The sequence below is a fragment of the Herpetosiphon gulosus genome (genome assembly GCF_039545135.1).
Taxonomy (GTDB): domain Bacteria; phylum Chloroflexota; class Chloroflexia; order Chloroflexales; family Herpetosiphonaceae; genus Herpetosiphon; species Herpetosiphon gulosus.
The window spans coordinates 115343-230685 of record NZ_BAABRU010000002.1 but is presented as its reverse complement, the minus strand read 5'-3'; the positions used below and the strand labels follow the sequence as shown (position 1 = coordinate 230685).

Genomic DNA, 115343 nt, shown 5'->3' with positions numbered 1-115343 from the left:
AGTTGATGCCAGCTATCCAGCTGAAGCGATCAAACTCTACAGCCCAGGCACCGATAGTGGTACCTTCGATTACTTCGTCGAACACTTCTTCGATAGCGAAGAAAAATTCATCTTGGGAGCCAACCCCCAATTGAGCGAAGATGATAACGTGTTGGTAACCGGGATCGAAGGTGATGCCAATGCAATTGGCTACTTCGGTTATGCCTACTACAACGAAAACAAAACCAAGCTTACAGCCTTGACGATTGACGGTGTTGAACCAACCGAAGCCACCACTGAAGATGGTAGCTACTCATTGGCTCGTCCGTTGTACATCTACTCGGCCAAAAATATCTTGACTGAAAAGCCTCAAGTCGCGGCGTTTATCAACTACTACTTGACCAACGTCAACGATGTTATTCTTGAAGTTGGTTACTTCCCTGCCAGCGAAGAAGCCTTGAGCGGCGCAAAAGATGCTTTGATCAATGCCTTGACTGGTGGCAGCAGCAGCACTGGTGGCAACACTAGCGGCGCAGTTGCTCTCGAAGAAGTTGATCCATCAGCTGTTCAAGGCGATATCGTGAGCGCTGGTTCATCAACGGTCTATCCGTTGAGCGAAGCCGTAGCTGAAATCTTCGGCGAAGATGGCTACACTGGCAACATGACCATCGATAGCATCGGCACCGGTGCTGGTTTCGAACGCTTCTGTACCGCTGCCGAAACCGATATCGCCAACGCCAGCCGCGCGATCAAAGACGAAGAAGCCAAAGCCTGTGCTAATAAAGGCCGCGAAGTCGTTGAGTTCCGCGTCGGTACCGATGCCTTGGCCGTCGTGGTCAGCAGCAAAAATACCTTCGTCAGCAACTTGACCGAAGCCCAAGTCGCCGACATCTTCTCAGGTACCTACAAAACCTGGGACCAAGTTGATGCCAGCTATCCAGCTGAAGCGATCAAACTCTACAGCCCAGGCACCGATAGCGGTACTTTCGACTACTTCGTCGAACACTTCTTCGATAGCGAAGAAAAATTCATCTTGGGAGCCAACCCCCAATTGAGCGAAGACGATAACGTCTTGGTGACCGGGATCGAAGGTGATGCCAATGCCATCGGTTACTTTGGCTATGCCTACTACAACGAAAACAAAACCAAACTCAAAGCCTTGACGATTGACGGTGTTGAACCAACCGAAGCCACCACTGAAGATGGTAGCTACTCATTGGCTCGTCCGTTGTACATCTACTCGGCCAAAAATGTCTTGGCTGAAAAGCCTCAAGTCGCGGCGTTTATCAACTACTACTTGACCAACGTCAATGAAGTTATCCTCGAAGTGGGTTACTTCCCAGCGAGTGAAGCAGCATTGAACGAAGCCAAGCAAAGCCTACTCGACGCAACCAAGTAAGCACCAAGGGTTTATGGTACCATGGCACAGGCTGCGGAGTTTAGCTCCGCAGCCTGTTGACCTACACAAACCCCGATTCAAAACCGGGAGGTTTCAATGGACGATAAGGTGAGTATTGGTATGGATAGCCGTCGTATTACGACCTCGCAACGTGAGACAACTCGCCCGTTTAGCCTAAAAAAGCAGCCGCGCCTTGGTGAAAGCATTATCCAAGGATTTTTGCTCTTTTGCGGTGTGCTTTCGATGTTCACAACGATCGGGATCGTGGTTGTGCTTGGCTCAGAATCAATTGCATTCTTTCGCCAAGTTAGCATTGTCGAATTTGTGACCAACACGGTTTGGTCGCCCCAAATTGATGAGTTTGGGATTTTGCCTTTGCTGCTCTCAACGTTGCTCACTTCGACCATCGCAATGTTTATTGCATTGCCAACCGGCCTCGCAGCGGCGCTTTATCTGAGCGAATATGCCTCAAGCCGCGCCCGGAGCATTCTCAAGCCAATCTTGGAAGTTTTGGCGGGTGTGCCAACCGTGGTCTATGGCTACTTTGCGCTCAAATTTATGACACCAGTTCTCAAGGCAGTCTTTGGTGAGGCCAATGTCAATATCTACAACATGGCTTCGGCTGGCTTGGTGATGGGGATTATGATTATTCCCATGGTGTCGTCGATGAGTGAAGATGCGCTCAGTGCTGTGCCACGCGCCCTGCGTGAAGGGGCTTATGGCTTGGGTGCAACCCGCCTCGAAACTGCGATTAAAGTAGTTTTACCAGCGGGGATTTCGGGGATTATTGCGGCCTTTGTGGTAGCAATTTCGCGGGCAGTTGGCGAAACAATGATTGTGGCGGTGGCGGCTGGTGCTAAACCAACCTTTACCTTCAATCCATTTGAAGCTGCCGAAACCATGACTGGGCACATCGCACGGATCAGCGGTGGCGACCTTAGTTATGCCAGCATCGACTACAACAGTATCTTTGCCATTGGCTTGACCCTCTTCTTGATGACGCTTGGTCTCAATATGGTCAGCCGTCGCTTGGTACGCCGCTTCCGTGAGGTATACGAATAATGACAACACTGAATGATAAGATTAAATCAGGGTTGCCTCAAGGTGAAGCGGCTCGCCGCAATGTTGCTAGCCGCCGCCGCACTGGCGCAATCTGGCGCACAATTTTTCTTTCGGCCACGATTATTGGCTTAATTGCCCTGAGTTTGTTGATTTATAACGTGGTCAACGAAGTCTTTGGCTATGTGGCCACCGAATACGCAGTTGATCCGGCAACGCTCAGCGATAAACCGCTTGACGACTTGAGCAAAGATGAGTTAGTCGCGGTGTTGCAAGATAATATGCGGGCCAATGCCTTTCGTACCCTAGAGCGCGAAAAGCCCATGGCCGACCGCAGTGAGAGCGAAGTCTACGATTTGGTGATCGAGCGGGTGTTAAAGCCCCAAACCCTCGAAACCTGGACGTTGCGCGATTCGTGGTTCAACAAAGCGGCGATCGATGCCCAAGTTGCCAGCGAGTTTCCCGAAGCCAAACTTGAATTCCGTTCATGGCTTACCGCTGGTTTCTTGACCACGCCCATGTCGAGCGACCCGCTGCGTGCTGGCGTGCGCACGGCCTTGCTTGGCTCGTTGTGGATGATCGCAATCACGATTTTGTTTGCCTTCCCAATTGGGGTTGGCGCAGCAATTTACCTCGAAGAGTATGCCACCGACAATCGCTTTAACCGCATCATTCAAACCAATATCAATAATTTGGCTGGTGTGCCATCAATTATTTATGGGATGCTTGGTTTGGTGATTTTTGTGCGCACGCTTGAGCCAATCACCAGCGGGCGAATTTTCGGCGCTGATAGTGGCAATGGCCGTACAATCGTCGCTGCTTCGCTCACCATGATGTTGCTGATTTTGCCAATTATGATTATTAACGGCCAAGAAGCGATTCGCGCCGTGCCATTGTCGTTGCGTCAAGCCAGCTATGGGCTTGGGGCCACCAAATGGCAAACAATTTGGCATCATGTGTTGCCCAACGCCTTGCCTGGGATTTTCACTGGCACAATTTTGGCAGTTTCACGGGCAATCGGCGAAACCGCACCCTTGATTGTGGTTGGGGCTTCGACCTTTATCGTGACCGATCCTGATGGCCCATTTGCCAAATTTACCGTATTACCAATTCAAATCTACAACTGGACATCGCGACCACAACCAGAATTTGCCCATATTGCGGCCTCAGCAATTGTGGTGTTGTTGGTGATGTTGCTATCGCTCAATGCCATTGCCGTCTTGTTACGCAATCGCTTCAGCAAACGAGGTTAAGCCATGACCGAGAAACAAACTGACACTGCCAACTATACCTTGACGGTGCGCAATATGAATGTCTACTATGGGGCATTCCGCGCCATCAACAATGTTTCGCTGGATATCGAACGCAACAAAATTACCGCGCTGATTGGCCCTTCAGGCTGTGGTAAAAGCACGGTGCTGCGCTCGCTCAATCGCATGAACGATCTGGTCAATGGCGCTCGGGTCGAAGGCGAAGTGCTGTTCCACGAGCAAAATCTGTATGCCAGCGATGTTGATGCGGTTGAAGTTCGTCGCCGCATCGGTATGGTCTTCCAAAAGCCCAATCCCTTCCCAAAAAGCATTTACGATAACATTGCCTTTGGCCCACGGATCAACGGTTGGAAGGGCACTAAGAGCGAAATGGACGACTTGGTTGAGCGCTGTCTGCGTCAATCGGCCTTGTGGGATGATGTCAAAGATAAGTTGAAGGAAAGTGGTTTGGCGCTTTCTGGTGGTCAACAACAGCGCTTGTGTATTGCTCGCGCCTTGGCTGTCGAGCCAGAAGTGATTTTGATGGATGAGCCATGTTCGGCACTCGACCCTATCAGCACCTTGAAAATCGAGGAACTGATGATGGAGTTGCGCCAACGCTATACGATTGCGATTGTGACTCACAATATGCAACAAGCTGCTCGCGCCTCAGATTACACCGCCTTCTTCTTGATGAACGATCAACGGGCTGGCGAGTTGGTGGAATATGGCCCAACTGGCGATTTATTCACCAACCCCAAAGACAAACGAACCGAAGATTACATCACCGGACGCTTTGGTTAATTCGCCAATTAGCTGCAATATCGAGCAATGAGCAACGGACAATGTTCGTTGCTCTTGTATATCTGCCACCATGTGGCCACGAGGTATCGAATGCGCGAACATTTTCTGCATGCCTTAGCTGAGCTAGAAGGCCAGATTCGTGATATGGGCAATCGAGTTTCTTTGGCCGTTCGCGATGCTTTGTGGTCGCTTGAACGCAACGAGCCGATTTTTGCCCGCCAAATTATTGCCAACGATAATGTGATCGATGAGTTGCGCTACCAAATTGAAACCAACGCCCTGAGCGTCATCACCCGCCAACAGCCAATGGCCCGTGATCTGCGGGTGGTCAGTATGTTTTTGGAGCTAGCTTCGGAGCTTGAGCGGATTGGCGATTATGCTGAGGGCATTGCCGAGTTGGTGATTCGCTGTATCGAATTGCCAACGTTGGAGCAACCGCCCCAAATCAAAACCATGGCCTTGAAAGCTCAAGCCATGTTGCGCGATGCGCTTGATGCTTTGCACGAGCGTGATCCCCAAGCTGCCGAACGCCTAGAACACTCCGACGATGAGATTGATAGCCTCTATCGTGAAGTTTTGGCCTGGACATTCGCCACCATGCGCAGTCAGCCCGACCATGTTGAGCGAGCGATGTATTATTTGTGGATTGCCCACAACCTTGAACGGATCGCCGACCGCACGATCAATATTGGCGAACGCACCAGCTTTATTGCTACAGGCATCATCGATAAACATCGGTTGCGTAAAGATGAGGCCGATAAACCGCAGGCCTAAAATTGCTTAACCGCCAAGCGCCCAAAGCTTCTCTACCTGAGATCGTTGGGCGCTTGGCTATTTTAGGCAGCAGGCAAGGGGGATTTAGAAGGTTTCGCCGCTAGCTAAATCTTGATCAACAAAGCTCCGTGCTGTAACCACAACATTACGACCAATCGTATGGCCTGCGCTAATGCGGGCAGCTTTGCCGATGACGCTCAGACCAGTGTTGAGCAATTGGGGTTGGGCCGCATTGGGCGTGCCAATCGAGCCTTCGCCAATGCGGCAATCACGACCAATCACCACCTGTTTATCGACGACACAGTTATCGAGCACCACGCCTGGCTCAATCACGCTATCGGGCATAATTACCGAGTCGCGGATAATTGCGTCTGCGCCAACCACAACCCCCGTGCCAATCACCGAGCCAGAAACATGACCATCGACGCGACAGCCATCACAGAGCAAACTGCGTTCGATCCGCGCTTCGGCTCCAAGTTGGGCCGCAGGTCGTTCAAACGAACGCGTGCGCACCACCCACTCAGGATCATACAAATCCAGCGCGGGAGTTTCGGCCAGCAAAGCAATGTTGGCTTCGTAATAGGCTTGTACCGTACCAACATCGGCCCAATAGCCATTGAAGGTATAGGCACATACATTGGCTTCGTTGACGATTCGTGGCAACATTTCGCTGCCAAAATCGACCGCCTGATCTCGATACAGCAGATCGACCAGATAATCCTTGCGGAAGGCATACACGCCCATCGAGGCCAAGGCGCTGCTGGTGCGACGCGGTTTTTCCTCGAATTTGGTCACCCGACCTTCGCCATCGACCGAAACCATGCCATAACGATAAGCCTCATGCGGCGGCACGCTATGCACCGCCAAAGTAATATCCGCACCGCGTTGCATGTGCAAATCGAGCAAAGGCCGATAATCCATTTTATAAACGTGATCACCTGCCAAGACCATCACATAATCAACCGGACGTTCTTCGATTACATCGAGATGATAGCGGATTGCATCGGCAGTGCCACGCTGCCAACCGCCGCCATCGGGCGTTGGAAAGGGGTGTAACACCCGCACACCACCCTGCAAACGGTCGAGATCCCATGGCTTGCCTACGCCAATATGCTCGTGCAACGAACGTGGCTGGTGCTGCGAAAGCACCCCAACATCGTAAATGCCCGAATTAACACAATTCGAAAGCGTAAAATCGATAATTCGATATTTGCCAGCAAACGGTGTGGCGGCAGCGGCTCGTCCAGCGGTTAGGGCGCTTAACGAAAGGCTAGCACCACCAGCCATAATCAAAGCTAAAACACGCATATACTACACTCCCAGCACTAGATCGACTCGCCACTGGCCACATCGCCGTTGAATTGGTCCTCATCGCAATCGGAGGCAATCACAACATTGCGGCCAATGCTGATGCCGGCAGGAATATGCGCACCTTTGCCAACAATGCTAATGCCTGTGGTCAATTTATCTGGTTGCAAGCGATTGGGAACGTTTTCAGTGCCAACCCCAAGTTGCACATTGGCTCCAATCACCACATCTTTATCGACAATCACCCGATCAAGCACTGCGCCTGGGCCAATCCAGGTATCGGTCATCACGATCGAATCGCGCACAATTGCCCCAGGTGAAACATAGACCCCCGGCGAGAGCACCGAATGCTCGACCGTGCCGCGAACCACACAGCCATTGCAAATCATCGAGCCTTCGACTTTGCTTTGCGGGCCGAATTTGGCTGGTGGGCGTTCTTCTGAGCGGGTGTGAATGCGCCATTCAGCATCAAACAAATCGAGAGTACAAGCTGGATCGAGCAATTCCATGCTGGTTTCCCAGTACGATTGCACGGTGCCCACATCGACCCAATAGCCCGAGAAGGGGTGAGCATACACATTGTCATTGGCAATCATCGTGGGAATCACATGTTTGCCAAAATCAAGATTCGGATATTGGCTACTGGTTTCGCGAAGGCGTTCGACCAAACGTTTGGCATCAAAAACATAAATGCCCATCGAAGCCAACGTGCCTTTATCGCGGGCTTTGGGTTTTTCGGTAAATTCGACGACTTGATCATCATCATTGACCGTCATAATCCCAAAGCGATCAGTTTCTTCGAGCGAGACGTGCATGACCGCCACGGTCAGATCTGCATTTTTAGCGAGGTGGGTGGCGATCAACTCACGGTAATCCATCTTATAAATATGGTCGCCAGAGAGAATCAGCACCAGATCGGCGCGTTGTTCACGGATGTAATTGATATTTTGCAGAATGGCATCGGCAGTGCCGCTATACCAACTCTGATCATTGCGACCTTGATAGGGCTGAAGCAAGCGTACCCCGCCGCGATTGCGGTCGAGATCCCAGGGCTTGCCAATGCCGATATGGTCGTTGAGCGAATGAGGCCGATATTGAGTGAGCACCGCAACATCGAAAATATTGGAGTTAACACAGTTGGAAAGCGTAAAGTCGATAATGCGATACTTGCCAGCAAATGGAACCGAGGGCTTGGCGCGTTTTTCGGATAGCACGCTTAAACGTGTCCCCTCACCGCCAGCCATAATCATCGCGACTACGCGCATAGAACCTCCTTTGGTACCGGGGATTCACGCACCATTATAACCAATTTTGCTCATACTCAAGCCACAATGTAATGCTCTATCTCCATCAAATTGTCCATGCCCGAGGCTTGCCAGGTTTGCTATGCTTATAAGGTATTGGTGTCTTACGAGGAAATTCGCATGAGCAATCACGATCAATTAGCTTTAGTTCGCCAACGCCATATTAATTTGATGCAATTGACCCTTGATACGCTGGGTCATGTGTTGAGCGCTGTGACTCAAGCCCAAGCCACAACCTATCGCGATGGCCCTGACGGCTGGACGGTCGTCGAAGTTATGTGCCATTTACGCGATTATGACCAGATTTTCCTTGAGCGTGCAATTATGATGCGCGATGGCGATTTCCCGCTGTTGCCAATTTACGATCACGAGGCCATGGTGACCGAGCGCAACTACAATAGCAACGATCTGGGCACAGTCTATGCCGCCTTGCAGGAATCACGCCCACGGTTTATTGCATTTTTTCAAGCGCTCACCGCTGAGCAATGGGAAAAAGCTGGTACCCACCCCGAACGTGGCTATTTTTCGCTAACCGATGCAGCGATGCAGGTTGGCATTCACGATGTGATTCATCTTGAGCAAATTACCCGAATTTTATTACAAGCAAAGGGGCAATAAGCATGTCAGATCCAACTTTGATTGATTCGATGCTGCGTTGGCATCTGCCACTGATGAGCCGCACGCTCGAAACCTTGGGGCATATTTTAGCCCGCGTCAGCCAGCAACAAGCTACAACTCTGCGCGATGGCGCTGATGGTTGGACTGTTTTAGAAGTTGTCTGTCATTTGCGCGATTACGATCGGATTTTTCAGGAGCGAGCAAATAGCATTATCGCACAGGATAATCCACTGTTTCAAAGCTACAACCCCGATGAACTTGCCCATGAGCGCAACTACAACACCAGCGAATTGCACGCCGTTTATGCTGAATTATGTGTTTCGCGCACACGCTACGTGGAGTTTTTCCAAAGCCTCAATCCTGAGCAATGGCAACGCCATGGTACATATCCCAAATTAGGGGTATTCTCATTGGCCGATGGCTTGATGCAGGTAACTGGCCATGATCTGATTCATATGGAGCAAATTACCCGGATTTTGCTGCAAGCTGAATAGGGCTTGTTGCCTCAACTCTTAATCAAAAAGCCCCTCTCCCAGCTTATGGAAGAGGGGTTGAGGCGAAGGAATTTTAAACTTTAGCTCACAACTTGGCTGATCGCATCGCCTAAGCGGGTAATCAATTGCTCAACATCGTTATGGCCAATGATTAATGGTGGAATTACCCGCACCACATCGTTGCCAGAACCAACCAACAGCAAGCCCTGATCAAAGGCTGCTTCGGTAATTTGGGCCGCAGTTGGGCCTTTGAATTCTACGCCCCACATCAAGCCACGCCCACGGACATCACTAATCACATCAAAGCGTTCGCCTAAATCGCGCAGGCCAGCACCTAATTCTGCGCCAACCGAACGCACATGCTCCAACATCGTGGGACTGGTGACCTTTTGCAAAACGACGTTGGCCACTGCACAAATAAAGGGATTGCCACCAAACGTCGTGCCATGGTCGCCGTAATTCAAAGCTTTGGCAGCCCGTTCGTTGACCAAGACCGCGCCAATTGGCAACCCACCACCAAGCGGCTTGGCCAGCGCCATAATATCAGGATTGATTCCCAAGGCTTGGTGTGCCCAAACGTCACCAGTTCGCCCCATGCCACATTGAATTTCATCGAAAATCAACAAGGCATCGACTTGATCACAACGGCGGCGCAGCGCTTGCGCAAACTCAGGGCTGATTGGCCGAATTCCACCTTCGCCTTGAATTGGCTCGACAATCACGGCTGCCACGCTGGCATCGATCGTCGCTTCGAGTGTTGCTTGATCGCACTCAAGGTTGATAAAGCGCACGCCTGGGACTAATGGATTAAACGGTGTGCGATAGGCTTCGCGTGAGGTAACCGACAACGCGCCCATCGAACGGCCATGGAATGCATCGTTAAAGGCCACAAAGCCTGTTTGTTGCTCAGGGCGTTGGTTGTGGGTGTAGCGGCGAGCAAATTTGAGGCTGGCTTCGATCGCCTCAGTGCCCGAATTACAGAAAAAGACCTTGCTAGCCCACGGCGTTAAATCGATCAAACGTTGAGCCAATTCCGCTACTGAGGCGGTGTAATACAAATTTGAACTATGTAACAAGCCTGTCGCTGCCTGTTGAATTGCTGCTACAACTTCAGCATCGCCATAACCCAAGGCATTAACTGCAATCCCAGCGGTTGCATCCAACAAACGTCGTCCATCGGCAGCATGCAGCCATGCGCCTTCGCCACCAACTAACGCGAGTTTGGCTCGTTTGTAAAGCGGCAACAGAAATTTATCACTTTGCGCAATAATCGCTTGGTGTTCGCTTTGTGTCATGGCCTAGGTTCCATCCCGTACTAGCAACAATCAATTGGCGTGCATTGTAGCACTTTCTGGGCAAGGATGAATTATGAAGGATAAGGGATGAATGATCAAAAGTTATGGAACCACGAAGAACGCGAAGATGGCTAAGGTTGGGTTAATCCATTGTTTGAATTGCCAACAAATGGCCTCGTATGATAAACCTAAACGTAGTGCCCTTCGTGTCCTTCCTGGATCAAAAACAGGAACTTCTGGCTCATTACATTGGCTTCAAGCGTTGCCATAGATGAAACGTCGCCAAACTACGATAGGGGCTAAATGCTGCCATCAAGGCTAAAGTTGTCGAGCGATCAGGTCGTTGCTCAAGCTGAAAAAATGCCTGTAAACTGCTGGTCAGGCCACTATCGCCCACCGGCACACAATCGCTAAAGCCAAACGACCGCATCAGCACATATTGGGCTGTCCATGGCCCAATGCCACGCAGCGCCAACAGTTCGCGCTCGATCCGTGTGGCCGATTTGCGGTAATAGCTCGCTAAGGGCAAGGTTTCGGTGACAATCGCCTGAGCAGTATCAATTAAATAGCGTGCCTTGGAATTGGAAAAACCCAACGGCAGCAATTGCTCAACAGTTAATTGGGCAATCGCATTGGGGGTTGGCGCAAGATAAAAATCCTGCGTTAATCGCTGCCCAACTAGCTCGGTTAGGCGCTGGCGCAAGCGATAAGCCACCGCCAGCGAAATTTGCTGGCCCAAAATTGCCCATACTAAAGCATCAAATGGATTATGTACCAAGGGCATGCGCAAACCACGTTGTTGTTCAATTAATGGCAATAAAGCTGGTGATTTGGCAACATGCGCTTCGAAGCGACTGGGATCATTGGTTAAACCCAAACCTGCAATAACATGGCTGTGAAGCGTGGCAAAGTCGCTGGCGGTTAATGCTGGTTGCTCCACGATGCTGCATTCAGCTAGCGTTAGCGTGATAGTAACCTTGAGCAATACCCCAGTTTGCCCATTTAAGCGACAAGTGCTATGCCATGTTTGCTCAACCACCCGATCGGTCAGGCTGACCGGATCACGTCCGAGCTGGCCTAAAATTTGGCGGCTGGGATAATCGTTGGGCAAGGCAAGGCTAAATCGCCCAGTTTCGGGCATGCGTCGATATTCGCTAGGCGTGAGCATGGTCTGCTTGCGAAAATTTTCGTTGAAGCTCGATAAGCTATCGAAGCCCACTTCATTGGCAATTGCAATAATTGTTTGTTCAGTGTTGAGCAATAAACCACAGGCCGCCTCGATGCGTGCTCGTAGCAGCAAATCGGCGGGGGTCGTGTGGTAATAAATGCGCATCAATTCAAATAATTTAGTTTGGCCAACCCCCGCAGTTTGGGCCATGGCCTTGACATCAGCAAACGCCGCTGGTTGGGCCAAAACTGCTTCAATCAATTGCTCGGTTAAATGTTCTTCAGGGTCGAAACCACGATAAAAATCATCAGGGCGGCACAATTTACAAGCGCGATAGCCCGCCCCTTGGGCAGCATTGGGATTGGTAAAAAATTCAACATTCTCGGGCTTGGGCTTGCGTGCGCGGCAGCTTGGCAAACAATAGATGCCCGTGGTTTTGACTGCGGTGATAAATTTGCCGTTATAGCTAGCATCCGATTGCAGCATGTGGGCAACCATTTCGTTATGGCTTGGCAGGCTTGGCTCGATTTCAGTTAACATCAGCATGTCTTTCAAACTAATTCAAAACTCGCTTGGGCAGGCGTATCTTTAAATTGAGCACCTTCGTGGCGCAGCAACCAGCGTTTGCGTTCCAAACCACCAGCATAGCCAGTCAGGCTTTTGTTGGCTCCGATTACGCGATGGCAGGGCAGCACCAAGCTAATTGGATTTTGGCCATTAGTCATGCCAACTGCCCGCGCAGCTGTCGGTGTGCCAACTTTGGCCGCCAACTCGCCATAGCTCATGGTTTGACCAACCCCGATTTCGCGCAGTGTCAGCCAAACTTTGCGCTGAAACTCGCTGCCTGCCAGATCGACCACAATTGGATCGAGCGCCCACAAATTGCCGGCAAAATAGCTTGAAACTGCATCGGCCCACAGATTTTGGCTGGCTGGAATTAGCTCAAATTGACCATAGCGTTGGCTGAGCAAGCGTTGGCAGCGGGCTTGATTATCGCCAAAATCCAAATAGACTACGCCCTGAGGGCTGCTAATAATTACCACAGCACCAATCGGCGTTGCGATTTGTTCGATAGTTAATTGTTGCATGGGCAAACTCCTGTATGACCGATTGACTGAAAGCAGTATAGCGGGGGTTGTTGCCGAGGGCTACCGTTTTTCTTCGCACTAATTTTGGCTGATATGCCCTCCTCGCCATCCTCCGCACCCGCCTGTCCGCCTCCGCCTCATCGATGCCACTGTCATTACCCAACCCGCCAGTCGTCGCACCGATTGGCGCAACCATCTTGCCATCGATCTGGCCGCTCAATCCATCGTCGATGTCCAGGTCACCGATGCCACGGGAGCGGAAGGCTTCGCTCGACTCCCGACTCAGCCATGATCGGCGATAACGATCGTGGTTATGCCTACCTAGCGAGTCTGCGGACGGTGCTTGCGGCCAACCAGCCCTTTGTTGTCCGCGCCAATCTCCAGAATCTGGGCCTATTTACCGCGAACCCTAACTACTTCATCCTTTTATCAGATGGGCTTCAGTTGCGAGCCATGGCCTGAAATGTGATTAACCGCTAGAGTAGATGTGTATCTGAAGGAGGATTCAATGCGTTCTTTGAAATATATCAGTCTGGCTTTATTGTTGGTAGCTTGCGGTGGTCAAAGCCCTACAACCAGCACGCCAGCAGCAACCACCAATTTACCAGCCCAAGCCACTGCCACCATCCAAACTGGCTCGGCGGCAACCAGTATTCCAAAAACCGTGCCCCAAGCTACGGGTATGCCGCAAGCGACAGTTGCCACGGCTAACCAAATTAACTTGAGTGCGCCGCCCGCCGAGGCTGTGCTAACCGATTCGGTGCGCGTGGCAGGCACAATTGTATTCACACCATTCGAGAAAACCTTGCGCCTCGTGATTCAAACCAACGATGGCAACATTCTGTATCAGGGGCCAATTAATACCACTGGCGAATATGGCAGCAGCGCAACCTTCGATGTGACCGTGCCAATCGTCGCAGCAGCAAGCGGCCCAGGTGTGATCAAGGTGATCGAAGATGATATGAGTGGCGAATTGCCCTATCGTACAATTGCCGAACAACCAGTGCAATTTGCTTCAACTACTGCTGAGCCAAGCCCTGCCGAGCCAGCAATTTTGATCGAATTGATCGAGCCAGCGATGCACGCTGTCGTTGGTAATCCATTAAGTTTTAAAGGCACGCTCTCGGCTATGCCCTTTGAAAAAAACGTCGTGATCGAAATCTATGATAGTGAATTGCATTTGCTCGGCCAAACCAGCGTGATTGCTGATGGCGAATATGGCTCAGCCGGAACATTCAGTGGCAGCATCAATTTTCAAGCACCTTTGAGTAGCCGCATCGGTCGGATTGTAGCTTATACGACATCGCCCAAGGATGGCTCAGTCGTTGGGCGTGACGAAGCCACCTTGACCTTGCCTGCTTGGAATGGCACAGGCGCATATTTGGCCCAACCTGCTCCCGAAACCAGTGCCTTCTTGCCGTTGCATGTTGAAGCAGTCGGTTTGAGCAGCGATAATTACACTGTGCGTTTGCGCTACGCCGATGGCACACTGTTGGAAAACAAGACCCAAGCCTACAACGGTTATTTGGCCTTGAGTTTGATGTGGGACAAAGCTGCACTAGTCTTGCCAAATCAAGGCGCAATTTTGGAGTTGGTCAAGGCTGATGGCACAGTTGAATTAACCCAAAATCTGTATATGCAAGATCTGACCAGCCAACCGACCACGAGTGTCGAAGTCTCTTGGTTAGCAGGCGAAGGCTCAATCAACGGGATTCGAACCTTACCAAAAACCGCAAGCGTCGCCAGCGCTGCGTTACGCGAATTGGTATGGGGGCCAGTTGGTGAAGATTCAGCCTATAGCACAGCGATTCCTAGCCCCAAAATTATTGCCGATTACACTGGTGATAAAACTGGCTGGACAGGGCGGGTGCATCTGCGCTCAGTGCGAATCGAAGGCGATACCGCTTATGTTGATTGGAGTCGCGAGATGCGAGCATGGGGCGGCGGGTCAATGCAACTTGAATCACTGCAAGCTCAAGTTGACCTAACGCTCAAGCAATTTCCCCAAGTCAAGAATGTTGTTATGACGGTTGAAGGCAGTGAAGAAGTGCTACAACCTTAAATGCTCGCACCCCTCGTGAGGTTTAAGCGCGAACAGGTTGACGACTGGGTATCAATCCATACTCCCAGTCGTCAACCACGTATCACCATCACCCCTTAAGCTGCTATACTCAGGCGCTAGCCATTTGGCAAAATTCAGGCCTAAAAGCTTGTGGTGTTGGCATGCCATATCCGACTTTCCAGATTATGCTTTATTAATGTAGATCAACAAGCTGATCAAGCTCGGCTAGCATTGCCACCCGCGCGGTTGCAGGCAAACCTACAGCAATATGGCTTTGGGCAATCGCCGTTAATTCAGGCCCACATTCAGCCGCAGTTAATGCCCGAAACCCCAAACGCGCATAAAACAAGCCATTCCAAGCAATATCGTTGAAGGTCAATAAGCTCATGTGACGATAACCCTGCTGTTTGCCCCATATCGCAACTGCCTTAATCAACTCTCGTCCCACGCCACGTTGCCCATGATCAGGGTGGACATCCAGTTCGCTCAGATAAACTTCGCCATCGACGATTCTAGCTAAGGCAAAGCCTACAGGCATAGCGTCAGCATCAACGGCAACCCACACTCCATCCCAAGCAAAATAGGCTTGTAAATCGTCGAGGGTTGCTGGTGGCCAGGTGGCGATAAAGGCATGCTGGGTTGGCAAAAAAAGCTGGGCGGCGGCAACTTCAATCGCTGGCAACATGCTTAATTCGGCCTGAGTTGGCCGACGAATCGTATAATTGGGCTGCATTAACCTACCTCACAAACGCATACTAGAAATTGCCAAAGCTAAAAAAACTCCCTTGGCACAACAACCAAAGGAGTGGAAACTACACCAAGTTTAGGCTGTTGGCGGGCGCAGATAGGTGCGATCGGGCAGACTAGCGAGTTCGTTTTCTTCATTTTCAGCATCATCTTCCAAAACAGGCATCGGTGCTTGAAAGCGATGCAAGGCTTCGAGCACTTTGCTGACATTCTGCATCAAATCGCGAATTTCCTGGCGTAGCTCATGTTCTTCGTGCAAGGCTTCGCCAAAAGGCCATGATTGACGGCCAGTGACCGTGCCAACAAAGGCCATATATTCGCCAGTGAAATGCAATTGCACATCAATATCGAGCGGCTGAAAATCAAAGGTTTTTTCTTTGGTTGCGCTCTGAATCGCTTCGGTCAATTGGGGAATATTGACCACATTGAAGCGCTGTTCTTCAGTTAAGGGAATTGCATAGGTCAGATCAAAATCGAGATCAACGTTGTAGGCACAACCTTCAATCGCATGCAAACAAGGCTCATCACTATCATGATAGAGCGCACAAATTGCATCGCTGCCCATGACTGAAATCGCCGTGAGCGCAGCATCCCAAGTAAAACTAATCGTCGCGACCACATGTTCCATATGTTGATCGCGCTGCTTGGCAGGCTGGCAACTAATGCTCAACGTCCGCGCTAAAGAATGCGGATCTAGCTGTTCCTGCGAAAATTGAATCGCCAAACCTGCTCGCTCCGCCTCGCTAATTAATACCGTAACCACCGCTTCATACGTTAACATCTTCGCTCCTTTCAGCGAGGCTTGTTTCGTTCATGGTCATTATAGCACTCTCGACCATGAGCAAATGGGCTAGAGTTGCTCAATTAACGTCACATAGGGGCCATAACAGCCCCTAGCAGCAAAAGCTCCCGTCACTGAAAAACTCTAAATATCGCAACCTTGGGTTAATGTTTGAATCAGCACTGTCGCTGGGCTGCTTGCTTGCAAATAGCCACTATTCAAGCGCCAAGTGTCGGCTTGCTGACTTGCCCCATAACAGCCAACCCACATAGCCTTGGTATCAGCCAAGATAATTGTCTGCAAAAAGGCCGCCGCCTCGGTTTCAACTGGCGTTACATTGACATAGACACTCAGTTGGTTGCTTTGGCGCAAGTTGTCGGGTACAGTTGGCAAGGTTCCTTCAACCCACGTTTCAGCCGTTTTGGCCTGATCAGCTTGGGCTAAGCCAGCGTAATAGCCAAACAAGACCTCAGGAATCGTGGTTTGTTGGGTAAGGGCTAGTTGCTCAAGTGGCGTGCCACATTCCCGCGCCTGCTGATCAAGCACTCCTAAAACATCATTAGTGGTAGTTGGCATGGAGTTGCTTGAGCTTAATTGCCATGGGCTATTTACATCAGCCCGTGTTGCGAGATAGCAAGCAGTATCGGCCCGCGCACCACCATCGCTCATCCCCAACAACACAATCCCTGCCATGCGGGCTTCGGTTTGGCTTGTGTTGTAGGTTGGCGCAGTTACTAAGCCTACCACCAAATCGATACCAAAGAAACTCGCACTAAACCCACCTTGATCGATGCCGCCTGGTGGAGTCGCCCAATAGCTATAGGCCCGTTCATACTCGCCGCGATTGAGCGCATTGACCAGCGAACGAAATAGCTTAACTGGCGTTGTTTGATCATCAAAGGCATTTGGTTGCGGAAGCGTATCTGCCGGAGTGGACTCGCTAGCCGTTGGGCTGGCCGCCGCTGGAGTTGCCGCGCTCGTTGTTGGGCTGGCCGCCGCTAGCGCTTGGGTTGGGCTAGCCTCAGGTTGTAAGGTAACACCAACGGTTGGCGCTGGAACTTGATTAGCGCAAGCAGCCAAAACCAGCAGCGCCAGCAACCAACCGCGCCGTAAAAAGACCTTCATCGATCAAACTCCTTTATTCTTTCCAAGTCGTTTTGCTTTGCCAATCGCTACGAGCCAAAGGCTTGGGTGTAACCGCAGGTTTGCCAACATACAAAAAGCCCAACAATTTGGTTGGAGCTTCAAAACCCACAGTTTTGGCAACAATGTCGTGTGTACCAATCGGGCCACTCGACCATTTGGCGGCTAAACCAAGATGCGCCGCCATCAAGTGGGCATTTTGCACTGCCATGGCGACAGCGGCCAATTCTTCCCATTCGGGATTTTTGGGCTGTGGCTGCATGCCAAGGGCAATCCAAACCGGAGCCATCCAGACTTTATCGCGCTGTTTGGCCTCTTGAAATGGATCGCCTTGCGCGGCTGCAACCAACGCTGTGCCTAATTCGGCACGAGCTTCGCCGCTATAAACCACAAAACGCCAAGGCTCAGTCACACCATGGCTGGGAGCCAAGGTTGCTGCCTGTAAAATTAATTCAATGGCCGAGCGCTCGATTGGCTCAGGAGAAACTTCTTTCAAGCCATATGATCGGCGTTGGGCCAAAAAGCCCAAAACTTCGTTGCTGGTTGCCATTACCAAACCTCACGAACTAAAATCAGTCGCTCTAAAGAGTAGCATGAATCAGCGATCATGCGATTTCCAGCCAAAGGCTTGGGCTTCCCAACTCAGCAAATCGCCTTCAATATGCTCTTGGCAACCAAGCTGCTCAAGCATCAACATAATTTGGGCACGGTGATGCATGCTATGGGTAATCAAATGACCAATCGTGCCGCCATAGGTTTTTTGAACTGGCGGTTCATCCAATACATCAGCATACACAGCATCCCAGCGTTGCTCACGGCTGATCGTGCGGGCAATTGCGGCAAAATCGCGGCCTGCATTGCTCAGGCGTTGCAGCAAGGCCTCAATCGAGTTATCGGTTAAATCGCGCACAGGCCGTTCGGCCATGAGATCGCACCAAATCTCCATGTTTTCGATGATATGCTCGAAGCATTCACGTAAACTACGCTGGTCGATTGCAAACTGCTGATCAAGTTGGGCTGGGCTGAGGCTTTGCGCTTGCAGTAATAATTGGCGGGTTGTCCAAACATCGTGGCCAAGCAAACGATCTAACAAGTCCATCGCACCTCCTTATTAACTAAAATTATCCGAATGAAGCGTCACCGCTACCAAACTTCGCCCTCGCGCCATTCGGCAGAGATCGGTGCATCCAGATCGATCACACCCGTTTTAGGCAAGCGTAAAATCATCACTTCCTCACCAGGGCTTGGTTCAATCCCTTGCTCAATGCGAATCGACAACGGCCCGCGCCAGAGTTCCCAACCAAGTCGCTGATAAAACGCCGCATCCGATGGGCTAAGCGCAGCTAGCTCAAAATCGCCGATCGCCTTGGCTAAATGGCGCAAAACTTGGCTGGCATAGCCCTTTTTTTGATGCGCGGGATGGGTGGCGACCGCTTCGATATAGGCAGTCTGGCGGGGAGCTTCAGCGCCAATTTGCAACCAACGCTCAACCCACATCGCATGGCTGACCAACTCCGAGCCAAGCCAAACCAATACATGCACCGGATTTTCATAAATCAACGAAGAAGAAAAATCCATTTCATAGGCCAAACTACACAGATCTAAAATCGCCTGCGCTACGTCAGGGGTTAAATCGGCGCTTTTGCAAATTTGTAGGGTTAATTCGCCAGCCATTGCAGCATCCTTCCAAACCCAAAAAACTTAGTGCAGCCTAGCATAGCTTTGGCGAATTGGCGTGCAACTCAAGGCCGATTGGGGTGGTGCAAATCGCCAGATGCTGGCGCGAAAGCATTACCGCCTAAGCTAGCGTTGTGTAGTATACTAAGCCACAACGCTATTCTATTCTTCTCTAGCTGGTGTGCTGCTATGACGAACGCTGCGTACACACGCCTAAAACCGCAGATTATCACCGGTCGCCGGATTCTGCTGACGGCTTTTGTTACCCCGAATGACGATTATTTCGAGCCGCCCGACGGATGGATCGACCCGATTGAAGTTGCGCTATATGGCAATAGTTTTGGCTGTAATTTGGCCACGCCCAATGGCAACAAACGCTATATCGATTCCTACAACCGCGATGAGGTGTTGTGGACGACCAATAGTTTGATGCAAAATTGCCAGTTGCGGCCAGATTGGGGCTACTCCAATAATTCAACCCTTGATCTGAGCCGCTTGGCTCGGTTTGTTGGGCGGTTTACCAAGGCATGTGTGGCAATCTATCGCCATAATCATCCACCAGTTACGATTGGGATGGCAATTATTCCTGCTCAGGGGCTACAATTGCTCGATAGTCAGACCAATTCGCCATTTGGGCCGTTGGTAACCCAAGCGCGGGTGGTGGCGCAAACGGCGCTTGAGGCAGGAGCCGACGAACGCTTGCTGCAAACGATTCGCGATGGTTTATTATCTAGTGCAGGCAGCTAAAATGGTAGCTCAGTTAGCGCTCGCAGACACAACGAGGTGATTGATGGGCAGTCAAATTACAACTGATGCTGGCATTCCGGTTGAGCCGATTTATCGTGATAACGACCGCCAGCCCGAGCCTGATGCTGGCCAGTTTCCCTATACACGCGGCATTTACCCCACGATGTATCGAGGCCGTTTGTGGACGATGCGCCAATATGCTGGCTTCGCTTCGGCCCATGAAACCAACGAACGCTTCCGCTATTTGCTCGAACAAGGTCAAATGGGGCTTTCCGTCGCTTTCGATCTGCCAACTCAGCTTGGCCTCGACTCGGATGATCCACGGGCTGAGGGCGAGGTCGGCAAGGTCGGGGTGGCAATCGATTCAATCGACGATATGGCAACTTTATTCGCGGGCATTCCACTGGATAAAGTTAGCACCTCGATGACAATCAATGCGCCTGCCAGCGTGCTATTGCTGTTGTATGAGTTGGTTGGCGCTCAACAAGGCGCAGCCTCGAAAACGCTCACGGGCACAATTCAAAATGATATTCTCAAGGAATACGCTGCCCGTGGAACCTATATCTTTCCGCCACGGCCTTCGATGCGGCTGATTACCGATACGTTTGCCTATTGCGCCGATCGGATTCCCCGCTGGAACACAATTAGCATCAGCGGCTATCATATTCGCGAAGCTGGGGCCACAGCGGTGCAAGAATTGGCCTTTACCTTGGCCAATGGCATCGCCTACGTTCAGGGCGCGATTGATGCTGGCTTGCATGTGAATGAATTTGGCCCACGCTTATCGTTCTTCTTCAATGCCCACAACAATTTCTTTGAAGAAATCGCCAAATTCCGCGCTGCTCGCCGCATGTGGGCCACAATTATGCGTGAGCGCTTTGGCGCAACCGATGAACATGCCTTGACTTTGCGTTTCCACACTCAAACTGGCGGCTCGACCTTAACCTCACAACAGCCACTCAACAATGTGGTGCGGGTCACTTTGCAGGCCTTGGCGGCGGTGATGGGCGGCACGCAATCGCTGCACACCAACGGCTTTGATGAGGCGCTTTCGTTGCCCACCACCGAAGCCGCAACCCTGGCCTTGCGTACCCAACAGGTAATCGCCTATGAAAGTGGCGTGACGGCTAGCGCCGATCCCTTGGGTGGCTCGTATTTGGTCGAAAGCATGACCGATGAGATCGAGCAACGCGCCTTGGAATTGATTCGGCATATCGACGATTTGGGCGGCGCAGTGCGGGCCATCGAGGATGGGTTCGTACAAGCCCAAATTATGGATACCGCCTACGATTATCAAAATCGGGTTGAAAGTGGCGAACAACTGGTGATCGGGGTCAACAAATTTGTGACCGATGATGCGCCAGTGCCAATCTTCAAGCCTAACGAAGCTGTAGCCGCCGAACAATTTGCCAAATTGGCCAAACTGCGAGCCGAGCGCGATCAAGCGGCGGTTGATGCAGCTTTGGCTGATTTGCAACGCGCCGCCGAAGGCAGTGCCAATGTGCTGTATCCAATGCGCGAAGCCTTGAGCCAACGCGCAACTGTTGGCGAGGTTTGCGGAGTATTGCGCCGAATTTGGGGAGAATATCGACCTGATGTGGCGATCTAAGGGTGTCGTTTTAGCAAGCGTGGTGGTGATCGTGCTGATCATCACCACACTTGTCCCCAATCTATTTGAGCGGATTGATGGCAGCGTTGGCAGTTATCTGATGGTTGGCGTTGCGCTGGCGGCGGTTGCTGCTTGGTGGTGGCGACGCAAACAAGCCTAATTTGCAGGCTTGCCAGTTGTAATCAAACTCAGCAAATCTGCACCCCACTGGGCTAATTTTTGACTGCCGATGCCTTTGATCGTGCTTAATTCTTGGGTATTGGTTGGCTGATAGGCCGCTAAATCAAATAACACACTATCGGGAATAATCATATAGTGCGGTAGATTGAGTTTGCGGGCCTGCTCGGAGCGCCAACTTTTGAGCAAAAGCAATAATTCGCTATCAGCTTGAATCTGCTCATCTTTGGCCGAATCGCGTTTGCCCTGAATGTTGAGCACAGGCAAGGTCTGGGGATCATTCAAAACCTCGCGGCCAGCACTATTCAAAGCCAACAACGGATACAACCCCTGCTGCTGGCGATCAAGTAATTGGGCTTCAACCAAGGCCTCAACCACCACCTCAATTTGCTCCATTGTGGCGTGGGCTAAAACGCCATGGTCAGGCGAACGCTTGGCATCGCTGACCCCTTTGAGCAAGCGCACCAAGCCAGTTCGCCCCAAAGGATAGGGCAAACGAGTTAGCGTCGCCAGCACTTGCAAGGCAATATCACGCTGTTGATTGCCAGTGCGTTTGGGAGCCGCCACCACTGCCACCAAGGTTGCGCCTTGATAAGCCAACGTCCCAGCATCAACCAACACATCAATCTCGGCGCGAATCGAGTCAAACGAGCGCTCGGAAAGTGCCCCAAACAACGGATGCGAGCTATAGCCACGTGAGCCAGCCAAAATATGCGCCAAATCGCGGCTGGTTAATTGTTGGGGATGTTCGCGCACCGCCTCGATAATAATCCGTTGATGGTCGCTGATTGCCCCGCCATTGCCCCAATTGGAGCCAACCAACGGCATAGTTTGGGGCTGCAAGACATTTGGTGGTCGGCTGATGGTGATGCGGCCCGATTGGCAAATATCACAGGCATTGCCACAAGCTGGCAGACGTTGGCCAAACTGGGCCGCCAAAATTCGATGGCGGCAATGGCTGGCCTCAACATATTGGGTTAATGAATCGAGTTGGCGTTCTTGGGTGCTGCGCCATTGCTTCAACACCTGATACATTCGTTCGCGGGTATCTTTGGGCGATGGCAACACTTCGAGCAAGACTTCCCGCGCCACGCCTTCGTAGCCTAGCAAGCCTTGTTCTTGCCAAGCGAGCAAGGTTGGCTCAAGCTGGCTGGGGGCAATTCGCAGTGCAGCGGCTAAATCAAGGCTGCTCACATCTTGCCACCAACGCCCCAGGCTAAACCACTCGCAAAGTTGGTTGATTTCGGGTGTGGCCGGGGCTTCACCACGGCGCAATTTGCAAACTCGCGGCAGATCGAAATGGCGACGCACCAGCCCAACATGCTCCAAAATGCCCAAGCCAACGCGCAAACGAGTTTCATCAAAGCCCGAAAGCTCCATCAGCTGAGCTTGATTGATTGTGCCTTGGCCTTTGCCGATTTGCCCCAAAACTGCCTTATAGAGTTCGCGTAATTCTTCGACTCCGAAATGGCTGCTTTCGAGCCATTCCTTGAGTTGGCGTTTATCGAAAAAGTTGTAGAGCATAATACAGCGCGAAATTTGGCCATCGCGGCCAGCCCGTCCGGCCTCTTGGGCATAATCTTCTAGCGATTTGGGCAAATTGGCGTGAATCACCGCCCGCACATCACGCTTATCAACACCCATGCCAAAAGCGATGGTCGCGACAATCACGCGAGTTTCGCCACGCATAAAGCGATCTTGAATGGCATCGCGGTCGGGGCAGCCAGCATGATAGGCTTCGGCCACAACGCCAGTTTTGCGCAGCTGCTCGGCCAATTCTTCACAACTATTACGCGAACGGGCATAGACAATAATTGCGCCATCAACTTGGCTGCACAAGCTAAGAATCGCCGCTTGTTTTTTCTCTTTATTCGAGGCTTTGATCAACTCGAAATGTAAATTTGGCCGAAACACGTTGGTTCGCACGGTTTCTAAATCGCCAAGTTGCTCGCAGATGGCTTTTTCGGTGGCTGGGCTAGCAGTTGCCGTCAAGCCCAACACCAACGGATTGCCAAGCTCGCGCAGCGCTTCGCGAATAAACAGATAATCGGGGCGAAACGAGAAACCCCACAACGATACACAATGGGCTTCATCGACCACAAACAACGAAATGCCAACTTGTTGCAAGGCATAAAGAAATTGGCGTTGGCGCAAACGTTCGGGCGCAACATACACCAATTTATAGCGACCCTCGCTCAAACCGCGCAAGCGTGTGCGAACTTCATCGAAGGGAATTGCGCTGTTGATAAAGGTTGCTCGTTCGCGCACCGCCTCAGGCAAGCCATCAAGCTGATCTTTCATCAAGGCAATCAGCGGCGAGATCACGATCGTGGCGTGAGGCAGCAGCAATGCAGGCAATTGGTAGCACAACGATTTACCAGCGCCAGTCGGCATCAAAGCCAGAGTTGACCGGCCAGCCATTACCCGTTCGATCACTTGTTGCTGACCGCTACGAAAGCCAGGCAAGCCAAAATGCTCGCGCAAAGCTTCGGTCAACTCATTGGCTAAGGCCGTCGGCTGGGCTTCAGCTTCATCGAAGGTAAACAGCGGCGTTTCAGGATCAACCAATGTCATAAGCGCCTCAAAAGTAGCAAATCCGTTTCTAAGCATATCACATGATTGAATCGTGGTAGACAGCCCAAGAGTACAGACCTCAGCCACAAGCTAGGTGGTGATAAACGACGGACCTTCTATTCCGACCAAGAGGGAATGATGGTGGCCAGGATGGGATTGATCCGGTGCACCAGGGCTGGTATACTCGGCCTATGACCTCGGTTGGTGCGCGGAGAGGGTTAAGCACCAAACACGTTCACTCTTCTCAACGTTGAACAGATCGTTATAGCCGAATTGTGCTGAAATCAGCCTGCTCCAGAACCAATCGATCTGCCTAGAATCACAGATTGCCGACTAATAACAACGGAGCCGCTGTCTATGAGTGTGCCAATCGTTCAAATTCAGTACCAACAGCTCGAACAACTCGCTCAACGCTTCGCCAAGCAACAAACCCAGGTTCAAGCAATCTTGCAAAGCCTCAAACAAACCATCCAAGCACTTGAGCATGGCGGCTGGATGGGCGAGGCAGCCACTGCATGTTTCAAAGAATTTTATGCCGAGGTCGTTCCGGCCTATTGCCGACTTCAGCATGTATTCAGCGAAAGCCAAACCAGCCTAAACCAAATAGCCAAGCTCTTTCACGAGGCTGAAGCCGAGGCCGCTGCATTATTTCGGGGCGAAGGTGGTTCGGTTGAGCAGCAATCTGAATTAATTAATGATCTAAGTCAGCCACAACAAACTATTCACCCCAGCATTGATCGATTTCTGCAATGGGTCAGAACACCGCAACAAACCCTAATCATTGAAACAATTCGGCTAATTCCTTTAGAAATCCGCCAAACCTTGCTCAGCACTCCCGAAGTTCTGCAAGCGATCCGTGCCCTTCCTGGAATCTTGCCGCAAATGATTATTGCCAGTTTGTTAGAAGGCTCATTAACATGGTCGGCTGCTTCATTGGTATTAACAGATGGTCAATTTGCACCAACAACGCAAGACAAGGAACCTCCATACCAAACAGCTAATCGAAATTTTGCTCAGTTAATTAATTCGCTGATTGCAGATCCTGCGATGACCAATGAATCCTTGAATACGTATGCTGCTGTGGCATTACCCCAATATAGTCAATGGAATCTGAATTGTTGGGAATCAGTTTTGTATATTGGGCTGCTTTCAGGCGATCTCTCATTAACTGAACTCGATCAAATTTATACAAATGTTGCCACACAATTCAGCCAAGCTGGAGACAATGCAGAAGATCAAAAGCAGGCAGCCAACCAAGCGCTAGCTGATAGTTTAGGCTACAATCCAAATCAAACTTGGTGTGAAGGCGACCCAATCGATGCGGGTAGTATTGTCTTTTTTGTCAGCGGTGGCAGCCCACTCAGCCACGTTGCGATGGCGACTGGACGAATGATTGATAACTCACCTGAGTTGATTAGTCTATGGGATCGGCCAAATGGCAGTCGGAGTGTCCAATTTACAACAATTGAGGCATTAAATAGCTCCAATTGCACTATCAGCGTTGCACCAAACCCTTGGCTGAACGATTAAGGCCCAGCGTGGTACAATATTCAGCAGGTTATTTTTAGCTGAAACGACGATCATTATGGATATTTTAGTCATCGCTTTTTACAAATTTGTCGATCTGCCCGATTTTGCCGCCAAACGCGAGCCATTGCGCGATTTTTGTAACCAACGTGGGATCAAAGGCACGATCTTGCTCGCGCACGAGGGGATTAATTCAACCGTTGCTGGCCCCGAGCCAGCCATGCGCGAATTGTTGGAGTTTCTACGCAGCGACTCACGCCTTGCCGATTTGGTTTGGAAGGAATCGTGGACCAACGAAATTCCCTTTCAACGCATGAAGGTGCGTTTAAAAAAGGAAATTGTAACCCTCGGTATGCCCGAAATCAACCCTAACGATGGTGTTGGCACCTATGTTGATGCCGAGCAGTGGAATGCGCTGATCAATGATCCCGAGGTGGTAGTAATCGATACGCGCAACGATTATGAAGTTGAAGTTGGCACATTCCCCCAAGCACTCAATCCCAAAACCGATTCGTTCCGCGAATTTCCGGCGTTTGTTGAGCAAAACCTTGATCCGCAGCAACATCCTAAGGTAGCGATGTTTTGCACTGGCGGCATTCGTTGCGAAAAAGCCACGGCCTATATGCTACGCAAGGGTTTTCAAGCGGTCTATCATCTTGAAGGCGGCATTTTGAAATACCTTGAAACGGTCGAGCCAAGCGCCAACCAATGGCAAGGCGAGTGCTATGTGTTTGATCAGCGGGTCGCGGTCGATGAGCAACTCAAGCCAGGCCACTACGATTTGGATCAGCCAACGGGATTGCCCCGTAAGCGCGAGGAAGCAAGCTTATGACCGTGATAGCTTTAGCCGGAGCCACGGGCTACACTGGCCAACGGATTATCAGCCAAGCCGCCAACAATCCTGAGTGGCAAGTGCGAGCTTTGGTACGCCAAAGTGCCACCAGCAAAACCCATTTTCCGCTTGGCCAAGCCTTTGCCATCTGCGATTTTGCTGATCAAGCCAGCGTTGATGCAGCGCTTGAGGGCTGCGAGGCGGTATTTCAAACCATCGGCACAACCCAAGCTCAATTTAATGCCAATGTAAACTATGAAACTGTCGATTATGGCACAACTATCGCTTTGATCAAAGCGGCCCAAGCGCAAGGAGTGAAGCGTTTTGTGCTGCTTAGCTCAGCAGGTGCAGGCTTGCCGCTCGGCTCATACCTACGCTGGAAGGCCAAAACCGAAAAAGCTGTGCGCGAAAGCGGCCTCGATTGGACAATTCTGCGGCCTGCGGCGATTGTTGGGCCAAGCCGTCGCGCAATTCAACTAGCAAGCATGCCGTTTGCGCTGCTCAGCAAATTGCCCTTGATTGGGCGCTTAGGTGCAATTATGCGGCCAGTTGATGTCAACGATTTGGCGTTGAGCTTTTTCAAGTGCCTCCAAGACGAAACCACAATTGGCAAAACGCTCGAAGGTCGCTCATTCTGGCGCTTGATTCGCTAATGAGGTAAACCATGCAACATCTACCAACTGAAGCTTTAATCGCCCGATTGCGAGCCTTACACCTTGGCTCGGCAGTTGAGCCAGCGCTCCAATTAGCGGTCGATCGCAATGCTGGGCGCATGCGTCCTCTGAGCGATCAGCCCTATTTGTATCATTTAGTCGAAGTTGCAGTGCAAATTGTCGAGGTGTTTGGCATTCGCGATGAAATTGCCACGGTGATTGCGCTGTGGCACGATTTGCTTGAGGATGATCAAATTAGCCGCGACGAATTGCTACATTACATCAACACCCGCCCAGCTTTGGTGCGGCTTGGCGATTTGCTGCCCTTGCTTGATGGCTTGAATCGGCATAACAAAACCACTGAGCAATATTATTCAACTATCGCAATCTTGCCACCGCAAGCATTTTGGGTCAAAACCAGTGATTTGCTGAGTAACACCAAGCCCATGCCATTGCTGGATTGGCAGCGGCTCAAGCCGCGTTGGATCGCCAAATACAGTGTTGAGTTGGCGCGTGAGGTGCTTGATGTTGGCCGTTTCGAGCAAAAACGCGCTTATCCAACCATTCGCAATGCCCTGCTTGAGGTGCAGCAAAGGCTGATTAGCGGCCTGCAAAACGACGAGGATCGTTGGCACGAAATTGCGGCCTACGATCCTCGCTTTATCAGTTCAGCCCAACGCCTGCTTAATCTCGAACTAGGGTCACGAGCTTAAAGGATTCGGCTAATTCGCACTCAACCCCGGCTTCACGCGCCAACTTCGCCGTAGCAACCGCCCATTCGCGCATCATTGGCTCTGGCTCCCAATCGCCCAATTGGCATTTGTGTTCACGCAAAGCCTTGAGTTTGAGCTGAAAATCCTCTTCAGTCAAGCCAACCCAGGTATCAACCCGCTCGCCACCCATCAAATAAACTTGCCGCACATTGTGGGGTTCCAGCCCTTCTTCCAAGAGATCGGGGAAGATCAAACGGGTTGAAGCTGCTGGCATAATTGCCCCAAAGCTGGCATTGCCCGCCGCCACATGGTCGGGATGGTTCAAATAATCATCGTTATAGCGAAATGATGGATCTTGGCAGACCACAATATCTGGTTTGTAGCGCCGAATCACCCGTGTGATGGCTTTGCGTAATTCAAGCGTTGGCTCCAAAGCTGCATCTTCAAAGCTCAAAAATGTGACATCAGCGCCAACATAGGCAGCAGCAGCGCGTTGCTCAGCTTGGCGAATCTCGGCTAAGCGTTCGGGAGTCATGTTAGGGTCGCTTGAGCCATGATTACCATCAGTGCAAAGACAAAAATGGATGTGATGGCCTTCGCGATACCAGCGCGACAACGTGCCGCTACAGACAAATTCAGCATCATCAGGGTGGGCTACAACGACTAAAATCCGTTTGGGCGTAAATGTTTGCTCGCTCATGGATGACCTTTCATCACACACTGCTCAGGGCAGTCCAAATTAGTTCCAAGCTTAATCATACGCCTTAAATGAGCTACTAACCGTGCGACTTTGGGCTTATTCTGGCAATCTACAGCTTTTTGCTTCAACTCGAATTCGCCACCCTTCCGTCCCTCCCCTGGAGGGAAACACAGGGGTTTTCATCCCCCTGCACCCCCTAAAATATATCCCGTGGATTATTATCATCCCAAAATATTGGCTAAGAGCATCATGAACAAGTTTCAAAGCAGTTGGTCTTATTCTGGCAAGTTGCTCCATTCGTTATACACTTGATGGCGATCAAGCTCATAGTGTTTAGCCAGATGTTTGGCAGCCTTGGTTCCAGTCCAGCCTTCGGCGCGTAGCCGTTGCAACTCACTCCGAATCAAATCCCAATCGACAACAACTGGAGCTTCATCGGTTGTAACCGCCACCCCAAACTCATTGGTTGAAGTACTGGTTGGTTTGCGTTTGGTAGGCCGCGTGGCTCCGCCGATCATCAGCACAAATTCGCCGCGTGGTTCGGTTGCATTGAAATGGGCTAATAATTCGCTGAGCGTGCCACGCACAAATTGCTCATGCAGTTTAGTTAATTCACGGGCTACGGCAGCCGGGCGATCGCCCAAAACGCTGAGGGCATCGGCCAAACTTTCGCAAATCCGATGCGGCGCTTCATACAGCACCAAGGTTGCTGGAATATCAACAACTTCGCTGAACAACGCACAACGCTCCTTGGAACGGCGCGGCGGAAAGCCCAAATAATAAAAGCGATCGGTTGGCAGGCCCGAAGCGCTCAAGCCAGTAATTACCGCGCTTGGCCCAGGAATTGGCACAACCGCAAATCCAGCCTCGATTACCGCACCAACTAGCTCGTAGCCAGGGTCGGAGATCGCTGGTGTGCCAGCATCGCTGACCAAAGCCACAGCATCGCCATTGGCCAAAGCCAGCAAAATTGTATCCAAACGGGCTAGTTTGTTATGCTCGTGGTAAGCGATCAAACGAGTTTCAATCTGATAGCGTTGCAATAATTTGCGGGTGTGGCGGGTATCTTCGGCGGCAATCAAGCCAACCTCTTGCAAAATCCGCAAGCCACGTGGGCTAATATCTTCAAGGTTACCAATCGGAGTGGCGACCACATACAGTACAGCCATAACCTTCCTTCGTCGCTAGTTTCCTTGCTCAATCTGATCCAACAGACTATTCCACAATTGCATGCGTTCGATGCTACCGCCGATATCGGGGTGATGCAAACGCGCCATGGCCTTGCGAATCGCGCGGGCCTCATCGGGGCTAAGTCTGGGTAATTGTTTGGTTTCAACGCGAATGTGTTCGCTATCGTAGCGCCCAGTGTACCAACGTAAACGTTCACACTCAACGGTTAATTCATTATTCTCACGAATCATATCGAGCATATTTTTAACAGTTTTATTATAGGCGCTCGACGTTTCATTGAGTTGTTGTTGAACCTTCTCAAGCCGACGGCGCAACTCACGGTTAGCCAATTTGGCTTCATGCAATTCACGCTCCATACGCTGACGATCACGTTCGACTTGATATGCTTCTTCTGACTGCCGCAGGTCGGTCATAGCATACACTCCTCTTTGATGGCTTGAACGGCTATCGTAGGCCAGCCACGCAGGTTTGTCTACTGATCGAATTGCCGATTGACTCGGGGTTGTCGCGCATGGTATCATGAAATCAGATAAGCCCCCAACCATCACTCACCAGCCTAAAATAAATAAGCGGAGCCAACGCCCCGCTGTTTTGTAACGATCTCGCGCATGTTACGATGGCGATTTATCGTTGATTAAACTCTTAAATGCCCCCGCCAGAACTGCCAGCAAAAAGCCCAAAACTGCTGCCAAATAGCGTTGTTTCTCCAATGATTTAAAGCGTTCAGTGACGATAATTTGTGGCTTACTGGCGGCCAATTTCGGTCGCGGTGTACGCTGATCACGTGGCGAATCAGGGTTACTCAAGCCTTGTTCGGCCCGAGCAGCGGCGGTTACGGCTACGGCATCATCATCGGGTTGCACGTGTGAGCCATACATATTGGCATAAACTTGGGTCAGTTCGGCTCCAATAAAGAGAATTTGGCTCGAATAATAGACCCATAACAACACAATAATTAATGAACCAGCTGCGCCAAAGGTCGAGGCGGTGCTACTGGTGCTCAGATATTGGCCAATCGCAAATTTACCGATTGTGAAGAGCAACGCTGTGAGCGCTGCACCAATCCAAACATCACGCCAAGCCATCTTAACATCAGGCAAAAATTTAAATAGCAAGGCAAACACAACCGTGATAATGCCAAATGAAACGATTAAATTGACGATCTGAAACACAATCCCAATCTCTGCGCCAAACAGCCAATTCTTGCCAGCCTCAAGCAACGTGCTGATAATCAGCGAAACCAAGAGCAAAAAGCCTACGCCCAGCACCATCGTGAACGAGAAAAAGCGCTCCTGCACAATGCCCCAAATCCCACGTCCAGGCTTTGGCTCTACGCCCCAAATCGTATTCATGGCATCCTTGAGCTGACCAAAAACGCCGGAAGCACCAAAGAGCAAGGTTGCCACGCCAATCAATGTGCCGATAATGCCTGAATGTTGGTTGCTCGATTGCTGAATAATTTCGTTGATCGCTTGGGCGGCATCGTCATTAATCAACGTGGCTAATTGGCGCGTAACCTCACCGCGAGCGGCATCTTGGTCAAACACCAAACCCGCAATGCTAATCGCGATGATCAACAGCGGAGCGAGTGAAAATACCGTGTAGTAGGCCAAGGCTGCGCCGAGCCGTGGCACTTTATCATCGCCCCACTCTTTAAATGTTTGTTTAAATAAATTAAGCATACTTGGCTGCATAGCTGCCCCCTGCTAATGTAGTGGTTAATTCGTGCTAAATCAGCCAATTGCAACTCGTATACCACGGATAGATAACAGGGGTCAGGGGCTAGGGTTCAGGTCAAGGGTCAAATGAAAAGCTTAAAATCATCGGCGCTTGAATCGGCTTGAGGCCGCCAAGCACAGAGGTTGCACTTGGCGGCCTTGTAATACCTTTACTCCACCGTAACCGATTTGGCAAGGTTGCGGGGCTGGTCAACATCAGCACCACGCCGCACGGCCATAGCATACGAGAAGAGTTGCATTGGAATAACGTTCAAAACGGCTGCTAGTAATGGAGTGGTTTCGGGCACTTCGATCACATGATCAGCCTTGGAGCGCACAAGTTTATCGCTTGGATTGATCAAGGCAATCACTTTGCCGCCACGAGCCATTACTTGCTCAACGTTCGAGAGCATCTTTTCGTACACATGATCTTTGGTTGCAATACAGATCACTGGCATACGCTCGTCGATCAAGGCAATCGGGCCGTGCTTCATCTCGCCTGCGGGGTAGCCCTCAGCGTGAATATAGCTAATTTCCTTCATTTTGAGCGCACCTTCGAGCGCAATCGGGGCATTGACCCAGCGCCCAAGGTAGAGCATATCGGTCGAGTGATGATAGAGATCAGCGAGTTGATCATACACTGCCGTATCTTTGAGCATGGTATCGATCTTAGCTGGAATTTCGATCAGCGCTTGGATGTGTTCGCGAATTTCGGCACTGGTCAGTGTGCCACGGGCTTGGGCCAAGCGTAGGGCAAACAGATAGCCCGCCATCAACATACCAGTAAACACTTTGGTCGAGGCCACCGAAATTTCTGGGCCTGAGTGAATGTAGATCGCACCACCATCGGCCAAGCGTCCTGCTTGCGAGCCAATTGCATTCAAAATTGCCACGCTTTTCACGCCTTGTTCGCGGGCTTCGGCCATTGCCGCCAAGGTATCGACGGTTTCGCCCGATTGGGTCAAGGCCAATAACAAGGTGCGTTCGTTCATCACAGGGTTGCGATAGCGAAATTCTGAGCCATAATCGACTTCAACCCGTACTCGGGCCAAGGTTTCAATAAAATATTTGTTGATCAAACAGGCATGCCAAGCGGTGCCACAAGCTACTGCATAGATGCAATCGAGCTGTTGCATTTCCGCATCGCTCAAGTTCAGTCCATCAAGATCGATTCGCCCAGTTTCGAGATCAACCCGTCCACGGAGCGTATCAGTCGTTGTGCGTGGTTGCTCGAAAATCTCTTTATGCATAAAGTGCTTGTAGCCACCTTTGGCTGCCGATACCGGGTCCCAAGCAACCGTAGTCGTTGTTTTGCTGATTGGCGTGCCATCGAGTTTGATATATTCCACGCCAGTTGAGCGGACTAAAGCCATTTCGCCGTCTTCGAGAAAAACCATGTGCTGGGTATAATCGACGATTGCTGGCAAATCTGAGGCGACGAAATTTTCCTCATCGCCATGACCAATCACGACTGCGCCAGCGTTGCCAATCCGTGCCGCCAAAATCAAATCAGGCTGAGTTTGATCCATTGCCACAACCGCATTGCCACCGCGCAGTTCGCTCATTACTTGACCAAAGGCGCGTTGAAAATCGCCATATTCGGCGGTGTATAAGCCAAGCATTTGGGCAATAACTTCAGTATCAGTTTGTGAGTGGAAGGTAATGCCTTGCTCAATCAAACGGCCTTTGAGTTCAAGATAGTTCTCAACAATCCCATTTTGAATCACCACCACGCGGCCACTACTATCGCGATGAGGGTGGGCATTAGCTTCGGTAACTGCGCCGTGAGTGGCCCAGCGGGTGTGGCCGATGCCTTGATGGCCAGCGGTTGGCTCGGCATGCAAACGGCGGCGCAAATTGACCAACTTGCCAACTGAGCGACGCATTTGAAATTCGGCATCCTCTAAAATGGCAATCCCCGCCGAATCGTAGCCGCGATATTCCAGCAACTCCAAGCCGCGCACAATTACATCAGTTGCTTCGCGTGGGCCAACATATCCAACAATTCCGCACATAAATATCTATCCTTTGAAAATTAAAAGTAAGCTAAAACACAACATAGCACCACACCGCACCAACCCGTGTCGTCAATGAACGGGGGTGGGGCATGCTGCTATGTAACTGGCCACAAGGTGCTGATTGTGCTCGTTGTTGCCAACAAGTTTTGCAGCACCCTTTTGGGCTGTGGTGTACCCAAGAGGCATCCGCTGATTATTCGCTTTTCCCTACGAACTGAGCCAAGCCTGTTTCCGTGGACAGCAACGGGAAGGCTATTCGAGCCGCCAGTCGCACGCACCAACTTGGAGTTTGTAGGTTAGCACTCGCCCTGCGGCGAGGAACCTCTACCTCGTTTTCTGAATCGCAATGATTCAGACCGTTGCGCTTAAGTTGAATAGCTGTTGTTGCTCCTTACCCTATTCCATGGCCTTTTACCACGATTGGGGCATTATACTGCATATTGTCAATTTGGGAAGTCGTTTGGATCTCCGAAAATCGAAGCAAAGTGCTGAGCGACTTGTAGCGGTAGAATGATTAGATCGAATACCACCTATTTTCTACCAACCACAAGCCGCTTGCCCCAAATCAAATGGCCCTATCCTTTATGCAATCACCCGTGGGGTAAGATCAAGCGTGCCAGCCAGCAAATGCGCCACAGTCGTGCGCAAAATCGCTTGATCAAACGGCTTGGCGACGACCACATCGGCTCCGCGTAATTTGGCTTCAGCCGGATCGATCTGGCGTGCCCAACCTGAGAGCATCATCGTGCGGATGCCATGCTCACGTTCGCGAATCAGCCGCAACACATCCCAGCCCATCATATCGGGCATACCAAGGTCGGTGATCACCAAATCGAACATGCCAGGCCGGAATTTGGCAAGCGCATCGCGGCCACTTTCGGCGCTAACAACTTCATGGCCCCATGCTGCCAACATGCGACTAAGGGCAATTCGCACTAACTCTTCGTCTTCGACAATCAAGATGCTGCCGCGGACACTCGGTGCATCGTCATCAGTGGCTTCGACTTGAGCAAAATCGACTTCGAGCATTGGCAGCCAAATCGCGAAGTTAGTGCCACGGCCTTCGATGCTTTGGACTTCGATCCGCCCGCTATGGCGTGAAACGATTGCCGCCGAAACTGCCAGCCCCAAGCCATTGCCACGCTCGCCCTTGGTCGTAAAGAAGGGATCGAAGATCCGCGCTTTAACTTCTTCGCTCATGCCGATGCCACTATCGGCGACCGACACAAACACTTCCGAGCCACGCTGACCAGTCGCCACCCGCAACATCCCGCCTGTGGGCATGGCATCAACGGCATTGATGATCAAGTTGGTCAATACTTCGCGCAATTCAGCAGCATGACCACGTATCGTCGGCACATTCAGAATTTCGCGTTGGAGTTTGATGTTGACCCCTTGTTCTTGGGCGGCGTTACGCCAACGCACCCGCGTTAGGTCAAGTGCATCTTCGGCCAATTCGTGCAACTCAACTGGCGCATCAATTTCGCCATCGTCCTTGCGGGCAAAGCGTTGAATCCGTTTGACGGTTTCTGCGCCATCTTTGGCAGCGCGTTCAATTACCCGCAGGGTTTCGCGTTGCTCAGGGTTTTGCAATTCACCCATCAAGACTTGCACATTGCCCAAAATACCTGCCAGCAAATTATTGAAATCGTGGGTAACACCGCTGGCTAATTCGCCGAGCGCCCGTAATTTCTCGACAAATAGCAGGTGATCTTGGGTTTGCTCAAGTTGTTGTAAAGCTTGAGCACGTTGATTATACAAGCGCCCGTTGACCAAAGCGGTGGTCAAAAAGTGCGATAAGCCACCCAACAAGCTGACTTGTTGTTCATCAAAGGCATTGGGTCGGCGGCTGGTCAAATTCAACGTGCCCAAACGCACATCGGCGGTGGTTAACGGCTGAATCAACAGCGATTGAGCTTCATCGGCAAAGGGTAATTGCAACGGCTGGCCTGTATGATGCTCAACTTTGGCGATATAGACCGGATGGCCTGCTTCGTAGGCGGTGCGCAACGGGCCATTGCCCTCAGTTTCTTGACCAGCGCTCAACATGCCATAATCAGCATCATTGGCCGCCAGCACTTGAAACATATTGCTGCCAACATCATAGGTGGTAACGCTAGCTTGATCGTAGGGAATAAGCTGGCGAATTTGCTGAAGGGCTGTATCCAAAATGCGTTTGAGATCGAGCGAGGTGCTAATTGCCCGCGCCAAGTCGTTGATTGCCGTCAAGTTGGTAGCGCGTTCGCGGGCATTGGCAAATAGTTGGGCATTGCTCAGCGATGAAGCCAGCAATTCAGCAATATCACGCAGATGATTGAGGGTTTCTTCATCGAGCTTTTGGCTGCTTTGGCTCAACATCACGCCGATAATATGGCCGCTATTCATCAAGGGGTGGGCCACTTGGGTGCCAACCGTACTGGGCGAGGGCAATGCAGTATCAAAGGGCGGCTGGCGCTTGATGATAATCTGGCTTTCGGCGGCAGCTTCGGCAGCAATCCCGGCACTGAGAGCTAGCCACAAGGTCGAGGTCGATTCGATTTGCTCGGCTTTGCGCGTAACCCCATGGCGCACCACAATGCTGCTATTTTCGATCAAGCCCACCCCAACAAACGAAAGATCGAATTTTTTGACCAACGAACGCACAAAATCATTGAGCAAGGTTTCGATCTCAAGGGTGCTGTTGAGCAAGCGGGCCAGTTTGAAAACCGCTTCGTGGCGAGCTTGAACGGTTTGGAATTGGCTAGTTTGTTGGGTCAAGCTGGTTTGGCGGGCTAACAGATTTTTGCGCAAGGCCTCAACTTTTTGCAAGGTGTTATCGATCAACGGGTCGCCCGAGTTGCCTGATTCAATTACTTGATCAGGGTCGAAATCGCTTGGCAGTTGTTCAAAGGGCTTGCGGGTTTGACGCACGCTGCGCATGGTCATAATTAGGGTGGTTAATGCCCCAACCACTGCCGCCGCGCCGATCACGCTGTAAATAATCAGTTGTTCGTTGGGACTGATCGCACGGGCTTGACGCTGCGCTTGATCAAATGTCCACCAGAACCATGCCAAACCGCCTGCAATCAGCAATAACGAAATCGTCAAACCAATCAGCAGGGCATTGCGAATCCGAGCAAGTGGCGAACGTCGCATACACACTTCTCAATAGTTGCTGCCAAAAACAACAACGTGAGCCAATCCAAAAAAGAGCTAGCCAAATTGCTTGATTGAGGGTTGTGAACCAAGCGCTTGGCTTTGATGTTCAGGGCTAGATTTGAGCCAACCCATCGCTTGCCATTCGGCATAGGCTGCATTGTACTGAAAAAGCCATGGTTTAGGCAAGCGGCCAACCAACCAAGCAGGTAGTTGCTGACCAAACTGGGCAATTAATGCTGCGCGGCTAAATCGCAGCCAATCGCCAATCCAGCGCAGCCAATCGCGCCAACCCAGCACTTGCCAAGCAACTTGCATAATTTTTGGGTAATAGGCCAGCGTGCCTAAGACCACCCGATTATAATCTTGCCATGTCATTTGATCTTGGAAGAAGCGCCGTGCGAGGTCATAGCCCAAGCGATTGAGTACATGGGCAAAGACATTTTGCAACTCATTGACATCTTGCGGGCGACCCCACGGAGTCATAAAGCGACTAAAAACCCAATTCATGCTGACATTGCTTTGGTAGGCACTGATCAAACTGAGCTGCTGAGGCGCAAGTAATGTTTGTTCAAGCGCTTGTTCGAGTAAATTGGTGGTGCGGCTTAAGTTGCGCACAAACGAGCCGAAGCCACAAAATGTCAACGGCGATTGTTGGGCTGAGGCATCGCCTAAAGCTACAACACCAGCCAAGGGCTTGGGTTTGCTCAAGGCATGACGTGCTGGAATATAGCCAAAAACCGGACGGAGATGCTGGGCATTTGCTTGAAGTTGCTTATAACTTGGCAAGAGTTCAAAGTAATCTTCAAATAAATCAAGCAGCGAATGGCGATATTTGGCCTTGGCTCCAACCTGATCATAGTAAAACACATAAACTGTTAGTTCATGCTCACGGCCTGGAAAGCCTTCCCAAATCAGTTGGCGATCAGCTTGAGTATCAGCAACGCTGATCAAAATATCGCCCAAGCTTTGGTCATGCTCCGCGCCAGTGAGCACCGTGCCAACGGTTGGGCAAATGCCAGCAAACGGTTGGCTTGCCAAGGTTAATGGTGAAGTTGCACCCATGGCATCGATCAGCAAACGGGCAGCTATCAGTTGAGGTTGATCTGCCTTGCGCACCGCGACGACCGTTTGTTGCTGTTGTGGATCGTGATAAACCTGCTCAAAACTGGTGTTATCCCAAATAATGCCGCCAGCGGCCAGAAACTGTTGGCGAGCATAATCGAGCAATGCACCAGCATCGAGCGCAATATCCAACACTTCCGGCAAGTGCAATTCGGCGGGAGCCACGGCGGAGCCAGCCGCGTGAAAGCGCACAAGCCCATCGCGATAACGCGCCATAATAATTTGATGTTCGAGGGCTTCCCACGAGATAAAGCCAGTTGCCACCAAGCGTTCAAGCTCAGCCTGCGAAATATTCCATTCGCGATGAGCGCAACCAACCTGATGGCGATCAAACACCAGCACATTTAGCCCTTTGCGGGCCATCAGCGTGGCATGAATTAAGCCCAAGCCGCCGCCAGCATACACCAAATCAACCGCCAGATCAGCATTGGGCAGTTGATCGGTCTGGCTATACGGCAAGTTAGGCAGTTGGCCGTGCTCAAATTGCTGCCAACGTTGATCGAGCGCTTGAATCCGTTGCAGTTGATCGAGCGCATTCATGGCGTGGAAAGCTTGGCATGTGCGCGGATGGCTTTGGACAAGCTGGTCGCTTGGCGAGGTTTGGGTTGACCATGCTTCGCGCCAATGTTGCAAAACGTTGGTTAATTCGTTGTGTAACCAACGGCGGCGTTGCCAATAGCGCCATAATTTAAAGGCAGTTTTGGGCCACTCAACATGCAAGGTTGCTCGAACGTGAGTGCTGGAAACACTATCTAGCAATTCGAGCACCAAATCGGCTTTGAGGTTTGGTTGAACGCTGGTTTGGGCATGCCAATGCAAGCGTTGCGAGCTATGGTTTGGCGTAATCTGCCAAGTTTGATCAGCCCAAAGCCAGCGATCAGCGATTCCTGCCCCTAGCAACCAACCTTGCCGAGCAGCGAGGGTGGCATAAATTAGGGCTGGTGCTGCCGACCATTCAATATCGATATGAGCGTAAACGTGCATAATCCCCACAATCGTGATAAAGCATTTGCTGGATTATACGTAAGCGTGGGCCAGAATGCTTTAGGGGCAAAAGCACAAACGCCGCTTTGCATTGCGAAAGCGGCGTTGATCATTCAGCTTGGGTTTGGGCCTAACCAAACTCCATCTGCATGCCTTCTTGGAAGAGATCCCAAATCAACCAACAGATTGCATCTTGATCTTCGGGATGCAAATCATCGATATAGGATTTGGTGAGCTGGATAATATCAGGGCGACTGAGCAAATAGACCCGATGCCCCATTGTGGCATAGAGCCGAATCGACAACTCGTCGGCTAGTTCAGTCAAGTCATCATCGATTAAACGTTCATCAGTCGAGTGTAAGCGACCACGCATCGGCCACCTCCAAGGGTTTGTGTTGAGTTAAAACCTAGCGTGAGTAACCGCCAGGTCGATCCATGGGCGAGCGATCCATCGAAGTGGTATTGGTTGGTTTTGTGCCAGGGTTCATGGAGGTATCCATCAAACTATCGGCCACATAATCCAAGTACCCCTTAATGTCCTCGTTATCTTCTAACGCGGCGAAAGGTGTTACGGTTCCGCTAACGGCCTTAACACTCTGAGCTAGCTCCTTCATGGTCGTGTCGATGCCGCGCACCAACCCACGCATAACCGAAGCTAGTTCCTCTTTTTCTTGGACGGTCAAATTAGCAAAACCGATCAGCGCCTTCTCTTGAGCGCGGAGCAATGTATTGCGTAAAATAGCGATATCGGCTTGGGTTTGCAACTCGTAGCGGCGCACCAAGTGAGCTTGGCGAATCTGTTCGACCAACTCTTCACTGCTAACAGGTGTCCACAACAATGCAGGAATAAAGATAAAGCCGATCAACCCGACCAAGACCTGCAACAGGGTAATGTTGCTATCCTGTACGACTGCTTGGGTTTCCCACCATTGATATTGCAAGGTAAACGAGTAGTAGACCAAGATCAAGGCACAAACCACGACCACAACATAGCCGAGCGTCCGAGCGTTAATCTTTTGCAACAGCATGCCTGCTGGCGACCAAGGGATCAAGAAGCTAACCAAGCTGGGCGGTGCTAAAACCAAAATTAATGTAAAGGAGCCAGCAATCATTTTGTTGGGTGTTAGAACGCTCTGAATGCCCCACCAATACACAGCCGATCCAACCATGGCGCATACGGCCAGCACAACCAAGAGCGTTTTCGCCGTAAACTGAAAACCCCCTCCTCGGTTGCGACGTTGACCGCGAACCATTTCTAAATACCGACTGCTCATATGTACAGTCTCCTTCTGCCCTATTGTGGCGTAATGTCGGGCGCAAGATAGACAAATGTTTCAATAACATCGCCGCTATAGCCAGCACGTCGAATCCGTTGAATCATGCTTGGTTCCAAGCTCAAGCCATAATCGACGTTAATTGTATAGGGAATAGCTAAAGCAGCTAAAGCACTCCAGCGCAATCGGAACTCGCCGCTTGCGATGAGTGGTGAACGAACCCAGCCAAGGCCAACAAACTGACCAGAGGTTGGGTCATACCACCAAAGCATGACCGTTCCAGGGGCAGCATAGGCGATTGGCTCGGCAAATTGCTGAACATCAACTTTTTGAGCCTCCCATGCGGCGTTTCCGCTTGGTGGTGGGGTTAGTACAACGGTTGGTACAGCCGAGCTTGGCTCGATTGGCTCACTCGTTGAATTAACTTGACTGGTCGGGCCTGTTTCAACGGCGGTTGGCACTTGAATTTGGGTTGGCTGCCCAGCAACAGTGGTTTGTGATGGTACGGTTGGTTGAATATTCGGGTTCGACCCATTATTAATTGTTGGGTTGGCAGCAGTTTGGGTCAAGGACTGAAGATTTAACCCACCCGGTTGGGTACAGCCTGCCATCCCTAGTGCAACGACAAAAAACCACAGCCACCGATGAACCGATGCTCGTTTAATGCGCTCTGTTGCGTACCGCCAAGCTCTGTGGAAGGTTGTCAATTGCTACCGCCATCACTATCCAAATGTGGGCTGATATTATGCCCTGCTCATGATGTACACACACATTAATTGAGGTGTCGCGAGCATGTGCAGATGAACATAATTATCAATGCCGCGCATTGAAATTATACTACAAGTTGGCTTAGCTTTTGTCAATGTTTTATTAGTCCTCTATTAGCGTATCCCTATGGGGGGAATTGGCCATTCCAATGGGCTATTTTAGTAGCTTGCTGGCCTTGATCGTGCTTTAGTGCAGCATGCTACAACGGCCTGCAACTCCTAGATATTGATTGACATGTCACCCCATGGGGGAGTACGATATGCTTTAGCACGCCGATGTGTGTTTTATGCCAAAGGGATGCCATGAAAGCGATTGAGTTTCATGAATTTGGAGCCTTGGCAGATGTGTTGCAGTTGGTCGAACAACCAACCCCAACCGCTGGCGCTGGCGAGGTTTTAGTCCGCCTAACCGCTCGGTCAATCAATCCATCTGATGTCTACACCATCCAAGGGACGTATGGGGTGCGCCCAAGCTTGCCAGCTGTCCCTGGTAATGAGGCCGCCGGGGTGATCGAGGCGCTCGGCGAGGGCGTTACTGGCTGGTCGGTTGGCGATCGGGTCATCTTGATGCTCGGTGCGGTTGGTACTGCTGGCACATGGCGCGAGTATGCGGTGGTCAAACCGCAGTTTTTAGTGCCAACTCCGGCTGCGCTCAGCGATGCCCAAGCAGCTTGTACCTGGGTTAATTATTTGACCGCTTGGATTATGAGCGATGAGTTGCAGTTGCAGCCCGACGAGCCTGTGCTAGTAACCGCTGGCGCTTCGCACTTGGGCCGTGCTATGTTGCAATTGGCAGCAGTGCGCGGCTTCAAAGTGGTGGCAACGGTGCGCAAACCTGAGCAAGCCCAAGCGTTGCTTGATGCTGGTGCGCTCGGCGTAATCACGTTGCCTGGCGACGATTTAGCTAAACGTTGGAAGGACATTACGGGACAAAAAGGCATTGGTAAGGCTATTGATGCGGTGGCTGGCGAAACTGGCACAGCCGTCGTCAATGCCTTAGCGGCTTATGGTCAATTAATTATTTATGGTTTGTTGAGCGGCGAGCCGATTCAAGTTGATGGCCGGATTGTGTTTAGCGAGGCGACAATTCGCGGTTTTTGGCTGGGCCGCTGGCTCAACCGCCAAACCCCCCAAGCAATTGGCACATTGATCGCTGAAGTCAGCGCAATGTTTGCTGATGGTCGTTTAGCGCCCCATGTTGATACCACCGTTGCGCTTGATGATCTCGCTGGAATTGTGCGCGTGGCCACTGAAGGCGGCGCTGGTAAAGTTGTGATTACAGGCTAGGAGGCTCGTTGTGCATCCCAAATCCGCCAATCGCTTAGCTGGCTTTGGTACATCAATTTTTAGTGAAATTAGTGCTTTGGCTGCGCGTTATCAAGCGATTAATCTCGGCCAAGGCTTTCCTGATTTTGCTGGCCCAGCATTTTTAAAAGATGCTGCTTGTAGTGCTATCAACGCTGATCTCAATCAATATGCGCCAAGCACTGGCTTGCCAACTTTGCGAGCGGCGATTGCGCGGACATGGGAACGCCATAGCAAGGTTTCGGTTGACCCCGATGCTGAAATTACCGTCACTAGCGGAGCAACTGAGGCCATGTTTGCCACGATTATGGCGTTGATCAACCCTGGCGATGAGGTTTTGATTTTCGAGCCGTTCTACGATTCGTATCCGCCGAATGTGCTGATGGCGGGCGGCATACCACGCTATATTCGCTTGCACGAACCACGTTGGGAGGTAGATTTTGCCCAAGTTCGCGCCGCAATTACCCCCCAAACCAAGGCGATTATTTTGAACACGCCGCATAATCCGACGGGCAAGGTTTGGTCACGCACCGAGCTGAGCCAGTTGGCGGCGATTGCAATTGAGCATGATCTCTTGGTGATCAGCGATGAAGTCTATGATCGTTTGGTGTTTGAAGATTATCAGCATTGCTCGATTGCCACCTTGCCTGACATGTGGGAGCGCACGGTTACGATTAGCAGCACTGGCAAAACATTTAGCGTCACAGGCTGGAAAATTGGCTATGCAATTGCGCCAAATTCGCTAACTGAGGCGATTCGACGGGTGCATCAATTTGTGACCTTTGCTAGCGCCACGCCCTTGCAAGCGGCAGCAGTAGTTGGCTTGAATGCAGGCGAACCCTACGAACGCCAATTATTGCAATTTTATAATGCCCGCCGCGAGCAATTGGTCAAGGTCTTGCGTGATGCTGGATTGTATGTGTTGCCGCCGCAAGGCACCTATTTCGTGATGGCCGATATTCGCGATTTAGGCTGGGATAATGATGCCGAATTTTGCCGCTATCTGATTAGCGAAATTGGCGTGGCGGCGATTCCACCCTCAGCGTTTTACCACGATGGCTATCAATCGGGGATGGTGCGCTTTTGCTTTGCCAAAAAGCCCGAAACAATTGCTGCCGCTGCCGAAAAACTCAAGCAACTAGGGAGCCGAAGCTGATGCGTTTTCCAAAATCTCAAGCGCTACAGCTGCATGCGTGCTTCGAAGAATTGATACCTGGCCGCATGCATACGAGCGGCCAACGCTTCTTGCCCTTGATTGTGCTCGGTTTCAAGCAAGTTCGGCTAGGGGTAGTTGATCGGCATAATCATGTCAATCATGCTCACGCTGGGCGATATGGAATGGCACGATTGGTATTTCAACTGAGCCGTGTCGCTTTGCAGCCCGCTGATACCCAACGTATGGGGATTGAGCCAGAGGTTGGCAATGGTTTGAGCACCATGCCCTTGGCTTATGGCTGCGTCCAAGATTTGATTACCTGGGAGCGACGCGACGATTTGGGCTATGCAGTCAGCTATGTTGAGGCAATTATTGCAGTCGGCGTTGGCAGTATTGGCTTGCGCACCACATTAACTGGCCCGAATGTAGCCAAATTGCCCAACGAGCAGCTGCAAACTGGCGATTGGGTTGTGCTGAGCAATTCACGCATCGATATTTTGGGCTTTGAGCCTGATTAGCATAGGAATCAGAGGTAGGGGTAAGGCTTGGAACTACGAAGAACGCGAAGGAGCATTGGCTCTAGGTTATTGGCTTTTGAACGAGAGAATCAAATGGAGCTAACGAATCTCTAATAGCCTAGAGCTCTGGGTTCTGCACCTCTGCTCTAAGGTTCATCCCTCATAATTCCCTTCTGCCTTAGGCTGCTGCATTCGCCACAAACTGGCGCTGATGCCAGTTTGTGGCAAAACCAATACCCCAGCCTGAATCGCAATTTCAGTTGGGCCAGCAACTAGAACAAAACTTGTCCCATCAGCCAGTCCAGTTGCGAGCATCGGAATTGGTGGAATATTGGTGGCAGCCCGCTGGGCAACAATCAACAAACACTCATCAGCACTGCGCCGCATAAAGGCCACTGTATCACCTTCGGCGAGCAATAATTGAAATCCACCAACGCTCAAAGCGCTCGAACTGCGGCGGAGTCCAATCAGCGAACGATAAAACCCTAAAAGATCGTGATTCCAAGCCTGTGCATCCCATGGCATACAGCCGCGACACTCAGGATCGCCGCCGCCTTGCAAGCCCACTTCATCGCCATAATAAATGCAAGGCACGCCCGGAAAGGTCATTTGCAGCGTAACCGCAACTTGATGCAAAGCCAGATCACCACCAACAATCGTCAACAAGCGTGGTGTATCGTGCGAATCGAGCAGATTGAATTGTTGCAAAGCGACTTGCCATGGAATCACCGCCAAGAAGGCTCGCCATTGCTCGCCCAAGGCTTCAGTCGGCAATAATGCCCGATCTTCCCAAACGAGATTCCAAACCGAAGCCATATCGAAGCCAACCAACCATTGCAAAGTGGGGAAGGTAAAACCACGATAGTTCATGCTGGCATCAAGTTCATCGCCTTGAAGATGATTCGTGCCATCATAGAAGTGCTCGCCGAGCAAATAGGCCTCGGGAGCTTCGGCCTTCACGGCGCGGCGCAGTGCGCGGCCAATTTTATGCCCCAGCTGGCTCGAACCTTGGCGAGCTAACATATTGGCTACATCAATCCGCCAGCCATCGATCGCATACGGTTGGCGTAACCAATGGCGGATAATCGCCTGTTCGCTGCCATAAATTGCTTGGCGCAAGCCATGGCTGGTGTAATTGAGTTTGGGCAATGAGCGATGGCCTAGCCACGATTCATACTCGTTGGGGTGTTGCTTCCATGAAAAATAATCAGCGGTAGGCGCGTTGACATCGGCTTGAGCCGCCGTAAACCAATGATGAGTGTAGCCACAGTGATTGAGCACAATATCCAGCATCAATTTCATCTGGTAGCGTTGGGTTGCTTGGCGCAATTCGGCTAAGGCTGCCTCACCACCAAAATGCTGATCGATTTGTAGATAATCGGCGGTATCGTATTTGTGATTTGAGGGCGCAGTAAAAATCGGCGTAAGGTACAGCGCATTAATCCCTAGCTGCTCAAGATAATCAAGCTTTTGGCTGATACCTTGTAAATCGCCGCCGAAAAACTCGATGCCACCTGTGGCTTTCTGAGGAGCCTCGCCCCATTGGCGTGCGATGGTAGGCCTGCCATAAACGGTATATTCGCCATCAACCACATTATTGCTTGGCTCGCCATCACAAAAGCGATCAGGGAAAATTTGATAGAACACTGCTGAATGCACCCATGTCGGGGCATGATAATCGGCCAACAGTTTAAAATCGGTCGCATCGGTTGGGGTTGAACGTTGCATACCTGCCGCCGAAAGCCACCAGCCACCGTGCTCGGTCATCAGCCAAAAGCGATAGCCAGTACGCGGCATCGAGAGCGTAATTTGGCCTTGCCACCATTGAAGCGTTTCAGTCCGTTCGGCTGGTTGCATCGCCACAAACGTTTGCTCGCCATCGGGACAGATGCGAATAAAGGCTTGGGTAATTGGCGAATCCAGCGGCGTTCGCAAGCGCATAGTTACTTGTTGACCAAGGTGATAGGGCTGGCTTGGTTGAAGGTACAGCGCCGACCCATCATGGTGCACAGCGCTTGTCCAAGTTGGATAGTGCATTGGTGTTTCTCGTTGTTACTAGAGGGATCAGGGAGTCAGGGACTAGGGGCCAGAAGTTTATAGAACAGAACTAGAGGTCAGGGACTAGGGGCTAGGGATCAGGTCGCCAATATGGTTCTTAATTAACTGACTCCTGATCGCTGACCCCTGACCCTCATACTTTGTGCTCTTTGGGTTCTTCGTGATTTCAAAAGGAGCTAATTCCTGATCGCTGACCCCTGACCCTGACCCCTAGCCCCTGATCCCTGATCCCTCGCTTACCACTCCGCGTCGCCGAAGAACTCGCCATGTTCGAGGGCTAGAAAGGCTTCGATCTTGGGACGAATTGAGCCTAAGCTAAATTCTGGGCCATGGCCAGCATAACAAATTCGTTGCTCTTCCCAAGTTAAGATGGTGTTACGCAGGGTTTGCAGGCTGGTTTGAAAATCGGCAGCCGACCAGGTGCGGCCTGGCCCACCTGCAAACAAGGTATCACCGACAATCGCAATCGGGCTAGCATCGACCAAAAAACTGACCATATCGCCAGTATGGCCAGGCGTGTAGATAGCCTTAACCGTATGTTCGCCAATCGTCAAAATCTGGCCATCGCTGATCCCAGCATCAAGTGGCACGGGCCGAGTTTGTGGCCCAGGATGGCCGAGGACTGGCACATTTAGGCGTTGGCGCATGCTGGCAACTTCGCCGATATGATCGTTATGGGTGTGGGTGAGCCAAATCGCAATTGGCGTGGTGGTGTTGAGCATCGCCTGTAATCGTGCAGGATCGGCTCCTGGGTCAATCAACACGCTTTGGTTGGTATGTGGGCAAACCAAGGCATAACTGTTCATGGGCCATGGCCCAACGGCACGCTGTCGAATTTCCATTGATTCATTCCTCCTTGTTGCATTATAAATTCAATTTGCCCAAAAGCCGCTAGGCTGGCCCACATTTGCTGCCATGCGCTATCATAAGCCATCGTATTAATCATTATTTAAGGAGTAGTTCGATGGCATTTTTGATTGGGCGCATGCTCTTGGTGCTTGGTTTGCTAGCCAGTATTTGGCCTAAGTCAACCCTTGCTAGTATTACGTTGGTCGATTGCAATGCGACAGCAGTCAGCACGGCAATTAGTGCTGGCGGTGTGGTCAACATCAATTGCAGCAGCCCCACCGTATTGACCTTTGGCAGCGAATTGGTGCTGAACCAAGCAACCGAAATCAATGGCAATAGCAATGCAATTTTCGATGGTCAGAATACGCGGCGATTGCTGCGCAGCGCCAATAATCTCAAAATTACGTTGCGCAACCTAACGATTCGCAATGGCCGCACAAACGATCAAGGCGCAGGCATCAAGGTTGGCTTTTGGAACACACTGAGCATTAGCAATGTGCGCTTTGAAAACAACCAAGCTACCAAAGATACGGCTGCTTGCGATGGCGGCGGGGCAATTTTTATTGGCGGTGGCAGCAGCGCCACGATCGATCGCAGCACCTTCATCAACAATCGCGCCAATAACGGCGGGGCAATCAACAGTTTGCGCACCAATTTGATGGTGAGCAATAGCACGTTCGAGCAAAATAGCGCCATACATACGGCAGCAATCAATCAACAGGGCGATTGTGGTGGCGGCGGGGCAATTTATATCGACGGCACGCGCATGCCCAACGATGGCGGCCCCGACGGGATTGTGCTGCTCAATAATAGCTATACCAGTAACACCAGCAATAACCATGGCGGGGCGATCTTCATTGGCTTATATAGCAACGAAACCGTCACGATCGAGCGCTCAAGTTTTAGCAACAACAGTGTGACTTACGCAACATCAGCCGATTGGTCGGGCACAGGCGGAGCAATTTGGTATGGCTTTGCTGCTGGCGGTGTCACCAACGAACGGCTATTTATCAACAACTCAACCCTCGAAGGCAATAAAGCCATCGGCCAAGGCGGCGGTTTGTGGGTCGATGCGCCTGCCACAATTCGCAACACCACCTTTTATGCCAATGATGCCACCGATCCGCGCAGCTATCCCAGTGAAGAGCAGTGGAAAAAAGGCAATGGCGGGGCGTTGGCGGTCAATAATGATGCAGCAGTTGATATTACCAATGCAACCTTTGCGAACAATCATGCTGGCTTCAATGGCGGGGCGATTGCTGGCCAAACCATCACAATCCGCAACACGCTGTTCTACAATAACACTACCGATTGGTCGATTAAGATTATGCAGCATTGCACCAATGCGCTAACCGATGGCGGCCATAATCTGCAATATCCGCCCAAAAATCCCAACCCCAATTATGGGAATGAAACCAACTGCACCAGCAACATGCGCACACCAGAGTTAACGCTGAGCAACATTGCCAATAACGGTGGCCCAACGCGTACCACCGCCTTGCCTGCTGGTAGTCCCGCGATCAATACTGGCAATCCTGCAACCTGTAGTGCCCTCGATCAGCGCGGTTACACGCGAGCTGGGGCTTGTGATGTTGGAGCATATGAATACAACGGCACAGTATTTAGCCCAAGCCATAGCATTTATATTCCTTTAGCTCGCAAACCCAATTAAAAGCAAAACCTCGCTTGGCAGCCTGAACGCCAAGCGGGGTTTGTTTGATCGAGCAGTAATGCCTTCGGGGTAGGTTTTAAAGCACTCCGTTCCGATCCACCAATCTCCTAGTTCATCGATGAATGCCTGCCTACCACCATGCGTCCTTGAGGGGGTGCAGGGGGATTAAAGCCCACTGCGTCTCCCGCCTTGAGGCGGGACGGAAGGGTGGTGATCTTCAATCATTGTTAAGAATCTATCTACCCTTGACAGCTCATCCTCTAAGGCTTTAGCCAAGCAAGGCGCGGTCGATGCCCATAGCCACAAAAAGCAGTGCCAGATACAGCAACGAATAGCGATAGAGCTTCCAAGCGGCAGCATGCGAATGGTCGCGCATCATATTGGCAGCGTAATACAAGAAGATTGCCCCCAGCACCATGGCCAAGCCAAGGTAGAGCAAACCAACTACTTGCAACGACACCAACATAAACGAAAGCGCAATCATAATAAAGGTGTAGAGCACAATTTGGCGGCGGGTTTCAGCTTCGCCCTTGACCACAGGCAACATCGGCACGCCAGCTTTAGCATAATCTTCGCGGCGAATAATTGCCAAAGCCCAAAAGTGCGGTGGTGTCCAGTAGAACACAATCGCAAATAGAAACACAGCGGGCAACCACTTAATTGGGCTATCGACAAATAAATTAATATCAGTGCCAGCAGCCCAGCCCACCATTGGGGGAATTGCCCCAGCAGCGCCGCCGATCACGATATTTTGCACCGTCGTGCGTTTCAGCCACATGGTATAAATCACCACATAGTAGAAAATACCGCTAACCGCCAAAATTGCCGTTAACAAATTAACTGGCAAGAGCACCAAAAACGACAACACGCTGAGGGTCAGGCCAAAGCCCAAGACTTCCCATTGGGTCAGGCGATTATTGGGTAACGGGCGCTTTTTGGTGCGGCTCATCACTGCATCAATATCGCGATCGTAGAACATATTGATCGCGTTGGCCCCACCAGCTGCCAACGTACCGCCAAGTAAGGTCAAAACGACGATATAGAATTTGGGCCATTCGCCGCCATTAGCCAAATACATCGGAATCAAGGTCGTCAGCAATAGCAACGAGATAATCCGAAACTTCATCAACACCCGAAAATCGGCCAATTTGCTGTTGGTTTGGGCTTTGGGTGTGCTGATATCGCTGTTGTAGGCCATGTAGGCGACTAAACCTGTGACGATGGTCGTAGCAACCGAACATGCCAAATTGGCCCAACCGACCCAATCGGCGTAGGTTGTATTGACCAAGGCGATTACCGCGATGCCGAGCGGTTGGGCTAGCCACGTGAGCCATTGAATTGGCCGATGAGCGGCGCGTGATGAGCCAACCAACGAGACCAAACCCAGCAAGGCGGTCAGCAACAACCAGGCAAACAAGACCGGAGCCAGCGTATGCTGTGGACTCAAAACCCACCACAGGCTATTGATGGTTGTTAAAGCACTAAAAACCGCCGTCAGCGCCGCCGTTGGGCGGAACGAATCGCGAGGTTTGGCAGGCAAGCGTTCGCTGATCGCCGCGCTAACCTCATTTTGTTGTTCAGGGGTGGCAAGAGCCGGCATAGGCCTCGGTTCCTTTGTACGCACTAACAAACAGGCCGTTCAGGTCGAACGGCTGATCACTATGATAGCATTGTTTGATTATGTTCTCTCAAAGATATAGCATAGCCAATTGGCAGTGTCAAACGCCAAACGCAGTTTAGGGATCAGGGGTTTGTTGTCGGGGGGCAAAACGAGTCTAATCGCGAAGAACGCGAGTTTTTGCCACCGATTTATTTAATTATCCTGCTATCTAGATCCTGACCCCTGATCCCAACCCTTATGTTCTGTGTTCTTTGCTCTTCTAGCCCCAGCCCAAATCGTTGCTGGCAGGGCCGCCGGTTTGATTATCGCCCTCGCCGCCCATTTCTTCGTCGATCATCTGATCGACCATCTCATTCCAATCGCCACCGAGATCGTCGCCCAATTCGCGGCCCATTTTCTTGGCCCAACGGGCAACTGAGCGTGGATCGTTTTCATCGAGATCGTTAAACATCGACGAATCGGCCATGGCATCCAAACGGGCATCTTCGCTACGCACTACCGCAACCCGTGAGATCGCTCGCCGTACCGCTTGGCTCGAACAGCGTGGGCAGTGCAAATCGCTCGGATCGCTAAAACCGCGCACCAAGCGAGCAAAACGCCCTTGGCATTCCGAACAAACATATTCATAGACTGGCATGAGTGACTTCCTTTATTGATCAAGCTGGCTGAGCCAATGCTCCAACCAGATTTTTAGCTGATTAAGCTGATTAGGAATCAGGCCAATCGCGGCGATTGAGCCAAATTCTTCCAGCGTGTTTGCTTGCGGATAAAGAATTGCCGCCGCCAACACACATGGCTGACCATTGTAGCCTAAGCTGCCACGATAGGCATAGACATCATCGAGTGCACTTTGCGGAACCCGCTGGTCAGGCGCTCGGCGATATTTGGCATCAAGCACCAACACATGCTTGGCGTTGGTTGTTGTGGTTTGTAACACCAAATCGGGAATGCGCAGATATCGATCAAGGCTATAAAAACCATCAGGATCAGGCTGGGCGCTAAATCGCGCTTGGTAGCGCAAATCCCATAGTTGCGAGCCGATCCGCACACTCAATAATGGTGATGTTGAGTTCAAATCAAGCACCCAACGTTCACGCTGAGGGTTATCGATTAGCAGCTGTTGAGCTTCAACCTGGCCTAATTCAGTTAAAACCTGGGCGACAGCTAGCGCACACCATTGCTCATAGAGGGTTGGTACATCGGCCAATGGCAAGGCCAAACTGCCAACTTCTAAGGTGAGCAACGGTTGTTCATGCAAACTTCGCGCCAACTGACGAATCGGTCGGTAACGCGCATCACGGTTGATCAACTGGCTTTGAACTGGCTGCTGGCGAGCTTTCAAACCAGCCAAGGGTGCTGCTTGACGCAATTGGCGCAAAGCCGTCAGTTGTTGCTCAATTATTGCCTGAATACTGGTTAAATCAAGCTGGCGTTGTTCGCTAGCAAGGCGGCGCAAATTGCGCAAACGCCGCTCAATTTGCTGAATCAAACCAACCAACCAGCGATGCTCTGGCAAATCGAATGAAGCTTGGGCATGCTCAGCCTGCACCTGCTCTGGCACAAGGCCATACGGTTCGAGCACTTGATAACGCTCGCTAGGCTGGGTCAATTGATCAAGCTTAAATTGCTGGGCCGCGCCCAAATCAGTGGTTTGGGATTGGCGTTCGAGCGTCGTTTTGGCCTGACGCTGCAAGCCGCGCACAATCTGGCTCGCTTGCTGGCTACTTTGGTTAATCAAGGTCAGTGCTTCTAAAAATGGGCTAGGATCATGCGGTAGCAACGGCACTAAGACTGCTTGGGCAAAGCTAGGGCTGGCAATCCGCAAGGCGAGCGAGCGAGCCAACGAGCTAAGATCGCTCAATAAGGCTCGCCACAATTCAAGATCAAGCAAATGCGGCTGAAGTTCAAATTGAAACTGCTGCTGCTGAATTTCGCCATCAGCCCATTCAATCTGCAACCTGCCATAGACTGTGCCAGCCTGACCACGCGGCAGCCATGCCCAACGCCAAGTTGGGTCGAATGGGCTAATTTGCGGCACACCCAAATCATCAGCCCCAATCGACAACTCAGCATGGCGCACGTTAGCTTGAGCAGGGCATGCTAAATTGACCACGGCCCACTCATTCCAAGCGTTCGCAGTTAATTGCACCGCCGTTTGGCTATCGATACCATTAATTGTTAGTGGAATTAACTCTGCCACCGCCCAATTGCTCCTGCTAAGCCCGCCAGATCTTGAGGATCGAGGGTTTGGGCCACTCGCCCAACAATTTCGCGCAGAATGGCTAGTTGATTCGGATTGAGTGGATCGCTACCATTGCCGAGCACCCCGCCAAGCATCGCCAACGCCGCAGGCCGTAGATCGCTCGGGCCAGTACTGGCAGCGAGATAATTGGCAAACTGTTGCATGGCCTCGCGTAAACTATTCCGCGCTTTGCCCCAATCGATCACTTCGGGGATGCCAGCAATGCCAAAGGCCAAAATATGCAAACGCCGATAGGCCGGATGCACCTCCGAACCAAGCTCAACTGGAATAACAAGCGCTTGAACGACAGGCTCCACCAGCGGCACTTGGCTGATTGGCTCGATTGGTTGGCCTTGGCAATAGGCAATAATTTTGTTCAGCGCTACTTTTAATTGATGCTCAAGCTCACGGCCATAAATCAACCATGCATCAAGGGTCATCCGAAATGGATCAAGCACCTCGCGCGGGGTTTCGGCCAAATCGGGCAGCACTTGCCAACGCCCGTTGGGGTATTGCAACTCCAAAGCGCGGCCAACCCCCCGATCAACTGCCAATAATAAATCGGCTTGTAGGGCAAGATCAGCGCTCAGCGAGCGGGCAGTATGCGCTGGTGGCGTAGCGCTCAAATGCTCCAAGGCCATACGAGCTTCTGGTTGCCATGTATCGCCATCGTGGCCCAACACTCCAGCGGATTCAATTTGCCAAGTTGGGTACGTTTCGAGCAACAAGCGGCGTAATAGCACCGCACCCATCGGAGCACGTCCGGTATCAGCTCCCCCAACGACCACAATCAACGCCATGCGCTGCTCCTGATTGCTAGAAATTCAGATTGTTTGAAGCATAAGCCCAATTCCAAGGATTGTCACCACACCAGCACTGGCGATTGGCAACCAACGCAGCCAAGGGGCATCGGGCTGGCTAGTTTTGATCAGGCGCGAGCCAAGCGTCACCAGCACAATCCCAATGCCAATTAATACAGCTGCCAAGCCTGCACTAAACGCCACAATCATCGCCAAGCCGAGGCCAATCCGGCCAAGCGTCGCTGCCACAATCATAATCACCAAGGCTTCAGGGCATGGTACAAGCCCACCCGAAATGCCCAAGCCCAGTAGTTTGCGGTTGCTTACATGGCTATGGCCTGCGCCAGCATCAGTATGGCTATGAAACAAGCCACCATGGGCATGGCCTTGGTTGCCAGAACGTAGCGCTTGCAGCCGTTCCCAGAGCATGCGTAACCCCAAACCAGCTACCAAAACTCCCGAAACAAGCGTCAGAATTGGGATAAAGCGCTCAGGCGTAGCCCAAGCACTGAACAGCAACATCAAGCCGCCCAGCGCAAAAACACTGGCAGTATGGGTCAGCGTAACAATTGCGCCCAGCAAGGTCGCTTGTTGAATCGTGCCGCGTGAGCCGACCAAATAGGCCGCGACCAAGGTTTTGCCATGGCCAGGTTGCAAGGCATGAACCGCGCCAAAGCCAAAGGCCAACCCCAGCGTGGCCGCGATCAAGCCAAACGAACTATCGCCAGTTTGCAAACGGGCCACGAGGCTTGAACTCGGTTGTTGTGGGGCGCTTGGTTCAGCAGTTGGCAAGGCAATCGCCCCATCACTGCGAAAACTGCTGGGCCATTTGATTGGAAACTCAGCACTATGTAAATCCATGGTGCTGGCTTCTTGGGCCACAATTCCTGCCCGCCCACGGGTTTTGCTCCAATCGACAACACTAATATCGTGGTAATTATTCGATTTTAGGCTGAGTTGATATTCACCTGTAGCGATGGGGCCAAGCGCTGCTTGCACCGTCCAAGTCAAATTCGTCGCATTCGAGCCAATAAAATCGGCCTTGGTGGTCGGAAATTCACTGACTTCATACAGGGTTAATGGGAGTGATTGGTGATCGAACGCCAGTTCCAGATTGCGATTAAATTCAGCACACCAACGCTCAATTTCAGCTTGATCCAGCGTTTGCGAACGATCAGTATCCAAATGCTCCCACAAACGCGGCGTAATCAGCGGGCCAGCAATCAAGTGCACCGTCAGCACAATTTGAGTTGGCTGAATCTGTACCCGCATATCTTGAAAAAGCTGATCGAGGCTGTGAGCTTGAGCCATTTGTGGTTGGCTGGCAAATAGTAGTAGCAGCAGCCAGCATGCGCATAAACAACGTTTCATAGTCGCATGATAACAAATTAACGCTGAATGCTGGCATAGCGCTTGCCTACAATAACTTTAGCTTTGTACAATAAAGGAGCACATATGGCACGCTATCGCGTTATGGGAATTTTAACTGATCGGGCGGCGCTCGACGGATTAATCCAGCAATTGCATCAATCCGATGTCAAGCCTGATGATCTTGGGGTTTTGTATGCCTCAGATGCAACAGTTGAAGCCAAGCAGGATCGCACTGAAGTTGCTGCTGGGGCGGCGGCGGGTGTTACAGCTGGCAGTGTTGTAGGGGTTGTGGCTGGCTTAATGTCATTTGCCATTCCCGGCATCGGCCCAGCCTTGGGTGCAGGCATTCTTGGCTCAACGGTAGCTGGAGCAGCGGCAGGCGGAGTTCTGGGCGCTTTTAGCCAAATTGGCCTGGGCAACGATTTGGCCGCCTCGTATGAGCAAGCACTCAAGGCTGGTGAAACAATTTTGGCGATCGATAATGATAACGCCGATCAAGCTTGTGTGGTCGAAAGCCTGCTGCGCGAACGCAACATCGAGTTGGTCAACACCTTCCAGATTTAATCACAGATCACGTTTCAACCACGAAGAACACGAAGAGCACAAAAGACAAGGGGGCAGGGTTCAGTGATCAGGGGTCAGTTAATAAAAACCATCTTGGCGACCTGATCCCTAGCCCCTTGTCCCTCCAGCTACATATCCCACGTTTTGGGAATAAACAAATCGTTGAATTTTTTCAGGGCATAGCGATCAGTCATGCCAGCAATATAATCGATTACGGCCCGTTCGGTTGGCTCGCCGCGCTGCTCGCAAATTGCCAACAGATCACTCGGCAGCGCTTCGGGATGTTGACAATAATACTGATAGAGCGTGTTGATCACATAATCGACCTTACCATCCTCAGTTTTGGCGGGGCCGCGCAAATAGACATTGGCATACATATATTCGCGCACGCCGTTGGTTGCCTCTAGAATTTGCGGACTCATGCTGATGCTCAAATCGCTGGGCGCTGGCTGCTCGCCGCGTGCCCACCAATTATGGTCGATCATATCGCAGACCATGGTATTAATGCGCTCGGCGTGGGTCGTACCAAGCACTGCCACATAGCCGCTCGGCAAATCGCTCAGCTGTAAAATGCCAGCCCGCATTGCATCATCAATATCATGATTAATGTAGGCCACGCTATCGGCCAATTTGATAATTTGGCCTTCGAGAGTTGAGGCCGTGCCCCAAGTTGCGGTGGTAATATCTTTGCGCGATTTGGAGTGTGAATAAATACCCTCGCGCACTTGTTGAGTTAAATTCAGCCCCTCGCCATGTTTCTCCAATAGCTCAACCACCCGCACACTTTGCTCGTTATGTCGAAACTTACGGCCAATTGCTTTGGCTAGTGCGGCCTCACCAGCATGGCCAAATGGCGTGTGGCCCAAATCGTGGCCCAACCCGATTGCCTCGATTAAATCTTCGTTGAGCCGCAAAGCCCGACCAATTGTGCGGGCAATTTGGGTTACTTCGAGCGTATGCGTCAAACGAGTACGATAATGATCGCCAATCGGCGCAATAAAAACTTGAGTTTTATGTTTGAGCCGGCGAAAAGCCTTGGAATGCAAAATCCGGTCACGATCGCGCTGGAATTCGGTGCGCACTGGCGAAGCTGGCTCTGGCTGATCGCGTTTGGCCTGAGCACTCAAGGCGGCCAATGGCGATAGCGTACTAATTTCAGTTGCTTCGAAAAATTGCCGCACAGATTGATGCTGCATAGCCTGCTCCTTGACGTACAATTAACCGCAAACCGAGAAATAAACCGCCCAAGTAGCCAATTATTTGTTATGATGTATATCCTACAGCATTGTGACAAGCACTGGCACACTGGCTTAGTGGCGAAGCATAATCCTTGATTTACCGCAACGAAAACTAAACCGACTGATCATCCGTAGCTTACGGCGATCATACAAATAACCAACTGAGGCTGGGTATGCCCTATTTAATCGATGGTCATAATTTAATTGGTCAACTCGCGACAATTCGCCTGAACGACCCCGACGATGAAGCTAAATTGGTTCAACTGCTGCAACGCTTTGCGATTACTCGTAAAGTGAGTGTTTCAGTCGTCTTTGATCGGGGCCAATATACCCAAGGCTCGCTTGGCGGCGGCGGGGTCAGTGTGCGTTTTGCTCGCTCGCCCAGCGATGCCGATGAGATTATCAAAGCGCAACTTGTGCGCTTATCACGGCCCAGCGAGTGGGTGCTAGTGTCGTCGGATCGGGCGATTACCTCGGTGGCTGATGCAGTTGGTGCTCGGGTGATTACGGCGCGTGATTTTGCCGCGCTGCTTGAATCGATGGGTGCAGCTGACCCCAATGCCCCGACCCATCAAGAAATGCATGCCCATGTTCGCCAAGATCAACTGCCAGAATGGCTGGATTTTTTCGGCATTGATCAAGCAAGTGCTGAGAGCAAAGTTGATTTGACGCGCAAACCCAAGCCAAACCAACCAACTCAGCAGCGCAGCGCCACCCAAGCCAAACGGCGTTCGCCACAGGCTGCTAAACCAATTGTTGTGCCACAACCGCCAGAGCGTTGGCAACTGCCACCACGCCGTAAAGATCAGCCTGATCCGATTCCGCGTGATGCTGATGGCCGACCACGACTCTCGCGCGGTGGCAAAAACCCCCAAGCTAGCACTGGCGAACGGCTGCATAAACCACCGCCGCCAGTTCACCCAGATGAGATTGATGAGTGGCTCGAATTTTTTGGGGCTGATGAGCAATAACGAGGCTGGATCATGACAGAAACTGCAACCGAAGGCCGTAAAATCGATCATGTTAATATTGTGATCAAAGAAGATGTCAACGCCAAAGGCATAACGACTGGCTTTGGGCGTTATCATTTTGAGCATGATGCCCTGCCAGAATTAGATATGCGCAGGATTGATTTGAGCACGACATTTTTGGGCAAGCAGCTCAGAGCACCATTTTTAATTAGCTCGATGACGGGCGGCGCTGCACCAACCGAGAAAATTAATTTACAATTGGCCGAAGCAGCGCAAGCCTTGGGCGTGGCAATGGGTGTTGGCTCGCAACGGGCAGCAATTTTCGACCCAAGTGTCGCTGCCTCGTATCAAGTGCGCCGTGTTGCGCCCGATATTGCCCTATTTGCTAATTTGGGCGCGGTGCAACTCAACTATGGCTATGGCGTTGAACAATGCCTACGCGCAGTTGATATGATTCAAGCTGATGCGTTGATTTTGCATTTTAACGCTTTGCAAGAAGCGGTTCAGCCTGAAGGCGATACTAATTTTGCAGGCTTATTGCAAAAAGTTGAGGCAATTTGTCGCGCCTTGCCTGTGCCAGTTATCGCCAAGGAAGTTGGCAATGGCATTGGGGCCAAAACCGCCAAGCGTTTAGTTGACGCTGGCGTACAGGCGATCGATGTAGCCGGGGCTGGTGGCACAAGTTGGAGCGAAGTCGAACGCTTCCGCCATCGAACCCAAGCAGGCCAACGGATTGCTGCTACCTTTGCAGGCTGGGGTATTCCAACCACCGAGGCGATTAAGCAGGTACGAGCAGCATTGCCAAGCATTGGGATTATTGGCTCTGGTGGATTGCGCAGCGGACTGGATTTGGCCAAAGCGATTGCGCTTGGCGCTGATTTAGGCGCATCTGCTGCACCAAATTTATTGGCCCAAAACGATGGCGGCAGCGAAGCTGTGTACGAAGCCATTTTGACGGTGATTGATGAATTGCGCATCAGCATGTTTTGCACTGGAGCGGCCAATCTGGCAGAATTACGCCAAACACCCTTATACTTTGTTGGCTAAGTTTTTCGAGAAAGTAGTTTCATGAGTAAAACCTTGGATATTATCATTCGGGCTTTGGAGCCAGATGATTACCTTGACCTTGCAACCGTATTTAGTGGGCCAAATGTGCTTGATGGATCGTTGCATGTGCCGTTTCCTTCGCAGGATGTTTGGCGGCGACGGGTGGAAAACCCCGATACCGAAACGCCGCGCTTGGTTGCCACAATCGATGCCATGGTTGTTGGCATCATCAGTTTGGAGATTGGCGAGGGTCGGCGGCGGCATGCTGGCGATTTGGAGCTAGCAGTACGCGACGATTATCAAGGCCGTGGGATTGGTGGAGCCTTGATGGCAGCGATGATCGATTTAGCCGAAAATTGGCTTGGCCTCAGTCGGCTTGAAATCGTCGTTTTTACCGATAATACGCCAGCGATCACGCTTTACAAGCGCTTTGATTTTGCGGTTGAAGGCACCTTGCGCAACTATGCCTATCGCGGTGGCAAGCTCAGTGATGCCTACACTATGGCCCGTTTAGCCCCAACGCCTGCCTGATGTTCAACTGATGGTTAGCTGAAAAAGATCCAAATTTTGCAACTTGACAACCTGAGCATGGTAGAATACCCGAGGCGGCGCGAGCCGCCTTGTTATATATATCCGGCGACCATCACACCGAACCAAAGGGGTATGTGTCTACTATGCGTCAAACTCGAAATGCAATCTCACGGCGACAACGCCGCACTACACGATTTATTCCTTCGCGGCTTGGCAATAAGCAAGCTCCACGCCCCATGGGCCGCCGTATTGTGCTGGCCTTTGTGGGCTTGTTGGTGGCTGGGCTAGTGCTGATGGGCGTGGCTGGGGTAGCCATTGCCGTTACCTACAACGGTATTGCCGCCAACCTCAAGCCGCGACTTGATCAAATTCATACCTATACGGCCTTTCAGCCATCGAAAATTTACGATCGCAATGGCACGTTGCTGTATGAATTTGTTGGCGAAGGGCGGCGTACTCCGGTTAATCTTGATGAAGTTTCTAAGCATTTGATTAACGCAACGGTTGCCGCCGAAGATGCTTCGTTCTTCGAAAATCCAGGCGTAAACTATTTTAGTATTGCGCGGGCCACCTACGCCAACATCACCCAGCAAAGCGTGGGCGCTGGCGGTGCTTCAACCATTACCCAACAGGTTGTGCGCTTGATCGTGCTGACCCCCGAGGAACGCCAAGATCCTAACATCTATAGCCGTAAGGTCAAAGAAATTATCTTGGCCCAAGAGTTGAACACGGTTTATAGCAAAAACGAAATTCTCGAACTGTATCTGAATGAAATTCCCTATGGCAACTTGTCGTATGGCATTCAGGCTGCCGCCCAAAATTATTTCGGGGTTGATGCCAAGGATTTGGATATTGCTCAATCGTCGTTGCTCGGCGGGATTCCCCAATTGCCCACGACCTATAATCCCATGCCGTGGCTCGACGATAATTTGCTGCTTAAAGGAATCAAATTACCCAAAGATGTTTGGCTTGATCCGCTTTACGATTTGAGCAACGATATCAAAGGCGAGATTGCCCCACCCAAGGGTCGCCAGATCGAAGTGCTGCGCCAAATGGTCAAGAATAATTATCTGACCGAACGCGAAGCCCGCGCGGCAGTAGCTAAAGATTTACAATTCGCCAAGCCTGAAGTCAGTTTGTTAGCACCACACTTTGTCTTTTATGTCAAAGATTATTTGCAACAACGCTATGGCGCTGAGGTGGTTTCAAATGGTGGTCTCAGCATCACCACCACCCTCGATTTGGAAACCCAAAATCTTGCCCAAACCATCGCCTACACCCGGATTCAAGAACTTAACGCCGATAATCGCAATATTCACAATGCGGCGGTGGTGGTGATGCAGCCCAACACAGGCCAAATTTTGGGCATGGTTGGCTCGATTGGCTATGATCTTTCCGAGGCCACTTCAACCCCTGGTGAAGAAGGCAACGTGCTAGATGGTAAAGTCAATGTAACCACAGCTTTGCGTCAACCAGGCTCGGCCTTGAAACCATTCACCTATCTCTCGGGGATGGAGCAATATGTGGCGACCGACGGCGCACGCGGGATTACGCCTGCCAGTGTGCTCTGGGATGTGCCAACAATTTTCAATCCACGCGGGGTCAAATACGAACCGCAAAACTTTGATAATCAATTTCATGGGCCATTACGGGCACGCACTGCGGTCGCCAACTCGCTGAATATTCCAGCCGTCAAGGGCTTGAAAGCCGCTGGAATTCCCGAAACGCTTGATTTATTACACCGTTTGGGCATTTCGCCAAATGTTTTGGCCAACGACCCAGGCTATTACGGTTTGGCCTTGACCCTTGGTGGTGGCGAAGTTACCCCCTTGGATTTGGCGACAGCCTATAACACGGTTGCTAGCGGTGGCCGCTATTTTGCGCCAACCCCAATTCTCAAAATTACTGATGCCCGTGGCAAAACCTTGGAAGAATTCAAGCCCACGCCATTGGCTAACCCCGAAAGCGATGCGGTCAGCGATACCAGCAAGTGTGTGATTCCTGAGGGCGAAGATTATCAATTGGGTGCGCGAGTTCCCAATGGAACCCAATGTGTTGATGGTCGTTTGAATTACATCATCACCAATATGATCAGCGATAACGAAGCACGTCGCCCAATTTTCGGCCTGAATAGCATTTTGAAGCTCTCGCAACCATCGGCGGTCAAAACTGGCACAACCAACGACTTCCGCGATGCATGGGCTTCGGGCTTCACGCCATTTGTCACCGTCACCGTTTGGACGGGCAATAACAACAACGAACAAACTGCCCAGGTTGAAAGTACCCAAGGTGGTGGGGTGATTTGGGCACGCACGATGGAAGCGATTTTTGCCAACGAAAAGATTATGAATCGCTTGGCAGGCTTCTATGGTGGCATCGAAAATATGCCCCAAAGTTTCGAAAAATCCTATCCCGGGGTCTATCGCGAAAGCATTTGTGAAATTCCCGGGCCATTCGGTGGTCGCACCGACGAGTTGTTTATCGATGGCTTGGATGCAGGCGGCAAGTGCGATCTCTACGAAAAAGTCTCGGTTGTTCGGCTAACCGTCACCGATGCCGAGGGCAAAGAAACCAGCACCTACTGCCGTCCAGTCGAAGGTGCTGAGTATCCCGAAGGGGCAATTTCATCGATTTATGTTTGGAAGTTGCCCGAAAGCAACGACGACGAACGGATCGATCTCAGCAAATGGAAGGGCTATACATCGGATCGTGGCAATAGCGGCAACGACGAAAATGAGCCAGTTGCGCTTGATCCCGATAAGTTGCCGAGCTGCGATACGATTGCCCCAACCCCAACGCCTGGCACACCAACGCCTGATCCACTGACTCCAACCATACCAGTGCTGGGGCCAGGCCAGGTCTTGATGCCTAGTTTAGTTGGTTTTGGTGAAAATCAAGCTCGCCAACAGTTGATGAGTTTGGGCTTTACCCCCGATAAGATCGTGGTCGATTATCAAGGCCGCGATCGGCTTGGACCAGTCTTTGATCAATATCCAGCCTATGCTGTGGTCAGTAGCCTGCCCGGGGTTGGCGCGGTGGTTGATCTGAACACCGTAATTATTTTGGGCATTCGCTCGCCTGATGGCAGCCAGCCAACTACGGCTCCGCCAGCAACTGGCCAGCCAACTACGGCTCCGCCGCCAGTTAACCCAACTCCGGCCTTGCCATTACCGACGACGATTATTATTCAGCCGTCGCCAGTTGAGCCGTCGCCTGTGCCGGAACAACCTCAACCAACTCCGGTGGTAACACCCTAAATCTCGCGACCGAGCGCTTGTTGACAACGACAAGCGCTCGGCGTTTGGCATGTCGTGGCATAATGCCCTATAATGCCCGCGAATGAGCAGGCTCTGGTGGCCTGAGGAGCGATCATGAACATTTTGCTTTCCAATGATGACGGTGTGCATAGCCCAGGCTTGTTGGCGCTCAAATGCCAACTTGAGCAACTTGGCCGTGTCACCGTGGTTGCGCCAGAGCGCAATTGGAGTGCAGGCAGTCATAGTCGCACCTTATTTGCCCCCTTGCGCGTTAACGAAGTTCAGCTTGCTGATGGTAGCCCTGCCCTCGCCTGCGATGGATCGCCTGCCGATTGTGTTGGGATTGCACTGCTCGGTGTGTTGGATCATCGGCCTGATTTGGTGGTTTCTGGGATCAACCTTGGGGCCAATCTCGGCCACGATGTGTTGTATTCGGGCACGGTGGCGGCAGCGATGGAAGGCCTTGTGGTTGGCATTCGCTCGATTGCGGTTTCGCTGGTTGATGGCTACAAGCCTGGCAGCGATTTTAGCGTAGCCGCCGATTGGGCCCGCCGCATCGCCGCCACTGCCATGGAACTGCAATTGCCCAGCGATATTTTGTTGAATGTAAATGTGCCGCAAGGCTCGGCAGAAATTGTCAACGATGCCAAAGTTACCCGTTTGGGGCATCGGATTTATCGTGATGAATTGATTAAACGGCTTGATCCGCGGGGCCGCCCTTATTATTGGGTTGGCGGGGCCGCGCCTGATGGCAAGCCCGATGATGGAACCGATTTTGGCGCAGTGGCCAACAACCATGTTTCAATTACGCCGCTGCATTTCGATATGACCAACCTTGATTGGGTGCAACGATTAAGTACTGCGATATGGAATAACGCTTAAATGTCACGTTATAAATTACAAACCTATCAATTTGGAATTGTCAATGGCTTGCGCCAAGATGTTAGCGATCGCATTAATAGTGCGATGCCCAATAATTTATTCGCACCTGAGGCTCGCAAAGGCCATTTGTTTGTATTAACCGATGCAGTTAATGAAGGTGCTCGCGGCAAAGAAGCCTGCGATCTTGTAACCCAAACCATCATCAAAACATTTTATGCCGATACCTCATTTAGTATTACCTCAGGCTTGCGCAACGCCTTGAAAACCGCCAATACTGCGCTGTATGAATTTAATTTCAAGGCCGCCCATCATCAAAAAACCGCTGTTGGTTGTACATGTGCGGTGTTGCGCAACAACGATTTGTATATTGCTCAAGTGCAGCCAACCCAAGCTTATATTGCCCATCGCGGCCAATTACGGGCGTTGCCAACCAATCCATCGTGGCAAGGTAACGTCAGTAGCTCAACAATTATGCCGCCCAACGCGCTTGGCACGAGCCTGTTCAGCGAACCAGAAATGTTTCGCAATGTGGTTGAAGCTGGCGATATGTTGGTGCTCTGTTCGAGCCGCTTGGCGCGGGTGTTAGGTCGGGCCGATGCCGAGCGGATGTTTTGTCTTTCCGAGGCAGCAGCTTCGCTGGAAGAATTGTATGCCATTACGCGGCGCAATAATTTAAATGAAGCCCACGTTGCGCTAATCGACATGTTGCCGTTTGTAGACCCAAACAGTGAATTGCTCTCAGCTGAAGGTTTGGCCGAGCGCGGCAAAGCTGCGGCCAGCGTGGTTGGCGAATGGATCAGCGATGTGACGGCCAATGCGGCCTTGATGGTGCGCCGCGATAAAGATGCTGAAAACGGCGAACCAAGCTCAGCCCTCGACGAGCTGCCACCGATGCCTGCCGAGCTTGAAGAAGTTGATCCGCGTGATATGGGCTGGCTCAACGAGCGCCCGCGCTATCGCCCGCGCAGTTTGCGTGATGCCGAACAATGGCTGCCCAGCTCGTATTTGGGCGAAACCAGCATGGTCGCGGCAATTCAGGCCGCCAGCAGTGCTCCCAGCATCGATTTGACCGATATGGAGCCGTTGCCTGTTGATTTTGCCGCCGTGCCCGTGCCACAACGTGATCCGGTTGTACCATTGACTGGCTGGCAGAAATTCACTGCGCCATTTCGCTATTTGTTGGCAGCAATTGTGACTTTTATTGCCAATTTCGGACGCAGTAGCCGCCCGATTGCCCCACCACTACCGCGCTTTGCTCAAGCTCGTGGCGGTGATTTGTCATATCGGCGTTCGCGACGGCGCAACATTCCATGGACGCTCATCGCACTTTTAATTGTATTGGTTGGTGGCGGTTGGTTCTATGTGCAAGATCGCCGCTTGCAAAACACCGAAGCCGCTTATCAAGATAGCTTGAATGTGGCGAATGCCAAATTTGAGGCCGCCGTTCGCGCGACTGATGATCGTGCCGCCTTGGAAGAATTGGGCGAACTCGATACCCATCTCGAAACCTTGGGTAGCGACCAGGGCTATATGAGCAACCCAACCCGCAAAGCCGATTATCTGGCCTTGCGCAAAAAATCCGATAATTTACGGGCGAGTATTGATCGCACCTCGTTCTTGACCGATCTTAAACTGGTGACGACCATGCCAACTAGCGATACGATTGGCAAATTGATTGTCACGCCCAATACTGGCAAGAACGATCTGTATTTTATTGGCACTGAAAATGGCACGCTCTACAGCTACAGCGAAGGCAGTAGCAGCCCACCGATCAGCCTATTAAAAGATGGCGATGAAATTGCTGGCTTGCCAGCAGCGCCAATTCGCAGCGTAATGTTGCGCGAAGGTGAGCTAGCAGCGATCGATGCACCGCCCAATCTCAATGCCCAATCGAATATTTATTTCTACTTGAGCGATACCAAAACTTGGGTTTCGCGCACAATTCAAGGTAGCGAACTCTGGACGCGCCAGCCATTCCCTGATATTGAGACCTACGGCGGTGGCTTGTATGTCTACGATTTGGGGCGAACTGATAGCGCCACCGCTGGCGAAATTCTGCGCTACCGTTCTGGCGAGTTTGCCAACCTGCCCGAAAATTGGATCACCACATCAACTGGCGATTTCAACACTAAATCAGTGGTTGATGTGGCAATTGATGGGCGAATCTATATGCTTCAGCCTGATGGCACGGTGGGCATTTTCGAGGGCGGAGCGCTGATCGATACGGTCACAGTGCCAGCACTTGATCCGCCATTACGTGCTCGACGTTTATTTGTTGAGCAAGAAATTAGCGCCGAAACCTTCCGCGACAATCAAGGCAATTTCTTCATCGTCGATGCAGTCAACCAGCGGATCGTCGAGGTCAATCGTCAAGGCGAGATTGTGCAACAACTCAAAATGCCGAGCACCAGCACGATCAAGCTTGAATTGCTCAACGATGTCGCCGTGATTGGCAGCGGCTCCAGCAAAATGCTCTATCTGGCCAACAGTAATCGCATCTATTCGATGGTGTTGCCATCGCCGCCGCCACCACGCGAAAGCTTGGGCGGCACAACCACAACACCAACGGTTCAAATTACACCAACACCATAAATAAAGGGGTTTCATGAAAATCGGGATTATTGGTTTACCCAACAGCGGCAAAACCACAGTTTTTAATGCATTAACCCGTAATACGGCAGAAACAAATGCCTATTCATCGGGCCAAATCGAGCCAAACATCGCCATGGTCAAAGTGCCCGACGAGCGGCTTGATGCCTTGGCCAAAATGTACAAGCCCAAAAAACTCACGCCAGCCGATGTTCAATATATCGACGTGGCCGGGATGAGTGGCAATGCCCACGAAAGCGGCGGCTTGAACCCACAGTTTCTGAATTACATCAGCCAAGTTGATGCCTTGTTGCATGTGGTGCGAGCATTTGAAGATGATGGAGTGCCGCATCCCCAAGATAGCGTCAATGCTGCCCGCGATTTAGCTTCGGTCGATATGGAGTTGATGTTCTCGGATATGGCGATTATCGAGCGCCGTTTGAGCCGCTTGCGCGGCGAAGTAACTAAAATGGTCGGCAAAGACCGCGAAGTGCGCCTGATGGAACTCAACGCGCTTGAGCGCTTGTACACTGGGCTCGAACAAGATGTGCCGATTCGCGCCCAAGAATTGAGCGAAGAAGAAGCCAAAGTGCTGCGCGGCTTCCAATTTCTGAGTGGCAAGCCAATGTTGGTGGTGGTTAACATCGACGAAAAGCAACTCAAAACCCCGCCAGTTTTGGAATACGACAAGCCTAAAACCGCAATCGTGACCTTGGCGGGCAAAGTTGAAGCCGAATTGGCCCAACTTGAAGATGAAGATGCCCAAATGTTTATGGACGATTTAGGCATTACTGAGCCAGCCCGCGATCGGGTAATCAAGGCTTCGTATACCATGATGGGCTTGATTAGCTTCTTGACCGCTGGTGATGACGAAGTACGAGCTTGGACGATTCGCCAAGGCATCGGGGCGGCTGAAGCGGCTGGCACGATTCACTCCGATTTGCAACGGGGCTTTATTCGCGCCGAAATCGTGGCCTTCGATGATTTGATGAAGGCTGGCGATATGGCTGCCGCCAAAAAAGCTGGCACGGTGCGACTTGAAGGCAAAACCTACGTCGTCAAAGATGGCGATATTGCCCACTTCTTGTTCAACGTGTAACATCCGCCCAATAAATCAGATTAAACCACCACTTCTTTGCTTCAAGAAGTGGTGGTTGGTTTAAGGAGTAGAAGATGAGTGAGCAACTGTGCCGCGCCCGCATTGCCCAAAACGCCCAAACCCGTGAACCAACCCTCGATCTTTAGAATGATCAGATAGAGCGTATCAAAAGAACTTCATTCTTGAAGTTTCTGGTATACTGAAACTAGTATTGAGTTAATATCCAAGGCTCTGTCTGATAATTCTTAAATCCTTCCCGAGGGAGGATTAGAACACCATTATGGACATGAAAATCACCAAAATATGACCCGGTAGAGCGATGGTGGGGAGTAGAAGTCGAATTTCCCCCAGCGTTAGATGATTTGTTTGGAGTAACAAATAATAAACAAGCAGCGCGAAATTTTTCTGAGTCACGAAGATTAGATTTAGAAGCTTTGCAAAAAGATAAAACAACTGTTGAAGCTATGCGTGAGCTTGAGGAAGAAGGCGATCCTCGTGCACAATTATTAGAAATTGTTCAGAGGGTAGATACCAATATTCGGTCTATGCGAAAATGCTTGCAACAACAAACACGAGGCACAAAACAAATACAACTCGTCATGAATCATCAGAACCTACGCCTGAAATTGTTGCAACAGAAGCTACTCGCCAACGACAGCAAGACGGCTACACAGGTGAAAGTGATAAAGATGAGCAATTACCCGCAACGCAACGCCAAACTGCTATTGCACAATCTCTAATTGACGAAGGTGTTACAGAGAGAGTAGCTAATCAGTTGGCTGCCACAACTGTCTCTGATGGGTTAAAATACACTTTTGCCGAGGCGGATCTTGAAACACCCGCTTTCTTTTCGGTAAAGCCGCGTGGTGGTGCGATTGTTATTACCTTGAATACTAATCATCCAGCCTATTCGCACCTCCTAGAAGTTTTTGATCAACAAGAAGATTCAACCGATGTTCAAGTGCTACAAAAACGTTTAAATCAGGCGGCTCATGGACTTAAAATTTTGCTTTCGGCTTGGGCGCGATATGAAGATGAACAACGCGATCAAAGAACTCGCACTCTTGCCCAAAACGCACGTTTCGACTGGGGACGGATTGCGAATGGATTCTTTGTACAAGAAGATTAACTACTGATCCCTGCTCCAGCCGAAGTTTGACACTTTGGCTGGAGCTAGATCTTCAATTCATTGGATGAATCTCAAGTACACTAGAGTGTATGCTTTGCTAAATACATAATTGAGCTGATCAAGGGGAAATTGGACAGAATAGCTTATTCTGAATCCTGATCGCTAGTCCCTGACCCCTAGATTAAACTGCTGCTTGGCCCAAGCGATTGTGCGGTTACGCGCCTCGACTAGATCAACTAGGGGCTGATAGCCAAAATCGTTGGCGGCCTTGGCTCCAGTAAACCAAAAATCAACACAAGTTGAAGTAACCGTGTAGCGCGTGAGGCTTGGGCGTTTTTTGCTGCGGGTTGTGCGATACCAGAACTCACTGGGCCATGCCAGGAGATTCATCAGGCCAAATGGCACATGACGCTTGGCCATACGTAAGCCCAAGGCCTCAACAATTGGCTTGAGAAACAGAAAAAAATTATCAGGATCAGGATCGACCAAAAAATAGGCTTGGCCGCCTAGCACACCCTCAGCGGTTAAGTGTTGGGCTGCTAAAATATGGCCACGCGCTGCGTTTTCAACATAAATATGCGAAAATCGCGCTGAGCCGTTGCCCAAACGTGGAATTGGGCCACGCTTGCCCAAATTAACCAACGACGGCAAGCGATGTGAATCGCCTGGGCCATAAACGCCACCCAATCGCAAGGCACAGGTTGCCAAGCCCGATTGGCCGTTGGCAGCCAAAACCAAACGTTCACCAGCGGTTTTGGTCGCACCATAAATATCTAAGTGTTGTTTGGGATAGGGCAATTGCTCATCGCCAGCACGAATTGGTTTGCCCTCGAATACCACATCAACGCTGCTGGTATAAATCAGTTGGGCAACGCCTGTGGCTTGGCAAGCAGCAACCACATGTTGCGGCCCCAGCACATTGACATCGTGCAATAATTGAGCATTACCCCAACCCCAATCGACCGCTGCCGCACATAAAAAAACTGTACCAACATCGCGACAGGCTTGCAATACCTGCTCGGCTTTGCGTAAATCGCCCACAACTGATTCGACTTGAGGGTCAGGGTAGGGCTGGAGATCAAAAACACGGACAGGTCGCCCCGTTGCCAATAATTGTTGCACCAAATGTTTGCCGACAAAGCCACAACCACCAATCACCAACGCCCGTGTGGATTGCTCAAGCGCCATCGACAATTCCCCTAACTACAACGATGCAGGCTACGAATTTAATGCTTGTTCTAAAGATGCAAAGGCTGGCAAGCGCGAAACATCAATGCCTGAGCCAACCAAGCCTTGGGCTACATCGGGGTTGATGCCCACCAGCGCGGTTTCAGCGCCAACGAGGCTGGTTGCAGCAATAACGGCGGCCAATTCGCCAGCCATATGCACATCGACCAAGGGCACGCCCGTGACATCAAGCAACACCTGACGAGCGCGTTGTTGCACCACAGCGGTGATAACGCGCTCACGAATCGTATTCAAACGCGCTTGATCGAGCTGGCCGACCAGGGGCACAACCAACCGCCGACCACCAAGCGGAATCACGGGCACACCTAACTCGCGAATAACAACAGCCTGTTGCTGGTTGGCCTCAAGCAATTGGGCTTGCTCGGCGGCCCGTTGTTTCAGCTCAGCCAAGGTATTTTGCAAGGTAGCAGTACGTTCAGCAACTGTTTGTTCAAGGCTGGCTTGGAGTTGCTCAAGCTCGGTTTGGCGAGTACGAGCAGTGCTGAGCGCAGTTGATAAGGCCTTGCTGTAGCGAGCTAAAACTAAGCCAAGCACCAAGGCTACTGCGGTATAGCCACCGATAATGCCACCATAATTTTTATCCATGGGCTTGGCAAAGCCGGTAATTTGCGGCACCAAGGCCTCGGCCAGTGCGGTGGCAATCAAACCAACGAGACCAACGCCCATCACAACAAACATCAATTTGCGACCACTGAGCAAGCTGGCCAACGCCATAGGCACAGCCAAACCAAAAATAATCGCGCCGCTATCGGCTAAACCAGTGCCAAGTAACATAACAATTAAAAAGAACTCTAAGCCGAAAACACTGCCAAAGAGGGCTAATTTAAAATAATTGCGCCGCAAAAGCACCAAAGCACTGAGAAAAACTGCAATCGCCGCACCAATCGCAATTGCAATCACAATGGCTTGAATTGAGGTAACTGGAGCAACAAATGGGACAACTAAAGCGCCAGTGCTGGCCATAAACGAACCCAAAAGAATGCCCTGCATAATTTGGGCTTGCTGTTGTTGAACCGGGTCGGGATAATTAAGCGAATGAAGCCATTGTTGAAAAAAACGTTTCACGGGTGGCTCCTCAAGCGTTTGGGATTATAGGGATAGTCTAGTGCTATTGTACCACCTTCGTTTGCGGGCTTAGTCAGCATCAGCTTACACCTTGCTAACAGTTGGTAAGCCCAAAAAAGCCAAGCCCATTGACTGAGCTTGGCTTGAACATTTAAATCTAGTGACTGATTAAACTAAACGTTCGCGAATGTAAGTAGCCAGTTCGTTGATATGGATACGAGCTTGGCTCATGGTGTCGCGGTCGCGCACAGTCACGGTGTCCAGCAAGCTAGCATCGTCGCCGCGGCCCAAGGTATCGAAATCGACGGTGACGCAGAAGGGTGTACCAACTTCATCGTGGCGGCGATAGCCTTTGCCGATGTTGCCCGTATCTTCATAGAAAATCCGACCAATCCCAGTTGCCATCAACAACGCTTTAATTGCTTTGGCTTTTTCGACGATCTCCGGTTTGTTGCGAGCCAAAGGCAACACCGCTACCTTGATTGGAGCCAAGTGTGGCTTGAGTTTGAGCACAATTCGTTCTGAGCCATTTTCCAAGGTTTCTTTGGTAAAGGCTTCGGTCAAAATCGCCAACACCCCACGATCAACCCCAGCCGATGGCTCAATTACGAATGGCACCAAAGGCTTTTGGGTTTCTGGATGTGGAATCGTCAGCTTGGCAGTGCTATCTTCGTTTGGTTCAACCTTGGCCGATAAGCCTAAATCGGCTTGACCACGGGTATGCGAACCAAGATCAAAGTCGGTGCGATTGGCAATCCCCTCTAGTTCTTCTAAGCCATGCGGAAACTGATAGAGAATATCGACGGTTGCTTTGGCGTAGTGAGCCAATTCATCACCAGCTTGATGATAGGCTTGCAGATTTTCGCTGAGCAAGCCTTGATCACGCCACCATTGCAAGCGAGCTTCAACCCATTGGCTATGCCATTCGTCGTCGGTGCCAGGCTGAACAAAAAATTCCAGCTCCATTTGCTCGAATTCACGCACGCGGAAAATAAAGTTACGTGGTGTAATTTCGTTGCGGAAAGCCTTCCCGATTTGAGCAATCCCAAATGGCAAGCGGCGTGAGGTGGCATCGACCACATTTTTAAAGTTGGTAAAGATCCCTTGGGCGGTTTCGGGTCGTAAGTAGGCAAACGAGCCTTCTTCGGCAACTGGCCCAACCGTCGTTTTGAACATCAAATTGAATGGACGTGGCTCGGTCAAATCGGTTGAGCCACATTTTTCACATTTGTTGTCTTTGAGTTGGTCGGCACGCCAGCGGCTTTTACAATTGCGACAATCGACCATTGGATCGGTAAAGGTTGCCTCGTGGCCAGAGTGGCGCAACACCAAGCGATGAGTCAAAATCGAGGCATCGAGGCCTTCCACATCGTCGCGTTCATAAACCATGGCTCGCCACCAAGCGGCTTTAAGATTATTTTTGAGTTCAATCCCCAACGGGCCATAATCATAGGTGCCTTGCAAACCGCCATAAATATCCGAGCCTGGAAAGATAAACCCTCGTCGCTTGCATAACGAGACCAATTCGTCCATCGATGTTGCTGGCATATAAACCTCCATGAAAGGATGAGATATGAAGGATGAGGGATGAAAATTTTCCAAAGATCAAGGTTTTATAAACCAGTTTGGGCTATTTCAATCTGCTTCATCCTTTATCCTTTATCCTTCATCCTTGCTAAAAACGTTCATCCCCAGACAACGCCATTGCTAGCATTGCCTGGGGACGAAGAAAACAATACGCTTCGCGGTTCCACCCCAGTTCCTTGGTTGACCCAAGGCACCTTTGAGATCTATTGTGATTGGCTCCCCGTCGCCATTCGCTTGGGGCAAACTTGTGGGCTTACACTATCCCCACATCGCTGAATGTTGCATTCCAGGCTACTTCTACGGTTCATTGCCAATATTGCATCAGGTTGTTGGCTGCTACTGTAGCATTCTTGTCAATGCTTGTGTTCAGCCCAACGACTGATTTGATTAGGCGCTAAATTCGACTTCAGCAGCATTGGCGACGGTTGGTCGTTGGGCTGCTTGATCGTATTTAACGGCTCGGTCGTTGCTTACTTGGGTATAAATTTGCGTTGTTGAAATACTTGCATGGCCCAGCAACTCTTGGACTTCGCGCAAATCCCGGCCACGGTTGAGCATATGGGTTGCAAACGAGTGGCGCAAGGTATGTGGTGTCAGATCGCTCAGCCCCAAGCGTTCGGCGTAGCCCTTCAAAATCAACCAAAAGCCTTGGCGGGTGAGCCGCTTGCCACGATGATTGAGAAACAAAGCTGGATCGCCGCCGTTACGGCTGATTTGGCCTCGCGCAATATCGAGGTATTCTTCCAAGGCGGTGCTGGCGCTGCCAACAATCGGCAGATTACGCTCTTTATTGGCCTTGCCCAAGCAGCGAATCTGGTGGATCGCCAGATCAACATCGCCCACATCGAGCGCAACCAACTCGCTGACGCGCATGCCAGTGGCATACAACACTTCGAGCATAGCTTTATCGCGCAGACCTTCGGGGCCGCTAGTGGTTAGGGGCAACTCAAGCAGTTCGTCAACTTGGGCGACCGTAATCGCCTTGGGCAAGAACCGATCAACCTTGGGTGAATCCAAGTTTTCGGTTGGATTCGTGACGATAGTATGTTGGCCTTGCAGGTATTCAAAAAACGATTTAATTGCAGCAGTACGACGTGCGATCGTGGAGGTTGCGTAGCGCTTTTCTTTGAGAAAGAGCAAGAACGCCAACAGGTCATCGCGGGAGACGTTGCTCCAACTGCCTGTGTTACGTTCAACAATAAAGTTAACAAATTGGTCAAGATCGGTTCGATAGGCGGCAATCGTATTACCGGTCAAACCGCGCTCAACCGTTAAATAGGCCAAAAACTGTTCTAGCTGCTGCTGCATGAGCACCCTCCAACGTCGGGATATGCGTTTCCAAAATTCCCCGCAGCGCCTATGTTAGCACCAAGAATTGCTTATGTCAAAGATGAGAAGTAGGGGTCAGATGTCAGGAGCTAGTGGATAGGGGGTAGGAGGTCGAAGCGTTAGATCAGCTAGTTCAGCGAGTTTTATGCAGGTTTTCCAATCGCTTAATCCCAGTGTACTCAATTCTGGTCTCTATTCCCTAACCACTGATCCCTGACCTCTGACCCCTAGCCCCTTATTTATCAGGCTCAGCCAGCGTATCGGAGCGACCAGCAGCCAGTCGCGACCAGTGCGAGATTGGTCGTCCGGCGGGGCGATTGACGGCTTGACCATGCTCATCAGTACGCATTTGGGCTGAGCGGGTGTTGAAAAAGCGTTGAGGCCAGCCGGCTGGAGAATCTTCCCAAACCTCTTGTCGCCCATAAATTGTCATATCGAGCATTGCATAGGAACTGCCCATTTGTTCACAGCCGCGACCAGTTGTCCAATAGGTTTCAAACACCCGACCATTATCCTGAACGTAACAAACCCAGATGCCAAAATGGCGATCAGCAATCAGGGTATCAAGCGAGGATTTGGGCACGGAATACCAAGGCAGATCCCAGCCCATAAATTCGCGGTAGCGCTTGCTCTCGGCAAATGGGCCTTGGCTCAACACGGCAAAGGTTACATCACGCGAGTGCAAATAGCCCAATTCCAGCACATGACCAACATTCATGGTGCAACCTTCGCACTGTTGGGCTGCATTTGCGCCATGATGCCACATCATATAGGCGGCAAAAAGTTGCTTGCGGCCTTCAAAAATCTCGATCATCGGAACTAGGCCATTTGGGCCAACTACTGGAGTTGTAGCAGCGACTTCAACCATTGGCAAGCGGCGACGCGCAGCAGCAATTACATCGCCCTCGCGCGTATGAGCCTTCTCGCGTAGCCGCAAGCTGTTCAGTTCGGCTTGAAATGTGGCGCGATCAACGGCAGTGGGCAGGCTTGGGCCATGCATATCGCTGAGGGGAATCAGGTCATTCGCGCGATTACTCATCAGATGCTCCTTCATCACTATAATAAGGCTCCGCTTGCCTAATCATAGCATGAAATATAGAACATATGATCTTTTTAGGAATCGAGGATCAGGAGTCAGGAAAGCATAGAACCTTGAGTATAGAACATAAGAGCCAAACCTCAGGCATTGGACTTTAACGCAGAGGCGCAGAGAATCTATGGCTATAGGCTATGTGTAATGGTTTATCGCGTTAACAACGGTCAGCATGCCCTCACCCCCAACCCCTCGCCCACTGCGGCGGGCGAGGGGAGCACTCCTGGAGCGGTTCCCCCTTGCCTCGCGGGCGGGAGAGGGGGTGAGGGGGTGAGGGCACGAGAATTGGTTGTTAATCTAATGAACCATTACAGCTATGGGCTATCGGCAATGCGTTGGAAATACCAACAATTGTTCCGATAGCCGATAGCCGATAGCCCATAGCCTAGCCCTTCGTCCTTGGTGCTCTTGGTGTTCTTCGTGGTTTCAACCTGACCCCTAGTCCTTGATACCTACGCCTGAATAATTGCTAAAACTTCATCGCGCTTGGCTTCCATCAGCTCTTTGCTGCGAGCTTCGAGGTTGAGCCGCAACAATGGCTCGGTGTTGGAGCCACGCACATTGAAGTGCCAATCGGGATAATTGACCGATAAACCATCCATGGTGTGTTGCTCAGCATCACTATATTTCTCGGCCAAGGTTGCCAATACGGCTTTAACATCGGCAACTTTGGTGTTGATTTCGCCTGAGATGAAGTAAGTTGCTTCGAGCGGAGCCAGCAATTCGCTCAGGGTTTTGCCCTTCTTCGAAAGCATTTCCAAAATAATTAACGATGGAATTACGCCCGAATCGGCATAATTAAAATCGCCAAAATAGTAGTGGCCAGTTACTTCGCCAGCGAAAATTGCCCCTTCGTTGGACATGCGAGCCTTGATAAAGGCATGACCAACCCGCTCCATCAGTGGCACACCACCAGCAGCGCCAATTAGTTCGGGCACAGCCCACGAAGCCCGTACATCATATAAAATTTTGGCTCCTGGGTGTTTTTCGAGGAAGTATTGACCCATCAGCGCGGTCATAAAATCGCCAGAGATAAATTGACCGCGATTATCAATTGCAAAGAAGCGGTCGCCATCGCCATCGAAGGCAAAACCTACATCGGCGCTTTCACTAACCACACGGGCTTCCAGTTCGGCGCGATTTTCTGGTTGTAATGGGTCAAGGCCGTGGTTGGGCAAAGTGCCATCGGGGTCAAGATAGAGTCCAATCAAGTCGACAGGTAAACGTTCGTAGACCCGCTGGAGAATTGGCCCGACCATGCCATTGCCAGTGTCGGCGATTACTTTGAGCGATTTGAGGCTGGTTACATCAATCAATTGCAAAACCGATTCGATAAATTCTTCGCTGAGGTCAAGCTCGCTCATGCTACCTTGGCGGGTTGGTTCGCTAAATGCTTCGCTCTCGACCAATTTGCGCAAATCTTGAATGCCTGCATCGCCTGAGAGCAACTGCGGCATTTTTTTGACCATTTTGAAGCCATTGTATTGTTTGGGATTATGTGAGGCCGTCACCATCATGCCTGGTAAGCCCAATTTGGTACAAGCAAAATAATATTGATCAGTGCTAACCATGCCAATGTTGATCACATCAGCGCCTTGGTGCATCAAGCCGCGAGTTACCGCATCGAAAATTGATGGGCCTGAGGTACGCATATCACGGCCAACGACCACCGTTTCAGCTTGCAAAAATGAGGCGAAAGCGCGTCCAATCAAAAATGCTACATCTTCGTTGAGTTCGCTTGGGTAAATCCCACGAATATCATAGGCTTTGAAAATCCCTGGATTGACCTGCATCGTCGTATCCTTTCTGTGCAGAGCGATCACCGGCTATCATACGCCAAAATTGTTAAATCGCGAATAGCAGGATTTTTAAGTGATCTTTGACTGCTTTTCATCATCACCACCCTTCCGTTCCGCCTCAAGGCGGGAGACGCAGGGAGATAGGTTTTTAAGGGATGTGGGTTTATGTTTTATTTTCAATCTTCGAATTAAAAATTCGTATAATTAGGTTCTGTCTGATAATTCAAGACCATGGTGTATATCGTCGTAAGAACCGCTATTAAGCGGCTATAGGGGTCATATTTTGGTGATTTTCATGTCCATAATGGTGTTCTAATCCTCCCTCGGGAAGGCTTCAGGAATTATCAGACAGAGCCTAGTAGATCTTACATAATTTCCAATATTCAACAAATCATATACATCACCACGGAACATTGTATGTCGGTACAATGTCCATAATATTTTGATATTTTCCTACATCATTAATAACACGCTTTATAATACGATCTATAGATCTATGAAGACATCCTTCTAATATTTGAATATAATATGGCATATCAATACTGTAATTGTAACCTTTATGGACAATTTTACTTCTAATTTTATTTAGAATACTTAAAGAATATTTTATTTCATTTTTAATGTTATTTAATTGACTTCCAATAACTTTTTTATCTAGTAAGATTTTCGGAGAAGGTAAGATTGTAAGTTGGTTTTTATTATCTATACTTTCAATTATAGATATATTTTCAAGAATAACTAGAAGTAGAAGTAATCTCATAAATGGTATACTCCTCCTGACCATGGAACCGGAGGATATTCAATGGCCGTATCAACCGATCTGACGGATGACGAATGGGCAGCGATCGCTCCCTTTTTGCCCCCGTTACCACGCCGTGCCGATGGTCGTGGACGACCATGGGTGGATTCACGTGCGGCCCTTACCGGTATCTTGTGGGTCTTGCAACGGGCGCACGCTGGAAGGACTTGTCCGAGAGCTATCCCCCTATCAAACCTGCCATCGCCGCTTCCAACGCTGGGTTGCCGAGGGAACCTTTCAAACCATTGTGACCCAGCTCGCCTTGCAGCTTTTTGATGACCTCGGCATCGATCAGACCGAAGCCTTCATCGACGGAACGTTTGTTCCGGCGAAAAAAGGGGCGCGGGCGTTGGTCTCACGAAGCGTGGGAAAGGCACCAAACTGATGGCGCTTGCCGATGCGCATGGGCTGCCGATTGCCGTCCATACCACCACGGCCCAGATCCACGAGGTGCGCTTGGTCACCGCAACCCTCGATGCGGGATTTTTGGACAGCCCTCCAGTGCGCGTGATTGGGGACAAAGCCTATGATAGCGATCCGCTGGATCAAGCGCTTGCAGACCAGGGGATTACGCTGATCGCCCCCCATCGGCGGAACCGTACCGCACCAGCCACCCAAGATGGTCGGGTATTACGCCGGTATGCCCGTCGCTGGAAGGTTGAGCGGCTCTTTGCATGGCTCCAAAATTTCCGTCGTTTGGTTGTTCGGTATGAATTCTATCCCGAAAATTTCCATGGGTTTGTGGTGCTTGGGTGTATTCGCATCCTTCTTCGGTATTTATGAGACTACTTCTACTGTAGGGATTTTGATTATTTTCAAATTTTATATTACAAAATAATAGTGTTCCTAATGATGTCATTTTTTCTTTGCTTCAAAATCTTCTAGAATGCTATCAAGTAATTCAATAGCTTTATCAGAATTCCATGCAAATGGGCGTTGGTAGCCAGGTATAACATAGCCTTTATTTAATGTTGTGTAAAGATATTCTAATGGGATCGCATCAGCCTGCATAGTAAATTTCCTTTTTCTATAGTATCTCTTTAGAGATAGATTATTTAATCTGTAAAAAATTCTAATGGCTTCCGGTATAACTCAGCAAAAGTTAGTAGCTCAATCACATCAACTCTCCGATCACCATTTTCAGAGCGTGAGACGATCGACTGGCTGATTCCTAGCTTTTGAGCAACCTCTTCTTGTGAAAGGTTAGCATCAAGCCTTGTTTGCCTTAATCGTTCTAAGAAATGAGTATAACGGGTTTGATAGACCTCCGAAAATTTCATAAATATTGCCCAATTATGCGAAAATCGCATAAAAAAGAGCACGTGAAGCATATAACTTCACGTGCTTTATCATACTGACCATAGCCAATCATCGGTATGATTCTCTCCTAATCCAAGGCGAGGATCTTTTCTAGGTATTCTAGCTAACTAGAGATGGCAAATATCACAGCCAACTTCATCATCCTCAGCATCAAGAGCTGATCCAATCAATGCAATCAATGATTGATTGGGGCGGCGTTTGCGTTCTTCCTCGATCCGTTGTTGATGATCACGCCGAATTTGGGCTAAACGTTCTGGTTTTTCGAGTTCGACTAGGCTTTCATTTTGCCGCCAATAGAAGTTCTCTCCACCTCGTTGATTCTCAAAATCCTTGGCTTTTTCAAAAAGCTCAGGGTGTTCTTTACGTAAGCCAGCCCATTCGCCTGCTCGTTGGAAAAAGCAGAAATAACAACCACTTCGCTGTCGCCATGAATAATATTCAGGCAGGCCAATACCACTTTCTTCTAGAATTCGCTCAATATCGGCAATACGTAGTCCATGTTCTTTATATGGATAGACTGGATGAATATTAGGCTTTGAGGAGTCATAGCCGGAACGTTGTTCATCGGCACGAATACCAATATAGCTCCAGACTTGATCACTACCAACGTATGCCTCAAATGGCTCGATCTTGAGTTTACGCGTGCACCAACGAACCTGAGCAGATGGCAGCATTCCGCCATACATATCTAACCAATGGCTAAACCCACGCTCAGCATTTAATCGAATAATCGGCTTTTGTAAATAAGCCTCAAGCCGATCAAGATACTCATAGGTCTCTTTTAATTCCTCGTGAGTATCACAGAATACATATTCCAATTGAGGAATCTTGTCATGTAGATAGATTGCTAAGGCAGTACTATCCTTGCCACCGCTAAGACTTACTATATGTCGGCCTGGACGGGCAGCCCATTCCCGAAAATCAGCTTCATGATCTGTCATAGCTTTTCGTTCCCATTCATTGCATAAGCAAGATTTGGTTGGAGGAGTTCGGCTAAGATCGCTGTTTTTTGCTCAATCGTTAGTCGATCATAACGATCCATCACGGCTGTTAACTCATTAAACAACGCATCCATCAGTGGATGACGTTGGTTTAAGTGTATCACAGTACTGACTTCACCATGGCCATTCGCTATACCAACTCGTAAAACTGGAGTGTCACTGGGTAATGATTGGGTCGTGATTGCTATTTGCTCGACGAGTTTAAATGAGCGGCCTAACTCAGCAATCTGAGTTTCAAATGTTGTAAGATCATGGTCACTCCATGTATCTAGGGGTTTACGCCCAACTAAGGCCGCAATGCTTTCGACCCAATGATTAGCACCCTTAATCGAGTTTTCAATCCGCACGCCAAAGGCCCGAATAGTCGTATCTTTGGTAAGTTCAGCGATCAATTGATAACGATTGATCAACTCGCTATGAAGTAGTTCACTCTCAAGATTGGTAGCACTAAATGCAACCCGAATTTTCTCGACAACATGATTGACCAATTGCTGATATGTTGCTTGTAGCTCCTGCAATCCCTCCCTGAGCGTCGTAAAAAATGGCTCAATAAACATATTATCATTGGATTGATCAGGATCAAACGCTGGATAACCACAGGCAATTGGTAATTTTTCAAACAATAGTTGATCAGGTGCACGAGCATCAAGTAATGCTTGTCGAATTGATTGGGCAATTGGGCTAATATTTTTGGTTGTGCGCGTGTATTGAGGAAGTGTATGTACGAGTCGCAATAATGGGGTTATTGCATCTAAAACTGCTGGCTGCACCACTTTAGTCAGTGCTTTAGGTGCTAATGCCGTTGCCAAGCGTTCATACACTGCTTGACGCAGACCAGTTCTGCGGCTGCTGCGTAAACCAAAGTAGTGTGGTTGACGTAGTAATCGCTCAAACATAGCCATATCGGGAGAAACTACATAATTCCCTTGTTCATATAGCACAATCTCGCTAGCCCGAGCAAGGTACACCGCCATAAATAAAAGTGGAATTAAGCCTTGTTTGACCCCAAATGGTGGAGCTTCCAATTGCTGGTAAAGATCAATTAAAGGCAGTTCGCGTCCTTCGGCTTGATCAATATAGCGACTAATTAAGTCCCAAGTTGGTTGGAGCTTTAAAGGATCGTCCGCTGCTGGAGTACTAAATTCCCAAAAACCTTGTTCATTTTGGCGATGAATGCCACTCTGATGCAATACACTCTCATAGATCGAGCGCTCTGGTGGATAGCCTTCAATCCCGAGTTTTACAGCATAACGTTGATTAAGCATTGCTTCAATTAGCAGCCGCCGCGCTTTTGATGCCGAAGCTGAAAGCTGCCGCCGCACAATCAACTCATTCCAAATATGTGGAGTTAATGGGTAAGTCTCATCGCAAGCTTGGCTCAATAGATGATCAACTTCACGTGCAGTTTGCATTGGATGTTCAATTCCACGCCAAAACCAACGGCTAAGTTGTGGGCTATAGGCTTCAGCAATCGTGCCACTCAATAAATCTTGAGCTTCAGATAAACGGCTTGATATTTCACGTCGAGCAGCCCGATCATTATCGAGTTCGTTGCGATGTTCTAAAACATGACTCAAGGCCGCAACATCAAACAAGAGATCGCTTAGTTCACGGACTTTATATGGTAAAACTACAATTCGCTGTGATTCGTTTGAACGATCAGGATGTTCTGTCCAGCTCCGAGCTTGTTCTAGGGCTTCCTGATCAGCAGGAACAATGTAGAGAATCTCGCCATCAGCATTATTTGTAATTGCTAAATCGCTCAAACCGCTAGGCTCAATAAAACGCGGGATAAAAAAGCGTACTGCCCCAGTTAAATAACTATGCCGACGAGCTACCAATGGTGTAACATTGGCATAATTTTGTAAGAGCTGAACTAAATTCTCGCCAATTTCACGGCGAGCACTCGCGATCATTTCATCGAGAGCCAGATCACTACCTTCCCAAATAACAAAACTTTCGCGATGTTGGCGATAGGTAATATGCTTGCGGGTTGTTAATTCATTTAATGCCTGATCTACCTGCTCTTCAGTATAAAGCTCTTGTAACGCAAATTGAATTTGCTTACGGCTTGCTTTTAATCCATGCGTTTGCCCAAGCGCACCTAACGTACCAATGGTAGTCAAAACATCAACTAATAGTGGATTTTGATCAGATAATTGAGCTAATGCTTCGGCAAGCTCTGCCCAGCGTTGACCGCGGGCACGCCCAAATAGGCTAGCCCCAAGGGTTGAATAAATGTAGGCGTAAAGCTGAGGCAATCGGTAAATCGGTAATTGTGGATTTTCAAGACTTGGCTGAGCAGTTTGCAAGAAATCTTGAATACTCCACGGTTCTGGTGCAGTCAGAAATGCAAACAGTGAACGCTCGTTTTGTGCCAGCTGGCGAAAAAGTAATGGTAACGCAATAAGCACACTAGGATGTAATGGATAGGTTCGGGCAAGCAGAATTTTCCATTCATCAAGATTGATATCAACCGGCTTTAATCCTAATTGAATTGTTGAATCAAGTGTATTTTCGGCCCATGATTGGCGTGTAGTAGCATAAATATCGTTAAGATCATCACATAATGCACGCCCAACCATTCGCAGCATCTGTACCGATGGCTCTTGGAATGGTAAATCTGTAAAGCGACCCTGAACCTTTGACCATTCGGTTCGACGGGCCGCACCTGCATTGCCAACATAGCGATCAAAAGCTTGATGCAGAATCGTCAAAATGACAAATGGATTATTACTGCTGCGTGATGCCATTTCAGCTAAGCTTTGCAATACAAATAATTCACGCTCATCAGATTGACGTGAGGCAAAATCAAGAAATTGGCCCAATTCATCAATTACTAAGACTAAACCAGCATATTCAGTACGTTTTGCAACCTCTACACAAGCATCAGCAAAAATTTCGGCAATAGTTTCAGACGCAATATCAGGGTCATCAATTGATTCAGCAATCTCATGTGGCAAACGCAGTCGTTTATCGGAAAGTTTTATATGCGAAGCAAATGTATTTTTTAGACCAGTTAATACCGCACTGCGTAACGAAGCATTATTACCTCCAACCAGCACTGGCAACAAACGAGGGACTGCAATTAATAATTCAACCAAACTAGCATCAATTTGCTGCTCTGCGAGCAGTTTTTGACGTTGGGTCTGATCACTTTGCAGAAAGTGCGCAATAAAAACCCCAAACGCTGACTTTCCAGATCCATAAGGCCCAATCACTGAAAATGCTCGCGTTGTTGATTGAGGAGCTAGCCCATTAATGATTCGCTCGGCAGTTTGGAGCACTAATGGGGTTACCTGATAATCATGAACACCTACTTGGTCATCCTTGAAATCGCGCTCAATATTAATTGAACGGTTATACCGTACTGGAATCGCAAGGTGCGATTGAGCATTAAACATATCGTACCTCGTGAGTAAAGGCTTGGTTAAGTAATGTTTCAAGTTGGCTATCATCAGGGTTTGGCCAAGCTACCTGCCGAATGCCCGATTGATCCGAATAATAGGCTTGATTATTAGTAATCTGACTGAGTTCTTGCAACCGACTTAATAAAGCATCTTCATCTAAGCGGAAGATTCGACCAGGAGAACGTAAGCCGTAGGCTAGTTCACTAAACGATATGGTTTTTCGGCCTGTTTGATGCATCATTTGTAAAATTGCAAATGCAACTAATTCGCTTGGTAAATCGGTTTGCTGGCCTGTAACAATCCGATAGGTTTGCTGGCCGGGTAATGACTGAATTAGCCCCAGATCGGTTAACGGGCAAAGTAATAAATCTTCATTAATAAGGCTATTCTGGTGTGAGCGAGGTTGACAATAACAGTTCAGCATGCACTCTATATCACGAGTAATAGTTGTGTCGGAAGGAACACGCCAGCCTTGATCATTGGCAATCGATCGAATTTGGCTGGCCATTTGGGGTACTGTAAATTCACCGCCTTTTAGAAGGTTAAATGTAAAAAACCAAGTAAAGGCTGATTCTGGCCGTGAAACAATTTGCCAGTGTAAGAGCCAACGGCTAGCTGGCGTTACAAGAAACTGATCCCAGCCCTTTTCGCCAAGTAATGAATGGCCTAAGCTAGTGGCTTCATAGCTATTGCTTGTTTCCGAGCGTACAAATACACCACATACTCGCCCCCAGAACCGAATAGATTGCGCCATATTTTTACCAACACCGAGAAGCACGAATGCATCCTCCCGCGAGAACAAATCGGGGGTGTGTTGCAATAAATCATAGGCTTTTTTTAACCAGTTACTTCTCAAAGCGAAGGTTTCATGTCCACTAAAGCTTGGGAGGCTATTTGGAGAGAACAAGCTTGATAAAGATGATGCCATAAATAGGAAGTCTCCCCGTTACTGTAGATTTCTATCCAAAACATTTGTACGATTGCTGAATTATACTATACCATTGATTACAATTCGTTTCGATTCGTTTCGATTCGTTTCGATTCGTTTCGATTCGTTACACGAGTGAATCATAGATTAATCTAGAGCAGCAAGGATCGCTAAATTGGCTGATACTTTTGGGTTGATTATGGATAGTACTCAGGCACTTTTTGGGGGATGTTTGAAGCTCATTAAATGAGGATTGGTGGAGACGTTGGGACTTGCACCCAAAGGACATCATGGCGCGTTGGCTTTAACTGATGGACTGCCTATGCCGCCCCCATTGCCCAAGCATTCTAGCAAATCTGCCGCGCTTGTGGCTCAGCCCTTGAACGGTTTAGGCTTCCAACCAAGGGCTGAGTTGCGCCGCTGAAATGACCCCTTGACGCAAAATTGTTGGTTGCTCACTACTGAGATCGACAATTGTTGAAGGTTGTTCGCCCGTTGCAACCCCGCCATCAAGCACCAACGGCACGCGCCCAGCTAGTTGCTCAGCGACAGCTTGGGCGGTATTCGGCGTTGGCTGACCATGCAGATTGGCACTAGTTCCAGCGATTGGCGTGGCAAATTGGCGAATCAAGTTGCGTAGTTGCCCATGGTTTGGCACACGCACAGCTATCGTCGCTTTGCCGCCAGTTAATAATTTGGGCAGATGGGCGACCGCTGACAGTACCAAGGTCAAGCCACCAGGCCACCAAGCCTCAGCCAAACCCCAGGCCAAATCGGGGATATCTCGTGCCACCTTGGGCAAATCAGCTAAATCTGCCAATAATGCTGGTAAGGCAACCGCGGCTGGACGGGCTTTGGCCTGAAAAACTTGAGCAATCGCTACTTCATCCAAGGCCGAGCCACCAATACCATAGACGGTATCGGTTGGAAAGCACAGAATTTGGCCTTGCTGTAATTGCGCTAAGGCGAAGGCCAAACCGGCATCATCAAAATCGATAACGTTGGTGTTCATAAGGTTGTTGCGGTCAAAATCACAAAGACAGCTGCGCCGACAATTCCTAATTCCCAGCCAATCCGTCGATCAAGCGTGCCAGCTTGGGCATGATGCAGCAGGTTCATCATTACATAAAACAGCGCTGTGAGCAGTGTGCCAACGATCAAAAATGGTGCAGGCCAGAAGCTAAGCATTGCCGCAGCCTCAGCGATCACCACGCCAACCACGGTTAATGCCAATGATAATGGTCGTTGATGATCGTTGACATTTCGCGCTAACAGGCGATAAGCCAAAGGAACGCTGGCGCTAAATGCCAAAATGCCAGTGAAAATCATGCGATAGTGGGCGTTGGCGATTGCGCTGAACATGCCAAAAGCTACCAAATAGGCCACTGCTTGCAGCCCAACCCGCGCCTTATCGCGCACATCAGTATCGCGATCGAGCACATAGTGTTGGGCAACTAAGGTTGCGGTTAATAAGCTGCCGCAAACCACCAACACCAAAATAAAGGCCGTGCCTTGCAAGGTTTCTTGAAACAATCGGAAGAAGGCAAACGAGCCAACTACCACTGCTGAGGGCAAAACCCAAAACAAGGGCACAATCTCGATTTTGCTGAGTGGGCCAGGCAAGCGCAACAATTCACGATGCTCCAAGGCTGGGTGCGCTTTGGCCAATAAATCGGCCCCGGTACTGATGATAATTACCAGCAGGGCGATAATAAACCACGCCACCGAAATCACTGGTAGGTCGTTGCTAATGCGGGCCACCAAGGGATAATCGGGGTTGGATTCGAGCAGAAAGACCACCATCAAGCCTAAAACCACCAAACTGATTAATGGCAAAATGCGGTCGAAACGTGGTGTTAGTTTCATATGCTATCAAGATAGCCTAGCTGGGCTAGCCTATCGCTAGGATTATGCTTGGCATAATCTACTTGAATAATTCGGCAATTCGGGCTTGAATTGCTGGTAAATCTGGTTGAATGATGTAAGCACCATCGCTGGTGCTAGTTTCATAGCCATAGGTTAAATCAATCGATTCGCGTTGAATTTCAGTCGGGTCGAAATTCTGGATTGCCAGCACCAAACGCACGGTCGTTGGCAAATCGATGCTGGTATATTCTAGGGTATTGTACAACGAGCTAATCAATTCGATGTTATCAACGCTATTATTGGCTTGCATGAGGTTTTGTAAGCGGGCAAAAATTGCCAAAAGCACCTGCTGTTGACGTTTGCCACGCTCAAAATCGTTGTCGGCATGGCGGGTGCGGCTATAAATCAGCGCTGTTGCGCCATCCATATGCTGCATGCCTGGCAAAAAGTGCGCTTCCATATAGCCATAATCAAAGGTTGGGTAGCGCGAATCGTAAATTTCTTTGGGCACATCAACATCAATGCCACCAATTAAATCAACCATCGTGATCATTTCTTCAAAGGTCGTGACCACCACTGCATCAATTGGCTGACCTATGGTGGTGCTTAGGGTTTGGCGTGCCAATTCGGCTCCGGCTTCAGTATCGCCATTATCGCCCTCACCATACATATAGGCAGCATTCAATTTGACCGAGAAGCCATATTCGGGCGGCAGAGCCACCCATAAATCGCGGGGTAAGGAAACCAAGGCCGCGCTTTGATTGCGTGGATTGAGATGCAAAATCAACAAGGCATCAGCCCGCGCTGGCTCCGTTTCGCCAGGCCGTCGATCCAAACCCAAAATTGCCACCGTCATGGCGGCTAACGGTCGAGGGGTAGCGCTCGGGCGCGGAGTATTGGTTGGGTGCGGAGTGACACTTGGCTGATTTGCGGCGATGGTTTGGGCTGTAGCAGTTGGCTGAATCACTGGAACCAAGCTGGGTTCGGCCACGCCGCCTGCAATAATTGGGGCTGGGGTAATGCTTGGCTCGACTTGGACCCCAACTACCTCGGCAGGCGTGCTCCACCACCACCAACCACCGCCAAAAATTAGCAATGCAAGCATGCCAAAAACTGCTAACGGCCAACGGCGGGTTGGTTTGGTAGCAGTTGGTGCTGAAGTAGGCGTTGGCGCTGCAACCACTGGTTCTTCAAGCAGGGTTGTTAATAATTGGCGTTGCTCTTCAACCTGCAATACTTCTAATAAGGCATAGCAATCGGCACAATTGGCAATATGGAAACCCATTTGAGCACGTTCGGGCGGGCGTACCGCCGGACGAATTCCTGCCGCAAGTTGGCGGCGCACGTCTTGACATTCCATGCAACGTCCTTGAGGATGGTAGTTTGTCACTTGATTATAGGCGGCTCGCCACGAAGATGCAAAAAACGTAGCCTACGGATCAGCTACGTTTTTACTCAAAACCCATTCCGAAGCTTGTTAATCAGCGGCGACTGGCATAATAAAGGTGAAAGTTGTGCCTTGATTGACCACACTTTCAAGCCAAATCCGCCCACCCATCAGTTGGATTAATGGACGTACTAGCGAAAGCCCCAAGCCCGTACCACCAGCCTCAATTTTTAGCGGATTTTCGGTACGATAGAAACGATCAAAGACTTTCTCATGTTCGCTGGGATCGATGCCCACGCCGCTATCTTGCACCGCCAAGGCGATATAGCGCCGCCCGACTTGCAGCCCTTCACGTTGCTTGCTTGGAATATCGTTAACATTGATTTCGAAGGCTTTCACGCTGATTTTGCCGCCATTGGGGGTATATTTGATCGCGTTGGAGAGCACATTCGAGGCCACTTGGCGAATGCGCTCTATATCGCTCCAGATGTTTGGCAAATTGGGCGCGAGGCTCAGCGAGAATTCTTGCTGGCGCTGGGTGATTTCGGCACGAGCATTGCCAACCACACTGCTCATCACATCGGCCACCATCAGCCGTGCCATTTGCAATTCAACGCTGCCAGTTTCAATCTTGGTGATATCCAGCAAATCGTTGATAATCGCGATCATCCGCTCAGAGTTATGGGCAATGGTATTAAGAAATTCCTTCTGAGTTGAATTCACTTCGCCCAACGAACCCATCGCCAGCAACTGGGTATAACCTTTGATTGAGGTCATCGGCGTGCGCAACTCGTGCGAAACCGTGCCAATAAACTCAGTTTTCAAGCGATCCGATTCGACTTCGCGGGTAATATCGCGGCCAATCAAACACGCGCCCAGCAATTCGCCACGCTCAGTCATCACCGGAACCAAGGTCACGCTGATCGATTGGGTGGCGCGTTTGATGATAATGCCTTGAGTTTGGGCCACATCGGGGTTGTTCAACACCGCTCCCAGCGGATCGCCAGGCAATTTGATATGCAACGATTCGAGCAATTCGTCGAAGCTTTGGGTCACCAACTCATCAAGTGGCCGATCCAGAATCGCTTCGGCGGCTGCGTTGGCCAAAATAATATTACGATCAAGATTGAACACAATTACTGCATCGTTGAGCGATTGCAAAATAGCGTTGTTTTGGCTTGAAACTTCTTCTTGATGACGCAACATGGTTGAAAGCTTGATTGTGCGTTCGGCCAAATATTCATAAAGTTGAGCGTTATAAATGGCAATTGCGATTTCGCCAGCGATTGCTTTGAGCAAACGCATATGGCTTTGATTGAAAAAGTGCGATTTAGGATGCGAAAGCATCAACACACCCACAATGTCATCGCCTGCGATCAGCGGCATGCCGACCAATGAACCAGTATTTTTGCCCACCTCTTGGCCAAAAGCATCAACTTGCACCCAACGATCGTCGTTGGTCACATCGTTAACCAAGGCGGGCTGGCGATGTTGGGCGATCCAACCGACCAAGCCTTCACCAATTTGGAAGCGCCGCGAGCCAAGCGTATGCGAAATTCCGGCCAAGGTTGCCCGATCAACCAGCAAGCCTGTGGCCGCGTCTATCAGCATCACCGAGCCATGTTGCACACCAGTCAAGTTGGCCAGTGCTTGCAAAATCCGGTTGAGCAGCACATCAATTTCGAGGGTCGAAATGTCGCGGGCAATATCAGCAATTGCTTCAAGGCGATCGCGTTCTTCACTAAGTTCGGCGGTACGTTCGGCAACTTTGCGTTCGAGGTCGGCGTTTAATTGCTGCACTGTGCTATACAAACGAATATTTTGCAGCGTGACCACAATTTGGTTGGCAACCGTCCGCCAGAGATTCATCATCACATCATCGATGCGCTCGATTAACGTTGAGCCTTGAGCCACCAAACAGCCAAGCATATTATTTTCTTGGCGCAGCGGCACAAACAACGCTCCTTGGTTATCGATCATCCACGAGGTACTATTTGGCTCGACCATTGGTTGCAGTTGGACCATACCTTGGGCCGTGGCGAGTTTGAGCGCAGCGGGCAAATTTTCAGGATCAAGCGGCTGGCCAGTTAATGTGGCCCAATCATCGCCCCAAGCATGTTCGATCATCCACGTATCGTCGTCGATGCGCAACACGATTGCACAACGCTCGACGGTAAAGGCTGAGAGAATCCGTGGGCCAATATCTTCAAGAATTTCGCGATCCAGCGAGGCGCTCATGGCTTGCGAAAGCTCGTACAGCGTAGACATCTGCAAGGCAAAATAATCGGATTCAGAAGCCATTTGGGCTTGATGATCAAGCAGATATTCGGCTTGAGCCACCTGTTCACGCAATTCGGCTTGCACCGTGGTATTGTGATGGTTGGTGAGCAAAATCGTACAGCGCTCGACCAATTGATCAAGCTCGTTCGACGATTGCCAGCGCGTCAGCTTGTGCGTTTGTAGCACATCAACGATTGCCGGGCGTAACTGAAAACTCAATTGAATCAAGGTGGTTAATTCAAAGGCATGCCAATCGATGCCTAACTCGACCAAGGCTAGCTCCAAATCGGTTTGCTCGGCAGGTAACGTCAGCAGCAACTCATATAAACGCCGCACATGCACCGAAGGAAAATGCACCCCATTTTTGGGCACAGCAGTGCCGAGGCGATGCACCCAGCGGGCGATCACTTGCTCAGCATTATCAATCAGAAATTGACGCAATTGAGGCGTAGACGTTTTCTGCATAGCGCACCTTCTGGACAAAACGCAAGGCTGACCTACTGAGTTTGAGCAATCAGAATCGTGACATCATCGGTGGTTTTGCCATAGCGTTCCATTAGGCTGATCGCCAAGGCTTCGGGGTTTTCGATCGCGTGATGCAAGGCCGAATCGGTAATCATACGCGTTGAAATACCGTCGCTATACAACACAAAAATATCACCGAGATTAAAGGTATAGGTCATTTCCAGCAGGCTTGGCAATTGATTATGCCCAAGAATGCCATTTTTGGAAATAGGCTTAATCACCCGATCGCTGATGACATGAATACCTATATTACCTACGCCAATATAGCTTGCACGAAGATGATCGAACTCCAAGCGGAGTAAGCCGATCACTGCGCCGCGTGTGCCATGGAGTGCCTTATGACAACGCTCGATCAATTCCTTGAGCGGTCGGGTGGCATGTTGATGCAATTCTTCTAAGGCTAATTTGGTTGGCTTGGCAGCTTCTGCGCCCCCACCAAGGCCATCGATCACCGCAATTAAGATACTATTTTGACTTTCGATCACAGCATAGCCATCGCCAGAGACCGATTGACCATATTTGCTGCGCGTTTGGGCGCTCCAATTTAATCTCATTATAGTCCTCCGCGTTCGCGCCGACGTGGGAGCCACCGTCGTGCTCGAACGACCGTGCCAACACCAACTTGGGATTCAATTTCGAATTCGTCCATCAAACGTTTAACCCCAGGCAAGCCCGTGCCAAGGGTCTGCTTGGTGCTATAGCCATCACGTAAGGCAAGGGTTGTATCTGCGATGCCTGGTCCATTGTCGCTTGCCTCGATTTCGATACCACGTTGCTCGTTGAGTTCAATTTCGCGCACGGTTATGCTACCGCGTTCGGCGTGAGCCAAAATATTGCGCGTTAATTCTAAAATCGCAATTTCAATCCGTGTACGATCAACATCATCAAAGCCTAGGCCACGTGATACTTCACGTCCATGGCTGACCGCGATGTAGACATCAACCTCACGAGCAATCGTTTGGGTCAGAGGTTCACGACTCATTATAACGTTTCCGTTTTGGCTGCGATAGTGATGAAGATGACAACTAGCTTTCGTTTGCCAACCTTAATTAATACCAAGGTTGGCAAACTATCGTTGGCAGTATAGCACAGTTGCTAGCGATCTACTAGCACCACTCGCGGTTGATTACCCTGCTCAATCACACGCCCGACCAGTTGGGCATCGCTGATGGTTGCCAGTGCTTGCTCAGCCTGTTCAGCCGCAATAAACAGAATCATTCCCAAGCCCATGTTGAGCACATGATGGGCCTCGTGTTCATCCATCGCTGCTTGTTCAACAATTAATTTAAAGATTGCTGGCACGTGCCATGAGCCACGCACTAATTCGACGGTCACGTTGGCTGGCAACACCCGCGGAATGTTATCCCAAATGCCGCCGCCAGTGATATGGGCCAAGCCATGAATCGCCACACCTGCTTGGCGCAAAGCCTGAACTTCGTGCAAATAGGCGCGGTGCGGAGCCAACAATGCCTCGCCAATGCTCTGGCCAGCTAAAATTGCTGGTTGACTGGTATAGCCTAAGGGTGCGCAAACTTTCCGCGCCAAGGAATAGCCATTGGTGTGTAAGCCAGTCGAAGGCAAGGCAATCGCTACATCACCTGGTTTGATGGCGCTACCATCAAGCATATGCGCCCGATCAACCACGCCAACGATTGTGCCTGCTACATCAAAGGCCCCATCGTGGTAAACGCCTGGCATTTCGGCAGTTTCGCCACCAAGTAAGGCTATTCCAGCATCGCGACACGCGGCTGCTAGCCCCTCAACCGCAGCAACAACCATGGCTGGTTCAAGCTTCGAGGCAGCAATATAATCGAGAAAAAAGAGTGGCGTTGCACCTTGGCACAAAATATCATTAATACAATGGTTAACTAAATCTGCCCCAATCGTGCGCACATCGCCAACGGCTGCGGCCACCGCCGTTTTGGTGCCAACCCCATCGGTTGAGGCCACCAATACCGGCTGAGCATGGCTGGTATTAACCTGAGCCAAATCAAAACAGCCGCCAAACGCGCCTAAACCTGCCAACACTGCTGGCGTATGGGTGGCCTTGACTGCGGCTCCCATCTGTTGGATCGCATCCATTTTGGTTGCAATATCAACGCCAGCATCCTTATAGGTGGTCATGGTTGTCTACTCCAGTTCCGAATTGATTGGTTGATGGCTCATTATAGAACAAAGAACATAGAGCATAGAACATAGGAAGTTTGGGGTCAGAGATCAGGATTCAGGGGCTAGATTTTTAACCACGAAGGACACGAAGCGCACGAAGTTATTAATTTGCGACTTCGCGATCTTCGCGTCCTTCGCGGTTTCAGCGCTTTACCCCTCTTTGGACAAGCGTTGTAATTCGTAAAGTTTGGTCAGGGCTTCAATTGGGGTTAGTTGGGTTACATCCATTTCGCGCAATAGCTCAACCGCTGGATTTGGCTCGTTGCTCGCAAACAGCGACATTTGCGGCACAGCCGAACTACCAGCAGCATTCATGCGGCGCATGGCCTCGCGGCGCTGCTCACGATCACCCTTACCTTCAAGCTCGCTTAGCACTTCGGTTGCACGTTTAATTACGGCTGGTGGCAAACCCGCCATTTGGGCCACGTGAATCCCATATGAGCGATCAGCAGCACCCTCGATAACTTTGCGCAAAAAGACCACATGATCGCCTTCTTCAGCGACCGCCAGCGTCCAATTATGCACGCGAGGTAAGATGTTGGCTAGCTCGGTCAGTTCATGGTAGTGGGTTGCAAACAGGGTTTTAGCCCGTAAGCGCGGCTGATTATGGATATATTCGACGACTGCCCGCGCAATCGAAAGCCCATCGTAGGTGCTCGTGCCACGGCCAATCTCATCGAGAATAATCAGCGATCGTGGCGAACCATTATGTAAAATATTGGCAGTCTCGATCATCTCAACCATAAAGGTCGATTGGCCTGTGGCAATATCGTCCTGAGCTCCAATCCGAGTGAAAATCCGGTCGAGTAGGCCTATTTCGGCATAATCGGCGGGCACAAACGAGCCAATTTGGGCCATTAAGCCAATCAAGGCCACTTGACGCAAAAAGGTGCTTTTGCCCGACATGTTCGGCCCAGTCAATACAATAATCTGATGGTCAACATCAAAATGGGCATCATTCGGGGTAAATGGCTCATTCAAATTATGTTCAACCACCGGATGCCGCCCGCCTTGGATTACAAAAACATCGTCGAGGCGCAGGGTTGGGCGCACAAAGCGCTGGCGTACAGCCACTTCTGCCAACGTGCTATAGACATCAAACTCGGCGATTGCTCGCGCCAAATCCAGCAAACGATGACCAGCATTGGCCAAATGGCGCAAAATGAGGCGAAATGCTTGACGCTCTTTTTCGTTCAAGGCTTCCGAGGCATTGAGAATCAGTGATTCGTATTCTTTGAGTTCGGGGGTGATATAACGCTCAGCATTAACCAAGGTTTGTTTGCGAATGTAATCATCGGGGATGCGGGTTTCGCCACTGGCCTTGGTTACTTCAATGTAGTAGCCAAAGACTTTGTTATAGCTGACCTTGAGGGTTTTGATGCCAGTGCGTTGCTGTTCCTTGGCTTCAAGTTCGTTGATCCAACGGGCGGCATCACGAGTAGCCTCAACAATTGCATCAATTTCGGCAGTATGGCCTTTGCGAATCACATTTTCGTCGCTGCGGGCGTTGTCCCATGTGCCAAGCAAGGCTGGCGGATCATCGGCAATCGCCTGTTCGAGTAATTCGCAAATATCGGCGCAAGCATCGATTTGATTGGTTGCTGGCGCATCATCAAACAGATCATCATCACTCGGCGCAGCCTCGGTTAGGCTAGTTGAGCGTAAACCAGTGCGTTCGATTTGGCTCAAAATGTCGGGAGTTAGGCGTAATGCTTCGCGCAATCGCACTAAATCACGCGGGGTGGCAATGCCTTGAACCACCCGATTGATTGTGCGTTCGATATCGCCAACACCTTTGAACAACGCCCGTAGCTCACCGCGAACCAAGGTTTCCTCAACAAAACAACTGACAGCTTGTTGGCGTTCAGTTAATGGGCCAAGCTCAATCAGCGGTTGCGAGATCCATTGGCGCAGCAGGCGTGCACCCATTGGCGTGCGGGTTTGGTCGAGCACGGCAATCAATGAGCCTTTGCGTTGGCCAGCAGCGCCTTCGGTTAGCTCCAAATTACGGCGCGTTTGCGGGTCGAGAAACATAAAACGGGTTGTATCATAGACCCGCAAGCTGCGCACTTGGGCCACACTATCACGCTGGGTTTCATGCAGATATTGAATTAATGCGCCAGCCGCCCGGGTTGCAAGCGCTTTATTGCCCAAGCCAAAACCATCAAGCGATTGGCTTTTGAATTGACTAAGCAAGGCATCGTGGGCGGTGCGAGCATCCCAATGCCAATTGGGCCATTGGGTGACATTGCCTTGAACCCAAGTGCTTTCGTTATTGCCTTCAACTTTTTTGGCGGTGCGTTCGTGGGGTAGCAAGCGTTCGCGTTCAGCCTTGCGCATTGGCGCGAGATCTTGGGCCAGCTGCTTTTTGGCAATTTCCATACCTGCTGGACGCAACTCGGGTGCATCGGAAACCAAGAGTTCAGCCGCGCCCAAACGCGCTAATTCGCCATCAAGTTGCTTCAAGGCCTCGTTGCCGCGCAATTCGGTGGCACAAAATTCGCCTGTGGTTAGGTCGGCATAGGCCAAACCAACATTGCCACGATCAACTAAAATTGCCGCAAGATAACTATTACGCTCTGCCTGGAGCATCGTTGGTTCGGTTAACGTGCCTGGAGTGACAATCCGCACAACCTCACGTTTTTGCAAGGTTTTATGCACCATCTCATCCATTTGTTCGCAGATGGCCACACGATAGCCCCGGCTGACCAGTTGCTCAATATAATTATCGGCAGCGTGATAGGGCACGCCTGCCATCGGGGTATTTTCATCGCTGCTAAGACCGCGCACCGTCAGGGTGATATCGAGCACTTCGGCGATCAGCTTTGCATCGTCGCCGAAGGTTTCGTAAAAATCGCCCAGCCGGAAAAATAGAATTACATCGGCGTATTTTTGCTTAATCGACAGATATTGCTGCCACATCGTCATTTTTGACACAGTAGACCCTCAAGCATGCTGCAAAAACTCAGTTCAACCAGCAAAGTATAGCATGTCAACCAGAATTTGAACATCTGTGCTATAGGCCATTTAGGTGATTTGGGGCTAGCTATCTGGCAACAAAAAACGCTCCGTGATGGAGCGTTTGGCAGGGGCGCAGGGATTCGAACCCTGAAATCCGGTTTTGGAGACCAGCGGTTTACCATTGAGCCTACACCCCTTCGCTGGTTGTCTTTATCAGACGTGGCGGAGTATAGCATAGTTTGGTGAATTGAGCAAGTTTTTGATCTACAGCTTGTGACCTATTTTTTCTTGCCGCCCCGTAGTAAGGCACTGGGGTTGCCAAACAAGCGTTGGCTCATGCTCGTACCTAAATCAGCATCGGCTAGTTGCTCGCCTTCACCTGGCCGTTGATTTTGCGGCAAGGTCAGCCATTGGTCGCGCATGGTTTTAGCATGTTCAAACATGCTTTGTAATTCGTCAATTTTATCATCTTCAAGCGCTGTACGCATCTCAACCAAAACCCGAATTGACTCGTTGACCCAATGTTTGAGGGCTGTACGGTTGGTGCTACAAATATCGCGATGCATCACTGGATCGCCCGATGCCAAGCGGGTAATATCGCGAAAGCCGCTAGCCGCGACCATCTGCATCTCACGCCACGAGGGCGAACGGGTTACCACCTCGGTTTGGGCGGTTGCCAACAAAAATGGCAAATGGCTAATCCCAGCCACATAAATGTCGTGTTCTTCAGGATCGATATAGTAAGGCTTGGCTCCAACGGTTTCGACAAAGGCTGTCGCCAAATCGGTGGCTTCAGCAGTGGCATTCAAGGCCGGACATAAACAATAGACTGCGCCTTTGAACAAATCTAATTCAGCCGCTTCGGCTCCGTTTTTTTCGCGACCAGCCATAGGATGACCACCAACAAAACTCACGGTTGTTGGCAATAATTCTCTGGCCCACTGCAAAACGCTGGCCTTGGTGCTACACACATCGGTTACTAAAGCTTTATAGCGCAGATGTGGGGAAATTTCGCGCATCAAGGCAGGTAGGGTTTGCACTGGAGTTGCCAAGACTACAATATCGGCCTCTTTGACTGCTTCGACAGCAGTTTTGGCTTCGGCATCGATCGCCAAACGACCACGAGCAATCCGCAATTGTTGGCTGCTGCCATCGTAGCCAATTACCTTACAACGCCCCAAGGGAGCGCTCTCAGGATCAGCCGTGCCCAACGCCAACCCTAGTGATGCGCCAATCAGCCCAGTTCCAAGAATTGCAACGGTATATGCCATAGAACAACTCCCATCCGTACATGCAAGCCGACTATTTGGCCTGTAACGATAAAATCACCATTTCGCTCAACACCAAAATGGCGATTAACAATAACACTGTAACTGGCTCGAAAATGTTCATTGCCGCCAAAAGCACACACAAACTGCAAAAAATTCCGGCTTCGGTTGCTTGGCGATGCGAACGTCGCACATCAAAGCGCTGCGCCCGATTGTGATAACGCCGAATACCCCAGACATACACCAGCGGCAAAACCATGGCATTGCTAGCCAAAAATACCCCACTCAGAAACATTAAGTAGATTGGTAAATCGGGCAAGCCAGCAGCAATCGTGGTAGTTGGGGCTGGCACAAAAGCCAAGATCCAGAAAATGATCGCCCAACCAACCGTGCCTCGCCACGTTAATGCTGGCAAGCGCAACGCCCATTGCATTGGCAGCCACGTGGTTAAGCCCAAGGCTAGCGTTGCAATGCCAAACAAACTGCGTACTCCAAAGCCCGATTGAGGCGAAAGCCCACCAAAAAAGACCCATAGCAACATTGCTGTCCAACCTAAGCCTGCCACGAAGGCCACCCACAACGGCGGACGCTGAATTTCTGGTGCGGGCAGGCTCTCGGGCTGCAAGGCTGCGACAACTGCGGCAGGCAATTCGCGCCGCACAGGCTGCTCAACAGGTGCTTCAGTTGGCAGTTTGGGCAAGGATTGGTTGGGCAAGGTTGGTGGGCGCAAACGAGTCCGCGTGCGATCACGGCCTCGGTTGCTGGTTGGATTCGTAACCTGTGGAGTGTCGTTGCTTGGCCGCAAACGACTTAATGCGCGGCTTGCTGCCACCCGATAACGCTCTTGACGTAGTGGCATTGGTGGAACTGGCTCGACAACGATAGTTGGCGCAATTTCAACAACGACCGTTTCGTCAGCAACACTTTGGCTTTGCAATTCAGCTTTGCGTCGCGATAATGCCCGACTGATCGCCGCACGTAATTGAGGTGGAGCCGAGCTACTCCGGCGTGGCTCGGCCTCTGGTAATTCTGCTTGGTTTGTGGTTGACGGAGCGTCTGTCATTCAGGCCTACAATCGGGCGGCACGTTGTTGCAAGACACAATCGACGAGCACCAAGGCCAACATTGCCTCGGCAACTGGCACTAAACGCGGCAAAACAGTTGGGTCGTGACGGCCTTTGACCACAATCGTAGCAGGTTCGCCCGCTTGATCGACCGTGGTTTGTGCTTGGGCGATTGAGGCTGGCGGCTTGGCCGTCAGACGGACCACAATCTCCTCGCTGCTGCTGATGCCACCCAAAATTCCGCCAGCATGATTGCTACTCGTGCCAATGCTACCATCTGCTCGCTGGATAAATGGATCGTTATTTTGCGAACCACGGGCATTGCCTGCTTCGATGCCTGAGCCAATTTCGACCGCTTTGACCGCAGGAATGCTAAACATAGCGTGGCCAATCAAGGCATCCAGTTTATCAAAAACTGGCTCACCTAGCCCAGCCGGAACTCCTCGCGCCCGTACTTCAACCACCCCGCCCAGCGAATCCAAATCGCGGCGAGCTTGATCGACATAGGCGATCATCTGCTCGGCTACAGCGGGATCAGGGCAGCGCATAATGTTATTTTCAATTTCGTTTTCGTCGATAATTTGGGCTTTGAGATGGCCTAAACTCAGCGTATAGGCGACTAAGCTAATGCCCATTGTAGCCAAAATCTGCCGCGCGACCGCGCCAGCCGCAACTCGTGCGGCGGTTTCGCGGGCACTCGAACGGCCACCGCCACGATAATCGCGAAAGCCATATTTGGCATCGTAGCTATGGTCGGCATGGCCAGGTCGATACAAATGTTTAATTGCATCGTAATCACTAGAACGAGCGTTGGTATTGCGAATCAGCATCGCTAAGGCTGTGCCAGTGGTTCGCCCCTCAAACATGCCCGATAAAATCTCAACTTCATCAGGCTCGCGGCGGGCCGAAGTCATACGGCTTTGGCCAACCCGACGGCGATCCAATTGAGCCTGAACAGCTGCTAGATCAAGCTCCAAACCTGCTGGACAACCATCGATCACCACGCCCAAGCCAACCCCATGGGATTCGCCCCATGTTGAAATGCGGAACAACCGACCAAAACTATTTCCAGGCATGCATGCCTCGCTTATAAAAAGCCATGGCTCAACCTAGGCTCGCAATGTTTGTACCAAGCGATCCCGATCTTGGCCAATGCGCAGATTATTGGGATCTTCACTGAGGGCTTGCTCAAATTGTTGTAAGGCATCAGCAGGCCGCTTCATCTGCTCATAAATCAAGCCTAGGGCATGGCGATAGGTCGAATCACGTGGGTTGAGCTTGACTGCTCGTTCCCACTCTAGCATAGAAAGATACCACATCCCACGCTTTTGATAGACAACCCCACGATTAAAATGCCCAGTGGGATCAGCTAATTCTTCGAATTGCGGCACAAACCGCACAACCTGCCGCGAGACAGATTTCCAAGCAAAGATCATTAGTACTAAAATAATAAGATAGTAACTGGCGATGGTGAAGAGAACTTGTTTGATTAGAGTAAAAAACGCTTGAATATCGGCTGGGCTTTGAATTGACGGGCTAACTTTAAATGATATGAGAAAAGATTCGGCTATTGGGGTTATATAACTTTCAAATCGAAAAACTGAGAATAAGAGTGAAAGCCAAGATAATGCATAAATTAGATTATAAATAAGGGTTCCCCAATAACCATATTTTTTTCGACGGATTAATGCTATTCCCATTACAATACCAAATACCCCAATTAATAAGAAAACTACTCCTAGATTAAGTACTGGAGTAATCGATTCTGAAAAATCTTCCTCCAACCTGGCAACTTTTTCATCTTGAAGCTTCTTTTGAGCTTCTGGAAGCGTTAGACCTGGTGGTGCTATAACTCTTAAGCTTTTTTGGAAATCATTATAATTTTGAAATGTATCAACAAAAATAAGGATAGCCAAGAATGTCCATAATAAGGCAGGCAACATGCTTAATATTGCTGCAATTATTGCTGGTGCTCTAGATGGGGCTTGACGATCAGCCTTAATCGTCAAGTTCATACTACACTGACGGCAACGCTGATCAACATAGCGGGTTGGTGCGCCACAGCGTGGGCAAGGCAAAACATCGGGTACTTCGCCTAAGGCTGGGGGAGCCAATTGCTGGGTTGCTGGCAAAGGGCCATTCCCAAGCGGTTGGGTCGCGGGCAAGGGGGCTTGGCCCAGCGGTTGGGTCGTCGGAAAAGGCGTTTGCGTGATCGGCTGGCCTGGGAGTGGTTTATCGGCCAAGGGCAAATCAGCCAAGGCGAGGGTTGCTCCAGTATAGGCTGGTGGGGTTGCCTCAGGCAAGGCGGGGCTTGGCTCGACAAAAATTGCTGGATGTTGCTTGCGCAGCCATTCCAAGCCCTGTTTTGCGCGATTACTCTGCGGATTAATGTGCAGCGCATTTTCTAAACTAATGCGAATCTCATCGGGATCTTCCAATGCGCCCGCCAGATATAGCCAAGCTTGTTCATTGGTTTCGTCTTGCTCAACAACCTTCATCAGATGTTCGCGGGCCAAGGCTTTATTGCCACTTTTCAGCGCCGCAACCCCAGCCTGAAACGCCTCAGTACTCATACAATTCATCCCCACATACTAGTTGCACGCTCGTCGCAAACCCGTTGATAGACCGCTTGGGTTTGGCAGGCAATTAATGGCCAATTATAAATCTCAACCACAGTTTTGAAGGCATTTTCAACTCGTTGCTGTGTCCATTCGGGGTGAGCTAGTGTGTGCAAAATACCCCAAGCCAACGATTCAGGGTTATCGGGGTAAACCGTTAAGCCAGTTTCGTGAATTTGCACCACCTCGCGCAAACCACCAGTATCCGAAACAATGACTGGGCAATGCGCCGCCATCGCTTCCAAGGCTACAATCCCAAATGGCTCGTAGATGCTGGGAAATACCGCAACATCAGCAACATTGTAGAGATAATGGCGATCTTGATCGGTCACGAAGCCCGTCCAATAGACATGCGCATCGATACCTAACTCCCGGCTGCGGTTGCGCAATTGTTCGGCTAACGGCCCCATGCCAGCAATTACGAATTTAATGTCGCGACGTTGCGCCAACACATGCGGAATTGCCTCAACCAACACTTGAATGCCTTTTTCGTAGACCATGCGGGCAATACTAAACACTACTTTTTCGTTATCGGCGGCATATTTTTGGCGAAATTGCTGGCGCTCTTGGCTCGGCCATTCAATCGTGGGCACGTTCACCCCATTGGCAATTACATCAAGTTTATCAAAGGGCGTGCCAAAAAATTGATGCAACTGGTCAGCCATAAAATCGCTGCACACAATCACCCGCCAACTTTCGTGGGCCAACCACCATTCCAAGCCATTGATCGTTTTGGCATGGTCGCCGCCCAGCGAGCCACGTCCACGCCCACGCTCAGTTGCATGAATTGTCGTAATTAAAGGAGTATGCCAAGCATATTTCAAGGCGACGCTACAATAGCTGGTCAGCCAATCATGACCATGAATCAGATCAAATGGGCCATGGGTTTTGCCCAAATCGTGGGCAAAGCGCTCAAGATAGCGGTTGGTTTCTTGGGTAAACGAAACAAAACCATAATCGGGCATAGCTGGTGGCTGAACTCGCCAAATATGGCTGTGCATGCCAAAACGCTCATGTTGTGGGCCGCCACGCAACCATGGTGTAAGCACATGCACTTCGATCCCAGCCGCATCAAGCACTGGAACCAACTCGGCAATATGCTTGCCCATCCCGCCAACAATATGCGGTGGATATTCCCAAGCCAACATCAAGACGCGCATGGATGCTCTACTCCTATGATTGAGTCAGGTCTCAAACAACGTTGTTGGGCCATTATACCAAGTTTAAATGGCAATAAACCTAGCAATTTCGCTAGGCCTACAGCCATTTTGAGGGTCAACATCAAGTGGGCTAGTAGAAACGTTGGGCAAGTGGCAGCATAACAAGGTAGGTGGCCTGCAAAGGGTGAGTTTGGCGTTGCAATTCAATTAAATTATTCATGCCATCGCCATCGGGGTCGCCATTGGCTCCGTTTACTCCAAATCCATCAAGCGGATCAAGCGTATACCGCACTTCCCAACCATCGTTTAATCCATCGTCGTCGCTATCGGCCAACAACGGTCGGGTGCTATTACGATATTCAGCCAAGTTGGTCAAAGCATCAGCATCAGGATCACCATTTGTGCCAACTTCGCCACCTGCCAGCAATGGATCAAGCTGCTGTTGCAATTCCCAGGCATCGGGCAATTGGTCATTATCACTATCGGCGCTGCGTGGGTTGGTGGCAAAGCCTTGTTCAGCAAGGTTGTTCAGCGAATCGCCATCAGGGTCGGCGTTGGCTCCATCATTGGCCAAGCTACTGAGCGGGTTCAAATGATGCTGCACTTCCCAGCCATCGAGTAAGCCATCGCCATCGCTATCGGCCTGATGGGGGTTGGTTTGATGCAAATATTCTTGCAAGTGGCTCAAACTATCAGCATCGCCATCGCCATTGGCTCCATGAATACCAGCAACACTCAAGGGATTGAGCTGTTGCGCCACTTCCCAGCCATCGGGCAAACCATCACCATCGCTATCAGGATTAAATGGATTGGTTGCTAAAGCTAATTCTGGTTGATTCTCCAAACCATCTGCATCAGCATCCAACTCGCAATCTAGGGGATTCGAACCATGCTCAATTTCCAAGCCATCGGGCAGGCCATCGCCATCGCTATCAGGGTGGCGTGGGTTGGTAGCAGCGGTATGCTCTTGAAGGTTATTCAGATTATCAGTATCAACATCGCCTGCACCACCGTGATAACCAGCAGGATTAATTGGCGAAAATTGATGATCGACTTCCCAGCCATCACGTAAACCATCGCCATCAGTATCAGGATTGGTTGGATGGGTATTACTAAATAATTCTTCTTGATTGGTCAAGCCATCGCGATCAGCATCGCCTGTGGCTCCATGATCGCCAAGTGCGCTGGTCGGATTCAGTCCGTAGCGCACTTCCCAACCATCATTCATCCCATCAGCATCACTATCAGGGTTACGCGGATTGGTAGCATAAATTTGCTCATTGGCATTGGTTAAGCCATCGTAATCGGGATCGCCCGCCGCGCCATCGTCGCCAAGCGCACTATAGGGGTTAAGTTGGTGGTTGGTTTCCCAACTATTAGTTAAACTATCGCTATCACTATCAAGTTGCTCATTTATGATTTTTGGTGGTAAATTGGCTAATTTTTGAGCATTTACCTGATTAAATGGATAATTTAGCAGAAAAATAATTGCAATTAGCAAAATCTTCACTCTAAGCATGAGCATAATCCTTCAAAAAAATGCAGAGACAAATAACTTGAAAGAATTATGCGCTGATTGAAGATTATAAACAATTAATTTGCTAGTACTTTATTCTCTCAATAAAATATCTAATCTGGTGGTACTGTGATAATGCTATGACCATTGGGAGTCATTTTAGGTTGATTATTTAATTAATTGATAAACGCTATAGCTGATTTAGCATCAATTTAAAATGCCAACTAGGCTAGTAGCTCACAGCCAAAGTACTAACAGCAATTGATCTAGGGCATCGTTTGGAGCAACGATAGGTCAGGGTGTATAATAGCACAAATGTTTGTAATTCAACGGAGGGTGCACATGTTTGATATGATTGGAATTGTGGTTGCCGATATGGCTAAGGCCTTGGATTTTTATCGGTTGTTCGATTTGGACTTGCCCAGCGATCCTGGTGGCGAAGATCATGTTGAAACAACCTTGCCCAATGGCATGCGCCTCGCTTGGGATAGCCAAGCCTTGATGAAACAATTGCAAAGCGATTGGCAGGAGCCACGCGGCCATCGCATGGGTCTCGCCTTCAAATGTGCTAGCCCTGCGGCAGTTGACCAACTCTATGCTAAGATTTTAGCAGCAGGTTATCGTGGTTCAAAAGATCCATGGGATGCCTTTTGGGGTCAGCGTTATGCAGTGGTGCTTGATCCCGATGGAAATTTGATTGATTTGTTTGCGCCGCTCGATTGAGGAGGCTCGTTGAGTACTGTCATTGAAGAACCGCCAATTGTCGGTTTGTGTCGTTGGTTGAAATTGCTTGATGAATGGGCCACGTTCTACGAAACTGACCCCAAATCCGAACGCACGCCTAGCCGTGAAGACCTCAGCGCCTTTGATCGGGCGCAATCCCTCTATTTGCTCAAAGAACGGGCGATTCAAACGCTGTATCTCAGCGAATCGCCCTCGGTTAGCTTGGGTATTCTCGAAGGCCCAACGCCTAAAACGCGAATTTGGCTCTGCGAAAATTGCCGTAATCAAGCTCGCCGAGGCAATCTGTCGCCCGCTGAATATGCTGAACTTTCTGGCGGCTGCGCGAAATGCCAACGCGAAGGCCTCGAAAACGATTATTATAGTTTGTATGTGTTGAATGTTGATTATGGTGCGCTGGGCCATTGGCAATTTCATACGCCAGTACCAATTGGTCAGAGTTATTTTCCTGCACCACGCTCGGAAGCTGCGCCCGTAGTTGGCCGCCGTCCGGTTGATCGCCAAGGCAAAATGACCCGCCTAGGCCAACCGATTAGCGCCGCCAACCGCCGCCAATACCCTGAGCATAGCGTCGTTTGGCATGTCTGGGATGCGATTAAAACCCTCAAAGCGGAGATTGTCTAAATGCAAAAATCAATTTGGTTGGTGTTGATCTTGATTTTAGCCAGTTGTGGCGCGGAGATTATTACGCCGCAAGCGCCCTATCAGGTGATCGAGGTGTTGCAAACGGTCGATAGCCAGCACGCCCAAGTCGAGTTGCGCCTAGAACGCGATCACACCAACCAGATGATTTTAGCCGCAACCTACCAACCTAAAGAACCACATTTGCACTTATATTCCAAAGATTTGCCGCGCAACGGCGTGGATGGCTTGGGTCGGCCAACCTTGCTTGAGCTTAGGCAGGCTGGTCAATTACGCTCAATCGGGCCGATTGTGGCCGATGCGATTGCCGCACCCGACCCAACAATTGAAACTGCCAAATTGTTGATTTACCCAGCGGGACCAGTAACCTTACGCATGCCAGTTGAGCTTGATCGGCAACAGCTGAATCAGCAAATTTTGCTGACGTTTATGCTCTGTAGCAGCAAAGGTTACTGTACCTCGTCGGTTGAACAATTACCAGTCACAATTCAGCTAAGCAACTCCTAGCAACGTCGGTAATAGCTCTTCGGCTCGCCCGATCTGCTGTTCTTCAAAGGCTAAATCGTCGGCAGCATGTGGCTCCAAATTGACCAACATCGTGCGTGCACCCAGCATTTGAGCTGTACGCGCAAAGGCTGCCGCTGGAAACACCGTGCCCGATGTGCCGACTGCCAAAAAGAAATCACATTCGCGCAGGCTGCGTTTGGCTTGGGTTTCGGCCCAAGCTGGAATCGCCTCTTCAAACAGCACAATATCTGGCCGTAAAGGCTTGCCACAGGTTGGGCAGAGCGGCAGGGTTTGGATGTGCGCCCGCTGATCAACAAAACTTGGTTGGTCACATTGCTCGTCGCTACAGCGGCTTTGGCGCAGGCTCCCATGAAACTCGACCAAATTGCGGCTGCCAGCGAGTTGGTGCAAGCCATCAATATTTTGGGTGATGAGGGTAAAACGTTGATGCTTGCCTAACGATTGTTCAAAGCGAGCCAAAGCTCGATGGGCGGCGTTGGGCTGAGTCGTTTGTAGCTGGCTGCGTAATGGCCCAAAAGCTTGCCAAACCGACTGGGGAGATTGCTCCAGTGCTGTGCGGGTGGCGCAGCGTTCAATATCCCACTCGTTCCAGACTCCATTCGGGCCGCGAAACGGTCGCACCCCTGAAGCGACCGAAATTCCCGCCCCCGTCAATACGACGATATTGCGATAGCGCCGTAGATCAAGTGATAACACCATGATTCATCTTCCGCATTGAAGTTAGCACCAGCATGGTGCAGGTTAAAATCCAGATATCATCACGACATCTTCAACTCTATTGTACCGCGTTCTGTGCCGATCAACTAGTATAGAAGTTTGCATGCCCTCACCCCCTAGCCCCCTCTCCCGCCCAGCAGGCGAGGGGGAACTACCATATTATGGCGGTAGATCGCCCCTCTCCCGCCGCTGTGGGAGAGGGGTTGGGGTGAGGGGCCAATTCACCGTGGTTCATGCAACGAAGGATGCCAACTAGGCGTTTGGCTAGGTTGAAACCTCGCTAACTGACTGATCTCAAGCAGATTGTGGTTGGCTATACTGCTCAACAGTTAATCAATTTAGGAGGCTGTTATGAGTTTACAGGAATTTTCGAGCGAACTCGCCGATGCGGTTGAACAGAGTGGCGCTGGCATCGTGACGATCTACGCCCGCCGCCGCCAAAGTGCTAGCGGAATCATGTGGCAAGCCGATTTGGTCTTAACCGCCGATCATGTCATCCAACGCGATGAGCATATCAAGGTGGTTGGGCCAGACGGCACAGAGTATCAAGCTCACGTAGTTGGTCGCGATCCGAGCAGTGATGTGGCTTTATTGCGTGTGCCCAACGCTAATTTTACCCCCGCAACCTTGGCCAAAACCGAGCCACGGGTTGGTCAATTGGCTTTAGCAGTCGGTCGCCCAAGCAGCGTGCAAGCCAGTTTTGGTATTATTAATGCGATTGGCGGCCCAGTCCCAACCCGCCGTGGTACATTGGCGCAATATTTGCGCACCGATGCCACGCCGTACCCAGGCTTCTCAGGTGGCGGCTTGGTCAACGTTAAAGGCGAAGTCGTTGGTTTGTTTACCTCAGGCTTTGCTGGCGGCGAACCAATTGCAATTCCAGTGGCTGTGCTTACTAGCGTCGCTGATACCTTGCTCAACCATGGTCGCGTGCGCCGTGGCTTTATCGGGATTGCCAGCCAAACTGTTAATTTGCCCGATAACCAACGCGCTGGCCGCAACCAAGCGACTGGTCTATTGGTGATTAGTGTCGAAGCCGATAGCCCAGCCCAACACGCTGGCTTGTTGGTTGGCGATATTTTGGTCGGCTTAGATGGCCATGAACTCAACGAACCCCGCGATTTGCAAATGCTCTTGGCAAGCGATCGGGCGGGCAAAACCGTAACGCTTGATGTGCTGCGAGCTGGCCAATTGCAAAACCTGAGCATCACAATTGGAGCAAAATAGCCCTTGAGCGAAGCAGGATTAAAACTCATGTTGATTGGTGGAACGACGCTAACTCGCGCGGGTATGCGCAGCGTGTTGGCCGAGTACGAGGCCGAAATTGTGGCAGCAGCACCAACCATTGAGCCATTAATCGAACAATTGGGAGTTGTCGATGTAGTGATTTTGCTCGATGATCAAGCGCTGCCCTTGCTTTTGCAGCAAACCAACGATCAACCTGCGATTTTATTGATTAGCCAAGAATTACCACACCCCATGCCACAGCAACGGGCATGGGGTGTGGTTTCAACCGATGCTTACCCGCAAGAAATTTGGGCCAGTTTGCAAGCTCTCCAGCTTGGTTTATGTGTGCTATCGCCAACAATTTTGGCCCAAATTCACAGCCCACCCCAACCAGAACCTTGGGATACCCAACTGAGCGAGCGCGAACACGAAGTGCTACAACTGCTGGCCGAGGGCTTGACTAATCGCCAAATCGCTCAGCGCTTAATCATCAGCGAGCATACCGTCAAATTTCATGTTTCAGCTTTGCTCAGCAAGTTGGATGTTAGCTCACGGACTGAAGCAATTCGGGTTGGCGCTCAACGCGGCTTAATTATTTGGTAGCGATGCCCAACGTTTCGGTTAATTTGGCCCATTGCTCCAAGGTCAGCACCTCAGCCCGTAGATTTGGGTCAATTTCGGCCTGAACAATGGCCGCCAGCACTTGCTCCTTGCCAAAGCCTTGACCAGCCAAACCACCAGTCAACGAATTAATTAGCTTTTTACGGGCTTGGCTAAACCCGGCGCGAATGACTTTAAACAAAGCTTTGGGAGCAGTCGGCACAGTGTTGGTAGGACGGCGGCGCATCAGCACTAACGCTGAATCGACCGCCGGCGCTGGCAAGAACGAAGCAGCTGGCACCCGCGCTATAATTTCGGCGGTGGCATAGAGTTGCACACTATGCGCCAAAATACTGAGATCGCCTGGTTTAGCGGTAATGCGATTGGCAACTTCCCACTGCATCAACACCATCATCAGGCTGGGTGGGCTATCGCCCTCAAGAAAATGGCGCAACAAGGGTGAAGTAATCGCATAGGGAATATTTGCCACCAATTTATAGGCTGTATCGGCGGGCAAGCCAGCCGCCGCCAACATTGCACTGGGAGCAATCTCCAGCACATCGCTTTCAACAATCGTCAAGGGCCGATCGGCAAACTCGGTGCGCAAACGTCCGGCCAAGCGTGGATCAAGCTCAATGCTAATCACCTGACCAGCGGCATTGAGCAATTCCCAAGTCAGCACGCCCAAGCCAGGCCCGACCTCAACTACCACATCGTTGGTATTAACCTCAGCGTGTTCCAAGGCCAACTTGAGCGGCGTAGGATCGATCAAAAAATTTTGGCCCATGCTTTTGCTCGGGCGCACCCCGATGCTATTTAAAGCTCCGCGCACCCGCGACGGATCGGTATATGGATTCATTATTACTCCTTAAGTAGAGTAGTAGTATACCTGTTTCTTGTTGGGTGTAACATGCCCTCACCCCCACCCCTTTCCCATTACGGCGGGCGAGGGGCGTTCCAAACTTCATGATTAAGGGATTCCCCTCGCGGGCGGGAGAGGGGGCAAGGGGGTGAGGGAACCAGTCTAAACAACAAAAACACCAGCCTGCAAAGCAGAGCCAGTGTTTAATTGTTACCAACTGAGCGAATTATTTACGTTTCTTGGAGCGGCGTGCTTCACGACGGCCAGTGGTTGCAATTGGCTTGGGTTCGCGTGGTGCAGCAGGTTCGCTTGCGACACCATCAGCACTGGCCTTGGCATTGCTACCGGCAGCAGCAGCGCGGCTCTTAGCATAATTGGATTTAACTTTGCCGGTTTGCGAAACCAACGCAGGCAAGGTCGAACGAGCATATTGCCATGAATACAGCCCGAAACCAATCAATGCGACAAATAAAACATAGCCCCACAAGCGCCACTCAACTACGTCGATCTTCAGCCAACGCGCCAGAAACTGCACGATCCCAATCCCGGCGATGATCAACAGGCCGTTGCTGGTGCGCTTGCGAAACGCCAAACGCGCCGGATTTTTGGGTGGCAGCGAGCGCAGCCAAAAAATTGCACCCACTAAAACCGCAATCCAAATAACCAACAAACCTGCTACCCACGAAGGGAAAAGAATCTGAGGATCGTTTTGTGTAAAGTACACCGAGCAGCCTCCTGCGAAGAAGTGAAGTTGCATTAAGCGCTAAGCATTATAAAGCCCGCTGAAAAAAGCGTCAATGTGCCATTAACAAGCCCAAAAACGCCATTTAATCTAATCCCTCTGGGCTTGGCTAGCGCTTCAGTGTATAATACCGCTTGTTTCCTGCTGTCTTTTGAACGACAACTATAGGGAGATTTCGTATGGCTGAACTGATCCAAGAAACCAATGGTAAGGTCTTGATCGTGCGTTTGCCTGCTCGCATGGACGCTGCGGCGGTTCGTGAGCTCGAAGAACCATTCGCTCAATCGATTGCCGATCACAATGGGCCTGTGTTGGTCGATGTGAGCAAAGTCGATTTTGCTGCAAGCTTGGCCTTGCGCATGCTCATGATGAATTTGAAAGATCAGCAAAATCGCGGGCAAAATTTGATGCTGTTTGGCTTACAAACCCAAATTGCTGAGGTTTTCCGCAAAACCCGCTTCGATACGCTGTTTACGATCGCCGACGACGAAGCAAGCGGCATCGAGCAACTGAGCGCCTAAGTAGCTTGTTCACCGCCCTCAATTAAGCACTGAGCTAGCTGGCTTGGTGCTTTTTGCTGTTCAGGCCATTTATATTTGTTAAAGATTATCGAGCAGCTTATGCCTAAACATCCCACTCGCAGCCTCAGCTTTGGCCTTTTGATCATCGCACTGGCTTTACGCTTTTTCCGCCTGAGCAGCCAAAGTTTATGGCTCGATGAAGGCGGTACATGGAGCGAGGCTACTGGCCGTTCTTGGCCCAGCTTATTCGGCGATCTGTTTAGCCCACGCCAAAGTTACCCGCTTTATCATTTGCTGATGAAGGCTTGGACGAGCTTGTTCGGCGATAGCGAGCTAGCCTTGCGTGCGCCTTCGGCGCTTGTTGGAGCGCTGGCGGTAGTATTGCTCTATCATTTGGCGCGGCGTTTGAGTACACCCACGGTGGCTTGGGTTGCGGCTGGTCTGTTAGCGATCAATCCATTTGGCTTATGGCAAAGCCAAGATGCCAAAGTTTATAGCATGTTGATGGCGGCGGTGCTTTGGTCGAATCTGGCATTGCTCGATCTGCTTGATCAACCCAAGCCGAAGCAGGTTTGGCTGTGGTTTGTTAGTGTGGTGCTCTGTCTGAGCTTGCACCGTTTGGCCTTGTTGCAAGTGCTCGGTCAAGTGTTGGTGTTGGTGTTGCATTTCAGGCAATCAGTTTGGCACAAATGGCTTTGGCTCGGATTCGGCTTGCTCACGCTTGGTTTTATGGTTGGAATTCGTTTTGGCCTGCGTCAAGACCCGAATGCGCCGCCGATTGGCCGCACAATTGGGGTGTTCCAAGCGGCGTGGCTTTTGCTTGGCCGCCTCAGTTTTGACCGTTCGAGCAGCGATTTAACCTGGCGTTTGTTGCCTGTGGGTTTAGCACTTGCCAGCGGTTTATGGCTGACATGGAGCCATCCACGGCGAAACATTATTTTAAGTTTGTGGCTTTTGCCCACGCTACTCTTTTTGGCGGTGTTAGCAGTAGGCTCGCCGCTCTACGAGCCACGTTACCTCAGTTTCAGCTTACCGCTTTTTTGCTTGATGTTGGCCTTCGGTTTGGCGGGCATGACCCAACAACGCTGGTTGAATGTCGGCAGCATCGTGGCGATCACAGGGTTAAGTGCTTGGTTGGTGTTTCAGCAGCCCTATGGCATTTGGAGCGGCAACGCGGTCAAGGAAGATTATCGTGGCGCGGTGCAAACCCTGGCTGAGCATGTCGCCCCTGATGATGTCGTGATTGTACAACCGCCCTATATTGCAACTTTGTATCAATACTATGCCAGCCGCGTTACGCCCGATGCGTTGCCTATTGCGCGTGGATTTGGGCGAATCGGCGCGATTGGCTATGATCAAGGCGAGTTTGATAATGATTATGCCGCGTTATTGGCGGGCCAACGCCGTGGCTGGCTGCTGATTGCGCCTGAAAATGCCAAGGCGATCGATCCGCCCAACCCGCAATATCCCCAAGATGATATGGGCAAAGTTGGGATTAATTTTCTGACTGCTGATTTAAATGATAAATGGCGTTGCACCGATTTGCCCTATTGGGAATTTAATGCGCTGCGGATTTTGTGTCAGAGCTTTCCACGGCCAATGCAAGTCGAGAATTTGGCGCTGGTAGGCACATGGTCAATTCCCAACTCAGCGACTGCCACGTGGGATCATACGTTGCAACTTGAAGGCTACCAATTTCAAGCCTGGGCCGATGGTTATCAAGCTGGTGGCACGTTGCCAGTGCAATTGGCGTGGCGCACTAACAGCGTTTTAGCCAAAGATTACCGTTTATTTATTCATTTAGTGCCAGCGTTGGGTGCACCAGTTGCCGCCCAAGTTGATACCATGCCGCTGAATGGTGGACTACCAACCAGCCGCTGGCAAGCCAACCAAGCGATTCATGATCAAGTGGCCGTGCCCTTGCCCAAAAATCTCGCCAAAGGCCAATATTTGGTCGTGCTCGGCTGGTATGATCCAACGATTACTGACATTGAAGCTCAACGCTTGCCCATGACAGCCAGCACCGCCCAACATGGAGCCAACTACATCGAATTGGGCACTGTCGAGATTGAGTAACAAATCTCCCACCCCCGACCCCTCTCCCACTGCGGTGAGCGAGGGGAGATCCAATGATCATGATCAAGGATTTCCCCCTCGCCTCGCGGGCGGGAGAGGGGCTAGGGGGTGAGGGCATGATATTCGAACCTTCGCTTTGTGAGAGAGGAATTAGGACGAGGAAATATCCTATTTGCAATTTTGCAACAGCTATGCTATACTCTTCCTCGCTACGGGGACGTGGCGGAATTGGCAGACGCGCTTGCCTTAGGAGCAAGTGTCCTAGACGTGAGAGTTCGAGTCTCTCCGTCCCCACCACTCCTCACAACTAAATCGCGGGAATAGCTCAGTTGGTAGAGCGTCTCCTTGCCAAGGAGAAGGTCGCGAGTTCGAGTCTCGTTTCCCGCTCCACACGATCAGCGCCTTCGGGCGCTGCATTGTTTTAAGCCTCATTCCACCGTATAATATCGCCAGAATTACTCTGCTAGTTTGAGGAAAACGCTCATGAAATTTGTGTTTGGCCTGATTGTTGGCATTGGTGCTGGCTTGGCAGCCTCGTATGTGCTCAACAACCGCGACGAAGAAGAAGGTGCGCTCGGTTCGCTGCAAGTTAGCGTTAAAGGTGCGCTCGATTCGGCCAAGGCGGCGATTGCTCAACGTGAAAAAGAACTATGGACTGAATTCCACGAACGTGTGCCCGCCCCTGATCAAACGACGATTGCCTAGCGAGTAGCACAATGCAAGCTGAATTAATTGCCATCGGCACTGAACTGACCCTTGGCACAACCGTCGATACCAATAGCGCTTGGTTGGCTCGTACCTTGGCCACAGTTGGGGTCGAGGTGCAACGTGTCACCTTAGTCGCCGATGATATTGGCGCAATCACCGAGGTGATCGCGGCGGCCTGGCAACGTAGCCCATTGGTGTTATGCACAGGCGGACTTGGCCCAACTGCCGACGATCTGACGCGCGAAGCCGTGGCCCAAGCAACTCAACGGCCCTTGGAATTCCACCAAGATCTGTTCGATGGCATCGCTGCTCGCTTTCGTTCGTTTGGCCGCACAATGAGCGAGAGCAACCGCCAGCAAGCCTTTGTGCCGATGGGCGCTCGACCAGTGCCCAACGCTCGGGGCACAGCACCCTCATTCATCATCGATGAAGGCTCACGGGCGCTGATGGTGTTTCCAGGCGTGCCCAGCGAGATGAAGTTTTTGGTTGAAACTGAGTTGCTGCCATTTTTGCGCAACGAGCGCGAGCTAAAATCAGTCTTGTTGGTGCGCTCGATTTGGCTCAGCGGCACAAGCGAGGCCGAGGCTGGCGAAATTATTGCCGATTTGATGCAAGCATCCTATCCAACGGTTGGCATTTCGGCCAAAGCCGCCCAATACGAAGTGCGAATCTCGGCTCAAGGCGAAGATCCAGCCCAAGTTGAGGCTGATATTGAGGCTTGTGCGGCAGAAGTGGAGCGGCGGCTTGAGCGCTTTTTGATGGATCGTGATGGCTTGGCGGCACATGTACTGCGGCGTTTGACCAATCGTTCGGCTAGTGTGGCAATTTATGAAGGCTTACGCGGTGCACCAATCTACAATGCTTTGCGTTCAGCCAAACCAGATCTAGTTCAAGCCTTGCGTGGCGTGACGATTCATCCGCTCGATCAAGCGGTTGATCGCGATGCTGCTGAATCGTTGGCAATTGCTGGGGCCAACACTGTGCGCAACAATTGGCAGGCCAGCTATGGAATTGCCGCTGTGCCAGCTCAAGTTGGAGCCGATGGCTTTACCGATGTCTGCATTGTGCTGGTTGGCAAAGATTTGCAACGTAGCTTTACCCGCCGAGTTGAATTAAAAAGTGACGATGCTTTGGGCTTTATCGCCACTGCTGCGCTTGATCTCATTCGACGCAGCTTGGAAGCATAGCACGAGGGGGAAACGTGGCAGGCGAACGATTTCAGCCATTGCGAGCATTACAAAACGCCCTGCGAATTGTTTGGAGCGACCGTATGTGGTTGCCCAAAGTTGCGCTTGGTGGCTTGCTTGGTTCAAGCATGTTTGGGGTAATTTGGCCTCAAGGCTTGGTAATTGAGCATCTTGATAATAGCTCGCGCGGTTATCGGCTGCCCTTGCCTGCGTGGCGACAATTTGGCGATAAAGCGGTGATGGGCTTGTTGGCAACCGTGATGGATTTTGTTTATTTTATTTTCCCGCAGCTGGTTGCCGCGACGTTTCTGTTTTGTGCGATTCTGCCGTTTATCGTGGGCGGCAACAACAGCATTGCCACTAGCGTAACATTGATAATTTTTGGCACGCTGTTTGGGGTTAGTTTCTTGGGCAGTTTCTCGCCAGTCAGCAAGCTTTTTTTTGCCCGCGATGGGGCCGTTGAAAAAGCCTTGGGACGAGCCAGTTTTCGGCGAGCGCTTGGCAGCAATGGCCGTTGGATCTATTTCAGTGCGCGGTTAGTGACCCTGCCAGTATATCTACCGGCACTGGGAGCTGGTTGGTGGCTCTGGCAATTGACCCATATTCCGGCAGTGGCGGTGTGGTGGCTGCTAGCAGCCTTATGGCTGTTGATGAGCTGTCTGTTTTGGGCTTGGTTGATTGTGGCTCAAGTCTATTTTGAGGCCGACCAAATTGTTGCAGATCGAGAGATCGAGCAGCGTTTAGCTGACCGTAAACGAGCTATCAGCTAGCAAACTTCCATCAACTAGGTGGTTGCTATGGAACGAGCACGGATTTTACGCTGGCGTTTAGAGCAGCAGATCGAGCGCATTCGCCAAACTGAGAGCGATCTGCATAGCCGTGCCACCGCCCGCATTGTGCGCCCATTAATCGAGCTGCAATTACCCCACTTTATGCAAGCCTTAGGCTCAGTTCAGCTAGAGCATTGCACCGAAATTCCCCATGCCAAAATTCAGGCTGATCGCTATTCGGTGATTGTACCAATCGTTGTGCGCGATCATCTCACCACCAAAGTTTTTGCGCTAAGGCCATTAATCGGCACATTTGTGATTGCGATTAACGCCAATACGATTGAATTTCGTTTGTTTTGCCGAGCGGTGCGCTATCGCAACCGCTTCGTTGGCGATGCCAAAACTGGCGAGTGGTTGGCTCCAGGCGAATATGTTGAAGAACATCACTTAGGTTCAGTCCAAGTCGATGTATCGCAACCCGAGCTAGCAGTCAAACAGCTTTTTGCGCAAGCCATGCCCCAAATTCCCCAGATTTTGCAATGGACTCAACGTGCTGCTAAAGCCCAACACCAGTATCGGTGGTATCAAGTTGGCCGAGGTTTGGCCTTCAATCTGGCCGTGCTGGGCTATATCGTGGCGTTATTGCTGATTTTATTGGGCAGTTTGGTGACCATGGCCAGTGCCTTTCCTTGATTGGTAAAGAACATAGAACAAAGCGCATAGAACATATGGGTCAGGATTCAGATATTAGGGGGTTGAGAGGATAAGGCTATTGGCTATCGGAATATAGTTCGTGGAATTCGTGCAATTCGTGGATTCAATCCAGTCTCTGATCGCTATGTTCTTTGTTCGATGCGCTATGTTCTAATCGGTGAGCATGCTATAATTGAGACTGATGTTTCAAAAGGGTTGAGTATAGATGTCGTCGCAAGCGTTATATCGAAAATGGCGGTCGCAGACCTTCGATGATTTGGTGGGCCAAAGCCATATTGTGCAAGCCTTGCGCAATGCCATTGCCGCCAATCGCATTGGCCATGCCTATTTATTTACTGGGCCGCGCGGGGTTGGCAAAACCAGTGCCGCACGGATTCTTTCCAAGGCGGTCAATTGTGAGCAAAACGATCCGCGTTTGCGGCCTTGTGGCGAGTGCAGCACCTGTCGCGCAATAGCCGAGGGTCGCGCTGTTGACGTGATTGAGATGGACGCTGCCTCGCATACCAGCGTTGATGATGCCCGCGAAATCATCGAAAAAGTCCAATTTCGCCCAACCCAATTTCGCAAAAAAGTTTATGTGATTGACGAAGTGCATATGTTGAGCACCGCTGCCTTCAATGCGTTGCTCAAAACCCTCGAAGAACCACCCGACCATGCTATGTTTATTTTAGCAACAACTGAATTTCATAAAGTGCCAGCGACGATTCTTTCACGCTGTCAGCGCTTTGTGTTCAATCGTCATACGATCGCCAACACGATTGCCCACCTCGAATGGGTCGCTGGCGAAGAAGGCGTTTTCCTTGAGCCTGGCGTGGCTGAGGCGGTGGCACGGGCGGCAACTGGCTCGATGCGCGATGCCATGAGCATTCTCGACCAGTTGATGGGCTATGGCGAACCGCAAATTCCCTTGAGTCGGGTGCAAAGTTTACTGGGGGCAACTGCCTCTCACGAGGTGGAAACCTTGGTAGCCGCCTTTGCCGCCGAAGATGTAGCCGCAGCATTAAGCGTGATCAACACGATTGCCGATCAAGGCGCTGATTTACGTCAGTTTACCCGCGATGTGGTGAGCTATTTACGAGGCCTGATGTTGCTTAAATCGGGTGGAGCCGCCGATTTGCTTGATGTTGGTCACGACGTTTTGGCTACGATGCAAAGCCATAGCCAACAGCTTGCCTTGGCGGCGATTTTGGCTTGGCTCAAAATTTTCAGCAGCCTCGATCATCAATTGCGTACCACGCCCTATGGTCAATTGCCCTTGGAAATGGCGGTCGTTGAAGCCTTGGTTGTGCCAGTACCAGTGGCGGTGACAGCACCCAGCCCAG

General features: G+C 50.6%; 99 protein-coding genes, 3 tRNA genes and 2 pseudogenes (2 of these 104 running past the window's edge). 44 read left to right on the top strand and 60 right to left on the bottom strand.

Annotation, left to right across the window (positions count from 1 at the left end; genetic code table 11):
• The 5 genes from ABEB26_RS03060 to phoU form a co-directional block, all read left to right on the top strand.
• On the top strand, window positions 1-1378 hold the 3' portion of the coding sequence (locus ABEB26_RS03060; RefSeq protein WP_345720474.1) for a phosphate ABC transporter substrate-binding protein PstS family protein. It extends 584 nt beyond the left edge of the window; only the last 1378 of its 1962 coding nucleotides appear in the window; its start codon lies off the left edge, out of view; its stop codon occupies window positions 1376-1378.
• Between the two features lie 120 nt (window positions 1379-1498).
• Window positions 1499-2440, top strand: a complete 942-nt coding sequence (pstC, locus tag ABEB26_RS03055; RefSeq protein ID WP_345720473.1) for a phosphate ABC transporter permease subunit PstC — start codon at window positions 1499-1501, stop codon at window positions 2438-2440.
• Window positions 2440-3690 (top strand): phosphate ABC transporter permease PstA, encoded by a 1251-nt coding sequence (gene pstA / locus ABEB26_RS03050; RefSeq protein WP_345720472.1) that lies wholly within the window; start codon window positions 2440-2442, stop codon window positions 3688-3690. Before pstC ends, pstA begins: the two co-directional genes overlap by 1 nt.
• Window positions 3691-3693: 3 nt before the next feature.
• Window positions 3694-4491, top strand: a complete 798-nt coding sequence (pstB, locus tag ABEB26_RS03045) for a phosphate ABC transporter ATP-binding protein PstB (protein WP_345720471.1) — start codon at window positions 3694-3696, stop codon at window positions 4489-4491.
• Between the two features lie 90 nt (window positions 4492-4581).
• Window positions 4582-5265 carry a phosphate signaling complex protein PhoU gene (gene phoU, locus ABEB26_RS03040; RefSeq protein WP_345720470.1) on the top strand — a complete coding sequence of 228 codons (684 nt, stop codon included), beginning with the start codon at window positions 4582-4584 and terminating at the stop codon, window positions 5263-5265.
• Window positions 5266-5349: 84 nt separating this feature from the next.
• On the opposite strand, the gene ABEB26_RS03035 is transcribed toward phoU, so the two are convergent.
• Window positions 5350-6573, bottom strand: coding sequence for a glucose-1-phosphate adenylyltransferase family protein (locus tag ABEB26_RS03035; RefSeq protein WP_345720469.1), 1224 nt, complete (start codon window positions 6571-6573; stop codon window positions 5350-5352).
• Between the two features lie 17 nt (window positions 6574-6590).
• Window positions 6591-7838 (bottom strand): glucose-1-phosphate adenylyltransferase, encoded by a 1248-nt coding sequence (locus ABEB26_RS03030; protein ID WP_012192239.1) that lies wholly within the window; start codon window positions 7836-7838, stop codon window positions 6591-6593.
• A gap of 159 nt (window positions 7839-7997) precedes the next feature.
• Here ABEB26_RS03030 and ABEB26_RS03025 point away from each other — a divergent pair, with 159 nt between their 5' ends.
• Both ABEB26_RS03025 and ABEB26_RS03020 read left to right on the top strand, forming a co-directional pair.
• On the top strand, window positions 7998-8495 hold the full coding sequence (locus ABEB26_RS03025) for a DinB family protein (RefSeq protein ID WP_345720468.1): 498 nt from the start codon (window positions 7998-8000) through the stop codon (window positions 8493-8495).
• A gap of 2 nt (window positions 8496-8497) precedes the next feature.
• Window positions 8498-8989 carry a DinB family protein gene (locus tag ABEB26_RS03020; protein WP_345720467.1) on the top strand — a complete coding sequence of 164 codons (492 nt, stop codon included), beginning with the start codon at window positions 8498-8500 and terminating at the stop codon, window positions 8987-8989.
• A gap of 80 nt (window positions 8990-9069) precedes the next feature.
• Here ABEB26_RS03020 and ABEB26_RS03015 read toward each other — a convergent pair whose 3' ends face one another.
• The 3 genes from ABEB26_RS03015 to ABEB26_RS03005 form a co-directional block, all read right to left on the bottom strand.
• Window positions 9070-10284, bottom strand: coding sequence for an aspartate aminotransferase family protein (locus ABEB26_RS03015; RefSeq protein ID WP_345720466.1), 1215 nt, complete (start codon window positions 10282-10284; stop codon window positions 9070-9072).
• 244 nt (window positions 10285-10528) lie between these two features.
• Window positions 10529-11992 carry a DNA-3-methyladenine glycosylase 2 family protein gene (locus tag ABEB26_RS03010; RefSeq protein ID WP_345720465.1) on the bottom strand — a complete coding sequence of 488 codons (1464 nt, stop codon included), beginning with the start codon at window positions 11990-11992 and terminating at the stop codon, window positions 10529-10531.
• An 11-nt stretch (window positions 11993-12003) separates the two neighbouring features.
• Window positions 12004-12540 carry a methylated-DNA--[protein]-cysteine S-methyltransferase gene (locus ABEB26_RS03005; protein ID WP_345720464.1) on the bottom strand — a complete coding sequence of 179 codons (537 nt, stop codon included), beginning with the start codon at window positions 12538-12540 and terminating at the stop codon, window positions 12004-12006.
• Window positions 12541-13048: 508 nt separating this feature from the next.
• Between ABEB26_RS03005 and ABEB26_RS03000 the strand changes: the two genes are divergently transcribed.
• Complete coding sequence (locus ABEB26_RS03000; protein ID WP_345720463.1) at window positions 13049-14602, top strand: Gmad2 immunoglobulin-like domain-containing protein; 1554 nt, start codon at window positions 13049-13051, stop codon at window positions 14600-14602.
• Window positions 14603-14795: 193 nt separating this feature from the next.
• Here the strand turns inward: ABEB26_RS03000 and ABEB26_RS02995 are convergent, their stop codons facing one another.
• The 6 genes from ABEB26_RS02995 to ABEB26_RS02970 all read right to left on the bottom strand — a co-directional run bounded on the left by ABEB26_RS02995 (window position 14796) and on the right by ABEB26_RS02970 (window position 18947).
• On the bottom strand, window positions 14796-15335 hold the full coding sequence (locus ABEB26_RS02995) for a GNAT family N-acetyltransferase (protein ID WP_345720462.1): 540 nt from the start codon (window positions 15333-15335) through the stop codon (window positions 14796-14798).
• A 90-nt stretch (window positions 15336-15425) separates the two neighbouring features.
• A complete protein-coding gene (locus tag ABEB26_RS02990) occupies window positions 15426-16130 on the bottom strand; it encodes a hypothetical protein (protein WP_345720461.1) in 705 nt (234 codons plus the stop codon).
• A 144-nt stretch (window positions 16131-16274) separates the two neighbouring features.
• On the bottom strand, window positions 16275-17255 hold the full coding sequence (locus ABEB26_RS02985; protein ID WP_345720460.1) for a hypothetical protein: 981 nt from the start codon (window positions 17253-17255) through the stop codon (window positions 16275-16277).
• 13 nt (window positions 17256-17268) lie between these two features.
• A complete protein-coding gene (locus ABEB26_RS02980) occupies window positions 17269-17823 on the bottom strand; it encodes a nitroreductase family protein (RefSeq protein WP_345720459.1) in 555 nt (184 codons plus the stop codon).
• Between the two features lie 48 nt (window positions 17824-17871).
• Window positions 17872-18372, bottom strand: a complete 501-nt coding sequence (locus ABEB26_RS02975; protein ID WP_345720458.1) for a DinB family protein — start codon at window positions 18370-18372, stop codon at window positions 17872-17874.
• A gap of 44 nt (window positions 18373-18416) precedes the next feature.
• Window positions 18417-18947 (bottom strand): GNAT family N-acetyltransferase, encoded by a 531-nt coding sequence (locus ABEB26_RS02970; protein ID WP_345720457.1) that lies wholly within the window; start codon window positions 18945-18947, stop codon window positions 18417-18419.
• Between the two features lie 192 nt (window positions 18948-19139).
• On the opposite strand from ABEB26_RS02970, the gene ABEB26_RS02965 reads away from it, so the two are divergent.
• Genes ABEB26_RS02965 through ABEB26_RS02955 form a run of 3 tightly spaced genes read left to right on the top strand, consistent with a single transcriptional unit; the run spans window position 19140 to window position 21466 of the window.
• Complete coding sequence (locus ABEB26_RS02965) at window positions 19140-19697, top strand: hypothetical protein (protein WP_345720456.1); 558 nt, start codon at window positions 19140-19142, stop codon at window positions 19695-19697.
• A 43-nt stretch (window positions 19698-19740) separates the two neighbouring features.
• Window positions 19741-21306 carry an acyl-CoA mutase large subunit family protein gene (locus tag ABEB26_RS02960; protein ID WP_345720455.1) on the top strand — a complete coding sequence of 522 codons (1566 nt, stop codon included), beginning with the start codon at window positions 19741-19743 and terminating at the stop codon, window positions 21304-21306.
• Complete coding sequence (locus ABEB26_RS02955; protein ID WP_345720454.1) at window positions 21293-21466, top strand: hypothetical protein; 174 nt, start codon at window positions 21293-21295, stop codon at window positions 21464-21466. Before ABEB26_RS02960 ends, ABEB26_RS02955 begins: the two co-directional genes overlap by 14 nt.
• Here ABEB26_RS02955 and ABEB26_RS02950 read toward each other — a convergent pair.
• A complete protein-coding gene (locus ABEB26_RS02950; RefSeq protein ID WP_345720453.1) occupies window positions 21463-24057 on the bottom strand; it encodes a RecQ family ATP-dependent DNA helicase in 2595 nt (864 codons plus the stop codon). The two genes, ABEB26_RS02955 and ABEB26_RS02950, sit on opposite strands and share 4 nt — an antisense overlap.
• Before the next feature lie 357 nt (window positions 24058-24414).
• Here ABEB26_RS02950 and ABEB26_RS02945 point away from each other — a divergent pair, with 357 nt between their 5' ends.
• The 4 genes from ABEB26_RS02945 to ABEB26_RS02930 are packed head-to-tail and all read left to right on the top strand — an operon-like array spanning window position 24415 to window position 27782.
• The gene (locus ABEB26_RS02945; RefSeq protein WP_345720452.1) at window positions 24415-25587 is read left to right on the top strand and encodes a WXG100 family type VII secretion target; all 1173 of its coding nucleotides are present in this window, start codon (window positions 24415-24417) and stop codon (window positions 25585-25587) included.
• Window positions 25588-25642: 55 nt separating this feature from the next.
• Window positions 25643-26416, top strand: coding sequence for an oxygen-dependent tRNA uridine(34) hydroxylase TrhO (gene trhO / locus ABEB26_RS02940; RefSeq protein WP_345720451.1), 774 nt, complete (start codon window positions 25643-25645; stop codon window positions 26414-26416).
• Window positions 26413-27069, top strand: a complete 657-nt coding sequence (locus ABEB26_RS02935; RefSeq protein WP_345720450.1) for an SDR family oxidoreductase — start codon at window positions 26413-26415, stop codon at window positions 27067-27069. The genes trhO and ABEB26_RS02935 overlap by 4 nt, the downstream gene beginning before the upstream one ends.
• Before the next feature lie 11 nt (window positions 27070-27080).
• Entirely contained in the window at window positions 27081-27782 is a 702-nt protein-coding gene (locus tag ABEB26_RS02930; protein ID WP_345720449.1) for a hypothetical protein, read from the top strand.
• On the opposite strand, the gene ABEB26_RS02925 is transcribed toward ABEB26_RS02930, so the two are convergent.
• The 10 genes from ABEB26_RS02925 to ABEB26_RS02880 all read right to left on the bottom strand — a co-directional run bounded on the left by ABEB26_RS02925 (window position 27754) and on the right by ABEB26_RS02880 (window position 40538).
• Complete coding sequence (locus ABEB26_RS02925; RefSeq protein ID WP_345720448.1) at window positions 27754-28482, bottom strand: PIG-L deacetylase family protein; 729 nt, start codon at window positions 28480-28482, stop codon at window positions 27754-27756. The two genes, ABEB26_RS02930 and ABEB26_RS02925, sit on opposite strands and share 29 nt — an antisense overlap.
• A 275-nt stretch (window positions 28483-28757) precedes the next feature.
• A complete protein-coding gene (rsmI, locus tag ABEB26_RS02920; protein ID WP_345720447.1) occupies window positions 28758-29651 on the bottom strand; it encodes a 16S rRNA (cytidine(1402)-2'-O)-methyltransferase in 894 nt (297 codons plus the stop codon).
• A 15-nt stretch (window positions 29652-29666) separates the two neighbouring features.
• Entirely contained in the window at window positions 29667-30086 is a 420-nt protein-coding gene (locus ABEB26_RS02915) for a hypothetical protein (protein WP_345720446.1), read from the bottom strand.
• A gap of 198 nt (window positions 30087-30284) precedes the next feature.
• Window positions 30285-31355, bottom strand: a complete 1071-nt coding sequence (locus tag ABEB26_RS02910) for a YihY/virulence factor BrkB family protein (protein WP_345720445.1) — start codon at window positions 31353-31355, stop codon at window positions 30285-30287.
• A 206-nt stretch (window positions 31356-31561) separates the two neighbouring features.
• On the bottom strand, window positions 31562-33406 hold the full coding sequence (gene glmS, locus ABEB26_RS02905; RefSeq protein WP_345720444.1) for a glutamine--fructose-6-phosphate transaminase (isomerizing): 1845 nt from the start codon (window positions 33404-33406) through the stop codon (window positions 31562-31564).
• Between the two features lie 585 nt (window positions 33407-33991).
• Window positions 33992-36544, bottom strand: a complete 2553-nt coding sequence (locus ABEB26_RS02900; protein ID WP_345720442.1) for a hybrid sensor histidine kinase/response regulator — start codon at window positions 36542-36544, stop codon at window positions 33992-33994.
• A 57-nt stretch (window positions 36545-36601) separates the two neighbouring features.
• Window positions 36602-38653 (bottom strand): NAD(P)/FAD-dependent oxidoreductase, encoded by a 2052-nt coding sequence (locus ABEB26_RS02895; protein WP_345720441.1) that lies wholly within the window; start codon window positions 38651-38653, stop codon window positions 36602-36604.
• Window positions 38654-38783: 130 nt separating this feature from the next.
• Window positions 38784-39026 carry a hypothetical protein gene (locus ABEB26_RS02890; RefSeq protein ID WP_012191435.1) on the bottom strand — a complete coding sequence of 81 codons (243 nt, stop codon included), beginning with the start codon at window positions 39024-39026 and terminating at the stop codon, window positions 38784-38786.
• Window positions 39027-39060: 34 nt separating this feature from the next.
• Entirely contained in the window at window positions 39061-39927 is an 867-nt protein-coding gene (locus ABEB26_RS02885) for a hypothetical protein (protein ID WP_345720440.1), read from the bottom strand.
• A gap of 20 nt (window positions 39928-39947) precedes the next feature.
• Window positions 39948-40538 carry a hypothetical protein gene (locus ABEB26_RS02880; protein ID WP_345720439.1) on the bottom strand — a complete coding sequence of 197 codons (591 nt, stop codon included), beginning with the start codon at window positions 40536-40538 and terminating at the stop codon, window positions 39948-39950.
• Window positions 40539-40997: 459 nt separating this feature from the next.
• Here ABEB26_RS02880 and ABEB26_RS02875 point away from each other — a divergent pair, with 459 nt between their 5' ends.
• The 3 genes from ABEB26_RS02875 to ABEB26_RS02865 are packed head-to-tail and all read left to right on the top strand — an operon-like array spanning window position 40998 to window position 43673.
• Window positions 40998-41981 carry a zinc-dependent alcohol dehydrogenase family protein gene (locus tag ABEB26_RS02875; RefSeq protein ID WP_345720438.1) on the top strand — a complete coding sequence of 328 codons (984 nt, stop codon included), beginning with the start codon at window positions 40998-41000 and terminating at the stop codon, window positions 41979-41981.
• Between the two features lie 10 nt (window positions 41982-41991).
• Window positions 41992-43155, top strand: coding sequence for a methionine aminotransferase (locus ABEB26_RS02870; RefSeq protein WP_345720437.1), 1164 nt, complete (start codon window positions 41992-41994; stop codon window positions 43153-43155).
• Window positions 43155-43673 (top strand): hypothetical protein, encoded by a 519-nt coding sequence (locus ABEB26_RS02865; RefSeq protein ID WP_345720436.1) that lies wholly within the window; start codon window positions 43155-43157, stop codon window positions 43671-43673. Before ABEB26_RS02870 ends, ABEB26_RS02865 begins: the two co-directional genes overlap by 1 nt.
• 153 nt (window positions 43674-43826) lie before the next feature.
• On the opposite strand, the gene malZ is transcribed toward ABEB26_RS02865, so the two are convergent.
• Window positions 43827-45710 (bottom strand): maltodextrin glucosidase, encoded by a 1884-nt coding sequence (malZ, locus tag ABEB26_RS02860; RefSeq protein ID WP_345720435.1) that lies wholly within the window; start codon window positions 45708-45710, stop codon window positions 43827-43829.
• A gap of 257 nt (window positions 45711-45967) precedes the next feature.
• The gene (locus ABEB26_RS02855) at window positions 45968-46573 is read right to left on the bottom strand and encodes an MBL fold metallo-hydrolase (protein WP_345720434.1); all 606 of its coding nucleotides are present in this window, start codon (window positions 46571-46573) and stop codon (window positions 45968-45970) included.
• A 122-nt stretch (window positions 46574-46695) separates the two neighbouring features.
• Between ABEB26_RS02855 and ABEB26_RS02850 the strand changes: the two genes are divergently transcribed.
• On the top strand, window positions 46696-48252 hold the full coding sequence (locus tag ABEB26_RS02850; protein WP_345720433.1) for a choice-of-anchor Q domain-containing protein: 1557 nt from the start codon (window positions 46696-46698) through the stop codon (window positions 48250-48252).
• A gap of 268 nt (window positions 48253-48520) precedes the next feature.
• Here the strand turns inward: ABEB26_RS02850 and ABEB26_RS02845 are convergent, their stop codons facing one another.
• From ABEB26_RS02845 to ABEB26_RS02825, 5 genes are all read right to left on the bottom strand, one after another.
• The gene (locus ABEB26_RS02845; protein WP_345720432.1) at window positions 48521-49852 is read right to left on the bottom strand and encodes a heme o synthase; all 1332 of its coding nucleotides are present in this window, start codon (window positions 49850-49852) and stop codon (window positions 48521-48523) included.
• Between the two features lie 280 nt (window positions 49853-50132).
• Window positions 50133-50510, bottom strand: coding sequence for an FmdB family zinc ribbon protein (locus tag ABEB26_RS02840; protein ID WP_345720431.1), 378 nt, complete (start codon window positions 50508-50510; stop codon window positions 50133-50135).
• 12 nt (window positions 50511-50522) lie between these two features.
• On the bottom strand, window positions 50523-52073 hold the full coding sequence (locus ABEB26_RS02835; RefSeq protein ID WP_345720430.1) for a DUF2357 domain-containing protein: 1551 nt from the start codon (window positions 52071-52073) through the stop codon (window positions 50523-50525).
• Window positions 52061-52915, bottom strand: a complete 855-nt coding sequence (locus ABEB26_RS02830; RefSeq protein WP_345720429.1) for an arsenate reductase/protein-tyrosine-phosphatase family protein — start codon at window positions 52913-52915, stop codon at window positions 52061-52063. The genes ABEB26_RS02835 and ABEB26_RS02830 overlap by 13 nt, the downstream gene beginning before the upstream one ends.
• Before the next feature lie 24 nt (window positions 52916-52939).
• Complete coding sequence (locus ABEB26_RS02825; protein WP_345720428.1) at window positions 52940-54286, bottom strand: nickel/cobalt transporter; 1347 nt, start codon at window positions 54284-54286, stop codon at window positions 52940-52942.
• 84 nt (window positions 54287-54370) lie between these two features.
• Here ABEB26_RS02825 and ABEB26_RS02820 point away from each other — a divergent pair, with 84 nt between their 5' ends.
• Entirely contained in the window at window positions 54371-54850 is a 480-nt protein-coding gene (locus tag ABEB26_RS02820; RefSeq protein ID WP_345720427.1) for a hypothetical protein, read from the top strand.
• 128 nt (window positions 54851-54978) lie between these two features.
• On the opposite strand, the gene ABEB26_RS02815 is transcribed toward ABEB26_RS02820, so the two are convergent.
• Entirely contained in the window at window positions 54979-56046 is a 1068-nt protein-coding gene (locus ABEB26_RS02815) for a deoxyguanosinetriphosphate triphosphohydrolase (RefSeq protein ID WP_345720426.1), read from the bottom strand.
• Window positions 56047-56261: 215 nt separating this feature from the next.
• On the opposite strand from ABEB26_RS02815, the gene ABEB26_RS02810 reads away from it, so the two are divergent.
• From ABEB26_RS02810 to ABEB26_RS02775, 8 genes are all read left to right on the top strand, one after another.
• Entirely contained in the window at window positions 56262-57059 is a 798-nt protein-coding gene (locus ABEB26_RS02810; protein WP_345720425.1) for an NYN domain-containing protein, read from the top strand.
• A gap of 12 nt (window positions 57060-57071) precedes the next feature.
• On the top strand, window positions 57072-58106 hold the full coding sequence (fni, locus tag ABEB26_RS02805) for a type 2 isopentenyl-diphosphate Delta-isomerase (RefSeq protein WP_345720424.1): 1035 nt from the start codon (window positions 57072-57074) through the stop codon (window positions 58104-58106).
• Between the two features lie 21 nt (window positions 58107-58127).
• Complete coding sequence (locus ABEB26_RS02800; protein ID WP_345720423.1) at window positions 58128-58637, top strand: GNAT family N-acetyltransferase; 510 nt, start codon at window positions 58128-58130, stop codon at window positions 58635-58637.
• Between the two features lie 143 nt (window positions 58638-58780).
• The gene (locus ABEB26_RS02795) at window positions 58781-61894 is read left to right on the top strand and encodes a transglycosylase domain-containing protein (RefSeq protein WP_345720421.1); all 3114 of its coding nucleotides are present in this window, start codon (window positions 58781-58783) and stop codon (window positions 61892-61894) included.
• Window positions 61895-62008: 114 nt separating this feature from the next.
• Window positions 62009-62776 carry a 5'/3'-nucleotidase SurE gene (surE, locus tag ABEB26_RS02790; protein WP_345720420.1) on the top strand — a complete coding sequence of 256 codons (768 nt, stop codon included), beginning with the start codon at window positions 62009-62011 and terminating at the stop codon, window positions 62774-62776.
• The gene (locus ABEB26_RS02785) at window positions 62777-65368 is read left to right on the top strand and encodes a hypothetical protein (protein ID WP_345720419.1); all 2592 of its coding nucleotides are present in this window, start codon (window positions 62777-62779) and stop codon (window positions 65366-65368) included.
• Between the two features lie 13 nt (window positions 65369-65381).
• On the top strand, window positions 65382-66464 hold the full coding sequence (gene ychF / locus ABEB26_RS02780) for a redox-regulated ATPase YchF (RefSeq protein WP_345720418.1): 1083 nt from the start codon (window positions 65382-65384) through the stop codon (window positions 66462-66464).
• A gap of 553 nt (window positions 66465-67017) precedes the next feature.
• Entirely contained in the window at window positions 67018-67593 is a 576-nt protein-coding gene (locus tag ABEB26_RS02775; protein ID WP_345720417.1) for a hypothetical protein, read from the top strand.
• Window positions 67594-67755: 162 nt separating this feature from the next.
• On the opposite strand, the gene ABEB26_RS02770 is transcribed toward ABEB26_RS02775, so the two are convergent.
• The 7 genes from ABEB26_RS02770 to ABEB26_RS02740 all read right to left on the bottom strand — a co-directional run bounded on the left by ABEB26_RS02770 (window position 67756) and on the right by ABEB26_RS02740 (window position 76474).
• Complete coding sequence (locus ABEB26_RS02770; RefSeq protein WP_345720416.1) at window positions 67756-68781, bottom strand: NAD-dependent epimerase/dehydratase family protein; 1026 nt, start codon at window positions 68779-68781, stop codon at window positions 67756-67758.
• 30 nt (window positions 68782-68811) lie between these two features.
• Window positions 68812-69906 (bottom strand): STAS domain-containing protein, encoded by a 1095-nt coding sequence (locus ABEB26_RS02765; RefSeq protein WP_345720415.1) that lies wholly within the window; start codon window positions 69904-69906, stop codon window positions 68812-68814.
• 168 nt (window positions 69907-70074) lie between these two features.
• Entirely contained in the window at window positions 70075-71454 is a 1380-nt protein-coding gene (locus tag ABEB26_RS02760) for a glycine--tRNA ligase (protein ID WP_345720414.1), read from the bottom strand.
• 426 nt (window positions 71455-71880) lie between these two features.
• Window positions 71881-72801: a site-specific tyrosine recombinase/integron integrase gene (gene xerA, locus ABEB26_RS02755; RefSeq protein WP_345720413.1), complete on the bottom strand. Its 921-nt coding sequence runs from the start codon at window positions 72799-72801 to the stop codon at window positions 71881-71883.
• Between the two features lie 256 nt (window positions 72802-73057).
• On the bottom strand, window positions 73058-73861 hold the full coding sequence (locus ABEB26_RS02750) for a DUF899 domain-containing protein (protein WP_345720412.1): 804 nt from the start codon (window positions 73859-73861) through the stop codon (window positions 73058-73060).
• A gap of 506 nt (window positions 73862-74367) precedes the next feature.
• Entirely contained in the window at window positions 74368-75708 is a 1341-nt protein-coding gene (locus ABEB26_RS02745) for a phosphomannomutase/phosphoglucomutase (protein ID WP_345720411.1), read from the bottom strand.
• 406 nt (window positions 75709-76114) lie between these two features.
• Window positions 76115-76474: a hypothetical protein gene (locus tag ABEB26_RS02740; RefSeq protein WP_345720410.1), complete on the bottom strand. Its 360-nt coding sequence runs from the start codon at window positions 76472-76474 to the stop codon at window positions 76115-76117.
• Window positions 76475-76516: 42 nt separating this feature from the next.
• Between ABEB26_RS02740 and ABEB26_RS26900 the strand changes: the two genes are divergently transcribed.
• Entirely contained in the window at window positions 76517-76789 is a 273-nt protein-coding gene (locus ABEB26_RS26900; RefSeq protein WP_486348288.1) for a transposase, read from the top strand.
• Between the two features lie 66 nt (window positions 76790-76855).
• Window positions 76856-77296 (top strand): annotated as a pseudogene (locus tag ABEB26_RS02735) (IS5 family transposase); the annotation flags it as partial.
• A 72-nt stretch (window positions 77297-77368) separates the two neighbouring features.
• Here the strand turns inward: ABEB26_RS02735 and ABEB26_RS02730 are convergent.
• The 20 genes from ABEB26_RS02730 to ABEB26_RS02640 form a co-directional block, all read right to left on the bottom strand.
• Window positions 77369-77524 (bottom strand): DUF262 domain-containing protein, encoded by a 156-nt coding sequence (locus ABEB26_RS02730; protein ID WP_345720409.1) that lies wholly within the window; start codon window positions 77522-77524, stop codon window positions 77369-77371.
• Between the two features lie 44 nt (window positions 77525-77568).
• The gene (locus ABEB26_RS26895; protein ID WP_486348287.1) at window positions 77569-77793 is read right to left on the bottom strand and encodes a helix-turn-helix domain-containing protein; all 225 of its coding nucleotides are present in this window, start codon (window positions 77791-77793) and stop codon (window positions 77569-77571) included.
• A gap of 147 nt (window positions 77794-77940) precedes the next feature.
• Window positions 77941-78774, bottom strand: a complete 834-nt coding sequence (locus ABEB26_RS02725; protein WP_345720408.1) for a phosphoadenosine phosphosulfate reductase family protein — start codon at window positions 78772-78774, stop codon at window positions 77941-77943.
• On the bottom strand, window positions 78771-82238 hold the full coding sequence (locus ABEB26_RS02720; protein ID WP_345720407.1) for a hypothetical protein: 3468 nt from the start codon (window positions 82236-82238) through the stop codon (window positions 78771-78773). Before ABEB26_RS02720 ends, ABEB26_RS02725 begins: the two co-directional genes overlap by 4 nt.
• Window positions 82231-83172, bottom strand: coding sequence for a DUF4007 family protein (locus ABEB26_RS02715; RefSeq protein ID WP_345720406.1), 942 nt, complete (start codon window positions 83170-83172; stop codon window positions 82231-82233). The genes ABEB26_RS02720 and ABEB26_RS02715 overlap by 8 nt, the downstream gene beginning before the upstream one ends.
• 388 nt (window positions 83173-83560) lie before the next feature.
• Complete coding sequence (locus ABEB26_RS02710) at window positions 83561-84184, bottom strand: L-threonylcarbamoyladenylate synthase (RefSeq protein ID WP_345720405.1); 624 nt, start codon at window positions 84182-84184, stop codon at window positions 83561-83563.
• Complete coding sequence (locus ABEB26_RS02705; RefSeq protein ID WP_345720404.1) at window positions 84181-85038, bottom strand: DUF5656 family protein; 858 nt, start codon at window positions 85036-85038, stop codon at window positions 84181-84183. The genes ABEB26_RS02710 and ABEB26_RS02705 overlap by 4 nt, the downstream gene beginning before the upstream one ends.
• Window positions 85039-85096: 58 nt before the next feature.
• Entirely contained in the window at window positions 85097-86398 is a 1302-nt protein-coding gene (locus ABEB26_RS02700; protein ID WP_345720403.1) for an LCP family glycopolymer transferase, read from the bottom strand.
• 117 nt (window positions 86399-86515) lie between these two features.
• Window positions 86516-89170, bottom strand: coding sequence for a GAF domain-containing protein (locus ABEB26_RS02695; protein WP_345720402.1), 2655 nt, complete (start codon window positions 89168-89170; stop codon window positions 86516-86518).
• Window positions 89171-89202: 32 nt separating this feature from the next.
• Entirely contained in the window at window positions 89203-89784 is a 582-nt protein-coding gene (locus ABEB26_RS02690) for a SpoIIE family protein phosphatase (RefSeq protein WP_012192372.1), read from the bottom strand.
• Window positions 89784-90212 carry an anti-sigma regulatory factor gene (locus ABEB26_RS02685; RefSeq protein WP_345720401.1) on the bottom strand — a complete coding sequence of 143 codons (429 nt, stop codon included), beginning with the start codon at window positions 90210-90212 and terminating at the stop codon, window positions 89784-89786. The genes ABEB26_RS02690 and ABEB26_RS02685 overlap by 1 nt, the downstream gene beginning before the upstream one ends.
• Before the next feature lie 113 nt (window positions 90213-90325).
• On the bottom strand, window positions 90326-91354 hold the full coding sequence (purM, locus tag ABEB26_RS02680) for a phosphoribosylformylglycinamidine cyclo-ligase (protein ID WP_345720400.1): 1029 nt from the start codon (window positions 91352-91354) through the stop codon (window positions 90326-90328).
• Window positions 91355-91549: 195 nt separating this feature from the next.
• Window positions 91550-94327 (bottom strand): DNA mismatch repair protein MutS, encoded by a 2778-nt coding sequence (gene mutS / locus ABEB26_RS02675; protein ID WP_345720659.1) that lies wholly within the window; start codon window positions 94325-94327, stop codon window positions 91550-91552.
• Window positions 94328-94482: 155 nt separating this feature from the next.
• Window positions 94483-94557: transfer RNA gene (locus ABEB26_RS02670), tRNA-Trp, on the bottom strand.
• Window positions 94558-94638: 81 nt separating this feature from the next.
• A complete protein-coding gene (locus ABEB26_RS02665) occupies window positions 94639-95631 on the bottom strand; it encodes a prephenate dehydrogenase (RefSeq protein ID WP_345720399.1) in 993 nt (330 codons plus the stop codon).
• Between the two features lie 31 nt (window positions 95632-95662).
• The gene (locus ABEB26_RS02660) at window positions 95663-96691 is read right to left on the bottom strand and encodes a serine/threonine-protein kinase (protein ID WP_345720398.1); all 1029 of its coding nucleotides are present in this window, start codon (window positions 96689-96691) and stop codon (window positions 95663-95665) included.
• A gap of 6 nt (window positions 96692-96697) precedes the next feature.
• Complete coding sequence (gene aroC / locus ABEB26_RS02655; protein WP_345720397.1) at window positions 96698-97768, bottom strand: chorismate synthase; 1071 nt, start codon at window positions 97766-97768, stop codon at window positions 96698-96700.
• Window positions 97769-97801: 33 nt separating this feature from the next.
• Window positions 97802-99265, bottom strand: a complete 1464-nt coding sequence (locus tag ABEB26_RS02650) for a tetratricopeptide repeat protein (RefSeq protein ID WP_345720396.1) — start codon at window positions 99263-99265, stop codon at window positions 97802-97804.
• Window positions 99266-99270: 5 nt separating this feature from the next.
• Window positions 99271-100470 (bottom strand): glycosyltransferase family 4 protein, encoded by a 1200-nt coding sequence (locus ABEB26_RS02645; RefSeq protein ID WP_345720395.1) that lies wholly within the window; start codon window positions 100468-100470, stop codon window positions 99271-99273.
• A 130-nt stretch (window positions 100471-100600) separates the two neighbouring features.
• Window positions 100601-101989, bottom strand: a complete 1389-nt coding sequence (locus ABEB26_RS02640; RefSeq protein ID WP_345720394.1) for a hypothetical protein — start codon at window positions 101987-101989, stop codon at window positions 100601-100603.
• Window positions 101990-102328: 339 nt separating this feature from the next.
• Between ABEB26_RS02640 and ABEB26_RS02635 the strand changes: the two genes are divergently transcribed.
• The 3 genes from ABEB26_RS02635 to ABEB26_RS02625 are packed head-to-tail and all read left to right on the top strand — an operon-like array spanning window position 102329 to window position 103876.
• Window positions 102329-102709 (top strand): VOC family protein, encoded by a 381-nt coding sequence (locus tag ABEB26_RS02635; RefSeq protein WP_345720393.1) that lies wholly within the window; start codon window positions 102329-102331, stop codon window positions 102707-102709.
• 9 nt (window positions 102710-102718) lie between these two features.
• Entirely contained in the window at window positions 102719-103351 is a 633-nt protein-coding gene (locus ABEB26_RS02630; RefSeq protein WP_345720392.1) for a hypothetical protein, read from the top strand.
• Window positions 103352-103876, top strand: a complete 525-nt coding sequence (locus tag ABEB26_RS02625) for a hypothetical protein (protein WP_345720391.1) — start codon at window positions 103352-103354, stop codon at window positions 103874-103876.
• On the opposite strand, the gene ABEB26_RS02620 is transcribed toward ABEB26_RS02625, so the two are convergent.
• Window positions 103862-104596 (bottom strand): SIR2 family NAD-dependent protein deacylase, encoded by a 735-nt coding sequence (locus ABEB26_RS02620; RefSeq protein ID WP_345720390.1) that lies wholly within the window; start codon window positions 104594-104596, stop codon window positions 103862-103864. The two genes, ABEB26_RS02625 and ABEB26_RS02620, sit on opposite strands and share 15 nt — an antisense overlap.
• A gap of 369 nt (window positions 104597-104965) precedes the next feature.
• On the opposite strand from ABEB26_RS02620, the gene ABEB26_RS02615 reads away from it, so the two are divergent.
• The gene (locus ABEB26_RS02615; protein WP_345720389.1) at window positions 104966-105841 is read left to right on the top strand and encodes a S1C family serine protease; all 876 of its coding nucleotides are present in this window, start codon (window positions 104966-104968) and stop codon (window positions 105839-105841) included.
• Window positions 105842-105868: 27 nt separating this feature from the next.
• Window positions 105869-106444, top strand: coding sequence for a helix-turn-helix transcriptional regulator (locus tag ABEB26_RS02610; protein ID WP_345720388.1), 576 nt, complete (start codon window positions 105869-105871; stop codon window positions 106442-106444).
• On the opposite strand, the gene rsmA is transcribed toward ABEB26_RS02610, so the two are convergent.
• Complete coding sequence (gene rsmA / locus ABEB26_RS02605; RefSeq protein WP_345720387.1) at window positions 106434-107300, bottom strand: 16S rRNA (adenine(1518)-N(6)/adenine(1519)-N(6))-dimethyltransferase RsmA; 867 nt, start codon at window positions 107298-107300, stop codon at window positions 106434-106436. The genes ABEB26_RS02610 and rsmA overlap by 11 nt on opposite strands.
• 229 nt (window positions 107301-107529) lie before the next feature.
• Window positions 107530-108027 (bottom strand): hypothetical protein, encoded by a 498-nt coding sequence (locus tag ABEB26_RS02600; RefSeq protein ID WP_012191617.1) that lies wholly within the window; start codon window positions 108025-108027, stop codon window positions 107530-107532.
• Between the two features lie 197 nt (window positions 108028-108224).
• On the opposite strand from ABEB26_RS02600, the gene ABEB26_RS02595 reads away from it, so the two are divergent.
• The 9 genes and pseudogenes from ABEB26_RS02595 to dnaX all read left to right on the top strand — a co-directional run.
• Window positions 108225-108566 carry an STAS domain-containing protein gene (locus ABEB26_RS02595; protein ID WP_012191618.1) on the top strand — a complete coding sequence of 114 codons (342 nt, stop codon included), beginning with the start codon at window positions 108225-108227 and terminating at the stop codon, window positions 108564-108566.
• A gap of 99 nt (window positions 108567-108665) precedes the next feature.
• Window positions 108666-110642 carry a glycosyltransferase family 39 protein gene (locus ABEB26_RS02590; RefSeq protein WP_345720386.1) on the top strand — a complete coding sequence of 659 codons (1977 nt, stop codon included), beginning with the start codon at window positions 108666-108668 and terminating at the stop codon, window positions 110640-110642.
• A gap of 213 nt (window positions 110643-110855) precedes the next feature.
• A tRNA-Leu gene (locus ABEB26_RS02585) sits at window positions 110856-110939 on the top strand.
• A gap of 17 nt (window positions 110940-110956) precedes the next feature.
• Window positions 110957-111032, top strand: a tRNA-Gly gene (locus ABEB26_RS02580).
• A gap of 93 nt (window positions 111033-111125) precedes the next feature.
• On the top strand, window positions 111126-111347 hold the full coding sequence (locus tag ABEB26_RS02575) for a hypothetical protein (RefSeq protein ID WP_345720385.1): 222 nt from the start codon (window positions 111126-111128) through the stop codon (window positions 111345-111347).
• A gap of 11 nt (window positions 111348-111358) precedes the next feature.
• A pseudogene (locus tag ABEB26_RS26890) lies at window positions 111359-112093 on the top strand (competence/damage-inducible protein A); the annotation flags it as partial.
• Window positions 112094-112551: 458 nt separating this feature from the next.
• The gene (locus tag ABEB26_RS02565) at window positions 112552-113307 is read left to right on the top strand and encodes a DUF4013 domain-containing protein (protein WP_345720382.1); all 756 of its coding nucleotides are present in this window, start codon (window positions 112552-112554) and stop codon (window positions 113305-113307) included.
• A gap of 27 nt (window positions 113308-113334) precedes the next feature.
• Window positions 113335-114000 carry a hypothetical protein gene (locus tag ABEB26_RS02560; RefSeq protein ID WP_345720381.1) on the top strand — a complete coding sequence of 222 codons (666 nt, stop codon included), beginning with the start codon at window positions 113335-113337 and terminating at the stop codon, window positions 113998-114000.
• A 226-nt stretch (window positions 114001-114226) separates the two neighbouring features.
• Window positions 114227-115343: the 5' portion of a DNA polymerase III subunit gamma/tau gene (dnaX, locus tag ABEB26_RS02555; protein WP_345720380.1), read on the top strand. Its footprint extends 617 nt past the window's final position; 1117 of the gene's 1734 nt are visible here — the first part of the coding sequence; it begins with the start codon at window positions 114227-114229; the stop codon falls past the right edge of the window.

Coding starts and splice junctions, on each gene's coding strand:
- ABEB26_RS02560 (WP_345720381.1), top strand. CDS start 113,335: ATGGAACGAGCACGGATTTTACGCTGGCGTTTAGAGCAGCAGATCGAG.
- ABEB26_RS02595 (WP_012191618.1), top strand. CDS start 108,225: ATGGCTGAACTGATCCAAGAAACCAATGGTAAGGTCTTGATCGTGCGT.
- ABEB26_RS02645 (WP_345720395.1), bottom strand. CDS start 100,470: ATGCGCGTCTTGATGTTGGCTTGGGAATATCCACCGCATATTGTTGGC.
- ABEB26_RS02855 (WP_345720434.1), bottom strand. CDS start 46,573: ATGGAAATTCGACAGCGTGCCGTTGGGCCATGGCCCATGAACAGTTAT.
- ABEB26_RS02745 (WP_345720411.1), bottom strand. CDS start 75,708: ATGCAGGTCAATCCAGGGATTTTCAAAGCCTATGATATTCGTGGGATT.
- ABEB26_RS03010 (WP_345720465.1), bottom strand. CDS start 11,992: ATGTTAACTGAAATCGAGCCAAGCCTGCCAAGCCATAACGAAATGGTT.
- phoU (WP_345720470.1), top strand. CDS start 4,582: ATGCGCGAACATTTTCTGCATGCCTTAGCTGAGCTAGAAGGCCAGATT.
- ABEB26_RS02695 (WP_345720402.1), bottom strand. CDS start 89,170: ATGCAGAAAACGTCTACGCCTCAATTGCGTCAATTTCTGATTGATAAT.
- ABEB26_RS03030 (WP_012192239.1), bottom strand. CDS start 7,838: ATGCGCGTAGTCGCGATGATTATGGCTGGCGGTGAGGGGACACGTTTA.
- pstA (WP_345720472.1), top strand. CDS start 2,440: ATGACAACACTGAATGATAAGATTAAATCAGGGTTGCCTCAAGGTGAA.
- mutS (WP_345720659.1), bottom strand. CDS start 94,327: ATGACGATGTGGCAGCAATATCTGTCGATTAAGCAAAAATACGCCGAT.
- ABEB26_RS03005 (WP_345720464.1), bottom strand. CDS start 12,540: ATGCAACAATTAACTATCGAACAAATCGCAACGCCGATTGGTGCTGTG.
- ABEB26_RS02665 (WP_345720399.1), bottom strand. CDS start 95,631: ATGGCATATACCGTTGCAATTCTTGGAACTGGGCTGATTGGCGCATCA.
- ABEB26_RS02650 (WP_345720396.1), bottom strand. CDS start 99,265: ATGAGTACTGAGGCGTTTCAGGCTGGGGTTGCGGCGCTGAAAAGTGGC.
- ABEB26_RS02640 (WP_345720394.1), bottom strand. CDS start 101,989: ATGCTTAGAGTGAAGATTTTGCTAATTGCAATTATTTTTCTGCTAAAT.
- ABEB26_RS02820 (WP_345720427.1), top strand. CDS start 54,371: ATGGCACGCTATCGCGTTATGGGAATTTTAACTGATCGGGCGGCGCTC.
- ABEB26_RS02930 (WP_345720449.1), top strand. CDS start 27,081: ATGCAACATCTACCAACTGAAGCTTTAATCGCCCGATTGCGAGCCTTA.
- ABEB26_RS02965 (WP_345720456.1), top strand. CDS start 19,140: ATGACGAACGCTGCGTACACACGCCTAAAACCGCAGATTATCACCGGT.
- aroC (WP_345720397.1), bottom strand. CDS start 97,768: ATGCCTGGAAATAGTTTTGGTCGGTTGTTCCGCATTTCAACATGGGGC.
- ABEB26_RS02900 (WP_345720442.1), bottom strand. CDS start 36,544: ATGCGACGTTCGCCACTTGCTCGGATTCGCAATGCCCTGCTGATTGGT.
- ABEB26_RS03015 (WP_345720466.1), bottom strand. CDS start 10,284: ATGACACAAAGCGAACACCAAGCGATTATTGCGCAAAGTGATAAATTT.
- ABEB26_RS02970 (WP_345720457.1), bottom strand. CDS start 18,947: ATGGCTGGCGAATTAACCCTACAAATTTGCAAAAGCGCCGATTTAACC.
- ABEB26_RS03035 (WP_345720469.1), bottom strand. CDS start 6,573: ATGCGTGTTTTAGCTTTGATTATGGCTGGTGGTGCTAGCCTTTCGTTA.
- ABEB26_RS02705 (WP_345720404.1), bottom strand. CDS start 85,038: ATGAAACTAACACCACGTTTCGACCGCATTTTGCCATTAATCAGTTTG.
- ABEB26_RS02810 (WP_345720425.1), top strand. CDS start 56,262: ATGCCCTATTTAATCGATGGTCATAATTTAATTGGTCAACTCGCGACA.
- rsmI (WP_345720447.1), bottom strand. CDS start 29,651: ATGGCTGTACTGTATGTGGTCGCCACTCCGATTGGTAACCTTGAAGAT.
- ABEB26_RS02985 (WP_345720460.1), bottom strand. CDS start 17,255: ATGAAGGTCTTTTTACGGCGCGGTTGGTTGCTGGCGCTGCTGGTTTTG.
- ABEB26_RS02690 (WP_012192372.1), bottom strand. CDS start 89,784: ATGAGATTAAATTGGAGCGCCCAAACGCGCAGCAAATATGGTCAATCG.
- ABEB26_RS02715 (WP_345720406.1), bottom strand. CDS start 83,172: ATGGCATCATCTTTATCAAGCTTGTTCTCTCCAAATAGCCTCCCAAGC.
- purM (WP_345720400.1), bottom strand. CDS start 91,354: ATGACCACCTATAAGGATGCTGGCGTTGATATTGCAACCAAAATGGAT.
- ABEB26_RS02800 (WP_345720423.1), top strand. CDS start 58,128: ATGAGTAAAACCTTGGATATTATCATTCGGGCTTTGGAGCCAGATGAT.
- fni (WP_345720424.1), top strand. CDS start 57,072: ATGACAGAAACTGCAACCGAAGGCCGTAAAATCGATCATGTTAATATT.
- ABEB26_RS02980 (WP_345720459.1), bottom strand. CDS start 17,823: ATGGCAACCAGCAACGAAGTTTTGGGCTTTTTGGCCCAACGCCGATCA.
- ABEB26_RS02615 (WP_345720389.1), top strand. CDS start 104,966: ATGAGTTTACAGGAATTTTCGAGCGAACTCGCCGATGCGGTTGAACAG.
- pstC (WP_345720473.1), top strand. CDS start 1,499: ATGGATAGCCGTCGTATTACGACCTCGCAACGTGAGACAACTCGCCCG.
- ABEB26_RS02785 (WP_345720419.1), top strand. CDS start 62,777: ATGTCACGTTATAAATTACAAACCTATCAATTTGGAATTGTCAATGGC.
- ABEB26_RS02995 (WP_345720462.1), bottom strand. CDS start 15,335: ATGCAGCCCAATTATACGATTCGTCGGCCAACTCAGGCCGAATTAAGC.
- ABEB26_RS02845 (WP_345720432.1), bottom strand. CDS start 49,852: ATGCCGGCTCTTGCCACCCCTGAACAACAAAATGAGGTTAGCGCGGCG.
- ABEB26_RS02840 (WP_345720431.1), bottom strand. CDS start 50,510: ATGCCAGTCTATGAATATGTTTGTTCGGAATGCCAAGGGCGTTTTGCT.
- ABEB26_RS02865 (WP_345720436.1), top strand. CDS start 43,155: ATGCGTTTTCCAAAATCTCAAGCGCTACAGCTGCATGCGTGCTTCGAA.
- ABEB26_RS02795 (WP_345720421.1), top strand. CDS start 58,781: ATGCGTCAAACTCGAAATGCAATCTCACGGCGACAACGCCGCACTACA.
- ABEB26_RS02850 (WP_345720433.1), top strand. CDS start 46,696: ATGGCATTTTTGATTGGGCGCATGCTCTTGGTGCTTGGTTTGCTAGCC.
- ABEB26_RS02950 (WP_345720453.1), bottom strand. CDS start 24,057: ATGACATTGGTTGATCCTGAAACGCCGCTGTTTACCTTCGATGAAGCT.
- ABEB26_RS02700 (WP_345720403.1), bottom strand. CDS start 86,398: ATGGAATGTCAAGACGTGCGCCGCCAACTTGCGGCAGGAATTCGTCCG.
- ABEB26_RS03000 (WP_345720463.1), top strand. CDS start 13,049: ATGCGTTCTTTGAAATATATCAGTCTGGCTTTATTGTTGGTAGCTTGC.
- surE (WP_345720420.1), top strand. CDS start 62,009: ATGAACATTTTGCTTTCCAATGATGACGGTGTGCATAGCCCAGGCTTG.
- ABEB26_RS02760 (WP_345720414.1), bottom strand. CDS start 71,454: ATGCCAGCAACATCGATGGACGAATTGGTCTCGTTATGCAAGCGACGA.
- ABEB26_RS02915 (WP_345720446.1), bottom strand. CDS start 30,086: ATGACCGACCTGCGGCAGTCAGAAGAAGCATATCAAGTCGAACGTGAT.
- ABEB26_RS02945 (WP_345720452.1), top strand. CDS start 24,415: ATGAGTGTGCCAATCGTTCAAATTCAGTACCAACAGCTCGAACAACTC.
- glmS (WP_345720444.1), bottom strand. CDS start 33,406: ATGTGCGGAATTGTTGGATATGTTGGCCCACGCGAAGCAACTGATGTA.
- ABEB26_RS02910 (WP_345720445.1), bottom strand. CDS start 31,355: ATGCTTAATTTATTTAAACAAACATTTAAAGAGTGGGGCGATGATAAA.
- rsmA (WP_345720387.1), bottom strand. CDS start 107,300: ATGAATCCATATACCGATCCGTCGCGGGTGCGCGGAGCTTTAAATAGC.
- ABEB26_RS03020 (WP_345720467.1), top strand. CDS start 8,498: ATGTCAGATCCAACTTTGATTGATTCGATGCTGCGTTGGCATCTGCCA.
- ABEB26_RS02830 (WP_345720429.1), bottom strand. CDS start 52,915: ATGGCGTTGATTGTGGTCGTTGGGGGAGCTGATACCGGACGTGCTCCG.
- ABEB26_RS02575 (WP_345720385.1), top strand. CDS start 111,126: ATGAAATTTGTGTTTGGCCTGATTGTTGGCATTGGTGCTGGCTTGGCA.
- ABEB26_RS02895 (WP_345720441.1), bottom strand. CDS start 38,653: ATGCACGTTTACGCTCATATCGATATTGAATGGTCGGCAGCACCAGCC.
- ABEB26_RS02770 (WP_345720416.1), bottom strand. CDS start 68,781: ATGGCGCTTGAGCAATCCACACGGGCGTTGGTGATTGGTGGTTGTGGC.
- ABEB26_RS03025 (WP_345720468.1), top strand. CDS start 7,998: ATGAGCAATCACGATCAATTAGCTTTAGTTCGCCAACGCCATATTAAT.
- ABEB26_RS02750 (WP_345720412.1), bottom strand. CDS start 73,861: ATGAGTAATCGCGCGAATGACCTGATTCCCCTCAGCGATATGCATGGC.
- ABEB26_RS02730 (WP_345720409.1), bottom strand. CDS start 77,524: ATGCAGGCTGATGCGATCCCATTAGAATATCTTTACACAACATTAAAT.
- ABEB26_RS02620 (WP_345720390.1), bottom strand. CDS start 104,596: ATGGTGTTATCACTTGATCTACGGCGCTATCGCAATATCGTCGTATTG.
- ABEB26_RS02960 (WP_345720455.1), top strand. CDS start 19,741: ATGGGCAGTCAAATTACAACTGATGCTGGCATTCCGGTTGAGCCGATT.
- ABEB26_RS02815 (WP_345720426.1), bottom strand. CDS start 56,046: ATGCAGCATCAATCTGTGCGGCAATTTTTCGAAGCAACTGAAATTAGT.
- ABEB26_RS02975 (WP_345720458.1), bottom strand. CDS start 18,372: ATGGACTTGTTAGATCGTTTGCTTGGCCACGATGTTTGGACAACCCGC.
- pstB (WP_345720471.1), top strand. CDS start 3,694: ATGACCGAGAAACAAACTGACACTGCCAACTATACCTTGACGGTGCGC.
- ABEB26_RS02775 (WP_345720417.1), top strand. CDS start 67,018: ATGCTTGCAACAACAAACACGAGGCACAAAACAAATACAACTCGTCAT.
- ychF (WP_345720418.1), top strand. CDS start 65,382: ATGAAAATCGGGATTATTGGTTTACCCAACAGCGGCAAAACCACAGTT.
- ABEB26_RS02710 (WP_345720405.1), bottom strand. CDS start 84,184: ATGAACACCAACGTTATCGATTTTGATGATGCCGGTTTGGCCTTCGCC.
- ABEB26_RS02625 (WP_345720391.1), top strand. CDS start 103,352: ATGCAAAAATCAATTTGGTTGGTGTTGATCTTGATTTTAGCCAGTTGT.
- ABEB26_RS26900 (WP_486348288.1), top strand. CDS start 76,517: ATGGCCGTATCAACCGATCTGACGGATGACGAATGGGCAGCGATCGCT.
- ABEB26_RS26895 (WP_486348287.1), bottom strand. CDS start 77,793: ATGAAATTTTCGGAGGTCTATCAAACCCGTTATACTCATTTCTTAGAA.
- ABEB26_RS02885 (WP_345720440.1), bottom strand. CDS start 39,927: ATGAGCAGTCGGTATTTAGAAATGGTTCGCGGTCAACGTCGCAACCGA.
- ABEB26_RS02990 (WP_345720461.1), bottom strand. CDS start 16,130: ATGTTAACGTATGAAGCGGTGGTTACGGTATTAATTAGCGAGGCGGAG.
- ABEB26_RS02590 (WP_345720386.1), top strand. CDS start 108,666: ATGCCTAAACATCCCACTCGCAGCCTCAGCTTTGGCCTTTTGATCATC.
- ABEB26_RS02725 (WP_345720408.1), bottom strand. CDS start 78,774: ATGACAGATCATGAAGCTGATTTTCGGGAATGGGCTGCCCGTCCAGGC.
- ABEB26_RS02720 (WP_345720407.1), bottom strand. CDS start 82,238: ATGTTTAATGCTCAATCGCACCTTGCGATTCCAGTACGGTATAACCGT.
- ABEB26_RS02935 (WP_345720450.1), top strand. CDS start 26,413: ATGACCGTGATAGCTTTAGCCGGAGCCACGGGCTACACTGGCCAACGG.
- malZ (WP_345720435.1), bottom strand. CDS start 45,710: ATGCACTATCCAACTTGGACAAGCGCTGTGCACCATGATGGGTCGGCG.
- ABEB26_RS02635 (WP_345720393.1), top strand. CDS start 102,329: ATGTTTGATATGATTGGAATTGTGGTTGCCGATATGGCTAAGGCCTTG.
- ABEB26_RS02825 (WP_345720428.1), bottom strand. CDS start 54,286: ATGAAACGTTGTTTATGCGCATGCTGGCTGCTGCTACTACTATTTGCC.
- ABEB26_RS02610 (WP_345720388.1), top strand. CDS start 105,869: ATGTTGATTGGTGGAACGACGCTAACTCGCGCGGGTATGCGCAGCGTG.
- trhO (WP_345720451.1), top strand. CDS start 25,643: ATGGATATTTTAGTCATCGCTTTTTACAAATTTGTCGATCTGCCCGAT.
- ABEB26_RS02890 (WP_012191435.1), bottom strand. CDS start 39,026: ATGCGTGGTCGCTTACACTCGACTGATGAACGTTTAATCGATGATGAC.
- ABEB26_RS02685 (WP_345720401.1), bottom strand. CDS start 90,212: ATGAGTCGTGAACCTCTGACCCAAACGATTGCTCGTGAGGTTGATGTC.
- xerA (WP_345720413.1), bottom strand. CDS start 72,801: ATGCAGCAGCAGCTAGAACAGTTTTTGGCCTATTTAACGGTTGAGCGC.
- ABEB26_RS02925 (WP_345720448.1), bottom strand. CDS start 28,482: ATGAGCGAGCAAACATTTACGCCCAAACGGATTTTAGTCGTTGTAGCC.
- ABEB26_RS02660 (WP_345720398.1), bottom strand. CDS start 96,691: ATGACAGACGCTCCGTCAACCACAAACCAAGCAGAATTACCAGAGGCC.
- ABEB26_RS02880 (WP_345720439.1), bottom strand. CDS start 40,538: ATGGCAGGCTGTACCCAACCGGGTGGGTTAAATCTTCAGTCCTTGACC.
- ABEB26_RS02875 (WP_345720438.1), top strand. CDS start 40,998: ATGAAAGCGATTGAGTTTCATGAATTTGGAGCCTTGGCAGATGTGTTG.
- ABEB26_RS02740 (WP_345720410.1), bottom strand. CDS start 76,474: ATGAGATTACTTCTACTTCTAGTTATTCTTGAAAATATATCTATAATT.
- ABEB26_RS02955 (WP_345720454.1), top strand. CDS start 21,293: ATGTGGCGATCTAAGGGTGTCGTTTTAGCAAGCGTGGTGGTGATCGTG.